The organism is Mycolicibacterium novocastrense, from assembly GCF_001570485.1.
GTDB lineage: Bacteria > Actinomycetota > Actinomycetes > Mycobacteriales > Mycobacteriaceae > Mycobacterium > Mycobacterium novocastrense.
Map to the genome: position 1 here is coordinate 283205 of NZ_BCTA01000036.1, position 112335 is coordinate 395539.

General features: G+C 66.6%; 115 protein-coding genes, 1 tRNA gene and 2 pseudogenes (2 of these 118 only partly in view). 69 read left to right on the plus strand and 49 right to left on the minus strand.

Features of this window, described 5'->3' with window-relative positions:
* Nucleotides 1–51: transfer RNA gene (locus RMCN_RS14435), tRNA-Val, on the plus strand; it begins 24 nt to the left of the window's first position.
* Nucleotides 52–182: 131 nt separating this feature from the next.
* Complete coding sequence (locus RMCN_RS14440) at nucleotides 183–1319, plus strand: hypothetical protein (protein ID WP_067390272.1); 1137 nt, start codon at nucleotides 183–185, stop codon at nucleotides 1317–1319.
* Between the two features lie 45 nt (nucleotides 1320–1364).
* Here RMCN_RS14440 and RMCN_RS14445 read toward each other — a convergent pair whose 3' ends face one another.
* Complete coding sequence (locus tag RMCN_RS14445; RefSeq protein ID WP_067390275.1) at nucleotides 1365–1865, minus strand: hypothetical protein; 501 nt, start codon at nucleotides 1863–1865, stop codon at nucleotides 1365–1367.
* Between the two features lie 157 nt (nucleotides 1866–2022).
* On the opposite strand from RMCN_RS14445, the gene RMCN_RS14450 reads away from it, so the two are divergent.
* The 4 genes from RMCN_RS14450 (at nucleotide 2023) to tcmP (ending at nucleotide 5586) form a co-directional block, all read left to right on the plus strand.
* A complete protein-coding gene (locus RMCN_RS14450) occupies nucleotides 2023–2583 on the plus strand; it encodes a hypothetical protein (protein WP_067390279.1) in 561 nt (186 codons plus the stop codon).
* A 241-nt stretch (nucleotides 2584–2824) separates the two neighbouring features.
* On the plus strand, nucleotides 2825–2989 hold the full coding sequence (locus RMCN_RS31060; protein WP_165604442.1) for a hypothetical protein: 165 nt from the start codon (nucleotides 2825–2827) through the stop codon (nucleotides 2987–2989).
* A gap of 391 nt (nucleotides 2990–3380) precedes the next feature.
* Nucleotides 3381–3512 (plus strand): hypothetical protein, encoded by a 132-nt coding sequence (locus tag RMCN_RS31850; RefSeq protein WP_263987647.1) that lies wholly within the window; start codon nucleotides 3381–3383, stop codon nucleotides 3510–3512.
* A 904-nt stretch (nucleotides 3513–4416) separates the two neighbouring features.
* Nucleotides 4417–5586: a three-Cys-motif partner protein TcmP gene (tcmP, locus tag RMCN_RS14455; RefSeq protein WP_067390282.1), complete on the plus strand. Its 1170-nt coding sequence runs from the start codon at nucleotides 4417–4419 to the stop codon at nucleotides 5584–5586.
* Here the strand turns inward: tcmP and RMCN_RS14460 are convergent.
* From RMCN_RS14460 to RMCN_RS14475, 4 genes are all read right to left on the minus strand, one after another.
* Entirely contained in the window at nucleotides 5547–6293 is a 747-nt protein-coding gene (locus RMCN_RS14460; protein ID WP_067390285.1) for a DUF5131 family protein, read from the minus strand. The genes tcmP and RMCN_RS14460 overlap by 40 nt on opposite strands.
* Before the next feature lie 161 nt (nucleotides 6294–6454).
* Entirely contained in the window at nucleotides 6455–6664 is a 210-nt protein-coding gene (locus tag RMCN_RS14465) for a ribosome modulation factor (RefSeq protein ID WP_067390288.1), read from the minus strand.
* Nucleotides 6665–8250: 1586 nt separating this feature from the next.
* Entirely contained in the window at nucleotides 8251–8913 is a 663-nt protein-coding gene (locus tag RMCN_RS14470) for a hypothetical protein (RefSeq protein WP_067390291.1), read from the minus strand.
* A gap of 153 nt (nucleotides 8914–9066) precedes the next feature.
* Nucleotides 9067–9375, minus strand: a complete 309-nt coding sequence (locus RMCN_RS14475) for a hypothetical protein (RefSeq protein ID WP_067390294.1) — start codon at nucleotides 9373–9375, stop codon at nucleotides 9067–9069.
* A 218-nt stretch (nucleotides 9376–9593) separates the two neighbouring features.
* Here RMCN_RS14475 and RMCN_RS14480 point away from each other — a divergent pair, with 218 nt between their 5' ends.
* Nucleotides 9594–10019: a hypothetical protein gene (locus RMCN_RS14480; protein WP_064415826.1), complete on the plus strand. Its 426-nt coding sequence runs from the start codon at nucleotides 9594–9596 to the stop codon at nucleotides 10017–10019.
* A 17-nt stretch (nucleotides 10020–10036) separates the two neighbouring features.
* On the opposite strand, the gene RMCN_RS14485 is transcribed toward RMCN_RS14480, so the two are convergent.
* Nucleotides 10037–10390: a helix-turn-helix transcriptional regulator gene (locus RMCN_RS14485; protein WP_064415827.1), complete on the minus strand. Its 354-nt coding sequence runs from the start codon at nucleotides 10388–10390 to the stop codon at nucleotides 10037–10039.
* Between the two features lie 76 nt (nucleotides 10391–10466).
* On the opposite strand from RMCN_RS14485, the pseudogene RMCN_RS14490 reads away from it, so the two are divergent.
* The 6 genes and pseudogenes from RMCN_RS14490 to RMCN_RS14515 all read left to right on the plus strand — a co-directional run bounded on the left by RMCN_RS14490 (nucleotide 10467) and on the right by RMCN_RS14515 (nucleotide 13929).
* Nucleotides 10467–10978 (plus strand): annotated as a pseudogene (locus tag RMCN_RS14490) (SRPBCC family protein).
* 10 nt (nucleotides 10979–10988) lie between these two features.
* Entirely contained in the window at nucleotides 10989–11714 is a 726-nt protein-coding gene (locus RMCN_RS14495; protein ID WP_067390299.1) for a Clp protease N-terminal domain-containing protein, read from the plus strand.
* A gap of 35 nt (nucleotides 11715–11749) precedes the next feature.
* Nucleotides 11750–12232, plus strand: coding sequence for an RNA polymerase sigma factor (locus RMCN_RS14500; protein WP_234787663.1), 483 nt, complete (start codon nucleotides 11750–11752; stop codon nucleotides 12230–12232).
* Nucleotides 12229–12822 (plus strand): methylated-DNA--[protein]-cysteine S-methyltransferase, encoded by a 594-nt coding sequence (locus RMCN_RS14505; protein WP_067390305.1) that lies wholly within the window; start codon nucleotides 12229–12231, stop codon nucleotides 12820–12822. The genes RMCN_RS14500 and RMCN_RS14505 overlap by 4 nt, the downstream gene beginning before the upstream one ends.
* 78 nt (nucleotides 12823–12900) lie before the next feature.
* Complete coding sequence (locus RMCN_RS14510) at nucleotides 12901–13392, plus strand: hypothetical protein (protein WP_067390308.1); 492 nt, start codon at nucleotides 12901–12903, stop codon at nucleotides 13390–13392.
* 6 nt (nucleotides 13393–13398) lie between these two features.
* Complete coding sequence (locus RMCN_RS14515; protein ID WP_067390311.1) at nucleotides 13399–13929, plus strand: GNAT family N-acetyltransferase; 531 nt, start codon at nucleotides 13399–13401, stop codon at nucleotides 13927–13929.
* A 68-nt stretch (nucleotides 13930–13997) separates the two neighbouring features.
* On the opposite strand, the gene zapE is transcribed toward RMCN_RS14515, so the two are convergent.
* Entirely contained in the window at nucleotides 13998–15017 is a 1020-nt protein-coding gene (gene zapE, locus RMCN_RS14520) for a cell division protein ZapE (RefSeq protein ID WP_067390315.1), read from the minus strand.
* Nucleotides 15018–15051: 34 nt separating this feature from the next.
* Here zapE and RMCN_RS14525 point away from each other — a divergent pair, with 34 nt between their 5' ends.
* The 7 genes from RMCN_RS14525 (at nucleotide 15052) to msrB (ending at nucleotide 30249) form a co-directional block, all read left to right on the plus strand.
* The gene (locus RMCN_RS14525) at nucleotides 15052–15834 is read left to right on the plus strand and encodes a pyrimidine reductase family protein (RefSeq protein ID WP_067391142.1); all 783 of its coding nucleotides are present in this window, start codon (nucleotides 15052–15054) and stop codon (nucleotides 15832–15834) included.
* 25 nt (nucleotides 15835–15859) lie between these two features.
* Nucleotides 15860–17425: an alpha/beta fold hydrolase gene (locus RMCN_RS14530; RefSeq protein WP_067390318.1), complete on the plus strand. Its 1566-nt coding sequence runs from the start codon at nucleotides 15860–15862 to the stop codon at nucleotides 17423–17425.
* A gap of 36 nt (nucleotides 17426–17461) precedes the next feature.
* Nucleotides 17462–18769: an arabinofuranan 3-O-arabinosyltransferase gene (aftC, locus tag RMCN_RS14535; protein ID WP_084377404.1), complete on the plus strand. Its 1308-nt coding sequence runs from the start codon at nucleotides 17462–17464 to the stop codon at nucleotides 18767–18769.
* A 137-nt stretch (nucleotides 18770–18906) separates the two neighbouring features.
* Complete coding sequence (locus tag RMCN_RS14540) at nucleotides 18907–19974, plus strand: protein kinase family protein (protein ID WP_067390321.1); 1068 nt, start codon at nucleotides 18907–18909, stop codon at nucleotides 19972–19974.
* A 2-nt stretch (nucleotides 19975–19976) separates the two neighbouring features.
* Nucleotides 19977–22097, plus strand: coding sequence for an ATP-binding protein (locus RMCN_RS31510; protein WP_067390324.1), 2121 nt, complete (start codon nucleotides 19977–19979; stop codon nucleotides 22095–22097).
* Nucleotides 22094–29839 carry a nuclear transport factor 2 family protein gene (locus RMCN_RS14545; protein ID WP_067390327.1) on the plus strand — a complete coding sequence of 2582 codons (7746 nt, stop codon included), beginning with the start codon at nucleotides 22094–22096 and terminating at the stop codon, nucleotides 29837–29839. The genes RMCN_RS31510 and RMCN_RS14545 overlap by 4 nt, the downstream gene beginning before the upstream one ends.
* The gene (msrB, locus tag RMCN_RS14550; protein ID WP_067390330.1) at nucleotides 29836–30249 is read left to right on the plus strand and encodes a peptide-methionine (R)-S-oxide reductase MsrB; all 414 of its coding nucleotides are present in this window, start codon (nucleotides 29836–29838) and stop codon (nucleotides 30247–30249) included. Before RMCN_RS14545 ends, msrB begins: the two co-directional genes overlap by 4 nt.
* 77 nt (nucleotides 30250–30326) lie before the next feature.
* On the opposite strand, the gene RMCN_RS14555 is transcribed toward msrB, so the two are convergent.
* Genes RMCN_RS14555 through hemE form a run of 4 tightly spaced genes read right to left on the minus strand, consistent with a single transcriptional unit; the run spans nucleotide 30327 to nucleotide 33782 of the window.
* Nucleotides 30327–30638: a hypothetical protein gene (locus RMCN_RS14555; protein ID WP_174523679.1), complete on the minus strand. Its 312-nt coding sequence runs from the start codon at nucleotides 30636–30638 to the stop codon at nucleotides 30327–30329.
* 27 nt (nucleotides 30639–30665) lie between these two features.
* Nucleotides 30666–31361 carry a hydrogen peroxide-dependent heme synthase gene (gene hemQ / locus RMCN_RS14560; protein ID WP_067390332.1) on the minus strand — a complete coding sequence of 232 codons (696 nt, stop codon included), beginning with the start codon at nucleotides 31359–31361 and terminating at the stop codon, nucleotides 30666–30668.
* A 4-nt stretch (nucleotides 31362–31365) separates the two neighbouring features.
* Nucleotides 31366–32721 carry a protoporphyrinogen oxidase gene (locus RMCN_RS14565; protein ID WP_067390334.1) on the minus strand — a complete coding sequence of 452 codons (1356 nt, stop codon included), beginning with the start codon at nucleotides 32719–32721 and terminating at the stop codon, nucleotides 31366–31368.
* Nucleotides 32718–33782 (minus strand): uroporphyrinogen decarboxylase, encoded by a 1065-nt coding sequence (gene hemE, locus RMCN_RS14570; RefSeq protein WP_067390337.1) that lies wholly within the window; start codon nucleotides 33780–33782, stop codon nucleotides 32718–32720. The genes RMCN_RS14565 and hemE overlap by 4 nt, the downstream gene beginning before the upstream one ends.
* Nucleotides 33783–33946: 164 nt before the next feature.
* Between hemE and RMCN_RS14575 the strand changes: the two genes are divergently transcribed.
* Complete coding sequence (locus tag RMCN_RS14575; protein ID WP_234787679.1) at nucleotides 33947–34483, plus strand: DUF3000 domain-containing protein; 537 nt, start codon at nucleotides 33947–33949, stop codon at nucleotides 34481–34483.
* Between the two features lie 2 nt (nucleotides 34484–34485).
* Nucleotides 34486–35784, plus strand: a complete 1299-nt coding sequence (locus RMCN_RS14580) for an HRDC domain-containing protein (RefSeq protein WP_067390340.1) — start codon at nucleotides 34486–34488, stop codon at nucleotides 35782–35784.
* On the opposite strand, the gene RMCN_RS14585 is transcribed toward RMCN_RS14580, so the two are convergent.
* Nucleotides 35781–36695 carry an alpha/beta fold hydrolase gene (locus RMCN_RS14585; protein WP_067390343.1) on the minus strand — a complete coding sequence of 305 codons (915 nt, stop codon included), beginning with the start codon at nucleotides 36693–36695 and terminating at the stop codon, nucleotides 35781–35783. The two genes, RMCN_RS14580 and RMCN_RS14585, sit on opposite strands and share 4 nt — an antisense overlap.
* A gap of 65 nt (nucleotides 36696–36760) precedes the next feature.
* Here RMCN_RS14585 and RMCN_RS31515 point away from each other — a divergent pair, with 65 nt between their 5' ends.
* The gene (locus tag RMCN_RS31515; RefSeq protein WP_234787664.1) at nucleotides 36761–36976 is read left to right on the plus strand and encodes a hypothetical protein; all 216 of its coding nucleotides are present in this window, start codon (nucleotides 36761–36763) and stop codon (nucleotides 36974–36976) included.
* Nucleotides 36955–37266: a phosphate-starvation-inducible PsiE family protein gene (locus RMCN_RS31520; RefSeq protein WP_234787665.1), complete on the plus strand. Its 312-nt coding sequence runs from the start codon at nucleotides 36955–36957 to the stop codon at nucleotides 37264–37266. The genes RMCN_RS31515 and RMCN_RS31520 overlap by 22 nt, the downstream gene beginning before the upstream one ends.
* Nucleotides 37267–37373: 107 nt before the next feature.
* On the opposite strand, the gene dxs is transcribed toward RMCN_RS31520, so the two are convergent.
* The 5 genes from dxs to RMCN_RS14615 form a co-directional block, all read right to left on the minus strand.
* Entirely contained in the window at nucleotides 37374–39287 is a 1914-nt protein-coding gene (dxs, locus tag RMCN_RS14595) for a 1-deoxy-D-xylulose-5-phosphate synthase (protein ID WP_067390346.1), read from the minus strand.
* Nucleotides 39288–39315: 28 nt separating this feature from the next.
* Nucleotides 39316–40644 carry a Na+/H+ antiporter NhaA gene (gene nhaA, locus RMCN_RS14600; RefSeq protein ID WP_067390349.1) on the minus strand — a complete coding sequence of 443 codons (1329 nt, stop codon included), beginning with the start codon at nucleotides 40642–40644 and terminating at the stop codon, nucleotides 39316–39318.
* A gap of 121 nt (nucleotides 40645–40765) precedes the next feature.
* The gene (locus RMCN_RS14605) at nucleotides 40766–41245 is read right to left on the minus strand and encodes an MSMEG_6728 family protein (RefSeq protein WP_067390351.1); all 480 of its coding nucleotides are present in this window, start codon (nucleotides 41243–41245) and stop codon (nucleotides 40766–40768) included.
* A gap of 18 nt (nucleotides 41246–41263) precedes the next feature.
* Nucleotides 41264–42484, minus strand: a complete 1221-nt coding sequence (locus RMCN_RS14610; RefSeq protein WP_067390354.1) for a class I SAM-dependent RNA methyltransferase — start codon at nucleotides 42482–42484, stop codon at nucleotides 41264–41266.
* A complete protein-coding gene (locus RMCN_RS14615; protein ID WP_201028839.1) occupies nucleotides 42481–44484 on the minus strand; it encodes an APC family permease in 2004 nt (667 codons plus the stop codon). Before RMCN_RS14615 ends, RMCN_RS14610 begins: the two co-directional genes overlap by 4 nt.
* A gap of 76 nt (nucleotides 44485–44560) precedes the next feature.
* Between RMCN_RS14615 and RMCN_RS14620 the strand changes: the two genes are divergently transcribed.
* Together RMCN_RS14620 and RMCN_RS14625 are read left to right on the plus strand one after the other, a co-directional pair.
* Complete coding sequence (locus RMCN_RS14620) at nucleotides 44561–45232, plus strand: potassium channel family protein (RefSeq protein ID WP_082680634.1); 672 nt, start codon at nucleotides 44561–44563, stop codon at nucleotides 45230–45232.
* Nucleotides 45229–45894 carry a potassium channel family protein gene (locus RMCN_RS14625; protein ID WP_064415855.1) on the plus strand — a complete coding sequence of 222 codons (666 nt, stop codon included), beginning with the start codon at nucleotides 45229–45231 and terminating at the stop codon, nucleotides 45892–45894. Before RMCN_RS14620 ends, RMCN_RS14625 begins: the two co-directional genes overlap by 4 nt.
* A gap of 2 nt (nucleotides 45895–45896) precedes the next feature.
* On the opposite strand, the gene RMCN_RS14630 is transcribed toward RMCN_RS14625, so the two are convergent.
* Both RMCN_RS14630 and RMCN_RS14635 read right to left on the minus strand, forming a co-directional pair.
* Nucleotides 45897–46580 (minus strand): DUF3159 domain-containing protein, encoded by a 684-nt coding sequence (locus tag RMCN_RS14630; protein WP_064415856.1) that lies wholly within the window; start codon nucleotides 46578–46580, stop codon nucleotides 45897–45899.
* Nucleotides 46577–46948, minus strand: coding sequence for an OB-fold nucleic acid binding domain-containing protein (locus RMCN_RS14635; RefSeq protein ID WP_064350902.1), 372 nt, complete (start codon nucleotides 46946–46948; stop codon nucleotides 46577–46579). The genes RMCN_RS14630 and RMCN_RS14635 overlap by 4 nt, the downstream gene beginning before the upstream one ends.
* A 135-nt stretch (nucleotides 46949–47083) precedes the next feature.
* Between RMCN_RS14635 and RMCN_RS14640 the strand changes: the two genes are divergently transcribed.
* The gene (locus tag RMCN_RS14640) at nucleotides 47084–47782 is read left to right on the plus strand and encodes a hypothetical protein (protein WP_067390357.1); all 699 of its coding nucleotides are present in this window, start codon (nucleotides 47084–47086) and stop codon (nucleotides 47780–47782) included.
* Between the two features lie 197 nt (nucleotides 47783–47979).
* Here the strand turns inward: RMCN_RS14640 and RMCN_RS14645 are convergent, their stop codons facing one another.
* Together RMCN_RS14645 and dut are read right to left on the minus strand one after the other, a co-directional pair.
* A complete protein-coding gene (locus tag RMCN_RS14645; RefSeq protein WP_067390360.1) occupies nucleotides 47980–48759 on the minus strand; it encodes a DUF3710 domain-containing protein in 780 nt (259 codons plus the stop codon).
* Nucleotide 48760: 1 nt separating this feature from the next.
* The gene (gene dut / locus RMCN_RS14650; protein WP_064415859.1) at nucleotides 48761–49225 is read right to left on the minus strand and encodes a dUTP diphosphatase; all 465 of its coding nucleotides are present in this window, start codon (nucleotides 49223–49225) and stop codon (nucleotides 48761–48763) included.
* Nucleotides 49226–49250: 25 nt separating this feature from the next.
* Here dut and RMCN_RS14655 point away from each other — a divergent pair, with 25 nt between their 5' ends.
* The gene (locus RMCN_RS14655; protein ID WP_067390364.1) at nucleotides 49251–49727 is read left to right on the plus strand and encodes a DUF3093 domain-containing protein; all 477 of its coding nucleotides are present in this window, start codon (nucleotides 49251–49253) and stop codon (nucleotides 49725–49727) included.
* 56 nt (nucleotides 49728–49783) lie between these two features.
* On the opposite strand, the gene RMCN_RS14660 is transcribed toward RMCN_RS14655, so the two are convergent.
* The gene (locus RMCN_RS14660; protein ID WP_064350907.1) at nucleotides 49784–50086 is read right to left on the minus strand and encodes a DUF4193 domain-containing protein; all 303 of its coding nucleotides are present in this window, start codon (nucleotides 50084–50086) and stop codon (nucleotides 49784–49786) included.
* Between the two features lie 166 nt (nucleotides 50087–50252).
* Between RMCN_RS14660 and cei the strand changes: the two genes are divergently transcribed.
* Entirely contained in the window at nucleotides 50253–50909 is a 657-nt protein-coding gene (gene cei, locus RMCN_RS14665) for an envelope integrity protein Cei (protein WP_067390368.1), read from the plus strand.
* A 36-nt stretch (nucleotides 50910–50945) separates the two neighbouring features.
* Here cei and RMCN_RS14670 read toward each other — a convergent pair whose 3' ends face one another.
* Nucleotides 50946–51794, minus strand: a complete 849-nt coding sequence (locus RMCN_RS14670) for an inositol monophosphatase family protein (protein WP_067390371.1) — start codon at nucleotides 51792–51794, stop codon at nucleotides 50946–50948.
* 135 nt (nucleotides 51795–51929) lie between these two features.
* Between RMCN_RS14670 and ppgK the strand changes: the two genes are divergently transcribed.
* Entirely contained in the window at nucleotides 51930–52736 is an 807-nt protein-coding gene (gene ppgK, locus RMCN_RS14675; protein WP_067390374.1) for a polyphosphate--glucose phosphotransferase, read from the plus strand.
* Nucleotides 52737–52914: 178 nt separating this feature from the next.
* Nucleotides 52915–54393 (plus strand): RNA polymerase sigma factor, encoded by a 1479-nt coding sequence (locus tag RMCN_RS14680; protein WP_084377450.1) that lies wholly within the window; start codon nucleotides 52915–52917, stop codon nucleotides 54391–54393.
* 172 nt (nucleotides 54394–54565) lie between these two features.
* Here the strand turns inward: RMCN_RS14680 and RMCN_RS14685 are convergent, their stop codons facing one another.
* Entirely contained in the window at nucleotides 54566–55258 is a 693-nt protein-coding gene (locus tag RMCN_RS14685; protein WP_067390380.1) for a hypothetical protein, read from the minus strand.
* A 285-nt stretch (nucleotides 55259–55543) separates the two neighbouring features.
* Nucleotides 55544–56029, minus strand: a complete 486-nt coding sequence (locus tag RMCN_RS14690) for a hypothetical protein (protein ID WP_131808551.1) — start codon at nucleotides 56027–56029, stop codon at nucleotides 55544–55546.
* A gap of 209 nt (nucleotides 56030–56238) precedes the next feature.
* Between RMCN_RS14690 and RMCN_RS14695 the strand changes: the two genes are divergently transcribed.
* Nucleotides 56239–57333, plus strand: coding sequence for a methyltransferase (locus RMCN_RS14695; RefSeq protein ID WP_457920655.1), 1095 nt, complete (start codon nucleotides 56239–56241; stop codon nucleotides 57331–57333).
* A gap of 15 nt (nucleotides 57334–57348) precedes the next feature.
* On the opposite strand, the gene RMCN_RS14700 is transcribed toward RMCN_RS14695, so the two are convergent.
* Complete coding sequence (locus RMCN_RS14700; protein WP_067390385.1) at nucleotides 57349–58131, minus strand: hypothetical protein; 783 nt, start codon at nucleotides 58129–58131, stop codon at nucleotides 57349–57351.
* A gap of 92 nt (nucleotides 58132–58223) precedes the next feature.
* Nucleotides 58224–58583 (minus strand): DUF952 domain-containing protein, encoded by a 360-nt coding sequence (locus RMCN_RS14705; RefSeq protein ID WP_067390388.1) that lies wholly within the window; start codon nucleotides 58581–58583, stop codon nucleotides 58224–58226.
* Between the two features lie 130 nt (nucleotides 58584–58713).
* On the opposite strand from RMCN_RS14705, the gene RMCN_RS14710 reads away from it, so the two are divergent.
* Both RMCN_RS14710 and RMCN_RS14715 read left to right on the plus strand, forming a co-directional pair.
* Nucleotides 58714–58908 carry a DUF7455 domain-containing protein gene (locus RMCN_RS14710; protein ID WP_064350917.1) on the plus strand — a complete coding sequence of 65 codons (195 nt, stop codon included), beginning with the start codon at nucleotides 58714–58716 and terminating at the stop codon, nucleotides 58906–58908.
* A gap of 64 nt (nucleotides 58909–58972) precedes the next feature.
* Nucleotides 58973–59980: a YihY/virulence factor BrkB family protein gene (locus tag RMCN_RS14715; protein WP_064415870.1), complete on the plus strand. Its 1008-nt coding sequence runs from the start codon at nucleotides 58973–58975 to the stop codon at nucleotides 59978–59980.
* Here the strand turns inward: RMCN_RS14715 and RMCN_RS14720 are convergent.
* Nucleotides 59970–60206, minus strand: a complete 237-nt coding sequence (locus RMCN_RS14720; protein WP_064402851.1) for a DUF3039 domain-containing protein — start codon at nucleotides 60204–60206, stop codon at nucleotides 59970–59972. The two genes, RMCN_RS14715 and RMCN_RS14720, sit on opposite strands and share 11 nt — an antisense overlap.
* Nucleotides 60207–60272: 66 nt before the next feature.
* Between RMCN_RS14720 and RMCN_RS14725 the strand changes: the two genes are divergently transcribed.
* The 3 genes from RMCN_RS14725 (at nucleotide 60273) to RMCN_RS14735 (ending at nucleotide 62613) form a co-directional block, all read left to right on the plus strand.
* Nucleotides 60273–60674 carry a DUF3099 domain-containing protein gene (locus tag RMCN_RS14725; RefSeq protein ID WP_110765839.1) on the plus strand — a complete coding sequence of 134 codons (402 nt, stop codon included), beginning with the start codon at nucleotides 60273–60275 and terminating at the stop codon, nucleotides 60672–60674.
* A gap of 147 nt (nucleotides 60675–60821) precedes the next feature.
* On the plus strand, nucleotides 60822–61781 hold the full coding sequence (sigB, locus tag RMCN_RS14730; RefSeq protein ID WP_064415872.1) for a sigma-70 family RNA polymerase sigma factor SigB: 960 nt from the start codon (nucleotides 60822–60824) through the stop codon (nucleotides 61779–61781).
* Nucleotides 61782–61917: 136 nt separating this feature from the next.
* On the plus strand, nucleotides 61918–62613 hold the full coding sequence (locus RMCN_RS14735) for an iron-dependent transcriptional repressor DtxR (RefSeq protein WP_064415873.1): 696 nt from the start codon (nucleotides 61918–61920) through the stop codon (nucleotides 62611–62613).
* Between the two features lie 22 nt (nucleotides 62614–62635).
* Here RMCN_RS14735 and RMCN_RS14740 read toward each other — a convergent pair whose 3' ends face one another.
* Nucleotides 62636–63676 (minus strand): DUF4192 domain-containing protein, encoded by a 1041-nt coding sequence (locus RMCN_RS14740; protein WP_067390394.1) that lies wholly within the window; start codon nucleotides 63674–63676, stop codon nucleotides 62636–62638.
* 162 nt (nucleotides 63677–63838) lie between these two features.
* Here RMCN_RS14740 and sthA point away from each other — a divergent pair, with 162 nt between their 5' ends.
* From sthA to RMCN_RS14760, 4 genes are all read left to right on the plus strand, one after another.
* Complete coding sequence (sthA, locus tag RMCN_RS14745) at nucleotides 63839–65245, plus strand: Si-specific NAD(P)(+) transhydrogenase (RefSeq protein WP_110765861.1); 1407 nt, start codon at nucleotides 63839–63841, stop codon at nucleotides 65243–65245.
* 147 nt (nucleotides 65246–65392) lie between these two features.
* Nucleotides 65393–66382, plus strand: coding sequence for a proteasome assembly chaperone family protein (locus tag RMCN_RS14750; protein ID WP_064415876.1), 990 nt, complete (start codon nucleotides 65393–65395; stop codon nucleotides 66380–66382).
* Nucleotides 66383–66449: 67 nt separating this feature from the next.
* Nucleotides 66450–67472 carry an alpha/beta fold hydrolase gene (locus RMCN_RS14755; RefSeq protein ID WP_067390400.1) on the plus strand — a complete coding sequence of 341 codons (1023 nt, stop codon included), beginning with the start codon at nucleotides 66450–66452 and terminating at the stop codon, nucleotides 67470–67472.
* A gap of 58 nt (nucleotides 67473–67530) precedes the next feature.
* A complete protein-coding gene (locus tag RMCN_RS14760; protein ID WP_064415878.1) occupies nucleotides 67531–68217 on the plus strand; it encodes a PhzF family protein in 687 nt (228 codons plus the stop codon).
* A 21-nt stretch (nucleotides 68218–68238) separates the two neighbouring features.
* On the opposite strand, the gene nrdR is transcribed toward RMCN_RS14760, so the two are convergent.
* Nucleotides 68239–68709, minus strand: a complete 471-nt coding sequence (nrdR, locus tag RMCN_RS14765) for a transcriptional regulator NrdR (protein WP_064350988.1) — start codon at nucleotides 68707–68709, stop codon at nucleotides 68239–68241.
* A gap of 158 nt (nucleotides 68710–68867) precedes the next feature.
* Nucleotides 68868–69323 carry a LysM peptidoglycan-binding domain-containing protein gene (locus RMCN_RS14770; RefSeq protein ID WP_067390403.1) on the minus strand — a complete coding sequence of 152 codons (456 nt, stop codon included), beginning with the start codon at nucleotides 69321–69323 and terminating at the stop codon, nucleotides 68868–68870.
* 207 nt (nucleotides 69324–69530) lie between these two features.
* Between RMCN_RS14770 and lexA the strand changes: the two genes are divergently transcribed.
* Complete coding sequence (lexA, locus tag RMCN_RS14775) at nucleotides 69531–70226, plus strand: transcriptional repressor LexA (RefSeq protein WP_067390406.1); 696 nt, start codon at nucleotides 69531–69533, stop codon at nucleotides 70224–70226.
* Here lexA and RMCN_RS14780 read toward each other — a convergent pair.
* The gene (locus RMCN_RS14780) at nucleotides 70223–72373 is read right to left on the minus strand and encodes an LGFP repeat-containing protein (protein ID WP_067390409.1); all 2151 of its coding nucleotides are present in this window, start codon (nucleotides 72371–72373) and stop codon (nucleotides 70223–70225) included. The genes lexA and RMCN_RS14780 overlap by 4 nt on opposite strands.
* 419 nt (nucleotides 72374–72792) lie before the next feature.
* Here RMCN_RS14780 and RMCN_RS14785 point away from each other — a divergent pair.
* Nucleotides 72793–75077: pseudogene (locus tag RMCN_RS14785) on the plus strand (molybdopterin guanine dinucleotide-containing S/N-oxide reductase).
* 92 nt (nucleotides 75078–75169) lie between these two features.
* Complete coding sequence (gene mbp1, locus RMCN_RS14790) at nucleotides 75170–75427, plus strand: microaggregate-binding protein 1 (RefSeq protein WP_064350931.1); 258 nt, start codon at nucleotides 75170–75172, stop codon at nucleotides 75425–75427.
* A gap of 72 nt (nucleotides 75428–75499) precedes the next feature.
* On the opposite strand, the gene hflX is transcribed toward mbp1, so the two are convergent.
* The 5 genes from hflX to RMCN_RS14815 are packed head-to-tail and all read right to left on the minus strand — an operon-like array spanning nucleotide 75500 to nucleotide 80356.
* Complete coding sequence (gene hflX, locus RMCN_RS14795) at nucleotides 75500–76915, minus strand: GTPase HflX (protein ID WP_067390412.1); 1416 nt, start codon at nucleotides 76913–76915, stop codon at nucleotides 75500–75502.
* A 45-nt stretch (nucleotides 76916–76960) separates the two neighbouring features.
* Nucleotides 76961–77833 (minus strand): diaminopimelate epimerase, encoded by an 873-nt coding sequence (dapF, locus tag RMCN_RS14800; RefSeq protein WP_067390415.1) that lies wholly within the window; start codon nucleotides 77831–77833, stop codon nucleotides 76961–76963.
* 4 nt (nucleotides 77834–77837) lie between these two features.
* Nucleotides 77838–78758 (minus strand): tRNA (adenosine(37)-N6)-dimethylallyltransferase MiaA, encoded by a 921-nt coding sequence (gene miaA, locus RMCN_RS14805; protein WP_067390418.1) that lies wholly within the window; start codon nucleotides 78756–78758, stop codon nucleotides 77838–77840.
* Between the two features lie 16 nt (nucleotides 78759–78774).
* A complete protein-coding gene (locus RMCN_RS14810) occupies nucleotides 78775–79461 on the minus strand; it encodes a class III extradiol ring-cleavage dioxygenase family protein (RefSeq protein ID WP_067391158.1) in 687 nt (228 codons plus the stop codon).
* 10 nt (nucleotides 79462–79471) lie between these two features.
* A complete protein-coding gene (locus RMCN_RS14815; protein ID WP_234787666.1) occupies nucleotides 79472–80356 on the minus strand; it encodes a DMT family transporter in 885 nt (294 codons plus the stop codon).
* A 163-nt stretch (nucleotides 80357–80519) separates the two neighbouring features.
* Here RMCN_RS14815 and RMCN_RS14820 point away from each other — a divergent pair, with 163 nt between their 5' ends.
* Nucleotides 80520–81851 (plus strand): DUF349 domain-containing protein, encoded by a 1332-nt coding sequence (locus tag RMCN_RS14820; protein WP_067390420.1) that lies wholly within the window; start codon nucleotides 80520–80522, stop codon nucleotides 81849–81851.
* 4 nt (nucleotides 81852–81855) lie between these two features.
* Here RMCN_RS14820 and RMCN_RS14825 read toward each other — a convergent pair whose 3' ends face one another.
* Nucleotides 81856–82269 carry a lipoprotein LpqH gene (locus tag RMCN_RS14825; RefSeq protein ID WP_067390423.1) on the minus strand — a complete coding sequence of 138 codons (414 nt, stop codon included), beginning with the start codon at nucleotides 82267–82269 and terminating at the stop codon, nucleotides 81856–81858.
* A 143-nt stretch (nucleotides 82270–82412) separates the two neighbouring features.
* On the opposite strand from RMCN_RS14825, the gene RMCN_RS14830 reads away from it, so the two are divergent.
* Nucleotides 82413–82850 (plus strand): lipoprotein LpqH, encoded by a 438-nt coding sequence (locus RMCN_RS14830; RefSeq protein ID WP_067390426.1) that lies wholly within the window; start codon nucleotides 82413–82415, stop codon nucleotides 82848–82850.
* Here RMCN_RS14830 and RMCN_RS14835 read toward each other — a convergent pair.
* The 3 genes from RMCN_RS14835 to RMCN_RS14845 all read right to left on the minus strand — a co-directional run bounded on the left by RMCN_RS14835 (nucleotide 82847) and on the right by RMCN_RS14845 (nucleotide 85217).
* Entirely contained in the window at nucleotides 82847–83926 is a 1080-nt protein-coding gene (locus tag RMCN_RS14835) for a S1C family serine protease (protein WP_234787668.1), read from the minus strand. The genes RMCN_RS14830 and RMCN_RS14835 overlap by 4 nt on opposite strands.
* 92 nt (nucleotides 83927–84018) lie before the next feature.
* Complete coding sequence (locus tag RMCN_RS14840; RefSeq protein WP_231744885.1) at nucleotides 84019–84345, minus strand: hypothetical protein; 327 nt, start codon at nucleotides 84343–84345, stop codon at nucleotides 84019–84021.
* Between the two features lie 14 nt (nucleotides 84346–84359).
* Complete coding sequence (locus tag RMCN_RS14845) at nucleotides 84360–85217, minus strand: SigB/SigF/SigG family RNA polymerase sigma factor (protein WP_084377410.1); 858 nt, start codon at nucleotides 85215–85217, stop codon at nucleotides 84360–84362.
* A 403-nt stretch (nucleotides 85218–85620) separates the two neighbouring features.
* Between RMCN_RS14845 and RMCN_RS14850 the strand changes: the two genes are divergently transcribed.
* The gene (locus RMCN_RS14850) at nucleotides 85621–86142 is read left to right on the plus strand and encodes a copper chaperone PCu(A)C domain-containing protein (RefSeq protein WP_067089976.1); all 522 of its coding nucleotides are present in this window, start codon (nucleotides 85621–85623) and stop codon (nucleotides 86140–86142) included.
* A 29-nt stretch (nucleotides 86143–86171) separates the two neighbouring features.
* Here the strand turns inward: RMCN_RS14850 and RMCN_RS14855 are convergent, their stop codons facing one another.
* Both RMCN_RS14855 and miaB read right to left on the minus strand, forming a co-directional pair.
* Nucleotides 86172–86768 (minus strand): Rv2732c family membrane protein, encoded by a 597-nt coding sequence (locus RMCN_RS14855; protein WP_067089981.1) that lies wholly within the window; start codon nucleotides 86766–86768, stop codon nucleotides 86172–86174.
* Entirely contained in the window at nucleotides 86756–88309 is a 1554-nt protein-coding gene (miaB, locus tag RMCN_RS14860) for a tRNA (N6-isopentenyl adenosine(37)-C2)-methylthiotransferase MiaB (RefSeq protein ID WP_064402434.1), read from the minus strand. The genes RMCN_RS14855 and miaB overlap by 13 nt, the downstream gene beginning before the upstream one ends.
* Before the next feature lie 157 nt (nucleotides 88310–88466).
* Here miaB and RMCN_RS14865 point away from each other — a divergent pair, with 157 nt between their 5' ends.
* The 4 genes from RMCN_RS14865 to RMCN_RS14880 are packed head-to-tail and all read left to right on the plus strand — an operon-like array spanning nucleotide 88467 to nucleotide 91613.
* Nucleotides 88467–89195 carry an amino acid ABC transporter ATP-binding protein gene (locus RMCN_RS14865; RefSeq protein ID WP_064402858.1) on the plus strand — a complete coding sequence of 243 codons (729 nt, stop codon included), beginning with the start codon at nucleotides 88467–88469 and terminating at the stop codon, nucleotides 89193–89195.
* Nucleotides 89196–89211: 16 nt separating this feature from the next.
* Nucleotides 89212–90024 carry a glutamate ABC transporter substrate-binding protein gene (locus tag RMCN_RS14870; RefSeq protein WP_064415888.1) on the plus strand — a complete coding sequence of 271 codons (813 nt, stop codon included), beginning with the start codon at nucleotides 89212–89214 and terminating at the stop codon, nucleotides 90022–90024.
* Between the two features lie 27 nt (nucleotides 90025–90051).
* Complete coding sequence (locus tag RMCN_RS14875; RefSeq protein WP_064415889.1) at nucleotides 90052–90735, plus strand: amino acid ABC transporter permease; 684 nt, start codon at nucleotides 90052–90054, stop codon at nucleotides 90733–90735.
* Nucleotides 90732–91613: an amino acid ABC transporter permease gene (locus RMCN_RS14880; protein ID WP_067390429.1), complete on the plus strand. Its 882-nt coding sequence runs from the start codon at nucleotides 90732–90734 to the stop codon at nucleotides 91611–91613. Before RMCN_RS14875 ends, RMCN_RS14880 begins: the two co-directional genes overlap by 4 nt.
* On the opposite strand, the gene RMCN_RS14885 is transcribed toward RMCN_RS14880, so the two are convergent.
* The 3 genes from RMCN_RS14885 to recA all read right to left on the minus strand — a co-directional run bounded on the left by RMCN_RS14885 (nucleotide 91614) and on the right by recA (nucleotide 95146).
* Entirely contained in the window at nucleotides 91614–92435 is an 822-nt protein-coding gene (locus RMCN_RS14885) for a TIGR03560 family F420-dependent LLM class oxidoreductase (protein ID WP_064402441.1), read from the minus strand.
* A gap of 88 nt (nucleotides 92436–92523) precedes the next feature.
* A complete protein-coding gene (recX, locus tag RMCN_RS14890) occupies nucleotides 92524–93048 on the minus strand; it encodes a recombination regulator RecX (protein ID WP_064402443.1) in 525 nt (174 codons plus the stop codon).
* A complete protein-coding gene (gene recA, locus RMCN_RS14895; RefSeq protein ID WP_064402444.1) occupies nucleotides 93014–95146 on the minus strand; it encodes an intein-containing recombinase RecA in 2133 nt (710 codons plus the stop codon). The genes recX and recA overlap by 35 nt, the downstream gene beginning before the upstream one ends.
* 262 nt (nucleotides 95147–95408) lie before the next feature.
* Here recA and RMCN_RS14900 point away from each other — a divergent pair, with 262 nt between their 5' ends.
* The 18 genes from RMCN_RS14900 (at nucleotide 95409) to hypD (ending at nucleotide 110953) form a co-directional block, all read left to right on the plus strand.
* Nucleotides 95409–95738 (plus strand): hydrogenase maturation nickel metallochaperone HypA/HybF, encoded by a 330-nt coding sequence (locus tag RMCN_RS14900; RefSeq protein ID WP_064350943.1) that lies wholly within the window; start codon nucleotides 95409–95411, stop codon nucleotides 95736–95738.
* Nucleotides 95739–95740: 2 nt separating this feature from the next.
* Nucleotides 95741–96532, plus strand: coding sequence for a hydrogenase nickel incorporation protein HypB (hypB, locus tag RMCN_RS14905; RefSeq protein ID WP_067390432.1), 792 nt, complete (start codon nucleotides 95741–95743; stop codon nucleotides 96530–96532).
* 122 nt (nucleotides 96533–96654) lie between these two features.
* Nucleotides 96655–97710 carry an NADH-quinone oxidoreductase subunit B family protein gene (locus RMCN_RS14910; RefSeq protein ID WP_064350945.1) on the plus strand — a complete coding sequence of 352 codons (1056 nt, stop codon included), beginning with the start codon at nucleotides 96655–96657 and terminating at the stop codon, nucleotides 97708–97710.
* 87 nt (nucleotides 97711–97797) lie between these two features.
* Nucleotides 97798–99594: a nickel-dependent hydrogenase large subunit gene (locus tag RMCN_RS14915; protein WP_064415926.1), complete on the plus strand. Its 1797-nt coding sequence runs from the start codon at nucleotides 97798–97800 to the stop codon at nucleotides 99592–99594.
* A 3-nt stretch (nucleotides 99595–99597) separates the two neighbouring features.
* A complete protein-coding gene (locus RMCN_RS14920) occupies nucleotides 99598–100533 on the plus strand; it encodes a NifU-related iron-sulfur-binding protein (RefSeq protein WP_064415891.1) in 936 nt (311 codons plus the stop codon).
* Nucleotides 100530–101171, plus strand: coding sequence for a DUF5947 family protein (locus RMCN_RS14925; RefSeq protein ID WP_064415892.1), 642 nt, complete (start codon nucleotides 100530–100532; stop codon nucleotides 101169–101171). The genes RMCN_RS14920 and RMCN_RS14925 overlap by 4 nt, the downstream gene beginning before the upstream one ends.
* On the plus strand, nucleotides 101159–101803 hold the full coding sequence (locus RMCN_RS14930) for a DUF6084 family protein (protein ID WP_064350948.1): 645 nt from the start codon (nucleotides 101159–101161) through the stop codon (nucleotides 101801–101803). The genes RMCN_RS14925 and RMCN_RS14930 overlap by 13 nt, the downstream gene beginning before the upstream one ends.
* Nucleotides 101800–103137, plus strand: a complete 1338-nt coding sequence (locus tag RMCN_RS14935) for a hypothetical protein (protein WP_067390435.1) — start codon at nucleotides 101800–101802, stop codon at nucleotides 103135–103137. Before RMCN_RS14930 ends, RMCN_RS14935 begins: the two co-directional genes overlap by 4 nt.
* Complete coding sequence (locus RMCN_RS32105) at nucleotides 103128–103247, plus strand: DUF6893 family small protein (protein ID WP_407937620.1); 120 nt, start codon at nucleotides 103128–103130, stop codon at nucleotides 103245–103247. The genes RMCN_RS14935 and RMCN_RS32105 overlap by 10 nt, the downstream gene beginning before the upstream one ends.
* 16 nt (nucleotides 103248–103263) lie before the next feature.
* On the plus strand, nucleotides 103264–103752 hold the full coding sequence (locus tag RMCN_RS14940; protein ID WP_110765840.1) for a hydrogenase maturation protease: 489 nt from the start codon (nucleotides 103264–103266) through the stop codon (nucleotides 103750–103752).
* Nucleotides 103753–103755: 3 nt separating this feature from the next.
* Nucleotides 103756–104019: a HypC/HybG/HupF family hydrogenase formation chaperone gene (locus tag RMCN_RS14945; protein ID WP_067390440.1), complete on the plus strand. Its 264-nt coding sequence runs from the start codon at nucleotides 103756–103758 to the stop codon at nucleotides 104017–104019.
* A complete protein-coding gene (gene hypF, locus RMCN_RS14950; protein WP_067390443.1) occupies nucleotides 104016–106322 on the plus strand; it encodes a carbamoyltransferase HypF in 2307 nt (768 codons plus the stop codon). Before RMCN_RS14945 ends, hypF begins: the two co-directional genes overlap by 4 nt.
* Nucleotides 106319–107038 carry a DUF6390 family protein gene (locus RMCN_RS14955; protein ID WP_064415897.1) on the plus strand — a complete coding sequence of 240 codons (720 nt, stop codon included), beginning with the start codon at nucleotides 106319–106321 and terminating at the stop codon, nucleotides 107036–107038. The genes hypF and RMCN_RS14955 overlap by 4 nt, the downstream gene beginning before the upstream one ends.
* On the plus strand, nucleotides 107035–107760 hold the full coding sequence (locus RMCN_RS14960) for a HypC/HybG/HupF family hydrogenase formation chaperone (protein WP_064415898.1): 726 nt from the start codon (nucleotides 107035–107037) through the stop codon (nucleotides 107758–107760). Before RMCN_RS14955 ends, RMCN_RS14960 begins: the two co-directional genes overlap by 4 nt.
* Nucleotides 107757–108443: a D-sedoheptulose-7-phosphate isomerase gene (locus RMCN_RS14965; protein WP_064415899.1), complete on the plus strand. Its 687-nt coding sequence runs from the start codon at nucleotides 107757–107759 to the stop codon at nucleotides 108441–108443. Before RMCN_RS14960 ends, RMCN_RS14965 begins: the two co-directional genes overlap by 4 nt.
* Nucleotides 108440–109534, plus strand: a complete 1095-nt coding sequence (hypE, locus tag RMCN_RS14970) for a hydrogenase expression/formation protein HypE (RefSeq protein WP_067390446.1) — start codon at nucleotides 108440–108442, stop codon at nucleotides 109532–109534. Before RMCN_RS14965 ends, hypE begins: the two co-directional genes overlap by 4 nt.
* 11 nt (nucleotides 109535–109545) lie before the next feature.
* Nucleotides 109546–109818, plus strand: a complete 273-nt coding sequence (locus RMCN_RS14975; RefSeq protein ID WP_064415900.1) for a HypC/HybG/HupF family hydrogenase formation chaperone — start codon at nucleotides 109546–109548, stop codon at nucleotides 109816–109818.
* 10 nt (nucleotides 109819–109828) lie between these two features.
* Nucleotides 109829–110953 (plus strand): hydrogenase formation protein HypD, encoded by a 1125-nt coding sequence (gene hypD / locus RMCN_RS14980; protein ID WP_064415901.1) that lies wholly within the window; start codon nucleotides 109829–109831, stop codon nucleotides 110951–110953.
* A gap of 100 nt (nucleotides 110954–111053) precedes the next feature.
* Here the strand turns inward: hypD and RMCN_RS14985 are convergent, their stop codons facing one another.
* The 3 genes from RMCN_RS14985 to RMCN_RS14995 all read right to left on the minus strand — a co-directional run.
* Nucleotides 111054–111257 carry a hypothetical protein gene (locus RMCN_RS14985; RefSeq protein ID WP_064415902.1) on the minus strand — a complete coding sequence of 68 codons (204 nt, stop codon included), beginning with the start codon at nucleotides 111255–111257 and terminating at the stop codon, nucleotides 111054–111056.
* A gap of 432 nt (nucleotides 111258–111689) precedes the next feature.
* The gene (locus tag RMCN_RS14990) at nucleotides 111690–111884 is read right to left on the minus strand and encodes a DUF3046 domain-containing protein (protein ID WP_064350960.1); all 195 of its coding nucleotides are present in this window, start codon (nucleotides 111882–111884) and stop codon (nucleotides 111690–111692) included.
* A gap of 9 nt (nucleotides 111885–111893) precedes the next feature.
* Nucleotides 111894–112335, minus strand: partial view of a glycosyltransferase gene (locus RMCN_RS14995; RefSeq protein WP_067390449.1) — the 3' end only. It continues 731 nt past the right edge of the window; 442 of the gene's 1173 nt are visible here — the last part of the coding sequence; the start codon falls outside the window, past its right edge; it ends in the stop codon at nucleotides 111894–111896.

Below are 112335 nucleotides of genomic sequence, written 5' to 3' on the forward strand. Positions count from 1 at the left end.
GCTTCCCTGACACGGAAGAGGTCACTGGTTCAATCCCAGTATCGCGCACCATAAGTGCCGCAGTTCAGGCCCGGTTTTTGCCGGGCCTGAGTGGTTTCCAAGAACTGAACGTGAACTGACTGAATAGCGCGTCCCAGGGATTTCGTTCGCCGTCGAATCAGCACCGCCGATACCGTTCCCCCGTGACCGGCAACACCGCAGACCCGATACAGGACCTGCTCGACCAAGCGAACCTCATGTTTGGAGTGGCCGACCGGGCTGTGCGGGCGTGGCGGCTCGGTGAATGGGCACTTCTCCATCGAGTGCGCGCGGACAACAGCAGCCACGGCCCCGATCCCGCGCGATTCGTCCCCGATAAGGGCAGCAGCCTCGCACTCGATGACTGGGGATTCGCGCCGGACATCGCCGCGACGATGCTGCCTTTGGCCGATCCTGACCAGCGGCAGAACCTTGTCAGCACCAACGCTCGGTTCCCCGCGATGAGCGCAGCCGAGAACCTCGTCGGCGCGGTCCAAGTACACGGCGCGGCACTCACGGAGAGGCGGACGAGCAACGTCTCAATCGGCACCCTGTGCCGCAGCGCCATCGAGAACGCCGCCAAGACCGTCTGGCTTCTCTGCGACCCCGAGCGGTCGGTACGGCGCGCGCGGTGCCTGGGATACACCGCCCGCGAACGGTCGTATCAGAAGGGCTACATCGAGACTGAGGAGCAGATTTATGCCGCGCGGGGCGACACGTCGAGCCCGCAGTATCAGGCGTTCCAGGACACCAAACAGCGGTATGAGACCCGCCACCAGCTCATCTTGGCGCTACCCGAAGCTGAGGTGATCAGGCCACCACGCAAGTTCGAGAAGATTGTTGAGGCAGCCGCGAAGTGGATCGAGGACAACCCCCCGCCTCACGTCACTGAGGCGAACGGACTTGAGCACGGCATGACCCTCGGTGCGCAACGCTTCTACGCCTTCGGGTCGAGCTTCGTGCACGGCTACAAGTGGATGAGCGACTACGTAACCGGGCAACGGGACATCATCGCTCAAATATCCGATGGACTCGCAGCCGCCGTCATCATGACCGAATGTGCGGTTGCCTTGTACGAGGCGCAGTCAACACACCCAGCTCGGACGGCGCTGAGGCAGCGCAACTATCCGCACTGGCTTGAGCCAACGGTGGAGGCTTGGAGACCCCGCTACCACGAGAACGTCTCCGCCTTCACAGAGCCAATGGCGATAGGAACGGCCACCGACGAAGAACAGGCGGCGGAGCCAACGCCCGATGAACCCCCAGACGCCCATGCACCTGGAGGTGACGCTGCGCCGTAGCTGTTGTCGAGCAATCAACGAGCGACGAGTAATGCGCCCGACAGGTCACGTACGTCCATTCGACGCATAGAGTGCCCGGTCCACCGCGCGCAGACTGCGCCCGCACCGCTCGCTGATCGCCTTGCACACCGCCAGATACTCGATGTACGGCGGGTACTTGTTCGGGGTCGGGTTGGCCATCTCGCCCATGTGCACCAACGAGGCAACAGCCCGAATGTCGATAACCGTGTGCATGTCTGGTCGCCAAACCATCAGCAGCGATGACGCCATCGGCACCTCGACGCCGTTGAGCAAGGTCAGGATGCGGTGCTGGATCGACAGCGGCGCAGACAGAGCTGTCGCGGTGATGTCGTGGATCATCTCGTCGGTGTTCGACGCCATCCGCGACTTCGCGCGCTGACTTTTCCAACGCCCGACCGTGATGAAGTCCGCACGGTCGTAGTAGCCACGTTCACGCACCCGCGCCCCGACCTCATTGAGCACCTCGTCGTCGGCCGGCTCGTTGTAGCGGTCTGCCCAGTGGTCAATCCAACTCGCGTCAATCATGGGCGCAGTCAATCACCGCCGAAGAGTTCGCCAGGGCACTTATACGGCATGTCAGCGCAGATCGTTTGTAGTCCACCTGGGCGACTGCCTACGTGCTTGAGGCGACGGTGAGCATGACGCCGCCACCCGGCGAACCCGGCCCGATACCTTGGTCGGCATGTTCGACCCGGCTGAATGGGGCACTGTCGCGGACTGGACCGGTGCGCTGCTCACCGGCCTGTCTGTATTCACTGCTGTCGCCTATTACGTGTTCGACCGCGAACGACAGCGACGCGCCCAAGCCGGTTCGGTACTGGTCTGGCTGCACCCCTATGAACATGGCCCGCCCGAACTGAAAATGAAGAATCTGTCGGACAAGCCGATCTTTGATCACGGCTTCTTGATCACTTCCCGACCCAAGCGGCGGATCACCAAGGCCGCGCGTGATGGATGGAAGCAGGACCCGATGTTCGCGTGGCCTACGAACGACGAGTTCACTTTCAACGACAAGCACACGTTGCTCGACTTCCACGATGGGAGCGAGCTCTACTTGAGCCCCAACAAGCAGGCGGAGTACCACCCGCAGCTGGAGTTCAACTCAGCGGTTTACGACTTCTACGCCTACTTCAGAGACGTGTCCGGTCAATATTGGGTAGTCGACGCTCGCACCCAGCGGCCCGTAGGCCGATGGAAACGGCGAGGTCTCCAAATCGGCCCCGCAGGGTTGGACGCTTCGTAACTCCACGACCGTGCATCCACCCACCTTCAGTGCGCGGGACCGTAGTCGACGCCGTACATCGCCTCGCGCACCCGGTCATCCGGCGTCGTCTGGAGCTAGCCGAGCTGCTTATCGTCAACTCCTCGACGTTTGCTAGAGTCTGTCATCGCCCGAAGGGTCTGGGCGGTCGGGGGAGGTCTATCTGATGAGTAGATGTTGTTCGTGGCGCCGTTTGGTTGCACTTGGCGCTGTTGGTGTAGCCGTGTCCGTGGCTAGCACCGGGATAGCCCGCGCCGACTACATCGACTTCGGGACGAACCAGGCGGCGTGCAAGGCTGCGGCTAGGCAGGCGAACGCCTCCGGTTACGGCTACTCGTACTGCTACGAGACCGGGCCGGGACACTACTCGCTGTACCTCGCGGACTAGCTAGCCCATCCTGGTGTTCTGCGCTCCCAAGGTTCTCGGAGAGGGAAGAACATTGGTGAAGAAGATTGCGACCGCTGTCCTGGCAACACTGGCCGTGGCGGGATGTGCCGGAACGGATTCCCACCCGCTCGCCTCGACGGTGACGGTTACGGCACCGGCTACCGTGACCGTGACCGTCACGGAGTCCGCAGCCCCAGCGCTAGGAGGGTCGACACCATCGGCCTCGACGGAACCGGCGACGCCGGTGGCGTTCCAGTACGGTCCTAACGGTGCCTATGCGGTCGGTGAGGCGCGGGGAGGGCTGACCCAAGTGATAGCGCCAGGTCGATACCGCGTAGAGGGCGTAAACGGCTCGGGCTTCCTCAAACAATGCGCCAGTGTGATCTGCGACATGACCGGGACCGAACACGTTGTCGAGACCACGATCACCCAATCGGGCGTGCCGACGATTCTCGACATCCCCGGAAGCGCGAGTGTCGTGGCGGTCTATCTGTTCGACACCACCGCGACCCCGCTGGAGTAATTCGCGGGATCGACGGTCACCGCCTCACGCCGGCCGCCTCAAGCTGTCGCCCTCTGGCGTTTTCGCGCTTCGTCGCAGGTCCGAAACATTCACTGGGACAACAAAATCCCAGACCCGTCCTTCGCGTACGAAAACCCCACTACGGCAACAGGTTTCATACGACGAAAATATCGTATGATCAGGCAAAATGGGTAACCCGTGCATTCTGCCAGCGACCCCGTCCCGGTCGGCGTCTCGAAGGGGGTTAGCGGGAGCCTCCCCCAGGGCGATATCTGCGCAGCTCGATTCGCCATCCACGGCGAGCCGGGCAAGCGCAGCGAACGCCAGCGAGCGACCGATAGCACAGCCCTAAGCCTGTTTTCGCCTATGTCTTTGTCCTGCAACAGGTTTCATGCTGACCGAGTGACGCCGTGTCCCAACACACTCGGCGTTTGCTGTGCATGAATAGCGTTGAGACGCTGCTGGCCTGGGGCGGTGTGTCCAGGTCACGGGAGGATGCCGGGGTGGCGTTCCTTCTCCCACAGGACGCGGGCGCCTAGGCTGGCTCGGGCTGCGGAGTCGCGGGCACTGACGCGGCGAGCACACCCCGACGAGTTGGGTTGCCCGCTAACGAACTCGACGTCGCTTCCCTCGTCCGCGTCAGGGGTGACGTGGTGTACCTCGGCGCTCGTGCCGACGCAGATGCCGGGGATGTTCAGCCAGCACGTTGGTAGCGGCGTAGGACGCGGCGGCGAAGTTTCTCGAGCAAACCCACGGCACGGACGAGCAATCTGCACGACGTAGTGACGTCGCTGCGCCGCTTTGACGCGCTCGCGTCCTACAGTCGTCTGCGTGGGCAGTGCTTGATCGCCCAAAGCGTACAGCGCGACGGACGGCCGCTAACCGGACGGTCAAGGGGGACAGAATGGCGACGGGAGCCAACGCGAACTACTGGAAGGACGCGCGCCTGCCCGGAGTTCTAAAACACAGCCTCCTAAAGCGCTACCTCCCCGTCTTCCTGATCCGGACCTCTTCGATCGCGGGCCGCGCGGCTTATTTCGACGGCTTCGCTGGTCGCGGACTCTATGAAAACGGAAAGCTGGGATCGGCTGGGCAGATGCTGGACTTCGCTGTCGGTCAGCAATACGGGAGGATGAAGGTGCCGCTCTCGCTGTTCATGTGCGAGCGAGATACCGAGTCGTTCGAGGTGCTCGACCAGTTGTGCGACAACTACCGAGCCAAGAATATCGACGTGCGCACTCGCCGCGACGACGCCACCGCTTACCTCCGCGACAGCCTGCCGGAGTTCAGTGCGATGCCTGCGTTTCTGTTCCTGGACCCCTGCGGCGTCGGCATACCCTTCGAAGACTTGGTTACTGCACTAAATCGTGGTGGCGAAAAAGCCTGGCCGCCAACAGAAGTCATGATCAATTTCAGTCTTGAGGCATTACGTCGAATAGGGGGCATCGTCACCTCGGCGAAGCCGATCGAAGCAACTATGAAAACCCTCGACACCAGCCTTGGAGGCGATTGGTGGCGGCCCTACTTCCAGGACATGCCCCCTGCCAAGGCTGTCGACGCCGTGGTCGACGAGTTCGGTCGCAGGCTCGAAGAAGCCACAGGAATGACGCTGATTGCGATTCCGGTTCATCGCGCCCCAACACACAAGCCGATCTACTACCTCATATTCGGCACGCGTCACCCCGCCGGCATCTGGAACTTCGCACACTGCGCCGCCAAGGCCACTGAGGACTGGTGGGCGGAAGTCCGAGCGAAGCAGGAGCAGGTCGAGGGCCCGTCGCTGTTCGATGTGACGCCACAAATTAGCGACGTCGAAGCAGATGCAGTGCCGATCATCGCAGCGCAGATTGAATATCTGACGCGGATCCACGGTGAGATTCGCCTCGGCGACTTCCCCGGAGAAGTATTCGGCCCATTCCTGGGCCGCGTGCGCGAATCTACTGCCCGCGCAGCGGTAAAACACCTGTATAAGGGCGGTCGCACGCCCAGCACCGGGGTCGGAGGCAAACCGGAAGACTTGAAGGTGGCGCCGGTTCAGGACGCCACGGAGGAGGGCATTTCGTCCCACAGTTGACCGTCGAGTTCGCGTCCTTCGGCCTTCGGCGTGCGACCGCCCCACTGCTTGAAGAAGAACGCGACACCGGCGTCCTGGCACACATCCCGGATGCCGCGCACCCACTCACTATCGACCGGGCGGTGGTTCGCGCCAGACTCGCCGCCGGCGATGACCCAGTGGATGCCGTCGAGGTTCAGGCCGTCGAGCGGCCCGATCAGCGGCTCACACGACAGAAAGCGAATGGCGGCGGGCACATCGCGCAGATGGTCGACCCGCGGCAGCGCGTCCGCGTTCTCGACGGACACACCCATCCACAGGTTGGCCGGCCAGTCGAGACTGTCGCCGAGCCGACGCAGTCGGAAGCTGCGCTTGGTCAGCACCTGGTACGTGTGCTGAGGCGTATCGCGGCAGACGTCGAACACGTCGCGGATGAAGCCGACCGGCACGCGGGCGTGGAACAGGTCGGACATTGAGTTCACGAAGACGACGCGCGGCTGGCGCCAGCGGCGCGGCTCGTCGAGTGCCTGCGGATGGACTGTCACACCGAAGCCCGGTCCGGATGTGCGCGGGTCACCGTCGTTCTGGTACTTCTCGGATCCCATTGCCTTCAACCGTTTTGCCAACGTCATGGCGTAGCAGTGGTCGCAGCCGGCGGAAACACGATCACAGCCCGTGACAGGGTTCCAGGTGGCTTCAGTCCATTCGATCGCCGATCGGTCAGCCATGCGCCCACCCTCACAAGTCCGTTGCGCTCACCCTAGGTCACTGCGATTGGTCATCACGTCAGGACCGCCAACCGTGTTGTTGCAGATCGCCGCAAAGCTATTCGATCGCACAAGGTATCGGCCGGGTCCGACACTCGACGGCGAGCGCGACGCCGCAACCGTCATTTCGGCAGGTGTTCCGCTGCGACACGCGCGGCGCGGTATCGCGCCATCGCCGGCCCAGTCTCAATGCGGACGCGCAACATCCGCATGTAACCGCGCATCCACAGTTGCGCGCGCCCCAACGACTGGCCTGAGTACGGGCTGCGGTCGCCGGGATCGGCGACCGAGCCCGAGTAGAGCGCGAACACGTACTCGGCGCGCTTCGACATCCGGTAAGCGTGCAGCCGCGCGGGCGCGGAGCCACGGGTCCCGCGCCGGTGATGGATCGGGGAACTCGTCGGGGGCTGGGCCGCGGCACCCGGTCAAATTCTCGAGGGCTGGGCCGCGGCACCCGGCGAGCTCGTCTCAGGCTGGGCCGAAGCGGCATCACGCTATGCTGCCCAGCTCCGAACGTCCCGCGTGCAACCGCTGCCAGATCCCGGATTCGGAGTCGTCACGATCCGGCTGATGGCATATCCGAATCGGCTCAAATGCAGACCGGCGCTACACCATCCGTCACGCAGACGCAGCTTGACGTAGTGAATGGGACCAGCGTCAGCACCAGGACTATCGCGAGTTTTTTCATCAATACAGTCAGCCCTCCGTAGAAGTCTTCGTCAGGATTGCCTCAGCACCAGGGGTCGCTGGCGCGCTGGGCCGTAGCCAGGTCGTCGAATGCCGATGTACGCCAGCGCATTCCGACGCCCGCCATCATTGCAGAGGAGCCGCCGCCCCGGTGACCTGGTGCGGCGCGGGGCGTGAGGCCATTACCGACCATGGCGAACCACGCCGTGCGGCGCGCTGCTGCGACGGCACTGCCTCAAGCCGGCGACGCATTCCCCAATCGCAGCCGATGTGGCGCGCGACGTCGGCCGCGGAAAGACGCCCAATTCAGCGTCTGCCGAAGCTACCGACCCGATACCGTTCATGATTCATCGAGCTACGGACGCTCGGATTCACGCCGAACCGGAGCCCTGCTCATCGACGGCGCGGTCAGCACCGATGCCATCGCATCATGCGCGAGGGCATCGGCGACCGAAATGCCTTCTCGGAAAACGCAACCGGCTAGGCCGACGCCCAGGCCGGCGGGCCGTGGCTTATCCGACGCCGATGGCGACTAGCGAGAAAATCGGCGTGCATCCCGTCGCCGTCAATGCAACAAGGCCGAGTGCGGAGACAACGCTGATCTTCCGGAGGAACCCCGACATTCCATACTCCAATCGTGTCGTGTTATCCCCCCTCGCTCGGATGCTACACAGAAATTGACGTCGTCGGCAGTTCAAACTGCACCGGTCTACTCTTTTGCTGAATCTGCATTTACTCGTGTGGTTTCGCTGGTGCTGTCCGGGCATATGATTAGTCCATCAAGGCAAGTGGCGGGCACTCGCGCTGCTGGCTAAAGGTACGCGTCCATACTGAAAGCGGGTCATCTCAAAGTTCCTGCGGAGGCAATATGCTTGTGCAGCAATAGCATTGACGTACACGCTCGAGGCCGAAAGACCATGATCCGACGAGGCGGCTAGCAAGCGCCGAAATCAATAGTTGACACTTTGTCCGTCGAGTGTCAACCCTCCTTAGGGCTTCCCTGGCAAGTTCGCCGGACCTCCACCGGGTGGATCCAAAATTTGCGAAAACTACACGTTCACGTACGAAACTTGCGCAACAGCTGTCACAAAGCGGAACAAAAACTTGGTTACGCCGCCGCGAGACATCGGACAGGCGCCATTGCGCGAGACCCCGCCTCAACCCCTTGCGTCGGCCGACCCTCGCGCCATCCCCCGCCTGACGTCGCGTCATGCGTACCTCGATCGCGGCGCTAATCCGTCTCTACGCCGTAGCCACCACGGAGATCCTTATGGGCGGCCTTCAAGAGTTGCTTGCAGAGCTCCACCAGCGCCTCGACGTCAAGTTCCGACTCATCGCCGAGTCTCTTGAGCCACGAGCCCTCTTCTTCTTTGAGCTCATCCCACTTGCGCTCCGCAAAGATCGCTTGTTCGTCGGTCGGCGCGAGGTCGCCTGCGGTTTGGATGAGGCGCCTCTTGCATGCATCCAGTTGTGCCAGCGAGTAGCCGTGCTCACGGAACTGACGGTCCCATTCGTCGAGCATCAACTCCGTGAGGTCGCGAACCGGCTCCGCGGCATAGATCATCAACTCAGCTATTCCGTCATCCATACCCAGCCGCACACGGAACTCATACAGCTGCCGGATCGCCTCGGCCCGCCGTTGGCTGAGGCTTTGTTCGGCTTCAGCGAGATGCTCGGCCCCGCGCTTGAGGTGCAGAGTCGCTGAGATGAGGCGCTTCAACGCCGCCTTCTTGTCCTCGCCAGCCCGCTTCTCGTAGTCCAGGACCAGAGCGTGATCCCGTTCCTCTCTCTTGGTTCTCGCGTCGATGCGCTTGGTCCAGATCGCCACGGCCGCAGTCGATGTGACAGAAGCGAACGGCACCAGCGTGCTCGTCACCGTGGTCGCCCAACTCATCGGATCGAGCGTCGTCGTCGGACCTGCACAGAGGCGCCGCAGGTGTGCACGTCGCAGTGGTGATTTCCCACGCCGGTCAGTCTGCCTGATCTGGCCTGAGCACAGGAAAGGTTTCGACCTATCGCTGCTATCCGAACGCCGGCTCAGCGCGTACTACACCATGGCGGCGACGAACGACAGCAGCGCGAGTATCAGGATGATGAGCCCAACCAGGACGCAGAAGGCGCCGGTCGCGGTCAACTTCTCGGGCCGCTGTGCGTCGTCGTCCAGCATGTCTTTGACTGACGTCTTCATCCGCGCGAACAGCTCTCTCCACGAGATGCGCCCCAGACCCTCTCGAGTGGCCGCCGGCTCGCGACCAGGCTCGTCTGGGACCGTGCCGACGCCGTTGCCGTAGAGCACGGCACCGAACACGATGAAAACAGCCGCCGATATCAGTAGCACCACCGCGATTGCAATCAATTGCCGCGTTCCTCACCGAATCGAAAATCGTAGGGTCGAACGTCTCGTGACGCGCAGTCACGTGCCGTCGGTTACAAGTGAGGCTTCCCGGTGATCGCGAAGTTGAATCGCGACCACCTTCGGCCTTCTGCCGTCCGGTGGCGGGAAAAGGCACGGCGGCCGTGTCGCACCTACTACGCTTTGCGAAGACCGACCGGTCCTGACATCGAGGGTGGGACATGATTCGCCAACTGCTCGCCGCCGCCGCGATCGCCGGCGCTGCCATCTGCGCGGCGCCGTTTGCCTCCGCTGATGACACCGACTACCCCGACACCCCGGGCCGCTACGCCTCCGACGTACCGGGCATGAACTACGACGCCCACCTCACCGGGCCGTGCTTCAACCTCGAGCGGTTCACGTTTGGACGCGGCCCCGGCGGCGAAGTCCTGCAGTGCCGCTGGATCGAGAACCAGTGGCCACCCATCCCGACCAATCAGGGTTTCTGGCAAGCCTCGTACGAGCTGTTCGGCGTTCAGGACGTCGGCGCGCCCTGCCCCAAGCCTCAAGCCGCCGCCCAGTCTCCCGACGGCCGCCCGATGCTGTGCCTCGGCGCGCGCGGATGGCAGCCCGGCTTCTTCACTCGCGAAGGCTTCTTCCCGAGATAGACCACCGGGAGAGATTGTCAGGCCCGCAACGTCTCGCTCGGCGGGGTGCCGTAGGTGCGCTTGTACACACCGCTGAATCGGCCTGCGTGGGTGAAGCCCCACCGCCCCGCGATCGCCATCACGGTGTCGCTGCGCGGGTCGGCTGTTTGCAGTTCGCGGTGGGCTCGATCGAGTCGCACGCCCCGGAGATACTCCAGCGGCGTGGTGCCCAGATGCCGGCGAAACGCGTACTGCACCGAGCGCGGCGTCACATTGACGGCAGTGGCAATATCTCTGAGTGTTATTTCCCTGTGGGCATTCTCGTTGATGAACGAAATCGCGCGCCGCAGCAAGGCGGACTGAACACGAGCCGGGTCCACATGGTTGTGCATAGCAACTGGCGAATACCCCGACCACAATGACCGAAACTGCTTCCGACACCTTTCACACCCGGGGCATGATTTGCTGATGACTGATCGCATCGAAGTCCAGCGGACCATCGCCGCACCCCCAGCCGACATCTTCGCCGTGCTGACCGACCCCAGGGTCACGTCGCGATCGACGCGTCAGGGATGTTGCAGGACGCCGAGGGGGAACCGGTTCGCGCCGCCGGAGATAGCTTCGTCGTGCATATGGACCGCGAAGCGCTCAACGACTTCCCCATGGGCAAGTACGACGTCACCGTCTCGATCCGCGAGTTCGAGCGGGACAGTCTGATCTCGTGGACGATCCTGGGCCGGATCCGCCCGCAGATCGGGCACGTGTACGGCTATCGCCTCGAACCGACCGCCGACGGCACACTGGTGACGTCGTTCTACGACTGGTCGAACATCGACCAGCACTGGCGCGACGCGGGTATCTTCCCCGTCGTCTCCGAGAGCGCGCTGCGCGCGACGCTGGGCATCCTCGACCGCACGGTACGGCGTGGATATCCGCGCGAGCGTCAACCACCAGTTGACGGGCCTGGTTCGTCAACCTAGGGTTGACGCTATGACGCAGCCCGCCAAGGTCACCAATCCGGTCCGGCTCGACGACCTCATCGACGTCATCAAGACCGTGCACTCCGAACCCCTCGACCAGCTCACCGACGCGGTGCTGGCTGCGGAGTCACTCGGCGAGATCGCCGACCACCTGATCGGCCACTTCGTCGATCAAGCCCGCCGCTCGGGGGCATCGTGGACCGACATCGGCAAGTGCATGGGCGTCACCAAGCAGGCCGCGCAGAAGCGCTTCGTCCCGAAGACACCCACCGACGCCGAGCTCATGGACCCCAATGCCGGCTTCAGCCGGTTCACCCCCCGCGCCCGCAATGTCGTCGTCGAGGCCCAGAACCTCGCGCACGCGGCCGGCAATCCCGAGATCGGATCCGATCACCTGCTGCTCGCGCTGTTCAAGGATCCCGACGGCCTGGCCGCCAAGCTGCTCGCCGGGCAAGGTGTCGACTCGGATGCGGTGTCGAAGGTGGTGTCCCTGCCGCCGCGGGTGGAGGGGGAGCTTCCCACGCTGATCCCGTTCAACACCGCCGCCAAGAAGGTGCTCGAGCTGACGTTTCGTCAGGCACTTCGCCTGGGGCACAACTACGTCGGGACCGAGCACATCCTGCTGGCGCTGTGGGAGGCCGAGGCCGACGACGGCCCCCTGCACCGTGCGGGCGTCGACAAGGACCGCTTCGAAACCGAACTCCTCGACGCGCTGCGGGCGTTTTCCCAAGACTGATCTCACACCTCTCGGCTTTTCGACGTCTTCATGATGTGAGGGTGCGACCGTTCGAAGAGGTGGTGGCCGAGCACGGCGCGACCGTGCTGCGGGTTTGCCGCGCGGTCGTCGGTCCCGTCGACGCCGAGGACGCGTGGTCGGAGACGTTCCTGTCCGCACTGCGCGCCTATCCGCAGTTGCCGGGCGACGCCAATGTCGAGGCGTGGCTCGTCACGATCGCGCACCGGCGCGCCCTCGACATCGGCCGGGCGCGCTCCCGAAGGCCCACGCCCACCCCCTCGATGCCGGACCGGCCGTCACCCCGGGCAGACCCCGCGTCACGTGACCCCGATCTGTGGGACACCCTGGCGCGACTACCCGCCAAGCAGCGCCAGGCCGTCGCCTACCACCACATCGCGGGCCTGCCGTTCACCGAGATCGCCAAGCTGCTCGGCAACTCCCCCGACGCTGCCCGCCGCGCCGCGGCCGACGGCATCAAGACCCTGCGCAAGCTCTACCGTGAGGACCAAAGCCGATGATCGCCAAGCTGTTTGATGAACTGCCCGCCGACAGCGAAACTCTGGCCCGGTTGCACCGACGACTGGAACACACCGCCGACGAGCAGGGTGTGCTCGACATCGCTTACCGCATGATCGACAGCCCCGTCGGCCCGCTCCTTCTGGCCGCTACGCCGGTCGGACTGGTCCGCGTCGCGTTCGACGTCGAGGGCCACGACGCGGTGCTCGCCCGGCTGGCGGAGGTCGTCAGTCCGCGCATCCTCGAAGCTCCCGCCCGACTGGACACCGTCGCACGCCAACTCGAGGAGTACTTCGCCAAGCAACGCACCGCGTTCGACCTGCCTGTCGACCTACGGCTGACCGCGGGTTTCCGCCGCAGCGTGATCGAACACCTCCGCGACATCGGCTATGGACAGCGCGCGAGCTACGCGAACGTCGCCGCCGCCGTCGGCAACCCCCGCGCGGTGCGCGCGGTGGGCAGCGCGTGCGCCCACAATCCCCTGCCCGTGGTGATTCCCTGCCATCGCGTTGTGCGCTCGGACGGCTCGCCCGGACAGTACGTCGGCGGCCCGCACGCGAAGTCGACGCTGCTCAGCCTCGAGGCCGCCTGAGGGAACTCGCCCTGGAGCTGTGGACATCCTGACCTGGAAGCGTCTGTAACAGGTTTCAGTTTGTGCAATCATTCGGGGATGCGTCGCTGGATCGTGCTCCTCGTGGTCGCCATGGCGACTGCCGCCGGGATTGTCGCTGCGCCCGCGTCGGCGGTCACCGCCCCGATCGGCAGGCTCGGCGACACGTTGCAGGTGAAGTTCAAGGGTTTGGTCGCCGACATCACCGTGCACAGCATCGATCCGTCGCCGATCCCACCCGGCTTCGGCTATGCCCCGCGCCCCCCGCGTCAGCAGGTTTGGCGGGCTTGGGTGACCGTGCATTCCGTCCAGGTGCCCACCCCGTACGCGCAGTCGATCACCTACAGCTTCCGCGGTGTGACGCCGACGGGCGACAGCTACGAACCGCGAAACACCGACGCTCCCGACGCGCTGCAGGCGCAGCTGACCAACGCCCCCGCCGGCTCCACGGTCAGCGGTGCGGTGTTCTGGGACTGCTACCGCGACCTGGTGTCCAACGTGGTGCTGCTCGACAAGATCACCGGCGAGCATCTGGCGCAGTGGAACGTGTAGTCGCCGTTGGGCATTGAGGTCACCGCGGCTGTCGAAGCCGACCTGCCTGAACTCGCCGACGTCGCCGCCCGCACGTTTCCGCTTGCCTGTCCCCCGGCGGTGACGCCCGACAACGTCGCGGCGTTCATCGCAGAGAACCTGTCGGAATCGCGCTTCCGCGACTACCTCGTCGACCCCGACCGCGTGGTGCTCGTCGCGCGGACCGGTCCGTCAATCACCGGCTACGCCATGTTGATTCGCGGTGTGCCCGATGATTCCGACGTTCAGCGCGCGGTCGAGCCGCGGCCGGCGGTCGAGGTGTCGAAGATCTATGTGCTGCCCGAGCACCACGGCGGCGGTGTGGCCACGGCGTTGATGCAGGCGGGGCTAGAGGAGGCCGAGGGGCTGGGCGCCGCGGTGGTGTGGCTGGGCGTCAACCAGCAGAACCAGCGCGCGCAGCGGTTCTACGCCAAGCACGGCTTCGCGGTCAGCGGCACCAAGACCTTCCGGTTGGGCGCGGCCGTCGAGAACGACTACGTGATGGTGCGGACGCTGTAGCGGGGGCCGAGTGTGGGCTCGACGCACGTGTCGGCCGTCGACAGCGTGCGGGTAACCCACGTTCGCGATCAAAGGGGGGGCCGCGACAGCGCGAGCAACCGGGACGTCGCGCGCAGGTACTTCTTGCGGAACCCGCCGGCCAGCATCTCGTCGCTGAACAGCGTGTCGAGCTTGGCGCCAGACGCCACGACCGGGATCCCCGCGTCGTATAGCCGGTCGGTCAACGACACCAGCCGCAGCGCCACATTCTGGTCGTCGACCGTGTGCACTCCGGTGAGGTAGACCGCCGCGACACCTTCGATCAACGTCAGGTAGCGCGAGGGGTGCATGGTGGCCAGATGCGCGCACAGCGCGTCGAAGTCGTCGAGCGTCGCGCCGGGTGACCGCGCGGCGCGCTCGCGGACCTCGGTGTCCCTCAGCGGCTCGGGCGCGGGCGGCAGGTCACGGTGGCGGTAGTCCGGCCCGTCGATGCGAACTGTTTCGAAAATCGCTGCCAGAGTGTGGATCTCACGCAAGAAGTCCTGCGCTGCGAACCGGCCCTCCCCCAGTTGTTCGGGCAGTGTGTTCGACGTGGCGGCCACCGACACCCCGCGCTCGACAAGCTGCGAAAGCAACCGAGAGATCAGCGTCGTATTGCCCGGGTCGTCGAGCTCGAACTCGTCGATGCACACCACCACGTAGTCGGCCAGCAATTCGATGCACTCGACGAACCCGAAAACGCTTGCCAATTGGGTCAGTTCGCCGAAGGTGGCGAACGCCTTGGGTTCCGGCAGCCGGTAGTACGACGAGGCCAGCAGGTGTGTCTTGCCGACGCCGAAGCCCCCGTCGAGATACAGGCCGACACCGGGCAGCACCTCGCGGCGACCGAACAGCTTCTTCTTACCCGCGCGACGCTGCTGCGCCTGATCGCAGAACCGCAAACACTTGTCCACGGCCGCGGCCTGCGAGGGTTCGGCGGGATCGGGGATGTAGGTGTCGAAGCTGACGTCGGAGAACGTGGGTGGCGGCACAAGTTGGGCGATCAGCCGGTCCGGTGTGACGTCGGGGTGGCGGTCGACCAGATGCTGCACCGCGCCGGACCCGTCCATGCACGCACCCTATCGACGTGCTGCAATCATCTTCATGTCCGATACCGCCGCTGCGGCGCACTTCACAGTGCTCGGGCCCGACGGCACCCGGATCGACGGCACCGACGGGCGGCTGGCCGACTTCTACGCCTACCCCGCCGACCTGGGAAGGTGCTGGGTGCGCGGCAACATGATCGCCAGCATCGACGGCGGAGCGACGGCCGGCGGGAAGACCGCGACGCTCGGAGGGGCCGGCGATCGCAGCGTCTTCGAGCAGATGCGCTACGCCGCCGACGTGATTCTCGTCGGCGCCGAAACCGTGCGCACCGAGAACTACTCCGGCGCGCAGGTGCCCGTCCCGCAGCGCGGCGCCCGGCAAGCGCGCGGCCAGGCGGAGGTGCCGCCGATCGCCGTCGTCACCCGATCCGGCGAGCTCGACCCTGACGCCCGGTTCTTCGCCCGCACCGACGTGCCGCCGCTGATCCTGACCTGCACCGCCGCCTGCGACGCCACCCGCAAACGACTCGGCGGGGTGGCTGAGGTGATCGACGCGTCGGGACCTCGACCCGACGAGGTCGATGCGGCGACCGCGTTGCAGGCGCTGGCCGAACGCAAGCTGTTGCGGGTGCTCACCGAGGGCGGCCCGCTGATCCTGAGCCTTCTGATCGAGAACGATCTACTCGACGAGCTGTGTCTGACGGTGGCTCCGTTCCTGGTCGGCGGCAAGGCGCCGCGCATCGCGACCGGTCCCGGCGAGGTGCTGACGCGGATGCGCCCGGCGCATGTCCTGACCGACGACGACGGCTATCTCTACACCCGCTACGTGCGGCTCGGCTGAGCCGCGGGTCAGTACTGTGGTCGGCATGCATCGGCGTGGTCAGCTGGTTCGGCTTGTCAGCCTGGCGACCGTCGTGGCGTTCGTCGCGGCGTGCGCGCCGGGTCTTGCCGCCAATCCCCGCTTCGCCACCGACTCCGGGGCGGGTGCTCAGGGCGAGCCCCAAACGACCAACCCCGCCGAGGGCCCGCCGGCCATCGAGGCACCGAAAAACGACCTGGCCTGGCGGGACTGCACCTCGCGGGTGTTCAGCGACGCCGCCGTGCCCGCCGTGCCGGGTGTGACGCTGGACTGCGCCACCTATGACGCCGACCTCGACCCGATCAACGGCGCGTCGGGTTCGCTCAGCATCGGCGTGGTGCGCGCCCGCGGCCCGCAGACCCCCGGAGACGCCGGTCCTGTGGTGATGACCACCGGCTCGGATCTGCCGTCGTCACTGCAGCTGCCGGTGTGGCTGTCGCGCGCGGGCACCGACGTGCTCAATAGCCACCCGATCGTCGCCGTCGACCGCCGCGGCATGGGCATGTCCGGCGCACTGGACTGCCGCGACCTGTTCGACCGCCAAGAGATGCTCGACCAGGCACAGTTCCAGTCCGGCGACGACCCGGTGGCGAATCTGGGGGCCATCGTGCAGACCGCGACAACCAGCTGCACCGACACCATCGCCCCCGGCGATTCGGCTTACGACAACTCCCACGCCGCCGAGGACCTCGAGCGGCTGCGCAGCACCTGGGACGTGCCAGCACTGGCACTGCTGGGCGTCGGAAACGGCGCCCAGGTGGCACTCGCGTACGCCGGGTCGCACCCCAACAAGGTCGCGCGCCTGGTGCTCGATTCCCCCCTGCCGCTGGGTATCGCCGCGGAAGCGGCGATGGAGCAGCGGGTCAAGGGCGAGCAGGCCGCATTGACCGCCTGGGCCGCGCAGTGCGCCGCGAGCAACTGCGCGTTGGGCCCGGACCCGAAGGGAGCGGTCGACGCGCTGCTGTCGGCCGCACGTCAGGGTCGCGGCCCCAACGGCTCTGCCGTCGCGACCGTCACCAACGCGATCTCCACCGCGCTGGCCTACCCCCGCGGCGACCGCATCGAGTCGAGTAATGCGCTGGCAACCGCGATCGCGGCCGCGCAGTCGGGTGATCCCGCGCCGTTCACCGAGCTGATCGCGCGGGCCGAGAGCCTGCGTAACACCGACGGTCAGTTCGTCAACGGGTGCAGCGACTCGCTGAACCGGCCCACCCCGAATCGGGTCCGCGAGTTGGTCGTGGAATGGAACAAGCTGTATCCGCAGTTCGGCACGGTCGGCGCGCTGAACCTGGTCGATTGTCTGAACTGGCCGAGCGGTGCGACCCCCCAGCAGCCCGAGAACCTCAAGATCCCCGTGCTGCTGTTGGGCACCCAGAACGACCCGATCGTGGGCAACGAGGGCGTCGCCGCGGTCGCGGCCACGGTGATCAACGCCGGCTCGGCCAACAGGCGGGTGATGTGGCAGGGCATCGGACACGGAGCCTCCATCTACTCACCGTGCGCGCTGCCGCCGGTCCTGGGTTACCTCGACAGCGGCGACCTGCCGGACACCGATACGTTCTGCCCTGCCTGACGCCTGACCTCGACTGCGGTCGGGTACCGTGCGGTCGTGCGCGATCTTGTGGCCAGTTCGTTGACGACGCCCTTCCGGCCCCGAACCTCCCCGCCCAGCGTTGCGTCGGTGTTGAAGGTGATCCTGTGGCCGCTGGCGATCCTGTTCATCATTCATCGCAGCTACGTGCTGGCGACCAACGGCTACATCACCGACGACTACGGACCCGTCTACCGGGCGGTCGTCAATTTCAAGATGGGCTGGGACATCTACAACGAGCACTTCAACCACGTCGACCCGCACTATCTGTATCCGCCGGGCGGGACGCTGTTGATGGCGCCGTTCGGCTACCTGCCCGTCGACGCTTCGCGGTACTGGTTCATCTTCTTCAACACCGTGGCGATCGTGCTGGCCGCCTACTTCCTGGTGCGGCTCTTCGGTTACGGCTTCCGCTCGGTCGCGCTGCCCGCCCTGCTGGCCGCGATGTTCTGCACCGAAAGCGTGATCAACACACTGGTTTTCGGCAACATCAACGGGTGCATCCTGCTGGCGGAGGTGCTGTTCTTCCGCTGGCTGCTTGACGGTAAGCGCAACCAGCAATGGTTGGCGGGTGTCGCGATCGGGTTGACGTTGGTGGTCAAACCGCTTCTGGCGCCGCTGTTGTTGCTGCCGTTGCTGAATCGCCAATGGCGCGCGGTGGTGGCCGCGATCGCGGTTCCGGTGGTTTTCAACGCCGCGGCATGGCCGTTGATCAGCGACCCGATGAACTTCGTCACGCGGACGGTGCCCTACATCCTCACCACGCGCGACTACTTCAACAGCTCGATCGCCGGTAACGGTATCTACTACGGCCTGCCGACGTGGCTGATCCTGTTGTTGCGCATCGCCTTTGCGGTGATCGCGGTGATCTCGCTGTGGCTGCTGTACAAGTACTACCGGACCCGCGACCCGCTGTTCTGGATGGCGACGTCCTCGGGCGTGCTGCTGATCACCTCATTCCTGGTGCTGTCGCTGGGACAGGGCTACTACTCGATGATGTTGTTCCCGTTCCTGATGACGGTGGTGCTGCCAAACTCGGTGCTGCGTAATTGGCCTGCGTGGCTGGCGATCTACGGCTTCATGAGCGCCGACCGCTGGTTGCTCGGACACTGGCCGACGACGGGCCGGTTCCTCGAGTACATGAAGTTCACCTACGGCTGGGGCCTGATGCTCGTGGTCGTGTTCTCGGTGCTGTACTTCCGCTACCTGGACGCCAAGGCGGAGGGCCGACTCGACGACGGGATCGACCCGGCATGGCTGAAAAAGTCGCCGGGCCCGGACGCTGCGGCCGAACCGGCGCGGCCTGTCGCGCCGCCGATCAGCTGAGCTCGGTTTACGGCTCCGACAGTATTTGCCAACGCAAGGTCCGAGCTGGCCTCTGAACGACTATTACCAGTGCTGATACGCGTCTGATCTCGTACGATTGATTTCGCTCACGGGGGTGGTCTACTGGGGAGGCGCCAATGCCGAGAATCCCGGTAGATCCGCAGTCCATCACGACGGAATGGTTGAGCGAGGTTCTCGACTCTGACGTGCGGGTCCGCAAGCTCGAGCAGTTCGGGATCGGCTATGGGCTTCTCGGCCGCCTCTATCGGGCCCATCTCGATGGCGACCCTGACCTACCGCCCACGGTCGTGGTCAAGCTGCCGACGCTGGACACGACCGCGCGGACCCACCTGTGCGAAGACCTGGAGTTCTACCGACGAGAGGTCCGGTTCTATCAGCAGATCGGCGTGGCGAATCCGCTGCCGCCGGCACGGCCGTACTTCGCGGCCATCGACGAGGCCACCCACGATTTCGTCCTGGTACTCGAGGATCTGGGTCGGCTCCGCAACGTCGACCAGCTCGTCGGCTGCTCGGTCCCCGACGCTGAAACCGTCATCGACGCCATCGCCCGCCACCACGCCTATTGGTGGGAGAACGACCGCCTCGCGTCGCTTCCATGGCTGAAGGAACACAGCGACCCGCCCTTTCCCCAGGTGATCATGAGCAACTACCACGCCGCCTGGCCCAAATGCGTCGAGCGCGTGGGCTCGGAACTGACCCCGGCGGTCCGTGACTACGGCGACCGGTTCGCGACGCTGATGCCGTGGTTCCTGGCTGAAGTCTCCCGGGCACCTCAGACCTTCCTACACGGGGATCTCCGGTTGGATCAGTTGTTCTTCGCCGTGGGTGCCGGGGATCCGCCGCTCACAGTTCTGGACTGGCAAGTCACGAATAGAGGCCGCGGCGCCTACGACGTCGGCTACTTCCTCAGCCAGAGCCTCACGCCCGACATTCGTCGTGGCTGCGAGGACGAGTTGCTCAACCGTTATCGCACGCGTCTCGCCGAGTACGGAATCGACTACCCCGCAGACCAACTGCGCCGGGATTACCGGATCGCCGTCGCATGGTGCTTCGTCTATCCCGTCATGGCCGAGGGTCGAATCGAAATCGTCAACGACCGCAATGCACGACTGGCCCGCTTGATGTTCCGCCGCGCGGTCGCGGCCCTGGAAGACCACGACGCGTTCTCCCTGGGACCGGACTGACCATGGCCGAGAACCGCCGTACCTGCGCCTCCTGCGGGACGGCGAACGAGGAGGATGCGCGCTTCTGCGAGGGCTGCGGCGGATCACTCGCGCAGGTGTGCGCGACGTGCGGCCTGGAAGCGAGAGCGACCGCTCGGTTCTGCCGCGGCTGCGGTGCTCCACTTGACGAACTGGCCACCCCCACAACGGAACCGCCCATCGCGGGTCCGGTCCGCAAAACGGTAACCGTGTTGTTCGCCGATCTGGCCGGCTCGACCACCTTCGAGGAACGGGTCGACGCCGAAACAACCCGCGAGGTGATGGGCCGCTACCACCAACTGCTGCGGTCGACCGCGCAGCGACACCGCGCGGGTGTCACCAAGTACATCGGCGACGGCTTCATGGCCGTCTGGGGTGTTCCCGAAATAGGTCCCGAGGATGCGCTGCGCGCCGTCGACGCCGCGGTCGAGCTGCAGGACCGGTTCGTCGACCTGGCCGCCCAGGTCGCCGAGACGCACCGCACCGAGCTGGCGCTGCGGGTCGCCGTGAACACCGGCGAGGTCGTCGTCGGTGCGGGTGACGCCGACCTGGTGGGCGACGCTTTGAATGTCGGTGCTCGCCTGGAGACCGAGTGTCCGCGCGGCCGCGTGGTGGTCGGCGAGGAGACCTGGCGGGCGACGCGCGGGCGATACGGCTATGAATCGCTCGGGCAGGTACAGGTGAAGGGCCGTCACGCACCGGTCGCGGTGTACCAGTGGCTCGGAGGGCATTCGGATGTTGCGGACGCCGCACCGTTTGTCGGTCGGTCGCAAGAAGTGCGGCGGCTTCAGGCCGTCCTCGACAACGCGATCGCGGCGCGCGCGGCGCGGCTCGTGACCGTCATCGGCGACCCCGGTGTCGGCAAGAGCCGTTTGGCCACCGAATTCCTTGGTGCCCAGACTGATGCGCGTGTTGTTCAAGCTCGGTGCGCCGTCGAGGGGTCGGTTGCGCTGGCGCCGATTGTCGAGATATTGCGGGCCCGCGATCTGGAATCCGACATCCCGGCAGGAACCTCGGAGCGAGATCGTCTGCTGCGCGACCTCAACGGCCTCGCGACCGGCGTACCGGGCTCGGTCGAAGAGAACTTCTGGGCGCTGCGCAGGTTCGTCGAGGTGCTGGCGTTCAGGGGCCCAGTTGTGTTCGCACTCGACGACATTCAATGGGCCGACAGCCTGCTGCTGGATTTCATCGAGCATGTGGTCGAGTGGATCAAAGACGTGCCGGTGCTCGTGTTGGCGTTGGCCCGGCCCGAGCTGCGCGAGATCCGGCCCGACCTCGTCGCCGCCAGCCGCTGGGTCGCCGACACCATCCACCTCGACGGCCTCGATGCCGGGGCGACGGCCGAGCTCGCCGCCAAGGTGTTGGGCGCCACCGAGCTGCCGCCCGAGCTGCTGCATCGCCTCCCCGCGTCCACGGGAGGCAATCCCCTGTTCGTCCGCGAATTCGTCGGGATGCTCGCGCACGACGGCGTTCTCGTCGAGCACACGAACGGCTGGCGACTGACCATCGACGTCGAGGCCATCACCATTCCACCGACGATTCATGCCCTGCTCGCGTCGCGACTGGAACGGCTGGACACCGGTGACCGACGCATACTCGAGATCGCCTCGGTGATCGGCAGCGACTTCTCCGTTAGCACGGTTCGGGCGCTCGCCGGCGGTCACGCGGACTCGATCAAGCTGTCGCTCAATCGACTTCGGCGTCTCGAACTCGCTCAACCCACGGGTACGTACGTCGGCGACGAGGCCGTCTGGCGCTTCCATCACGTGCTGATCCGCGACGTCGCATACCGGCGGCTATTGAAGTCCGAGCGCGCAGAACTGCACGAGCGCCTTGCCGACTGGGTTGAATCGGGCGGCGCCAGTGTGGCGTTCGAGGCTGACGAGATGATCGCCCGCCATCTGGAGGCCGCACACACCTATCGACGTGAACTGGGCACGCTCGACGAGCACACGAGCGATCTCGCGCTGCGCGCCGCTCACCACTACTCGGCATCCGCGCGACGCGCACTGGACCGCGACGAGTTGGTCTCCGCCGGCGCCCAGGCCGCACGAGGGGCGGCGCTCGCCGGCGCGCCGAGTCCGTACACGCCGAGCTTCTGTTGACGGGGTGCGAGGCACTTCTGTCCGCAGGCGACGTCACCGCCGCCGCCGCCCTCGTCGAGGATCTCGAGCGCATCGCCGGAGACGCGTTGGCCCCATGGGCGACGTGCTATCGATGCCAGTTCGGCGTGTACACCGCCCCGAACCGGTTGTTGGAATACGACGCGCTTCTCCAGGGCGCCATCGACGAGTTCACCCGTCGCGCGGACCGCGCGGGACTCGCCAAGGCGCACCGCGTCCGAGCGAGCGCGCGGCTGCGTCTCGGACGGGTTGGCGACGGCGAAGTCGACCTGTTCGAGGCGCTGATCGCGGCTCGGCAGAGTAGAGACCACCGACAGATCACCGCCGCGTTGAGTGCGGCGCCGGGTGCCGCGCTGTGGGGGCCGAGCCCGGTACCCAAGGCCGGCGGCCGGTGCCTCGACGTGGTTCGGATGCAACGGATGACGACGGCCGCGCCGTCTCTCGAGGCGACGTCGTTGCGCCATCTGGCGGTGCTGGAACTCCTGCGCGGTCGACCGGACAAGGCGCGCAAGATGCTCGGCGAGGCGCGCCAGATCGTGGCCGACCTGGGCCTGCGGCACGGGCTCATGGAAACGGAGTTGTTCGCTGGGATCATCGAGTCGATGAGCGGCGACCCTCTCGCTGCCGAACCGCACTTCCGGACGGCTCTGGAAGGACTCGACGCGTTGGGTGCTGGTGCCGACGCAGGTCTGGCCGCTGCCCTGTTGGCGAGATCAGTTCTCGCGCAGGGGCATATCGACGAAGCCGACCGTTATGCGGCCGAAAGTGAGCGCCTCGCCGGTCACAACCTGAAGACGGCGATCGCGTGGCGCGCTGTGCGGGCCGAGATCCTCGCGATGCAAGGACGCCACGATGAGGCGACTGCAATGGCCCGGGATGCGGTGGCGGTCGCCAGTGGGACCGACATCGTGCTCGACCATGCCGAGGCCTGCCTGGCACTGAGCCGCGTGCTAGATGCAGCAGGAGATATCAAGGGGGCCAGGTCAGCCCGCGAGGATGCCCGCGTGCTCTACGCGGCGAAGGAGGCGTCGATCTCGGTCGGCCTCGTTGACGAACCCGTTGTCGCGAAACCGGAGGAGTCCGCCCGGGCAGCCCTCGGCCGTGTCGGGGAAAGTGCGCCCTCGACGGCCAGCCGGCTCACGGCCGACAACGACTCCTGCCGACTGCTGCCCATGTTCATCCAGGCGACCAACGAACATGACTTCGACCGCGCCCTCGCTTGGTTCTCGGAAGACTTCGTGTACGACGACCGGCGGCGACTGAGCGGCGACCCTGTTGTCGGGTTGGACGCCATGCGGACTGCGCTAGAGCGAGTCTCCCAGCAGTACGCGCAGTTCGAGTTCCGCGTTCTCGCGGTCCGGGGCCGTCATTTGCATCTGCTTTGGAGCCGCTGGGCCGATGACGACGGGAATGTGGCAACCACGCTGTACGTGAATGAAACCGGTGACGACGGGCGCATCCTGTATCACATCCGCTTCGACGAGGATGACTTCGAAGGCGCATATCTCGAGCTCGAGCGGCGATTTTACGCTGGGGACGGTTCGGCCCACGCTGAAGCTGCAGCCGTAGCAACGGAAGTCGTCACCGCGCTGAACCGGAAGGATTACGACCGAACCTTCGGCGAACTCCTTGTTCCGACCTTCCGGCTCGAGAATCGTTCCCACGCCGCACACCCCGAGCTTTCAGCCATGGAATTTCGCGGAACCTTGGAGGAACTCGACGCGATCGTCGCCTGGTCCCGCATCTGGATCTCCGCCGTCGAGTGGCTGACACCGAACTGGTTGGCTTTCCGCTTCGCGCGAGAAGCTGAGGGAGCGGACGGTGAGAACTACGAGTGGGTCAGCCTTCAGGTAGCCGAGATCCGGGACGGTCGATTGGTTTCGATATGTCAGTTTGAAACCGACGATGAGGCAGTTGCGTTCGCTTACGCCCAGGAGCGAGTGCGGGCAGCCACCAGTCGACTCGCGGTTCAAAACCAGGCATGCCGGTTGTTGCCGCGATTCGTCGAAGCCCTGAGGTCGCACGATGTCGACGGCGTCGTCGCAGCCTACGCGGATGACTACGTTTACGACGATCGACGACGACTCAACGGTGCGCCGATTGTCGGACGCGACGCAATGCGGGCCGCCGTCACACGAATCTGCGATCAGTACGGACAATTCGACGTTCCGGTGTTGGCCGCTCGCGGCAATCGCCTCTTCATGGCCGAGAGTCGTTGGACCGATGGGTCCGGAAACGCGACGGAGTATCTGCATGTCGCCGAGGTGAACGACGCCGGTCAGATCGTCTACGACGGCCGCTTCGACGTGGACGACTTCACGAGCGCGTATCGAGAGCTTGAACGTCGCTACTACACAGGAGAAGGCGCAGCTTACGCGGAAGCGGGGGCAGTAACGACGGAGTGGATCACCGCACTCAATCATCGCGACTACGACCGACTGATCGATGAGCTGACTTCTCCCTCCTATCGCCTCGAGAACCGGTCGAGCTCTGTCTTCGGCCATCGCACCGCAACGGATGTCAGAAGCTCGTTTGAAGACTTCGACGCCGCGGTGGTTTCAGCCCGGTCTTGGGAGGCGGCCGTGCGCTGGTTGTCACCGAGAGTGGCCATCTTCCGTTTCGAACGCCAAGCGGTTGGTCGCGACGGTGAACCGTATACGTGGACATGGCTCGATGTCTGCGAGATTCGCGACGGCCGGGTTGCCTCCGCGTGTCGCTTTGACCTCGATGCCGAGGACGCAGCGTTCGCATACGCCGAGGAGCGAATTCGGGCCAGCAGTAGCCGACTCGCAGTCGCGAACCGAGCCAGTGACGTCGCTAATGCTTCGTGGCGGGGAATGCATGCCCACGACGTCGACGCCGCGGTGGCGCACCTCTCCGATCAGGTCGTCGTGGAAGATCGGCGACAGTTGAGCGGTGACCCATTGGAGGGAATCGCGCAGCTGCACGAGGGTATGGGGCGTGTGCTCGAGCAATACCATCACAGCGAACTGACCACGTTGGCGGTGCGAGGCGAACGGTTGGATCTGCGCCGGATACGCATGTGGGATGACAGCGGCAACGAATCCACGACGCTCAACGTGCTCGAGATCGACGACACCGGTCGGATCGCGCATTTCATCCGCTTCGACGAGCACGACTTTGAGAGCGCACTGGGTGAACTCGAGCGAAGGTACTACGCAGGAGAGGGCGCAGCGTTCGCCGAGGGCGAATCGGTATCGGTAGCAATATTCGCCGCCCTCAACCGTGGGGAGTATGACCGAGTGTTCAGCGACCTCGCCGCGCCACAGATGCGTATCGAGAACCGTTCACGCTCAGCGTTTCCTGATCGTTCAGCCAGCGACCTGCGGTCCAGCTGGGGTTACTTGGACGCGATGGTCTCGTCGTCGCGAATATGGCCTTCGGCGGTCTGCTGGGTCTCACCGCACTGGAGCGTCAGCCGTATCGAACGCGAGGCGATCGGACACGACGGCGAGACGTACGCGTGGGCTTTCCTCCTGGCCGGCGAAATCAGGAACGACCGGATCACGGCGCTGTGCCAATTCGACATCGAGGATGAAGAGGCCGCGTTCGCGTACGCCGAAGAGCGGGCGCGCGCCGCGAGCAGCCGACTGGCAGTCACTAATAGAGCCGCTGATGTCGTTGAAGCCGGCTGGCAAGCATTGCGGAGTCACGATGTCGAGGGCCTTGTGGCCACCTACGCCGATGCCTTCGTCTACGTCGATCGACGGCGTTTGAGCGGCGGCCCGGTCGCCGGACATGACGCGATACGCGCAGCGATCCGCCGGGTTCTCAATCAATACAGCCGGTTCGACGTCCGCGTGCTCGCGGTGCGGGGAGACAGGTTGGCGATGAGCCGCAGCCAATGGTCGGACGAGGCGGGTAATGAGACGACACAGCTTCATGTTTCGGAAATCGGTGACGATAACTTGTGCGTCTACGACTGCCGCTTCGACGGCGACGACTTCGAAGGCGCCTATCGAGAGCTGGAACAGCGCTTCAAAGTCGGTGAAGGCGCTGCCTACGCCGAGGGAATCACCGTCCTCACCGAGTATGCCTGCGCCGAGAACCGGGGCGACTTCGACCGAGTCTTCGGCGAACTCGCCAGCGCCGACGTGCGAATCGAAAACCGTTCACGGTCGGTCCTACCGGATCGGTCTGCGGCCGAATTCCGGGCCAGCCGCGAAGAGCTCCAGGCGATGGTCGAGTCCGTACAGTCCTGGCACTCGGCGATGCGCTGGCTGTCATCGAGTGTCGTCGTCGGCCGCTTGGAACGTGAAGCAGTCGGTCGTGACGGCGAAATGTACGTTTGGAGTTTCATCACTGTCGCCGGTGTTGATGATCAGCGCCTCGCGTGGACGTGCATTTTCGACCTCGATGACGAAGACGCCGCCTTTGCCTACGCCGAAGAGCGGGTCCGGGCGGCCACGAGTCGGCTGGCGCTGACAAATCACGCCTGCGAGGTGGGCCGTCGAGTCCTCCATGCGAGCGAGAGCGGGGATGTCGATACCGCCGTCGCCAATTTCTCCGAGCACTTTGTCTACGTCGATCACCGGCGGTTCAGCGGTGAGCCCGTGACAGACCCTGTCGGGCTCAGGACCGCCCTGCAACGAATGTTCGTACACTACAACCACTTCGGCGCTCGTGTGCTGGCTGTCCGCGGGGAACGGCTTCAGTTGGCACATACCCGGTGGTTTGACGACGCCGGAAACGAGACCTCTCGTCTCGTCGTCATCGAACTCGACACCGACGGACGGATCGCGCTGCAGGCCAGTTATGACGAAGATGATTTCGTCACGGCGTACCGCAAGCTGGAGACCCGCTACTTTGCAGGCGAGGGCGCCGCGTTCGCCGAGGCGGGCGCCGTAACCATCGAGTACGCGACGGCCCTCAACAACCGCGATCTGGACCGCCTCTTCGACGATCTCAGTGTTGACGATCTGCACGTCCAGAACCACTCACGATCGATCTTCCCTGATCGCTCGGGCGCGGAGCTACGTGCCACCGTCGAAGATCTCGATGCATTGGTTGCGTCGGTGCGGCAATGGCATTCGGCAACGCATTGGCTCTCATCGAATGTATGCGTCGGGCGTCACGAGCGCGAGGCGATCGGACACGACGGTGAGCGCTACTCGTGGACGCGTTTGATGGTCTTCGAAGTCCGCGACGGGCGAATGGCGTCGATGTGCATTTTCGAACCCGACGACGAGGACGCTGCATTCGCCTACGCCGAAGAGCTAGTGCGAACACCCAACAGCAGGCTCACAGTGAGCAATCTGGCGACCCGAACCGTCGAAAACCTCTGGCGGCTAATGCGAGTGCGCGATACCGATGCCGCTGCCGAGCTCGCCGCCGATTCATTCGCTTACGGCGATCATCGCCGCCTATACGGCAACCCGGTCGGAGATACGCGCACAGCACTCGCACGCATCCTCGAGGACTACACGTTTTTCGAGATACGCACGCTCGCGGTACGCGGCGAGCGACTCCACCTTGGCTGGACCCGGTGGTCGAAGGACGACGGTTTCGAGGTTCGCTACCTGACCGTTCACCAGGTCGATGACGCCGGACGGATTCTGTATCACGGTCGCTTCGACGAGGACGACTTCGCGGGCGCCTACCGCGAACTCGAGCGGCGGTACTACTCAGGAGAAGGAGCAGCCTACGCCCAGGATGGCGCAGTGGGCACCGATTACGTCGTTGCCATGAATACAGGCGATTTCGACCGGCTGTTTGGAGAGCTGACAGCGCCGGACATGCGCCTCGAGAACCGCTCTGCCTCAGCATTTCCGGATCGCTCAGTCGCCGAATTTCGCTCGAGTATTGAGCAGTTGCGCAGTATGGTCGCTTCCGCCCGAACCTGGAACTCGGTAACGAGGCACGTGACGTCGAACTGGACCGTTTCGCGTCAAGAGAGAGAAGCGGTAGGCGACGACGGCGAAGTGTATGCGTGGACGAGGTTGATGGTCTGCGAGATCCGTAACGGCCGCATGCGGGTGGCGTGCGAGTTCGATGTCAACGACGAGGACGCGGCATTCGCCTACGCGGAGGAGAAGGTGCGCGCCGCCGCGAGTCGGCTTGCGGTCGAGAACCTTGCCAGCCGAACGCGCTACGCGTTGGGAGAGGCATTGCGCGCGGGCGACGCCGAGTGCGCCGCACGTCTATTCACTGAGGACTACATCTACGACGATCAATGGGCGATCGGCGGCGATCCGCCCGCCAGCGTCCGCGCAGCATGCGAGGCAATCCTTGATCAATACACGAACTTTGAGGGTAAGACCTTGGCGGTGCGCGGTGACGCACTGCAGCTTTCCCATACTCGTTGGTCCAACGATGCCGGCTACGAAACGCGCTATCTGCATGTGCTCGAAGTCGGCGACGACGGGCGCATCTGTTACTACGGCCGCTTTGACGAGGACGATTTCGAGGGCGCCTATCTGGAGCTCACCCGCCGCTATTGCGGTGACGAAGGCGCAGCTGTCGCCCAGTCAGTGACACTCGCCGCCGAGTGGGTAGTTGCGCTGAATTCCGGTGATTTCGACCGAGCGTTCGGAGAACTCACGTCCCGCGACTTCCGGATCGAAAACCGTTCCAGCACAGCATTCCCGGACCGCTCAGCGGCCGAACTCCGAGCGAGCCTCGAGGACTTGAGGTCGATGATGACTTCGATTCGTCAGTGGAACGTTTCCGAATGTTGGCTGTCGTCAGACTGTGTCGTCGCTCGAAATGAAAGGCAAGCCGTCGGCAAGGACGGCGAGCAATACACGTGGTCCAGCATCGACGTCGCTGAGATTCGCGATGGGCGCGCCGCGCTCGTCTGTCGATTCGACATCGACGACGAGGAAGCCGCGTTCGCCTACGCGGAGGAGCTGGTTCGCGCCACGGCCGGTCGACTCGCGGTGACGAATCGAGCGACCAGAACCTCGGACGGCCTGTGGAAGACGATGCAAGCACGAGAAGTCGATGCCGCTGCAGCACTATTCGCAGACCCCTTCGTCTACGACGACCGTCGACGACTGGGCGGAAATCCTCTCGGGGATACACGTGCGGCCCTGGAGCGGCTCCTCGAGGATTACTCCACATTCGAGAGCCACACATTGGCTGTGCGCGGTGAATCAGTGACCCTGGGTTCGATGCATTGGTCCAACGAGGATGGCTTCGAGGTTCGCTATCTGATGGTCCACGAGGTCGACGACGCCGGACGCATCGTCTACCACGGCCGCTTCGACGAGGACGACTTCGAAGGCGCCTACCTTGAACTCACGCGGCGGTACTGCACCGGCGAAGGAGCGGCCGTCGCCGAGGGCGCTGCGCATATCGCCAAATACCTGATGGCCATCAACCGACGCGAATGGGACACCGTCTTCGGAGAGATGGCCACGCCGGACATGCACGCCGTCAGTCACTCACGATCCGGCTTCCCCGACCGCTCGATCACCGATCTTCGCGCCAGCTACGAGGACCTGTGCGCAATGGTCGCCTCGATGCGTTCATGGCATTCGGCGGAAGTCTGGGTATCACCGACGGTGGCGGTGACTCGTCATGAGCGTGAGGCCACGGGCCACGACGGTGAACGATACGAGTGGACCCGCCTCATCGTCGGCGAGTTCCGCGATGGACGCACCAGGCATCTGTGCGAGTTCGACATCGACGACGAGGACGCCGCGTTCGCCTACGCCGACGACATGGTCCGTCGTACCGGCACTAGTAACGTGGTGACATGACCACACCGGCTCCCAAACTGCAGCTGACCGATGACGAGTGGCGCCAGAAGCTGACCCCCGAGGAGTTCCACGTCCTGCGCGAGGCCGGCACCGAGCGTCCCTTCACCGGCGAGTACACCGACACCAAGACCGAGGGCATCTACGAGTGCCGCGCCTGCGGGGCCGAGCTGTTCCGCAGCACCGAGAAGTTCGAATCGCACTGCGGCTGGCCGTCGTTCTTCGATCCGGCCGACTCCGACGCCGTCATCCTGCGGTCCGACGACTCGCTGGGCATGCGCCGCGTCGAGGTGCTCTGTGCCAACTGCCACAGCCACCTCGGCCACGTCTTCGAGGGCGAGGGCTACCCCACTCCGACCGACCAGCGCTACTGCATCAACTCGATCTCGCTGCGGCTCAAGCCGACCTCCTGACGCGAATTGCATTCCAGCAGGGCTTCACTCGAAAAAGTTCTGCTGGAATGCCATTTCGGCGCGCAGGCGCAGAGAAGCTACGCCGGGTAGACGGCGAACTCGGCGCGGTCCTCGGTGTCGGCGACACACTGGAACAGCAGCGGCGCCGTCATCGCGTTACCCGAATAACACGTGAACGGGCCGATGACCTGGTACTTGTCGCCGTTCAGGTTGTACTGGACGGCGTAGTCAGACGCCGTGATGCAGTCGATGTCGCCGGCCGTGATGTCGATGACCTGCCCGAAGCGCGGTGCGCACTTCTCGCTGTCCGCCGGTTGCGCAAAGCCGGTGGGCGCTGCGCCCAGAGCGCCGATCGACAGCGCAGCAGCGAGCAGTACCTGAGTCCTCATCGGTCAATGATGACCGAGCGACGCCGGTTACGGCAGGCGATCGATCAACTGCTCCGCACTGATGCGCGGGCCGGTGAAGAACGGCGTCTCCTCGCGGACATGCCGCCGCGCATCCGTGGCGCGCAGGTCCCGCATCAGGTCGACGATGCGGTGCAGCTCGGGCGCCTCGAACGCCAGGATCCACTCGTAGTCGCCCAACGCGAACGCCGGGACGGTGTTGGCCCGAACGTCCTTGTAGCCACGCGCCGCCATGCCGTGCTCGGAGAGCATGCGACGGCGCTCCTCGTCGGGCAGCAGATACCAGTCCAGCGACCGGACGAACGGATACACGCAGATGTAGTTCCCCGGCTCCTCGCCCGCCAGGAACGCCGGGATGTGGCTCTTGTTGAACTCCGCGGGCCGGTGCAACGCGACGTTGCTCCACACCGGATTGCTGGCGCGGCCCAGGGCGGTGGTGCGACGGAAGTCGGCGTAGGTGGCCTGCAGGGCCTCGACGTTGTCGGCGTGTGTCCAGATCATGAAGTCGGCGTCGGCGCGCATCCCGGCGATGTCGTACAGGCCGCGCACCACGACGCCGCGCTCCTCCTGCTGCTTGAGGAACGTCGCGGTCTCGTCGGCGACCGCGCCGCGCTCCTCTCCCAGTTCCCCGGGCCGCACGGCGAACACCGAGAACATCAGGTAGCGGAGGGTGGAGTTGAGCGCGTCGTAGTCGAGCTTGGCCATGGCTCTATCGTGCCACGCGCGCGGTGACCAGCGACGCCACCGCCCTGGTGGCCGCCGACACACACGCCGGAACACCGATCCCGTCCAGGAACCCGCCCGCAACCGCGATCGTCGGCGGCAGCCCCGAGCGCAATTCGGCGACCAGCGCGCCGTGACCGGGTCCGTATTGCGGCATCGCGTCGATCCACCGCTGCACGTGGTAATCCACCGGCTCCGTCCTGACCCCGAAGACAGTGGCGAGATCCTCGGCCGCCCAGTCGAGCAGCTGATCGTCGCCCACGCTGCGGGCCAGGTTGTCGCCGGACCTCCCGAACGAAAACCGGACCAACTCGACGCTGCCGCGCTGACCCCACTTGCGCGACGTCAGCGTGACCGCTTTCGACCACAGGCGTTCGCCGCCGGCCACCAACACCCCGGACTGCTGCGGCAGCGGCGTACCGCCCGGCAGCGCCAGCGCCACCAACGCCGACGACGCCACCGGAATGCGCTGGGCCGCGGCGGCGCTTCGGGGAGCCACCTCCGCTACCAGCCGCGCCAGCCGAGGTGCCGGCACCGCGAGCACCACCGCGTCGGCGTGGTGGCGGACCCCTTCGTCGTCGACGAGCTCCCAGCCTCGAGCGTCGCGGTGCAGCCCTTCGATCGTGACCTGCCGCCACTGCGCACCGGCGCGCCGGACAAGCTCGTCGACCAGCACCCGGTAGCCGCCGTCTACGGCGCCGAACACCGACCCGGTGACCGGCGGCGGCGCGGCCTCGCGGACGGCGTCGGTGAGGCTTCTCGCGCCGCGGTCCAGGGCGACAGCCAGCGTCGGCACCGCCGATCGAACTCCGATCGTCGCGGCGTTGCCCGCGTAGACACCGGCGAGCAGGGGTTCGACCGAACGGGTGACCACCTGCTCACCGAACCGATCGCCGACCAGCTCGGCAACCGACGGATCGGCACCGGGGCGCCACGCGAACGGGCGACCGGGTTCGCCGTGCATCCAGGCGATCGTCGCGTCGTCCACCAGCCCGGCCAGCGCCGACGGCTGCGCCGGGATGCCCTGCAACGTGCCCGCGGGAAGCGGATGCAGCCTGGCCTGGCTGTAGATGAGCGGTCGCGCGCCGGTCGTGCCGATCTGTCGGTTCGCCAGGCCCAATTCGGCCAGCAACGCGGGGACTTCAGGCCGCCGTGCGACGAACGCCTCGGCGCCGACGTCCATCGGTTGGCCGCCGATCCGCTCGGTGCGCAGCACGCCACCCGGCCGGTCGGCGGGGTCGAACAGCGTGATCGTCGCGTCGGGACCCGCCGCGACGCGTAGTCGATACGCGGCGACGAGACCCGAAATCCCTCCGCCGACAACGCAATACGATGCACTCACAGCGAATGCACCAATGCCACCACTTCGGTGATCACCTCGGGGTCGGTGGCCGGGAGCACGCCGTGCCCGAGGTTGAACACATGCCCGGCGGCTCCGGCGTCGACCGCCCGCCTGCCGTCGTCGACGACCGCACGCGCCGCGCGTTCGGCCACCGGCAGGCCGGCCAGCAACACCACCGGGTCCAGGTTGCCCTGCAACGCCGTCCCCGGGACCACCCGGGCGGCGGCGTCGGACAGCGACGTGCGCCAGTCGACCCCGACCACGGCCGGGGCGCCGTGCCCGGACGCCGCCTGTGACATCGCGCCCAGCAACTCGGCGGTACCGACGCCGAAGTGGGTCATCGGCACTCCGGCGGCGGCCAGCGTCGCGAACACCCGGGTGCTGTGCGGCAGCACGTAGCTGCGGTAATCGGCCAGCGACAGCGTCCCGGCCCACGAGTCGAACACCTGGATCGCATCAACACCGGCGTCCACCTGAACCTGCAGGAACGCGATCGTCACATCGGTCAGCGCGGTCATCAACGCGTGCCAGGTGTCGGGCTCGCCGAGCATCATCGCCTTGGTCCGCTCGTGGTTGCGGCTCGGCCCGCCCTCGACCAAATAGGACGCCAGCGTGAACGGCGCGCCCGCGAAGCCGATCAACGGCACGTCGCCGAGCTCGGACACCAACGCCCCGACGGCCTCCGACACCGGCGCGACCTGCCCACGCTCCAGCGGTCTCATTGCGGCGACATCGGCGGCGGTGCGAATCGGGTGTTCGATCACCGGGCCGACGTCGGGAACGATGTCGAGGGCGATCCCCGAGGCTCGCAAGGGCACCACGATGTCGGAGAACAGGATCGCGGCGTCGACGCCGTGCCTGCGGATCGGCTGCAGGGTGATCTCGGTGATCAGCTCGGCATCGAAGCAGGCCTGCATCATCGTGTTCTTCGCCCGCAACGCGCGGTACTCGGGCAGCGAACGGCCCGCCTGCCGCATGAACCACACCGGCACGCGGCCGGGCTTGCGGCCGCTGGCGGCGGCCAAATAGGGCGAGTCGGGCAGCTCACGGCGCGTGTTCATCGCTCTCAATGCTGCCATGCGGACCGCGCGGCGCCCGCCTGGCCTCGACCGGACCAGCACCCGACAAGATCGGCGCGCCACGCGCACAGACCTGCTCGAATGGGCTAGCGTCAAACGTCGTGACCACCGCCGAACCGGCTCAGTTCCGCGAAGCGGTGGCGGCGATGAATGCCACCACCGTCCGACCGGAAATCGAGCTCGGCCCGATCCGCCCGCCGCAGCGGCTGGCGCCGTTCAGTTATGCGCTGGGCGCCGAGGTCCGCCATCCCGAGACGGCGATCGTGCCGGAACGCTCCGAGGGTGACGCATTCGGCCGCCTGATCCTGCTGCACGATCCCGAGGGCGCCGACGCCTGGGACGGCACCATGCGGCTGGTCGCCTACATCCAGGCCGATCTGGACTCCAGCGAAGCCGTCGACCCGCTGCTGCCCGAGGTCGCGTGGAGCTGGCTCGTCGATGCCCTTGGGGAACGCGACGAGCACGTCACCGCCCTGGGCGGCACCGTCACCGCCACCACGTCGGTGCGCTATGGCGACATCTCCGGCCCGCCCCGGGCCCACCAGTTGGAACTGCGTGCCTCATGGACGGCGACGACGCTCGAGTTGGGCCCGCACGTCGAGGCGTTCTGTGAGGTGCTCGAGCATGCCGCCGGGCTGCCGCCGCAGGGCGTCACCGACCTCGGCTCCCGCACCCGCGCTTGACGATGCCCGATCCCGAAGAGGCCGTCCCCGAGGCGGCCGCGCCCGAGCAGGCCGAGCCGGACGCGACCCCGCTGCTGGCGCCCCGCGACGGCGTCCCCGCGCTGTCGACCAGTGTCAGTGAAATCCGCAGGGCCGCCGAGCTACTGGCCTCTGGCCACGGCGCGTTCGCCGTCGACGCCGAACGCGCCTCGGGGTTCCGCTACTCCAACCGTGCCTACCTCGTGCAGATTCGACGCGAAGGCGCCGGCACCGTGTTGATCGATCCGGTGAGCCACGGCGCCGACCCCGTCGAGGCGCTGGCACCCGTGGCCGAGGTGCTGGCCACCGACGAGTGGGTGCTGCACGCCGCCGACCAGGATCTGCCGTGTCTGGCCGAACTGGGCATCCGGCCGGTCAGCCTGTACGACACGGAGTTGGCGGGCCGACTCGCCGGCTACGACAAGGTCAACCTCGCCGCGATGGTACAGCGGCTGCTCGGTCTACAGCTGATGAAGGGGCACGGCGCAGCCGACTGGTCCAAGCGACCGCTGCCCGACGAGTGGCTCAACTACGCCGCACTCGATGTCGAGGTGCTCGTCGACCTCCGCGAAGCCGTCGCCGCGGTACTCGAGGACCAAGGTAAAACCGAGTGGGCGGCACAGGAATTCGAGCACCTCAGGAAGTACGAGGCGACGCCGACCCGCCGGGACCGCTGGCGACGCACGTCGGGAATCCACAAGATTCGCGACGCTCGCGCCCTCGCCGCGGTGCGCGAACTGTGGACCACCCGCGACCACATCGCTCAGCGCCGCGACATCGCGCCCGGCCGAATCCTGCCGGACTCGGCCATCATCAACGCCGCCACCGCCGATCCCGACACCGTCGAAAAGCTGACGGCGCTGCCGATCTTCGGCGGTAACCGGCAGCGTCGCAGCGCCAAGGTGTGGCTCGACGCGCTCGCGCGGGCCCGCACCACGCGGGACTTGCCGTCATCGCAGGAGCCGGCGAACGGTCCTCCGCCCGCGTCCCGGTGGGCCAGGCGCAAACCCGAAGCCGCCGCCCGACTCGATGCGGTGCGCGCCGCGCTCACCGAAGTGTCGCAACGGGTTTCCGTGCCGACCGAGAATCTGCTCTCCCCCGATACCGTGCGCCGGTTGTGTTGGGACTGGGAGCCCGTCGACGACAGGGCGAGCGTGATCGAGGCGTTTCTGCGCGACGCCGGTGCGCGGCCATGGCAACGCGAGCTGACGGTGTCTCCGCTCACCGAGGCGCTGGCCAAGGCCGACGCTCAGCTTGCCGAGCGGCAGTCCGCCGAGAGCTAGGTGGTCACCTTCTCGATGTGAACCAGGAAGTGCCGCAGCACTTCCTCGGGCGCCTCGAGTTGCGGCCAGTGTCCGATGTCGTCGGCGAGCATCACCACGTCGGCGCCAGGGATCACTTCGGCGTAGCGGCGCGCCATGTGAGCGCCGGAGTTCGGGTCGACGGGTCCGTCGATCAGCCGCATGGGCACCGCGGTTCGGCGCATGGCGCGCACCCACCGGTTGCGGTGCGTGTAGCGGTCGCCCAAGAAACGACCAACCTTGTGCAGCACGCGTTTACCGTCGTTGTATTCCAGAATCTCGTGGAAGCGCTCCATCAGCTCGCGTGAGGGCTTCGTGTTCGGCCCGAACATTTCGTCGAGCGTCCGGTCCAGCATCTTGCGCGAGAGCGAACTGCGTCCCTGCAGAGGACTCATCAAGTCGCCCAACGGCGTTCCCGACATGAGCTTTTGCATGGTGCGCGGCGTGTAGGCCTCGTTGAACAGCCCGCCGTTCAGCCAGGTGATCGACTCATAGCGCACCGACCCGTACGACTGCTGGCCGAATTCGCTGCGGGCCAGCAGTTCTTGTCCGACCGAGTCGCCGAGGTCGTGCGCCAGCACGTGGCACCGCTTGACGTTCAGGTGTTCCAGCAGCGCCTCGTGGACGTCAGCGTGGTCGCCCACCGAGTATTCGTAAGCGACCGGTTTCGCCGAGAAGCCCATTCCGATCATGTCCGGGGCGATGACGGTGAATCGATCGGTCAGCGTCGGCCAGATCAGCGACCAGTCCCACGAGTTGAACGGATAGCCGTGAATGGCCAGTAGCGTCGGAGCCTCCCCCAGCGGCGGGCCGTCGATCCGGTAGAAGATCTCGAATCCCAGGTAATCGAAGTAGCGGCCCGCGGCCTTCCAGCGCTCCAGCTCGGCATCCATGACCGCAGCCTAAGCGTGTCGAGCATTTTGCGTCGGTGGCGCTGGAGACGGCTTAGCGTTGGCGAATGGCGGAGCAGGAGGAGACCGAGAACGAAGAGGATCGGCAGCGTTTCGCCGACCGGGTGCTGAGCCTCGCCGAGGACGCGGTCTACTGGGCCATCGCGACCGTCCTGCTCGCCGGGTCGGTGGCGCTGTTGGTCGCCCAGGTCAATGTGCTGCTGCGCCTGCGCATACACCCGCCAGCACGATCATGCTCGAGGTGCTCGACGGCCTGCTGCTGATCTTCATCTTCGTCGAACTGCTCTATGCGGTGCGGACGTCGCTGCGCTCGCACGAGATCGTCGCCGAGCCGTTCCTGATTGTCGGCATCCTGGCGTGCATCAAGGAGATCGTCGTGCTCTCGGTCGAGGCGGCGAAGCTGCTGTCCAACGGCCCCGAGTTCGCCCGTGCGATCGTCCAGGTGGGCGTGCTCGGCGGCTTGGTGCTGGTGTTGTCGCTGGCGATCTTCGTGCTGCGCGTGCAACGCCACGGCGTCTCCGACGAAGCCGCCGAGCTCGCCGACAAGGACTAGCTATCGCCGCGGCTGTGCGATTTCATACCGTCCGACCGGCGCGTCGCGGATGAAACCGCCCACTCGGCGAGGCGAGGCGAGGCCAGGCGGGCGGGCGGGGGCGACCGCTAGTCGAGTCGCTCGCTGACCTCGGCTTCGCTGACGGAGGCACCCTGAGCCGCGACCCAGCCGGTGATCTGGCGGGCCACGGTGCGATCGGTCAGGCCGACCTCGGCGAACACCTCGCCGCGGGAGGCGTGCGCGAAGAACTCCTGCGGCAGCCCGACATCGCGACACGGTACGTCGATCTCGGCGCGGCGCAACGCCGCCGAGACCGCAGACCCGACGCCGCCGTTGACGCCGTTGTCCTCGAGCGTGACGACGAGCTTGTGTTCGCGGGCCAGGGCGGTGATCGGCTCGGGCACCGGCAGCACCCAGCGCGGGTCGACGACCGTTACACCGATGCCTTGGTTGCGCAGCAGTTCGGCGACCGCCAGCGCCATCGACGCGAACGGCCCGACCGCCACCAGCAGCACGTCGCCGGTGAGCCCGTCGGCCGGCACGGCTAGCACGTCGACGCCGTCACGCCGTTCGAGAGCCGGAATGTCCTCGCCGACATCGCCTTTCGGGAACCGGATGGCGGTGGGGCCGTCGTTGACGTCGAGGGCTTCGCCGAGTTCCTCGCGTAGCCGGACTCCGTCACGCGGTGCGGCCACCCGCATGCCGGGCACGATGCCCAGTATCGACAGGTCCCACATGCCGTTGTGGCTGGCGCCATCGGGGCCGGTGATCCCCGAGCGGTCCAACACCATCGTCACGGGCAGCTTGTGCAGCGCCACATCCATGATGACCTGGTCGAACGCGCGGTTCAGGAAGGTCGAGTAGACCGCGACGACGGGATGCAGGCCGCCCATCGCCAGCCCGGCCGCCGACGTCATCGCATGCTGTTCGGCGATGCCCACGTCGAAGAACCGGTCCGGGAAGCGTTGGCGGAATGCGGTCAGACCCGTGGGGCCGGGCATCGCCGCGGTGATCGCGACCACGTCGCGTCGGCGGGCTGCATACCCGATCAGCGCCTCGGAGAACGTCGACGTCCAGCCGGGACCGGGAACCGACGTCGCCAACCCGGTCTCGGGGTCGATGACGCCGCACGCGTGCATCTGGTCGGCCTCGTCATTCTCCGCCGGCGCGTAGCCCATGCCCTTGCGGGTGACGACGTGCACGATCACGGGCATGTTGAAACCGCGCGCCCGGCGCAACGCGACCTCGACGGCGTGCTCGTCATGGCCGTCGATGGGCCCCACATACTTCAGGCCCAGGTCGGTGAACATCACCTGCGGTGCCAACGCGTCCTTGATGCCGGCCTTGATGGAGTGCATGCACTGGTAGCACACCTCGCCGATGACCGGGACGCCGCGCACCGCCTTGCGGCCCTCCTCGAGGACACGTTCGTAGCCGGGCTGCAGCCGCAGGCCGGCCAGGTGTTCGGCGAACCCGCCGATCGTCGGTGCGTAGCTGCGGCCGTTGTCGTTGACGACGATGACCACCGGCCGTCGCGCCCCGGCGATGTTGTTCAGCGCCTCCCAGCACATACCGCCGGTCAGCGCGCCGTCACCGACGACGGCCACCACGTGCCGATTGCGGTGTCCGGACAGCTCGAACGCCTTGGCCAGCCCGTCGGCGTAGGACAGCGCGGAGCTGGCGTGGCTGGATTCCACCCAGTCGTGTTCGCTCTCCTCGCGCGAGGGATAGCCGGACAGGCCGCCCTTTTTGCGCAGGGTGTCGAACTCGTGGCAGCGGCCCGTCAGGATCTTGTGCACGTAGGACTGGTGTCCGGTGTCGAAGATGATCGGATCGTGTGGCGAATCGAACACCCTGTGCAGCGCGAGCGTCAGCTCGACGACGCCGAGGTTCGGGCCGAGATGCCCACCGGTGGCAGCCACCTTGTGGATCAGAAATTCGCGGATCTCACGTGCTAGATCGCTCAGTTGCGACTGCGTCAGGTGCTGCAGATCTGCGGGCCCGCGGATCTGTTCAAGCATTCGCTCAGTCTACGCACGGCCGTCGTAGTCAGTCCTGTCGAGCTTGGTAGATGTCGGGCACACCGTCGTGGTCGGAATCGGCGGTCTCCTGTTCGTGAATCGCCCGATAATGCCTGTTCCGCAGCCGTAACAGCACCGCGGCCAGTGCCGCCGAAGTCAGCGATCCGGTCAGCACCCCGATCTTCACGAATTCGTCACGTTCGGATTCGATGCCGTAGGCGAGGTCACCGATGAGCAGCGAGACGGTGAACCCGATGCCTGCCAGCATCGCGATTCCGAGCACATCGATCCACCGGACCGCCGAGTCGAGATCGGCGCGGGTGACCGATGAGAGCACCCACGTGGTCAGGAAGATGCCCACCGGCTTGCCGACCACCAGACCCAGCACTATGCCGAGCGCGATGGGATCGGTCATCGCCTCGGCGAACCCCGTGTACCCGCCGATGTTCACCCCCGCGGCGAAGAAGGCGAACACCGGGACCGCGACACCCGCTGACAGCGGGCGCAGGCGGTGTTCGAAATGTTCGGCAAGGCCAGGTCCGGCCTCCGGCCCGCCAGCCGCCTGCGAACGCAGGACCGGCACGGTGAAGCCGAGCAGCACACCCGCCACCGTCGCGTGGATGCCCGATTCGTGCATCAGCGCCCACGTGGCCAGCGCGAGCGGGATCAACAGCCACCACGACCGGATGCGGCGCTGCACGCACACCGCGAACAGGGTCAGCGGCACCAGGGCCGCCGACAACGCGATCCAGTTGATGCCTTCGGTGTAGAAAACGGCGATCACCAGCACCGCCAGGAGGTCATCGACGACAGCGAGCGTCAACAGGAACGTGCGCAGGGCCGAGGGCAGATGCGTGGAGATGACCGCGAGCACCGCGACGGCGAACGCGATGTCGGTCGCGGTCGGAATGGCCCAGCCACGTAGGGCGCCGTCGCCCACGTGTGCGGTCACCGCGACGAAGATCAGGGCCGGCACGACCATTCCGCCGATGGCGGCGGCGATGGGCAGCGCCGCGCGGGCGGGGTCGCGCAGGTCGCCGGCGACGAACTCGCGTTTGAGCTCCAACCCGACCACGAAGAAGAACAGGGCCAACAATCCGTCGGCCGCCCAGGTGCCGACCGTGAGGTCCAGATGCAGACCGAACGGCTCACCGCCGACCTTCAGATCGCGCAGAGCGAAGTAGCTTTCCGCCCACGGCGAGTTCGCCCACCCGAGCGCGACGGCCGCCGCCACCAGCAGGATCGCGCCTCCGACGGTTTCCCTGCGCAGGATCGAGGACACCCGACTCGTCTCGGACCATGATCCGCGGGAGAACAGTGTCCGCCGCGCGAAGCGGCGGAGTGGGTTGGCGGTCACGGTGGGTCCCGATCTGTTAGGGGGTCGACAAGAGAATTGCCGACCAGACTTCCCGGCACACCCTGTCGCTCAACGTATCAACGCGATGTACACACCGCAGCGGCAGACGCAGCCGTTGGCGTCAGATCGCGATCCGTCGCGGACGGTCGGAGGCGGGCCAGACGTACTCCAGGTCGTCGGGAACGTCGGGGAAGAACTTCCGATAGTGCTGCGGGTCCTTGCGTACCAGCACCGACTGGTGGCTGCGGTGAAACGCCGGATCGCCCAGCCACGGCGGCACCTCCCCCGCCGCGGCCAACGCGTCCTGGGTGCGCGCGGTGTCGATACCGGTCGTGCGGGTCAGGTCGCTGACCATGGTCGCCGCGCAGGTGTCGGCATGGCCCAACCGGCACCATGCGGCGCAGACGTCGAGCCCGTAGCGGACCAAGGCTTCTTCGTAGCCGGCCCACATCGCCGCTGCGGGGTGATGGCGCCAGCCATACCCCGGCACGGTCAGCGCGCGAACCACCTGGATGGCCTCGACGCGCTGCTTGCCGAGCCGCTTCGTGTCGAGGACGCGGGCGGTGTCGTCGAAAACCGGGTAGGGCAGGAACGTCTGCACCTCCCGGGGATACCCCGTTTAGCGACTCAGGACCGCGACGCACTCGACGTGGTGCGTGAGCGGGAACGAGTCGAAGACCCGTAACTCCTCGACCGAGTATCCGTGTCCGCGGTAGAGACCGACATCGCGCGCGAATGACGCTGCCTCGCAACCGATGTGGATGATCCGCGGTATTCCGGCGGCCGCCAGGAGGTCGATCACCTCGCGACCGGCTCCGGTCCGAGGCGGATCGAGCACCGCGACATCGGCGCGCTTGCGCTGGGCAGCGAGCGCGCGGCGCACCGAGTCGGTGACCACCGACACCCACCTCATGTCGCCCAGGGCGGCCCGCGCGGCTCGCGATGCCCCGCGCGAGGTGTCCACCGTGACAACCTTCCCGGTCTCCCCGACCGCTTCGGCGAGCACGGCCGCGAACACCCCTGCCCCGCCGTACAGATCCCACGCGGTCATCCCGGGGCTCAGCTGCGCCCAGCCGGCCACCAGCTGGCTGTAGAGCCGCGCCGCGTCTCGGTGCGACTGCCAGAAGGCGGTCACGGGCACCCGCCACGTCCGCCCTGCGACCCGTTGAACGGCTTCGTAATCGCCCTCGATCACCTGCGTGGCGGCCTTGCCTTTGGGCCCCGACTTGGGGCCGGACTGCACGACGTGACGCGTGCCCTCGTCGTCGACGGCGACCTGCAAATGCGCGCCCGGCGGCCAGGCCCTGTCGGCCAGCCCGTCGACCATGCCGTCGGGCAGCTGCGCGCAGTTCAAATCGGTGATCAGCTCGGCGCTGTGGAACCGGTGAAAGCCGGGTTCGCCTGCGGCGGTGGTGTCCAACCGCACCCGCGTCCGCCATCCGGTCGCACCCCCGTCACCGACCGGGTCGGCGACGGCGTCGGCTTCATCGCGCCAGTGGTAACCGCCCAACCGCGTCAACTGGTTGGCGACGACGGCGCCCTTGAGCCTGCGGACCGCCGCCGGCTCGGCGAATGCCATGTCACAGCAGCCGGCGCCATCCGCACCCGCGATCGGGCAGATCGATTCCACGCGGTCCGCGGACGGTTCGACGACCTCGACGGTGTCGGCGTGCAGATACTTCCCGCGATCCGCGACCACCCGGACCCTGACCCGCTCGCCGGGCAGCGCATAGCGGACGAACACGACCCGGCCGTCATCGCGCGCCACACAGCTGCCGCCGTTGGCGGGCGGCCCTGCGGTGACCGTCAGTTCCGCCGGAACAGCCCCGACACCGGTCACTCCAGGAATCCCCTGCGCGCGTCGCCGGGCGCCGATTGCGGTTGAAGCGTCTTGAGCCGCTCCGAGGAACTCAGTTGCCACGGCACCGATGTCACCATCACGTTCGGCTCGAACAGCAGGCGACCCTTGAGCCGCAACGCACTCTGGTTGTGCAACAACTGTTCCCACCAATGACCTACCACGTACTCGGGGATGAACACGGTGACGACGGTGCGCGGCGACTCCCTGCTGATCCGCTTGACGTAGTCGAGGACCGGCCGGGTGACCTCGCGGTACGGCGAGGCGATGACCTTCAGCGGAACGCTGATGTCGCTGTCCTCCCACTTGTCCATCAGCGCACGCGTCTCGCCTTCGTCGACGCTGACCGTGATGGCTTCCAGCGTGTCCGGGCGGATGGCCCTGGCATAGGCCAGCGCGCGCATCGTGGGCAGATGCAGTTTGGACACCAGCACGATCGCATGATTGCGGCTGGGCAGCACCATGTCGCCGGCCGCGGCGGCCTGTTCCTCGAGTTCCCGCGCCACCGTGTCGTAATGCCGGTGGATCATCTTCATCATCCCGAAGATGAGCGCCATCGCCAGGATCGCAATCCAGGCTCCAGCAACGAATTTGGTCACCACGACAATCACCAGCACCGTGGCGGTGCAGGCGCAGCCGATCGCGTTGATCACGCGAGAACGCATCATCTTGCGCCGAAACATCGGCTCGGTTTCGGTGCGTAGCAGCCGCGTCCAGTGCCGCACCATGCCGATCTGGCTGAGCGTGAATGCCACGAAGACCCCGACGATGTAGAGCTGGATCAGCGCGGTGACCTCGGCGCGGAAAGCCACGACGAACGCGATCGCGGCGAACGCCAGAAACAGGATGCCGTTGGAGAACGCGAGCCTGTCTCCGCGAGTGTGCAATTGGCGCGGTAGGTAACGGTCCTGCGCCAGGATGTCCCCGAGTACGGGAAATCCGTTGAACGCGGTGTTGGCGGCCAGCAACAGGATCAGCGCCGTGACACCGGCGATGAGGAAGAGCCCGATGCTGAAGTCGTGGAAGACCGCTTCGGCCAACTGCGCGATCAGCGTCTTCTGGTGGTAGTCCGCCGGGGCGCCGACGAGTTGTTCGTGCGGTCGCTCAGCGATCTTCACGCCGGTTTCCTTGGCCAGCATGATGATGCCCATGAACAGGGTGACCGCGAACAGGCCGAGTAAGGCCAGGGTGGTTGCGGCGTTGCGCGACTTCGGTTTGCGGAACGCCGGCACCCCGTTGCTGACCGCCTCCACACCGGTCAGCGCCGCGCTTCCCGACGAGAACGCCCGCGCAACAAGGAAAACCAGCGCGAAACCGAGGATTTCCCCGTGTTCGGAGTGCATTTCGAAATCCGCCGATTCGGCTTGCAACGGTTCGCCGAGCGCATAAATCTGGAAGAAGCCCCAGCCGAGCATGATGAACATCCCGACCATGAACGCGTACGTCGGGATCGCGAAAGCGGTTCCGGACTCCCGGACGCCGCGCAGGTTGATCGCCGCCACCAACAGAATTGCGATCACCGCGAACAGCACCTTGTGGTGGTTGACGAAAGGTATGGCCGAACCGATGTTCGACATCGCCGAGGACATCGACACCGCGACTGTGAGCACGTAGTCGACCAGCAGCGCGCTCGCCACGGTCAGGCCGGCCGTCGGCCCGAGGTTGGTGGTGACCACCTCGTAATCGCCGCCACCAGACGGGTAGGCATGCACGTTCTGCCGGTAACTGGCGATGACGATCACCATGACCCCGGCCACCGCCAGCCCGATCCATGGCGTCATCGAGTACGCGGCCAGGCCGGCCACCGACAGCACCAGAAAGATCTCTTCGGGCGCGTAGGCCACCGACGACAGGGCATCGGAGGCGAAGACGGGAAGGGCTATCCGCTTCGGCAGCAGAGTGTGCGAAATCCTGTCGCTGCGAAACGGCCTGCCGAGGACCACCCGCCGCGCGAACCTGGATAGCTTGGACACGAGTGCCAAGAGTAAGCCCAGCAGCAATTGCCCGTCGGAAAGCTGTAGCGTTCGACTGCACGGGTTCGACAGGAAGGACCGTGGAGTGCGTGTAGTGGTGATGGGCTGCGGCCGGGTCGGCGCGTCGCTCTCCGACAGCCTGTCCCGGATCGGCCACGACGTCGCGGTCATCGACCGCGACGGCACGGCGTTTCACCGACTCTCCCCGGAGTTCTCCGGGGAGCGGGTGCTCGGCATGGGCTTCGACCGCGACGTGCTGTTGCGGGCGGGCATCGAGGAGGCCGGAGCGTTCGCCGCGGTGTCCTCGGGTGACAACTCCAACATCATCTCGGCGCGGGTGGCCCGCGAGACCTTCGGTGTCGAGCGCGTCGTCGCCCGGATCTACGACGCCAAGCGCGCCGCGGTCTACGAACGGTTGGGCATCCCGACGGTGGCCACCGTGCCGTGGACGACCGACCGTCTGCTCAACGTCCTGACCCGCGAGACCGAGACCACCAAGTGGCGTGACCCCACCGGCAATGTCGGCGTCACCGAACTGGCGCTGCACGAGGCGTGGGTGGGCCGCCGCATCACCGACCTCGAGACGGCGACCGGCGGCCGGGTGGCGTTCCTCATTCGGTTCGGGGCCGGGTTGCTACCCGATGCGAAGACCGTCATCCAGGCCAGCGACCAGGTGTTCGTAGCCGCGATCGCCGGTCACATCGCCGAGGCCCTGGCCATCGCGGCCCTGCCTCCCAGCGAGGACCTCGAGGGATGAAGGTCGCCATCGCCGGGGCCGGCGCCGTCGGCCGGTCCATTGCCCGTGAACTCGTCGACACCCACGAGGTGACGCTGCTGGAACGCAATCCCGACCACATCGACGTCGACGCCATCCCTTCGGCGCAGTGGCGGCTGGGCGACGCGTGCGAGCTGACCTTGCTCGAATCCGTCCAGCTCGAGCAGTTCGATGTGGTGATCGCGGCCACCGGCGACGACAAGGTCAACGTCGTGGTCAGCCTCCTGGCCAAGACCGAGTTCGCCGTGCAGCGGGTGGTCGCCCGTGTCAACGACCCGCGCAACGAGTGGTTGTTCGACGAGAGCTGGGGCGTCGACGTGGCGGTGTCCACCCCGCGCATGCTGGCCTCGCTCGTGGAGGAGGCGGTCGCCGTCGGTGACCTGGTGCGGCTGATGGAGTTCCGCAAGGGGCAGGCCAACCTCGTCGAGATCACGCTGCCCGACGACACCCCCTGGGGCGGCAAGCCGGTCAAGCGCCTCGACCTGCCCCGCGACTGCACGCTGGTGGCGATCCTGCGTGGCCCACGCGTGATCGTGCCCGAGTCGGACGAGCCGCTCGAGGGTGGCGACGAGCTGCTGTTCGTGGCGGTCGCCGAGGCCGAAGACCAGTTGCAGGACCTGCTGCTGCACCCGCAACAGCGCTGAAGTCAGCCCCCGGTCGGGGCGCTGACGTCGTCGGAGGACTCGCGCGCGTTGATGGCTTTCTGCGCCGTCCGGATCGCCAGATAGGTCACGACCGCCGCGACCGCGGTCAACGGCCAGCCCATGGCGATTCGCGCGACACCCAACCACCCCGTCTGGTCGGCGTCGTAAAGATGCCGCTGGACGATGAAACGCGAGGCGAACACCGCCACCCAGAACAGCGTCGCGACGTCGAACGCCGTCACCGCTCTGCGTACCCGACGCCAGTCGCGGCCGTGTCCGTTGACCCAGCCCCAGACGTAACCGACGACGGGGCGGCGGATCACCACCGACACGGTGAACACCGCGGCCCAGAACAACGACGTCCAAATGCCAAGCAGGAAGTAGCCTTTCGACTCCCCCATCACGTAAGCGATCAATGCGCAGATCCCGACACCGAAGAAGCCGGAGATCGCGGGCTGGGCCGACTCACGTCGAGCGAGCCGCCACGCGAGGATGATGCCGGCCACACCGAGGGCGGCGACGATGGCGGGGATGAGCCCGAGCGTCTGCGAGATCGGAACGAACGCCACGACCGGCAACGTCGAGTAGATCAGGCCGCTGACCCCGCCCATCTGGTCGAGGACGGCGTTGGCCTTCGTCGGCTGCTGGGTTCTCGGCTGCCCCGGTTCGGTTCCGGGGTCGCTCACTTCTGGATCTCGTAGTGCGGGTTGTAAATGGCCTTGGCTCCGTTGTCGAGCTTGCCGACGCGGCCGTGCACCTTGAGGGTGCGGCCCGACTCGATGCCGGGGATGCGGCGTTGGCCAAGCCAGACCAGCATCACCGAATCGGTGCCGTCGAACAGCTCGGCCTTCACGCCACCGGCGCATGCCTTGCCGTTGCATTCGACGCTGCGCAGGGTGCCGATCATCGTCACTTCCTGGCCGCGTTCGCAGTCGATCGCCTTCTGGGCGCCGGTCGAGGCGGCTTCGTCGCTGAGCTCTTCGACGTCGAGTTGCTCGGGGTCCTCTGTCAACCGTCGCGTGAGCCGGCGCAGATACCCTTCGGCCGTTGCCATGGCCTCTCCTGACCTATCCGCAGATGCACCTTGGACCTACCCAAGTAATCGCCACGTTAACCCTGTGAGTTACGAGATGCCACGCGGGGTCACCTCGCCACGCCGGGCGCATTTGACCCAGGGCACGATCGAGTCATGACGGTCACTCTCCGCGGCGTCACGACGGTCCTGCTACCGGGCACCGGCTCCGACGACGACTTCGTCTACCGGGCATTTTCGGCGGCGCTGCACGCCCAGGGTGCGACGCTCGTCACGCCGGCGCCCCAGCCGCACCGGCTCGTCGCCGGCTACCGCGAGGCACTCGACGACGCGGCGCGCAGCGGGCGCATCGCCGTGGGGGGCGTGTCGATCGGCGCCGCCATCGCCACGGCGTGGGCGCTGGCCCGTCCGGACCGGACGGTGGCGGTGCTCGCCGCACTTCCGGCGTGGACCGGCTCCCCGCAGCACGCGCCCGCGGCGGCCGCGGCGCGCCACTCCGCCGAACTGCTGCGCCGCGACGGGCTCGCGGTCACCAGCGCGGCGATGCGGGCGACGAGCCCACAATGGCTGGGCGATGAGCTGACCCGGTCGTGGCTCGGACAGTGGCCGTCCCTGCCGGAGGCGATGGAGGAGGCGGCGAACTACGTCGCGCCCACATGCGCCGAGTTGGAGCAGTTGGCTGTGCCGCTGGGCGTGGTTGCCGCCAGCGACGATCCCGTGCATCCGATCGAGGTGGCCGTCGAGTGGGCGGCCGCGGCACCGCGGGCGGCGTTGCGCACGCTCACGCTCGACGAGCTGGGCGCCGACCCGGCGGCGTTGGGGGCCGCATGCGTGGCCGCGCTGCTGGAGGCTTGACGGTCGACGTGTCGCCGCGTCCGATCGGCGGGGCGGCCGGACCGACGGCCGGTCCGGCGGCCGGTCCGGGGCCGGTCCGGGCGGTCCGGGCGGTCCGGCGGCCGGTCCGGGCGGTCCGGCGGCCGGTCCGGGGCCCTTAAGGGGTGGATCGCACGCACCTGGTGCGTGGAATCCACCCGTTAAGGCGGATTCTCGTGTCAGCCGCCGGTGATCGTCCGCAACTGCTGCATCGCCGATCCCTGGGCGCTGCGGCGCGCGGCGGGTTCCTGCTGGCCGGCCTGCTGAGCTTGTTGCGCCTGCTGGGCGGCGGCCTGCTGGGCGGCGGCGGCCTCACGCAGTTGATTCGCCATCGGCTCCGGCAGCTCGACCGCCAGCGGCGTGCGTACCGGTAGCGGGGTTTCTCCGCGGCGAACCACGGTGTCGGCCAACGCTTCTCGTGCTTCAGCAGCCAGTGCGTCGATGTGTTCCTGCGGACCGTTGACGACGCAGCGGATCATCCACCGGTACCCGTCGACGCCGATGAAGCGCACCACGCCCGGTTGCCCCTGCTGCCCCGCCTGGGCCTGCTGAGCGGCGGCCACGCCGACGACCTCGCGACCCCACGGCCCGTCCTTGATCGACACTTGGGCGCCGTCCTTGCGCAGCGAGTCGGCGAGTTCCCCGGCGATCTCGCGCCACAGCCCGCTGCTCTTGGGAGCGGCGTACGCGGCGACGGTGAACCGGCCGTGCGGAGTGACGACCCATACCGCGCTCGGCACTCCCTGCGGGGTGAGCTCGACCTGCACCTGGCCGCCTGCGGGCAAGGGGATCAGGACCGAGCCCAGATCCAGCCGGCCAGCGGCAGCCGTCTCGGCGTCGTCGAAGTCCTCGATGTCGAACGGGCCTTCCAATTCGTCGTCGGCGGCGTCGCCGGTCTCTTGCCCGGCGACGTCTTCGACGTCACCGATCTGGTTGTCTTTGCGTTTACCGAATGCCATCTCACAAACTCGCATGTCCGCCGGAGGAACCGTGGCCACCTTCGCCACGGGTGCTTTCACCGAGCCCAGCCTCGTCGAAAGACGTGACCTCGACCAGCTCGGGCAGTTCGACCCGCTGGACCAGCAACTGAGCGATGCGGTCCCCGCGGTTTACGACGATCGGTACCTGCGGATCGAGGTTGATCAGCGAAACCTTGATCTCGCCGCGGTATCCGGCGTCGATGGTGCCGGGGCTGTTGACGATCGAAAGCCCCACGCGGGCAGCCAAACCCGAGCGGGGATGCACCAGTCCGACCATCCCGTGCGGGATCGCCACCGCGATACCCGTCGGAACGAGCGCACGTTCACCGGGCGCCAGTTCGACGTCGAGCGCGCTGAAAAGGTCGACGCCCGCATCGCCGTCATGGGCGCGGCTGGGCATCGGCAGATCAGGATCGAGGCGCACGACCGCCAGAGAAGTGGGCACGACGTCAGAGATTACTCTTGGCCGCGTGTCCGACACGCGCGCCACGACGCAAACCGTTCGCTACCGCGAGCGGCTCTGGGTGCCGTGGTGGTGGTGGCCGCCGGGCCTGGGCCTCGCGGCGCTCATCGCGCTCGAGATCGATATGGGCATTCCCGCCATACCTGGATGGTTGCCGTACGCACTGCTGCTGCCCGTCGCCGTCGTTGTCCTGTTATGGCTGGGCCGCACGGAGGTGCGGGTCGTCGGTGGCCCGGGCGGAACCGAGCTGTGGGCGGGTCCGGCGCACCTGCCCGCCAATGTGATCACCAGGTCAGCCGAGGTGCCGCGCACCGCCAAATCCGCGGCCCTGGGGCGTCAACTGGATCCGGCCGCCTACGTCGTTCATCGGGCATGGGTGGGCCCGATGGTTCTCGTGGTGCTCGACGATCCGGACGATCCGACGCCGTATTGGCTGGTCAGTTGCCGTCAGCCGGAGAGGGTGCTGGCGGCGCTCCGCAGTTGAACTGCGAATCAAACTTGGGCAGTTGAACTGCGAATCAAGCTTGAGCAGTTGAACTGCTAGGCAGCGCAGTCCGAACAGATCATCATGCCGTTCTTTTCACTGGCCAGACGGCTGCGGTGGTGGACGAGGAAGCAACTCGAGCAGGTGAACTCGTCGGCCTGCTTGGGGACCACCCGCACCGACAGTTCTTCACCGGACAGGTCGGCGCCGGGCAATTCGAAGGACTCAGCGGACTCCGACTCGTCGACGTCGACGACCGCGGACTGGGCCTCGTTACGCCGCGCCTTCAACTCTTCGAGCGAATCTTCCGAGACATCATCGGTCTCGGTGCGCCGTGGGGCGTCGTAATCGGTAGCCATCGTGGTCCCCTCCGAATAAACCTTGTGCAGCAGAGCTTTGTACCAGCGTCGAACGCATCCGCCAAACGATTCGTGCCCGTATGGGTACCCGTTGCACTGTGATTTATGTCACATGCGACCTCATCCCATGCGGGGATGGCAGGAACAGGGGCTTTAGAGTGCAGTCGTGGTCGCGCAAATCACAGAGGGAACCGCGTTCGACGAACACGGTCGCCCCTTCCGGCGGCGGAACTTCCTGCCGGGCATCCTGTTGTTCGTCGCCCTTTCGGTGGTGACGTTGATGGTGTGGGTCATCGCCCTGAACCGCCCCGCCGACGTGCCAGAGGCCGCTATCTGCAATCCGCCGCCTGCGACCAGCGACCCCAATGCGCCCGCCCCGACGCTGGGCGAACAGGTATCGAGTGCCGACATGGTCGACGTGAGCCCCGCCCGCCTCGCCGACACGAAGATCAGGGTGCTCAACGCCAGCGGTCAGGGTGGTCAGGCCGCCGAGGTGGCCAGCGCGTTGAAGGATCTCGGGTTCGCCGAGCCGACCGCGGCGAACGATCCGATCTACTCGACCGCGCGGCTGGAATGCCAGGGCCAGATCCGGTTCGGCGAAGCCGGACGGGCCGCGGCCGCCGCGGTGTGGCTGGTGGCGCCCTGCACCGAACTCTTCCAGGACGAGCGCGGCGACGACAGCGTCGATCTGGCCCTCGGCACCGATTTCACGGAGTTGAGCAGCAGCGACGACATCGAGGCGGTGCTGGCCAGCCTGCGTCCTGATGCCACCCAGGCGGCCGACTCGTCGCTGCTGTCGAAGATCCACTCGGGAACCTGCTGAGCCTCGATCACGTCGTTCGGCACGGATTTCGGGTGTCTACGGCGCGCCCGCGCGGCGCAGCACGTCGTTCAGGGCGGCCGCGACGCCCGGTGCGGCGGCCGTGATGAATCCCGGCCCGCCGGTCGCCCCGCTGCCCCGCGGCAACTGCAGCGTGGCTCCGGCCTCCGCGGCGATCAGCGCTCCGGCCGCCCAATCCCACAGGTGAACGCCGTCCTCGTAGTAGGCGTCGAGTTGACCGGCGGCCACCATGCACAGGTCCAGCGCGCACGATCCGATGCGACGTAGGTCGCGCACCTCGGGCAGGACCCGCGTCAACACCGCGGCCTGCTGCGCCCGCTGTTCGCGGTCGTAGGAGAATCCCGTGCCCAGCAAGGACATTGACAGATCGTCGGCGGCGCTGGTGTGCAGTGGTGCGATGCCTTCGGCGTTGCGCAGATGGGCGCCGTGACCGAGCGCAGCCGAGTACACCGCGCCGGCGGGCACGTTCGCGACCGCACCCGCCACCGATCTCCCGCCGCGCTGCACGGCCACCGACACCGCGTAGGCCTCCAACCCGTAGACGAAGTTGACCGTGCCGTCGATCGGATCGAGTACCCAGGTGAGGTCGTCCCCGTGCGCGGGCGTCCCGCCCTCCTCTTCACCGAGCACATGCTCACCGGGCCGCAGCTCTGCCAGCCTGTCGCGGATCAGCCGCTCGGTCTCGGTGTCCACGACCGTGACGGGGTCGGTGGGCGAGCTCTTGGTCCGCAGCCCCGAATTGTCCGTCGACGAGCCGGGACCGCCGAACACCTCGGCACGGCGCTGCCGCACGAACGCGGCCGCTTCGGTGGCCAGTTGCTCGGCGACCGAGCGCAGCAGAACGGGATCGGCGTCGTTGTCGGGCATACATCCATCGCAGCATGTTCGGTCACCGTTGTCGCCGACTGTCTGTCCGACAGGGCCGCGCAGCCACTTTCGACCCACTAAGGTTGGGGCGCATGACGTGGCTGCGGCACGCCTGCCCGGAGTAGAGGAGCGCTCATGACCGCGACCAATTCACCCGCCGTCGCCCACAGCGTCAACGGCAGCCAGCGGCGCGGATTCGGGATCGACGTCGGCGGCAGCGGCGTCAAGGGCGGCATCGTCGACCTGAACACCGGACAACTGATCGGCGAGCGGTACAAGCTGGCGACCCCGCAGCCCGCGACGCCGGAGGCGGTCAGCAAGACGGTCGCGGCCGTGGTCCGTGAGTTCGGCTGGACCGAGAAGGTGGGCGTCACCTACCCCGGTGTGGTCACCGACGGGATCGTGCGCACCGCGGCCAACGTCGACAAGGGCTGGATCGGCAGCAACGCCGCGGAGTTCTACCGCAACGCGCTCGACGGACAGCCGGTCACGGTTCTCAACGACGCCGACGCGGCCGGACTGGCCGAGGAGAAGTTCGGCGCGGGCCGGGACAACACCGGGGTCATCGTGCTGTTGACCTTCGGCACCGGCATCGGGTCGGCGGTGATCCACAACGGCGTGCTCCTACCCAACACCGAGTTCGGCCACCTCGAGGTCGGCGGCAAGGAAGCCGAGCACCGCGCCGCGTCGTCGGTGAAGGAACGCAAAGGCTGGAGCTACGAGCGCTGGACCGTCGAAGTCACGAAGGTGCTGGTAGCGGTGGAGAACGCGATCTGGCCGGACCTGTTCATCGCCGGCGGCGGCATCAGCCGCAAGGCCGAGAAGTGGATTCCGCTGCTCAAGAACCGCACGCCGGTGGTGGCTGCGGCTCTGCAGAACACCGCGGGCATCGTGGGCGCCGCGATGGCCGCTGAGGTGGACGTCACCGCTACCGCCAAGTAGCCACGCCCGGGACCCGGGATTTGCCGCTGAAGGCGGCGTTATCCCACACTGTCGTTACAATGGTCGACGGCGGCCGCAGCCTGGATAGCGACGATTATCAACCGCCAATATTCGACAGCCGACGCTCATCGATGGGGCACGCCCTGCCCGCGATGAGTAGCACAAGGAAAGGGTGTACGTGGCAGCGACAAAGGCAAGCCCGGCAACCGATGAGCCGGTGAAGCGCACCGCTACCAAAACCGCCCCCGCCAAGAAGACCGCGGCGAAGTCGGCCAACGGGACGGCACCAGCGAAGAAGGCCGCCAAGACCCGCACCACCAAGGCCGCCGCCAAGGTAAGCACCGCAGGCAAGGCACCAGCGAAGGCGTCGAAGGCCGCCAAGGCCGCCGCACCCCGCGGTCGCGCCAAGAAGGCCACCGCGGCTGTGCCCGACACCACAAAAGTCGACGCCGAGGCCGATGACCTCGAGAACGACGACATCGAAGCCGAGCCCGGCGAGGACCTCGCGGTAGAGGAAGCCGACATCGACCTGGAGGATCTCGAGGTCGACGACGAAGCCACCGAGGACAGTGCGGAAGCCGCCGAGGGCGACGCGCCCGCCGCGGAAGCCGACGCCGCCACGGAGGACGACGAGATCGCCGAGCCGTCGGAGAAGGACAAGGCATCCGGCGACTTCGTCTGGGACGAAGAGGAATCCGAGGCGCTTCGGCAGGCCCGCAAGGACGCCGAACTGACCGCGTCGGCCGACTCGGTGCGCGCCTACCTCAAGCAGATCGGCAAGGTGGCGCTGCTCAACGCCGAAGAAGAGGTCGAGCTCGCCAAGCGCATCGAGGCCGGGTTGTACGCGACCCAGTTGATGGCCGAGCTCGCCGAGAAGGGCGAGAAGCTTCCCGCCGCGCAACGCCGCGACATGATGTGGATCTGTCGTGATGGCGACCGCGCGAAAAACCATCTGCTGGAAGCGAACTTGCGTCTGGTGGTGTCGCTGGCCAAGCGCTACACCGGTCGCGGCATGGCGTTCCTCGACCTCATCCAGGAAGGCAACCTGGGCCTGATCCGCGCCGTCGAGAAGTTCGACTACACCAAGGGCTACAAGTTCTCCACCTATGCCACCTGGTGGATTCGCCAGGCGATCACCCGCGCGATGGCCGACCAGGCCCGCACCATTCGCATCCCCGTACACATGGTCGAGGTGATCAACAAGCTCGGCCGCATTCAGCGTGAGCTGCTCCAGGACCTGGGCCGCGAACCCACGCCCGAAGAGCTGGCCAAGGAGATGGACATCACGCCGGAGAAGGTGCTGGAGATCCAGCAGTACGCGCGTGAGCCGATCTCGCTGGACCAGACCATCGGCGACGAGGGCGATTCGCAGCTGGGCGACTTCATCGAGGATTCCGAGGCCGTGGTGGCCGTTGACGCGGTGTCGTTCACGCTGCTGCAGGATCAGCTGCAGTCGGTACTGGAAACGTTGTCCGAGCGTGAAGCCGGCGTGGTACGGCTGCGGTTCGGGCTCACCGATGGTCAGCCGCGCACGCTCGACGAGATCGGTCAGGTGTACGGCGTGACGCGCGAGCGCATCCGCCAGATCGAATCGAAGACGATGTCAAAGTTGCGCCACCCCAGCCGTTCTCAGGTTCTGCGCGACTACCTGGACTGAGCAGCACACCGGTTGACCTTATGGTCATCGCGTTGAGGAACTGCTGAAGCAGCAGTCGGAGCCGACTGCCCGGAGTAAATGCACGCGGCCTCGGGGTCGGAGCCGAAACAGCGAAAGGGCAGGTGTTCCTTATGGAACACCTGCCCTCGCGGACCTTCCTATTTGCCAACCGTCATTCGTCAATCACCTCTTGGCAGGCGGGGCCGCAGTTGGGGTCCATATCGGGGGAAGGACCCGGGAAGGGGACGTACTCGCCCAGAGCCGGGTGGGACGTGGCGGTTTGGGACGGACTCTGCAGCAACTCCGGAACCATGTCGCCCTGGGCGTGGGTGTCGCCAGCGGCGGGCGGTTCGAGCTTGACACCGGGAATCACGTGGGCGTGGACGACCTGGGAGTCATCAGGGAGCGGCGGCTCGAGCTCGACACCGGGAATCAGGTGACTGTGGACCTCGGTGTTGTCAGCGGCCGGCGGCACCAACGTCACACCCGGAATCAGGTGAGCATGAACCTCGGCGTCACCGCTCGAAGGAGCCGGTGCGGCGTTCTGCTCAGGGGCTGCTGTCTCCGCGTGCTGCGCCGACGGCACGGTCTCGGCGTGCTGCGCCGACGGCGCCGTCTCCGCGTGCTGCGCAGGGGCTGATGTCTCCGCGTGCTGCGCCGACGGTGCCGACTCGGCGTGCTGCTCAGAGGTCGATGTGGAGTTCGTCGACCCGGAGTGATCGGCAGGTGCTGCGGACGCGGCGCCGGCCACGCCGAGGGCAGCAAGCCCCAGGGCCCCTGCGATCACGGCGGCGGTGGCGAGCTTCTTGATCGCGCCGACGGTGGTGATGGTCGTTGCGGGCTTGGTGGACGGGGTATTGGTCATCGGACTTCCTTTTCTCGGAGCCACAGCGTGTCTGTGGTTGAGAAGAGATTCACGCGTTGTCCTAAACAGATCCTCAATGCGCCCGACCGATGCGTCGCGACCGCGCGAGACGGGGTGGGCCAGTCAACGGGAAAATGGTGACCGGCGCAGCGATCGGCAGTGCGCCTCGATCACGAATCATCGTGTCCGTCAAGGAAATTAGAGCATCTGGGCGGCGACATGCGTTGACCCCCGCATGGGCACAGCGCGTACCGCCCCTTGTGCGCGGCTGCTCCGGCTAAGCGCCTACACCGGCGGGGGCGGGGGCGGTGGCGGCCCGATCCTGTGCAGCGTGAATTCGTTGGCGCCGTTGCCGGTCTCTCCGCACAGACCGGGGTCGTGGAAGGAACGGATCGCCCTGCCGCTCGCGGCGTCCCATGCATAGTTCATGACCAGATCGTGTTGCGAGCCGTCCTCGCACGTGACCGCGTTGCGGTCCAGCACTCCCCGCATGATCCACCAGCCGACCTGCCAGTAGGCGTTCCCGCTCCATGACGGCGACTCCCGCTCGACGTCGTCGGCGTTGTACTGGGTGACATACACACACTGGAAGGCATCGCCATCGCAGGGCGTGACCACCCACGTCTTGGTGCCCCACTCATAGACGGCGTCGTAGGTGCCGAGCGCGTTGGCGGTGATCTGGTCGGTGCCGTACGCCGGGGCCGCGAGTCCCACCGCGACCATGCCTGCCGCGAGGACGGAAACCGCCGCGGTCACCCCACTGCTTCCCATTGGCACTCCTTCGTGTCCGGCTCGCGTCTTTGGCAGTATGCCTCGCGAGGAACCGCTGCCGACTCGATTTCCAAGCAACGTGATGCGCCGTGCCGTTCGGCGCGATTACGCGCCGAGCGTTGTACAGAAGCGACAGTCGGCGTACACGCCGCGCCTTCGTCCATCCGCCGGGCGGCGGACAAGCGATACCGCCTGTAGTGTTTCGCGCCGTGCCCAAAAAGCCCGCGAAGGTGCCGCCGATGCCCGTGGTCCGCGTTCTCGACCGACTGCGCGCGGCCCTGCAACATGTCCATCGCTCGACGGTGCCCCCGAGCGTCGCAATCCTCGAGATGGCGACCGGCGCATGGACGACGCAGACGATGTACGTCGCCGCGAAACTAGGAGTCGCCGACGAACTCGCGAAGGGACGGGCGCGCGCCGCCGACATCGCCGAACGAGTAGGTGCCGACACGGACGCCCTGTACCGGCTGATGCGGGCGCTGACGTCCAAGGGCCTGCTCGAGCATCACCGCGACGACACCTTCAGCCTGACGAAAGTCGGTCAAACCTTGCGCGCCGACCACCCGGAGTCGATGCGCGACATGGTCTTGTTCATCGGGCACCCGGCCCGCTGGGAGGACTGGGGCAGCCTGCTGCATTCGGTGCAGACCGGCGAACCCTCGGTCATCAAGCTGCGCGGCATGCCGTACTTCGACTACTTGGAGACCGACCCCGAGCTGGCCCAGGTGTTCAACAAAGCGATGACCGCGACGAGCGGCATCACCAACGAAATCGCGCTCAGTCAATACGATTTCAGCACCTTCAAGCTGATCGTCGATGTCGGAGGCGGGCACGGCGTGCTGCTCTCGACGATTGCCAATCGGGCGCCGGGCGCCCGCGGCATCGTCTACGACCTGCCGTCGGTCGTCACGGGCGCCGCGGCTACGTTCACGGCCGCGGGAGTGGCGGACCGCTGCACGGCCGAAGGCGGTTCATTCCTCGATAGGGTGCCCGAGGGCGGGGACGCCTATGTCATGAAGAACATCATCCACGACTGGGACGACGCCACCTCGCTGACGATCCTGCGCAACATCCGCACCGCGATCGCACCTCACGGCAAGCTGCTCCTATTGGAAATGGTTCTGCCGCAACGGGCTACGCCGTTCATCGGCTTCCAGCTCGATCTGGAGATGCTCGTCACCGTGGGCGGCAGGGAACGGACCCGCGCCGATTACGCCGAACTGCTGCGCAACGCGGGCTTCCGGCTCGACCGCGTCATCGACACCGTCACCCCGATCTCGATCGTGGAAGCCTCGCCCATCTAGGCGCGGCCGTGCAGGTCACCGCTTCTTGTCGCGCACCTTGTACGTCGATGGCCACGATTCGCGCGTCTCGTCGCCGGTCAACGGAATCCCCTTGCTTCCGATCTTGATGTCGTAGGCCTCCTTGCCCGGGCCGACCTCTCGGTTGGCGTGCTCGGTGGCCAGATACATCAGCTGGTCGATCTCGGCTTCGGCGAATGCGACGAACGACGTCTTGCGCACGATGTCGTCCGCGCCGGCGGCGATGCGGTCCGGCAGAATCCGCGTCGCGAACGCGGCGCCGGCCAACAACACGATCGGGATCACCCAGTAGCAGATGAACGACAGCGGCGACTCGGTGTCACGGATCGTCGCGTCGCGGTCGGCGATCGGCGGGATCACCGACGACAGCGTCATGCCGCCGAACACCGCCACCCAGATCCACGTCAGCTGCGACGTGACGCGCGCGAACAGATCGCTCTTGACAACGTGGGGTTGCTGGCCGGCTTCGGCGAACTCCCGCACGAACGGCTTGCCGATCATCGCGCCAGCGAGTGCAACGAGGAAGATGCCTGCGTTGCTCAGTGGCAGCATCCACCGGGCCGAGAACGTTTCGTCAAGCGCGAATGTGAGCACCGTCAGGACCAGAAACGTTGCCAGCGCACCAATTTCGAGTATTCGCCCGGGCCCGCCACGAACCTGCCCCAGCGCGAATGCGGCGAGCGCGACCGCAAGAGCGATCAGCGCCGCGATGGTGAACGAAACGTTGCCGACGAGCACCCAGTAGACGATCCACGGTGCGAGACCTAACAAAATGCCCACGATTTGTAAGTGTACGTAGGCCCCTCCGGCCCGCGGAAGTGCTCTAGTTTGAGGCGAGGCGGGAGCGGCGCGACGTGTTCTTCGGGCCGGGGTCAGGGCGCCAACGGAGCGAACCGGCCCTCGGAATCCGGCACATAGGACGTGACGCGGATCACAGCCCCGATTGGCAAAGGGCCGTAGAGATGTGGGAACTCCATCCCCACGGGATCAGCGGGCACACCGGGTTCCCAGCGAACCGGAGAGGACAGTCGTGCGGCGTCGATGTGGAGCAGCACCAGGTCGGTACGACCGGCGTACAGCCGGTTGGCCGGAAGGTGCACCTGCTCGGGTGTCGACAGATGCACGAAGCCGCTCGCGGTCAACGAAGCGGGGCGATGCTCGCCGCGTGCTTGAGCAGACTTCCATTCGTCTTTGCTACCCAGGTGGACCAGTACGGTGGGCGGCGGGCTCATATAGCCAGCCTGCCGCGCCGGCAACTCGAGGTAACGGTGAGACACGACACACCGGTAGAGCCCTTGGGAACAACGCCGAAACCCAAAACGTCTGAGACAGTAGATGCACGCGACAGTACGGAGGTCCGCAATGACGAACGCAACGCTCACCAGTCCCCCATTGACCCGGGCTGACCGCTGCGATCGTTGCGGCGCCGCCGCGCGCGTCCGCGCGAAGCTCCCGTCGGGAGCCGAGTTGCTCTTCTGCCAGCACCACGCCAACGAGCACGAGGCCAAGCTGATCGAGCTGGCGGCCGTGCTCGAAGTCAGCCCGGTGGAGGCATAGCACCCGACACGGCTGATAGCCGCTCTGGGCACGAGCACCTATCGTCAGTAATGCTGGACTGGTCATGAGTGACCAGCCCCGGCCGCTGCCGACGAAGCCGTCGCGCCACCACATTCGCCACATCGTGGGGCGCACGTTGTCCAAGAGCTGGGACGACTCCATCTTCTCGGAGTCCGCGCAGGCAGCGTTCTGGTCGGCATTGTCGCTTCCACCCCTGCTGCTGGGGATGCTCGGCAGCCTGGCCTACATCGCGCCGCTGTTCGGTCCCGACACGCTTCCGATGATCGAGAACCAGATCATCGACACCGCCGCGAGGTTCTTCTCCACGAACGTGGTGAGCGAGATCATCGAGCCGACGGTCCGCGACATCGTCAAGGGCGCTCGCGGTGAAGTGGTCTCGCTGGGGTTTGTGATCTCGCTGTGGGCCGGATCCTCGGCCATCTCGGCGTTCGTGGACTCGATCACCGAGGCCCACGGCCAGACGCCGCTGCGTCACCCGGTCCGTCAGCGGTTCTATGCGCTCGGTCTGTACGTGGTGATGTTGGTCGGTGCGATCCTCGCGGCGCCGTTCATCGCGTTGGGGCCGCGCAAGATCGCCACATACATACCGGACAGCTGGGACCACGTTCTGCGGTTCGGCTACTACCCGGTGCTGGTCCTGGCGCTGATCGTGTCCGTCAACCTGCTCTACCGGGTCTCGCTGCCCAAGCCGCTGCCGTCGCACCGGTTGCTGTTGGGCTCGATCCTGGCCACCGTGGTGTTCTTGTTGGCGACCTTCGGTCTGCGCTTCTACCTGACGTGGATCACCGCAACCGGCTACACCTATGGCGCGTTGGCGACGCCGATCGCCTTCTTGTTGTTCGCGTTCTTCCTCGGGTTCGCGATCATGATCGGCGCCGAACTCAACGCCGCGATTCAGGAGGAGTGGCCGGCGGCCGACACCCACGCCAAGCGCTTCCAGTGGTGGTTGAAGGGGAAAGCCGAGTCACTCAACGGCGTCGTGGCCGAGGAGGCAGCGCCCGCGGCTCCGGTGCCGCCGGCAGGAGCGGCGACCGACCGGGCTACTTCTTGAGCTTCTCGTAGATGCGCTTGCAGTCCGGGCACACCGGCGATCCGGGCTTGGCCGACTTCGTCACCGGGAACACCTCGCCGCACAGCGCGACAACGTGGGTGCCCATGACCGCGCTCTCGGCGATTTTGTCCTTCTTGACATAGTGGAAGAACTTCGGGGTATCGCTGTCAGTCCCGTCGTCGACGCGTTCGTCGGTGTCGGTGCGCTCGATCGTCTGGGTTTGCATGACACCCATTTTGCCCGTAAGAAAACCGACCCGTGCAGCGGAGCCACAATGTGGGACAGTGAAAGTATGAAACAAAGCCCCGAGCTGAGTTTCGACGACGACGGCCGGCCCGTCCTGATCACTCGCGCCGCCCCCGCCTACGAGGAACAGCACCGCCAGCGGGTTCGCAAGTACTTGACGCTCATGTCGTTTCGCATTCCGGCCCTCGTGCTGGCCGCGGTCGCATACGGCATCTGGCACAACGGCTTGATTTCGTTGGCGATTCTCGTCGGCTCGATTCCGTTGCCGTGGATCGCCGTGCTCATCGCCAATGACCGCCCGCCGCGGCGTCCGGAAGAGCCGCGTCGCTACGACAACCGCCGTCACTCCCCCGAGGTCTCGACCGCCGAACGGCCGGCGCTCGAGCAGCACACGGTCACACCGCCGCAACCCGACGAGCGTGGCTCGAACGGTGATGTTCCCAGCTGAGACGCTTCTATCCCTTTTCTAAGGACATTCTCAGGTCGGCTCCGAGAAACCGCTGATCAGAAGGTGTGAACCAGCCAATGGCTGGGAACTCTTTGGACCTCGTGGGCGTTGTAGCTCATGACAGTTCGACTTGATCAGGAGGCCGTCATGGCAAATGCCAGCACCATCCGCGTCGACCAGGACCTGGACGCCCAGAGTCCAGCGGCTGACCTCGTACGCGTGTATCTCAATGGTATTGGCAAAACTGCCTTGCTCAACGCCGCCGATGAGGTGGAACTCGCGAAGCGCATCGAGGCCGGGCTATACGCCAAGCACCTGCTCGAGACGCGGAAACGCTTGGGCGAGAACCGCAAACGTGATCTTGCCGCCGTGGTCCGCGACGGTGAAGCCGCGCGGCGCCACCTTCTGGAAGCAAACTTGCGCCTGGTCGTCTCGCTGGCGAAGCGCTACACCGGCCGCGGGATGCCGCTGCTCGACCTGATTCAGGAAGGCAACCTGGGCCTGATCCGGGCCATGGAGAAGTTCGACTACGCCAAGGGCTTCAAGTTCTCGACGTATGCCACGTGGTGGATCCGCCAGGCGATCACCCGCGGCATGGCCGACCAGAGCCGCACGATCCGGCTGCCGGTGCACCTCGTCGAGCAGGTGAACAAGCTGGCTCGGATCAAGCGTGAGATGCACCAGAACCTCGGCCGCGAAGCCACCGATGAGGAACTGGCCGCCGAGTCCGGAATCCCGGTGGAGAAGATCACCGATCTGCTCGAGCACAGCCGCGATCCGGTGAGCCTCGACATGCCGGTGGGCAGCGACGAGGAAGCGCCGCTGGGCGACTTCATCGAGGACGCCGAGGCGATGTCGGCCGAGAACGCGGTGATCTCCGAACTGCTGCACACCGACATCCGGCACGTGCTCGCCACGTTGGACGAACGCGAACAGCAGGTGATCCGCTTGCGGTTCGGCCTCGACGACGGTCAGCCGCGCACCCTCGACCAGATCGGCAAGCTGTTCGGGCTCTCTCGCGAGCGGGTGCGTCAGATCGAGCGCGAGGTCATGGCCAAGCTCCGCAACGGGGAACGTGCGGATCGCCTCCGCTCGTACGCCAGCTGAACCGCCCCGATGACGATCCCCGCCGCTTCGACCGGCGGGGATCGCGTCGTATCACAGCGTGCCGGTGTCGCAGACGTAACAACGCAGTTCAGGCCCGTCAGCCGGTAGACTCGACCCCTGACGGAGGGTTAGCGCAATGAATGATCTGGTCGACACCACGGAGATGTACCTGCGGACGATCTACGACCTCGAGGAAGAGGGCGTGGTGCCCCTGCGTGCCCGCATCGCAGAACGTCTCGATCAGAGCGGTCCCACCGTTAGTCAGACGGTGTCCCGGATGGAGCGCGACGGACTGCTGCACGTTGCAGGCGATCGCCACCTCGAGCTGACCGACAAGGGCCGCGCCCTCGCCGTCGCCGTCATGCGCAAGCACCGCCTCGCCGAAAGGCTGCTCGTCGATGTCATCGGCCTGCCCTGGGAGGAAGTGCACGCCGAGGCCTGCCGCTGGGAACACGTGATGAGCGAGGACGTCGAGCGCCGGCTTGTCCAGGTTCTGAACAACCCGACCACCTCGCCGTTCGGGAACCCGATCCCCGGCCTCTCGGAGCTGGGCCTGATCAGCACGTCGTCGGAGGGCGACCGGTTGAACCTCGTTCGGCTGACCGAGTTGCCCGCCGGAATGCCCGTCGCGGTGGTGGTGCGGCAGCTGACCGAGCACGTACAAGGTGACGCCGACCTGATCAGCCGGCTCAAGGATGCCGGTGTGGTGCCCAATGCCCGCGTGACCGTGCAGGCCAACGACCACGGCGGGGTGATGATCGTGATCCCCGGCCACGAACAGGTCGAACTGCCCCACCAGATGGCACACGCCGTGAAGGTCGAGAAGGTCTGACCGCCGAGCCGGTGGAGGGCGCTCATCCGGCCCGCCTTCCGAAGGCCTGTTTGGGCGGTAACCGGACTCCCAGCTGGTCGGCCAACCGGTAGCCCGTCGCGGCCAGCTCCCGGATCTGCTCCGGCCGCAGACCCGACTGAAGCGCGGTGTCAAGCATGCGGGCCATCCGATGGGTGTCGTCGCAGCGCAGCGCCGCCTCCAGCGACACCCCAGCCAGCGGACCGTCGCCGCGGGCATAGGCCGAGAACGCCAACAACACCAGCGCTTCGGCCCGCCACGGCTCCGGAAGCCGCCGCGACATCTCCCCCCACAACGATTCGGCGTGTGCGGCGCGTTCACCCACCGCGAGCGCGTACAGCGTGTCGCGCACCTGCAGATCGGTCAGTGCCGCCGCGATCCGCGTCAACGTCTCATCGGGCAGGTCGTCGCCCTCGGACACACGCGCGGCCGCCGCGATCACGGCCTCGATCTCCCGGCATGCGTCGGCGTCCGATCGACCGGCCTGCGCATCCTCGATGAGGCCGGCCAACGCTTGGGCGCGGATGGGATCGGTGACCGCGATGACGTCCTGGAGTTCGGTGCGCCGTGCATAGAGCCGGCGCCCGTCCAGCACGGCGGCCATTGCGAGCGGCGACGCCGACGGGTCGTCCACGGTCCCCGATGCGCCGCACCCATCGGCGCAATGCCACCGCCCGCCGGCCGCGATCCGGTCGACGACATGGGCGGCGAGCAGTTCGATCCCCCGGTCGGCCAGGGCCGACGCCAGCATGGCCGCCAGCTCGCGATATTCGTCGTTGCACAGACGACAGCCCGCACCGTCCTCGTCGACGACGACGGCGATCGCCGAGTCCGGTCGCGCCGCCGCGGCGACTTCGGCGATGTGCTCGATCGAATCGGTCAGTTCATCGGAGAGGTCCACCCGCATGACGCATCCCATCGCGCCGCGGTCCACGGTCACGAGCACGAGGGATTTCTCCGGAGTGAAGCCCAGAACGGCGGGCAGGGCGGCGATCAGCACCGCCGGACGGTCGAGACGGAAATCGGGTGAAGGTGAGGTCGTCATGGCGCCGACCCTTCCCGTCGACTCGGACGGTCGGCGCCTGTCGGCGGTCGCGCCCCGCGCCGTTGTGGATGAATTCCGGGTTGGGGATGATTTCAGCTTCGGTTGAGTCAGTCGGCGTGCAGAACTCGCCCAAGCGGCGTACATCTTGTTGCCATGGCTTCCATGCTCGAGTACGACCTCGTGGTCATCGGTTCGGGACCAGGCGGGCAGAAAGCCGCGATCGCCGCGGCGAAGCTCGGGAAGACGGTCGCGGTCGTCGAGCGGGGACGCATGCTCGGCGGTGTTTGCGTGAACACCGGGACCATCCCCTCCAAGACACTGCGGGAGGCGGTCGTCTACCTCACCGGCATGAGCCAGCGCGAGCTGTACGGCGCCAGCTACCGGGTCAAGGAGAAGATCACGCCCGCCGACCTGCTGGCGCGCACGAGCCATGTGATCGGCAAGGAACAGGACGTCGTCCGCTCCCAGCTGATGCGCAACCGCATCGACCTCATCCAGGGCCACGGCAGGTTCATCGACGCGCACACCGTGCTGGTCGAGGAGCCCACCCGCGGTGAGCGCACCATGGTCAGCGGCGACTACATCGTGATCGCCACGGGCACCAAACCGGCCCGCCCCGCGGGTGTCGAGTTCGACGAGGAGCGCGTGCTCGACTCCGACGGGATCCTCGATCTCAAGTCGCTGCCCTCGTCGATGGTCGTGGTGGGCGCGGGGGTGATCGGCATCGAATATGCCTCGATGTTCGCAGCACTCGGCACGAAGGTCACCGTCGTCGAGAAGCGCGACACGATGTTGGACTTCTGCGACCCGGAGATCGTCGAGTCGTTGAAGTTCCACCTGCGCGACCTCGCCGTGACGTTCCGGTTCGGCGAGGAGGTGACCGCGGTAGACGTCGGGTCCGCAGGCACGGTGACCACACTGGGTAGCGGTAAGCAGATCCCCGCCGAGACGGTCATGTACTCCGCCGGGCGGCAGGGGCAGACCGACCACCTCGATCTGGCGAATGCGGGGCTGGAGACCGACAGCCGTGGCCGCATCTTCGTTGACGACCAGTTTCAGACCAAGGTCGACCACATCTACGCCGTCGGCGACGTGATCGGATTTCCGGCACTGGCGGCCACCTCGATGGAACAGGGCCGGCTGGCGGCCTACTACGCCTTCGGGGAGCCGACCCAGGGCATCACCGACATCCAGCCGATCGGTATCTACTCGATCCCCGAGGTCTCCTACGTCGGCGCCACGGAGGTCGAGTTGACCCGCAACGCGATCCCCTACGAAGTCGGGGTGTCGCGGTACCGCGAGTTGGCCAGGGGGCAGATCGCCGGGGATTCGTACGGCATGCTCAAACTGCTGGTGTCGACCGACGATCTGCGCTTGCTCGGCGTGCACATCTTCGGCACCAGCGCGACCGAGATGGTGCACATCGGCCAGGCCGTGATGGGCTGCGGAGGAACCATCGACTATCTGGTCGACGCGGTGTTCAACTACCCCACCTTTTCGGAGGCCTACAAGGTCGCCGCGCTGGACGTGATGAACAAGCTGCGGGCGCTCAACCAGTTTCGCGCCTAGCCGACCGGGCCTTCGACCGGGGCTGGGCAAACGTTATCGAAGCTTTGCGCATGGGATGCCCGTCAGCGGGAACGCAACGTGCGCGAGACTAGTTGTCACTGTACGAAGACGTTAACGGTCTGGCACCACCGCAAGGAGGCGAGGCTCATGGCTGACAACGCCGGTAATCCGGAACAGCATTATCAGCCGGAACACTCAGGCATGTACGAGTTGGAGTTCCCCGCGCCCCAACTGTCGTCCAAGGACGGCCGGGGGCCGGTGCTCATCCACGCCCTCCAAGGCTTCTCCGACGCCGGGCACGCGATCCGGTTGGCCGCCCAGCATCTGAAGGACACGCTGGACACCGAGTTGGTGGCGTCATTCGCGATCGACGAGCTGCTGGACTACCGGTCTCGGCGCCCGTTGATGACGTTCAAGACCGACCATTTCACCCACTACGAGGATCCAGAGCTCAGCCTGTACGCGATGCGCGACAGTGTCGGCACCCCGTTCCTGCTTCTGGCGGGCCTGGAACCGGATCTGCGCTGGGAGCGGTTCATCACCGCGGTCCGGCTTCTGGCCGAACGGCTCGACGTACGCCGCGTCGTGGGGCTGGGCACCATCCCCATGGCGGTGCCGCACACGCGGCCCATCACGATGACTGCGCACTCGAGCGACAAGGAACTCATCGCCGAACACCAACCGTGGATCGGTGAGGTTCAGGTTCCCGCGAGCGCGTCGAACCTGCTGGAGTTCCGGATGTCGCAGCACGGGCATGAGGTGGTCGGCTTCACCGTCCACGTCCCGCACTATCTGGCCCAAACCGACTATCCCGCGGCGGCTGAGGCGTTGTTGGCCGAAGTGGCCAGGAACGCTTCTTTGGAGATCCCGCTCGAGGCGCTGGTCACGGCCGGTGCGGAGGTGTTGACCAAGGTCAACGAGCAGGTCGAGCAGAGCCCCGAGGTGGCGCAGGTGGTCGCGGCGCTGGAACGCCAGTACGACGCCTACATGGCAGCCCAGGAGAACCGGTCCCTGCTCGCCAGCGACGAGGACCTGCCCAGCGGCGAGGAGCTCGGCGCCGAGTTCGAGCGGTTCCTGGCCCAGCAGGCCGAGAAGAAGTCGAAGGACCGATTCGACGACGGCGACGACGCCGGATGACGGTGGGTCGCCCGGCCAGTGGGCGACTCGAGGGGCGCGGTGCCCGACGGGCCGCTAAGTTGACGCAATGCCGCCGCGAAAGCCGAATCTTCGCCCTGTACGGGACCTGACGCCCGTCCTGCAGTTCCGCACCATCCACGGTTACCGGCGCGCGTACCGGGTGGCCGGCTCGGGGCCTGCGATCCTGCTGATCCACGGAATCGGCGACAACTCCACCACGTGGGAAACAGTTCAGTCGAAACTCGCGCAGCGATTCACCGTGATCGCACCGGACCTGTTGGGCCACGGCAAATCCGACAAACCCCGTGCCGACTATTCGGTCGCCGCTTATGCCAATGGCATGCGCGATCTGCTCAGCGTCCTGGACATCGACCACGTCACGGTGATCGGTCATTCGCTCGGCGGCGGGGTGGCCATGCAGTTCGCGTATCAGTTCCCGCAGTTGGTCGACCGGCTCATCCTGGTCGGCGCCGGTGGGGTCACCAAGGACGTCAACATCGCGTTGCGCTTTGCCTCCCTGCCGATGGGCAGTGAGGCGCTGGCGCTGCTGCGGTTGCCGTTCGTGCTGCCGGCGGTGCAAACGGTGGGCCGTGTCGCCGGCGGCTTGTTCGGCTCGACCGGCCTCGGTCGCGACCTGCCACAGGTGTTGCGCATCCTCAACGACCTGCCCGAACCGACCGCCTCGTCGGCGTTCGCCCGTACGCTGCGAGCCGTCGTCGATTGGCGCGGTCAGGTGGTCACCATGCTGGACCGCTGCTACCTGACGCAGTCGGTTCCAGTGCAGCTGATCTGGGGTAGCTGCGACGCCGTGATCCCCGCCAGCCACGCCCGGATGGCCCACGCCGCGATGCCTGGATCGCAGTTGGAGATCTTCGACGGCTCCGGCCATTTCCCGTTCCACGACGACCCGGAGCGTTTCGTCGAAGTGGTGGAGAAGTTCATCGACAGCACCGAACCGGCGGTCTACGACCAGGAATACCTGCGCGGACTGCTGCGGGCGGGGATCACCGAAGGCACGATCTCCGGATCGGCCGACACCCGGGTTGCAGTGCTCGACGCAATGGGAACCGACGAGCGCAGCGCCACCTGAGTTCAGGGCACACAGCGACCCGGCCAACGGCACGCGAATACGAAGTAGCATCGGGCCCATGGCCATCGATGTGACGGTGTTGCGAGTCTTCGCCGACCCTGACGGCAATCACGGAAACCCCCTCGGTGTCGTCGACGCCAGCACCGTGGACCCCGACGATCGCCAACGGATAGCCACCCAATTGGGTTACAGCGAAACCATTTTCGTCGATCTCCCAGCCCCGGGTACGAGCACGGCACTCGCACGTATCCATACTCCGGTCGTCGAGCTGCCCTTCGCGGGACACCCGACCGTCGGCGCCGCGTGGTGGCTTCGCGAGCAGGGCGCTCCCGTCCACACGTTGCGGGTTCCCGCAGGCATCGTGCAGGTCGGCCACGACGACGGCCTGACCTCCGTTCGGGCCCGCGCGGAGTGGGCGCCCGAATTCGCCATCCACGACATCGGCTCCGTCGACGAACTCCTGGCGCTCGACCCGTCGGATTACCCCGACGACATCAATCACTACCTGTGGACGTGGATCGACCGGGACAAGGGCGAAGTGCGGTCACGGATGTTCGCCACCGATCTCGGTGTGCCCGAAGACGAGGCCACCGGCGCCGCCGCCGTGCGGATCACCGACTACCTCAGCCGGGACCTGACGATCGTGCAGGGCAAGGGCTCGCACATCTACACCGAGTGGAGCGCCGAGGGCTGGGTGCGTGTCGCCGGCCGCGTCGTCAACGACGGCATCAAGCAGATCGACTGAACAAGTCCTTCAACCGGCCGGTCAGCTGGCGGTCGGTTGCGGCGAATTGCGATGCGCCCGCAGCGCCTCGATCTCCCGCTCGAAATCCTCGGCCGAGGTGAATCCGCGATACACCGAGGCGAAGCGCAGGTAGGCCACCTCGTCGAGATCGCGCAGCGGCCCCAGGATCGCCAGTCCCACTTCGTGACTGGGTATCTCGGGCGATCCCGCGGCGCGCACCGTGTCCTCGACCTGCTGGGCCAGCAGGTTCAGCGCATCCTCGTCGACCTGGCTGCCCTGGCACGCCCGCCGCACTCCCTTGATGACCTTTTCGCGGCTGAACGGCTCGGTGACACCGCTGCGCTTGACGACGGCCAGGATGGCGGTCTCGACGGTGGTGAACCGACGTCCACACTCCGGGCATGAACGCCGCCGCCGGATGGCCTGGCCTTCGTCGGTTTCACGCGAGTCGACCACCCGCGAATCCGGGTGACGGCAGAACGGACAGTGCATCACCGCTCCTTTGCCGCGCCAACAGATCACCAACTCGAACCTCTCCGAGCGTACCCGCGGCGGGTTGCGAAAGCCCAGCACCGGGCTGAACGGCACATAGTCCGCCGACCTGTCGGTGAACATCTCTGCGTAGCAAGCTGTTTGGCCGCCGGTGAGCGTCAGCCGACCGGCGCGATCAGTGTCTGCCCGGCATCCAGTGCGGGCGAGTCGAGCTGGTTGAGCTCGCTGATTCGTTCCATCACCTGGCCCACGGGCGCATCGGGGGCCACCCGCATGGCCACCTGCTGCAGGCTTTCGCCGGTCTGAACCTGGACCACCGCGAGGCGGTCCGGCACCGCGGTCGAGGTGGTGCCCACGACGCCGCCGAACTGCGCGACCAGGCCGAGCCACATCGTGATTCCCGCCGCGACCAAGGACAGGAGCACCGTGGTGGCGGGGGTGATCGGACGTCGCCGGTGCGATGCGCGCGACATCAGCACTCCGCTTCCGCGGTACCGCACCGCGGCGCCGCCCGGACGGGTGGCCGCAGGGTGCCGCCGACGAGTGGCTGCAGGCCGGATATCGGTCCTGACCACGCGCGAGGTCTGGAATTCGTGGGTGTCGAGAACGGTCATCTGCCTGCCTTCCGATCCGCTGCTTTCGCTCTTGTGTTCGAAGATAGTCGATCAGGTGTTCGAAAGATAGAACGTGTGATCGAACTGTTGTGAAACGATAGGACAGGGCACCGACAGAAAATCGATCCGCGATTCCGGAGCAGCTCGCCACGACACGCCTCGAACACATGTTTGATTAATCGTGTGCCGCGGGTTACATTCGGCGGCATGGAATCCAGCAGCGGCAATCCGGACGGCCCAGGCGGTGCAAGGTCTGTGGACTCCGGCCTCACCGAGCGTCAGCGCACCATCCTCGACGTGATCCGCGCATCGGTCACCAACCGGGGCTATCCGCCGAGCATCAGGGAGATCGGCGATGCGGTCGGTTTGACCTCCACCTCCTCGGTCGCGCATCAACTGCGCACGCTGGAGCGCAAGGGCTACCTGCGGCGTGACCCCAACCGGCCGCGCGCCGTCGACGTGCGTGGTGCCGACGACCACGCGACTCCGATCGTCGCCACCGATGTAGCCGGCTCCGATGCCCTACCGGAGCCGACCTTCGTGCCCGTGCTCGGGCGCATCGCCGCGGGCGGTCCGATCCTGGCCGAAGAGGCCGTCGAAGACGTCTTCCCCCTGCCGCGCGAACTGGTCGGCGAGGGGTCGCTGTTCCTGCTCAAGGTCGTTGGTGACTCGATGGTCGACGCCGCGATCTGCGACGGCGACTGGGTGGTCGTGCGTCAGCAGAACGTCGCCGACAACGGGGACATCGTGGCCGCGATGATCGATGGCGAAGCCACGGTGAAAACGTTCAAACGGACGCGTGGACAGGTGTGGTTGATGCCGCACAACCCGGCCTTCGATCCGATCCCCGGTAACGACGCCGCCGTGCTGGGCAAGGTCGTCACCGTCATACGGAAGATCTAGTCAGCCCGGACAAATCCGTTCGTCCGAGCGAATTCCTCACTGGAGAACCAGATTTCGGCCTGCACCTCGTCGTAGTCAGCCGAGGTGGGAAGCCAATAGAGGCCCGACTGCGTGTCGGCCTTGATCGGGTACCCCTCGGGCGCCTGCGTGGAGTCGCCGAACGGTAGGCGGAATGCGGGGCTGGGTACTTCCGGCTCGTCGATGACGATTTTGGCGTGACGGCCCGTGTCGGTCAGCGGATCCCGTTGGGGAGGTTCGCGGTCAACCGACTCCGCGGGTATGTCGCGTTCCTCGAACGCCGCGTCGCGTTCCTCGAACGTCGCGTCCCGCTCGTCATCCACCGCCCACGGTTCATCGGCGCCCCGCTCCTCGAGCAGCGCGTCGCGCTCCTCGATCCCGCTGTCCTGCTCATCGGCCGCCTCGCCGGCGCCGGCGGCCAAGCGCCCCGCGGCGATCCCGGCCTCTCCGGAACTCGGTATCCGCGTCGGCGCGGTGTCGACGTTGTCCGGATTCTCCTCGCCCACACCGAATGCCGATGTGTCGGACGCATCGCTGAAGCCCGACGACGGCGCCTCCCACGGATTGGCCGATGACGCCGATCCCGGCTCCCCCGGCGCGGACAGCGCGCCCAAACCCTCGGTGGCGTACCGGTCGCCGAACATCGCCGCGGACGGATCGCCACCGCTCGACGCCTGTGAACCCGAACCGAGTGTGCTGTAGGCCTGTTCGGCTTCGGCGCCGTACGAGTCGTCGTAATGGTCATCGACGGGACCGGGACGATCGACGTCGCCACGACGCCGGTTGCGCAGAGTCGCGAACGCCACCAGGCCCACCAGGATGAGCACCGGCACGATCGCGAGCAGCCACCACCAGCTGAAGGTGAACCAGCTTCCGTCGCCACCGGAGTCCGAGGCGCGCGGGGTGCCGGGCGTATCGGAGCTCTGCTCGGCAGGCACCTCGAGGCCCGCCAACTCGGTCGCGAGTTCGCGCGGCTCGGTGCTGAACTCACCGGTTGACCGGTTCCAGTTGACCACGCCGCCGGTGAACCGCTGCGTGATGACGCCACCCTTCTCGGACTGGTCGGCCACCGGCGCGCCGAGCGTGCCCTCGGCGCCGTCGAGTTTGTCCCATGCCGCACTCATCGCGCCGCGTACCAGCACCGCGCCGTGGTCCGGCGTCCAGAAGATCACCGGGTTGTCGTCGGCGGCGAAGCGCGACATCCGGCTCGCGGTGGGCAGCCCGCCGTCCATCTCGCTGGTAACCGGGAATCCGAGATCTCCCTCGGGTCCGCCGAGGCTTTCGTACTTGGCCAGGACCTGACCGGTGACCACTCGCGCGCCTGTGGCCGGACTGTAGAAGATCTTGCCTCCGGCGAAGTTCTGCGCGAGACCGTCGTCGCCTATCGAAAACGGCGGTCCTTCGGCGGCGCCGAGCGGGCCCAGCGGGCCTCCGGCCGCGCGCCGTGCCGCGTTGATCGCCGAAGTCGCATCGCCGGGGATTTCCAGGTCCGCCAACTGCCCGGCGAGATCGGGCGGCACGGTGGTGAACTTCTTGTCGCGGGTGTTGTAGGTGATCTCGCCGCCGGTGAACTTCTGGGTGATCAGGTCGCCGCGATAGGTCTCGTCATCGGCCGGCACTCCGAGCGATCCAGTGGAACCGCCCAACTTGTCCCACGCCGCGTTGATCGGTCCCCGGACCACGCGCGCGCCCGTGTCCTGCGTCCAGAAGATCACTGGGTTGTCGCTGGCGCTGAACGTGACGTTGAAGCTGCCGGGCGCCCGCCCGGGGCCGTCGTCCATGGTCGGGAACCCGAGGTCGCTGTCGGCCGGACCACCGAGCGATTCGTACTTCTCCAGGATCGCCCCGCGCATGATGTGAGCGCCGGTGTCGGGCGTGAAGAAGATCTTGCCTCCGGCGAAGTTCTGCGCGAAGCCGTCGCCGACCGGGTACACGTCGCCCTGCCTGGGGCCCAATGGGCCGCCGTCACCGCCACTCCCGTCCCAGGCCGCGGTGATTGCGGCGTTGGCGGCATCGGATTCCGGGGAGGCGCTGGCCACCGGCGGTAGTAGTAGGGCCACGGCGCCCACGAGCAGACCGATCGCCATCCGGCCCAACACCGTGGTGCCCCGGCTGTTCTGCCCGATCATTCGACCTCCCGGGTCGGCACGAAATTTCGCTCGAATTTTTCGCACCCGTCCTCTATCTGTCACCAGACGCCAATAACCAACGAATACGCCGATCTTCGGAAGAAAATACCTTCCGATACTCCATTCGCTGTGGATAACCCCGCCGTGCCGCTCGATTAATCGCGACCGCCTCTCCGCTATTTGCCACCGCGGTCCCGTTGACAGTGCAGCAATTAGTTTGCACGCGCGAGTAGGGAATGGCAGGCATACGCGACTCATTTGGACAGATATTGGTAGCTACCAGGCAATGTCTAGTGCGATCGACGGGACCAACACACGATTGTGGCCGAATTGCCATTCGCTATCCGTGGGCGGCCATGGAGACCCCACCGGTTCGTCGGGCGCACCGGGCCGGCGGCGTCCACACCTAGACTGACGCCATGCCCGCCCCGGTCAGCCTGACGCACTGGGGAGCTTTCGCCGCCGACATGCGAGACGGTGACATCGTCGCCGTCAGCCCATTCGAAGGCGACGCGGATCCGTCACCGCTGCTCGGCATTCTGCCGGGATCCCTTCGGCACCGATCACGGATAACCACGCCTGTCGTACGCCGCGGCTGGTTGCGCGACGGGCCAGGTCCGACCACCCGGCGCGGTAACGACGAATTCATCGCCGTCACATGGGACCAGCTGGCCGACCTGCTCGCCGACGAGCTGCGTCGTGTCGTCGACGCGCACGGTAACTCGGCCATTTTCGGCGGTTCCTACGGCTGGTCGAGCGCGGGGCGTTTTCATCACGCCCAGAGCCAGGTGCACCGCTTTCTGAATCTCCTTGGCGGCTATACCTTTTCCCGTCACTCCTACAGCCTCGGCGCAACAGGAGTGATCATGCCGCGCGTCGTCGGAACACACGACGACCTGTTCAAGCGGTCCACCTCATGGGAGGTCATCGTCGAGCACACCGAACTTCTCGTGTGCTTCGGTGGGCTGGCGCTGAAGAACACGGCGATCAACCACGGTGGGACCACCGCGCATCCGGCCCGAGATGCGTTGCGCCGTTATCGAGCCCGTGGCGGACAGATCGTGTCGTTCTCCCCTCTGCGCGACGACGTCGACGGTGACTGTGAATGGTTCGCGCCCGTGCCCGGCACCGATGTGGCGATCATGCTCGCGCTCGCCTATGTGCTCGCCACCGAGGGACTCGCCGACCGAAACTTCCTGAGCACGTACTGCACCGGCTATGAACGCTTCGAGCGCTATCTCCTCGGAGCCGAGGACGGGGTGCCGAAAACTCCTCGGTGGGCGTCGGCGATCTCGGGCATACCCGCAGACGACATGATCCGCTTGGCCCGGCGAATGTCGCAGCACCGCACGATCGTCACGGTCAGCTGGTCACTGCAACGAACGCGATACGGCGAACAGGCGCCGTGGATGGGCTTGACGCTGGCCGCCATGCTCGGGCAGATCGGCGTTGCGGGTGGCGGATTCGGGCACGGCTACGGCTCGATGAACGAACCCGGCCTGGCGCCGCTGCGTTGCGGATTGCCAAGGCTCCCGCAGGGGATCAACCCGGTGCAGACATTCATTCCGGTGGCCGCCATCAGCGATCTGCTGTTGCGGCCCGGCGACCCGTTCGACTACAACGGCCAACGGCTTGTCTTCCCCGACATCAGATTGGTGTACTGGGCGGGCGGTAACCCGTTTCACCACCACCAGAACATCCCTCGTTGCGGCGGGCGCTCGGTCGTGTCGACACCCTGGTCGTGCACGAACCCTATTGGACCGCAATGGCAAAACACGCCGATATCGTCGTGCCGTCGACGACATCGTTCGAACGCGACGACTACTCGGGGTCCCGCAACGACCCGATGCTGGTGGCAATGCCCAAGCTCGCCGAACCCTTCGCCCAATCACGCGACGACTACGCGACTTTCACCGCGTTGGCCGACCGGCTGGGCTTCGGCGACCAGTTCACCGAGGGTCGTACGCCGCGACAGTGGCTGACCCATCTGTACGACACGTGGGCAGCCGAACTGGATTTCGCCGTTCCCACATTCGACGAATTCTGGAGGAGTGGGCGGCTGCGGTTACCTGTCGAGGACGGCCTCACCCTGCTGGCCGATTTCCGCGCCGATCCGGTCACCCACCGACTCGGCACTCCGAGTGGCTTGATCGAGATCTTCTCCACCGACATCGACGGTTTCGGCTACGCCGACTGTGCCGGGCACCCGAAATGGTATGAGCCTTCCGAATGGCTGGGCGGCCCACGGGCGGTCGACTATCCCCTGCACCTGCTGGCCAATCAGCCGGCGTCTCGGCTGCACGGTCAACTGGACGGCGGAGCGGTCAGCCAGAAGTCGAAAGTTCAGGGGCGCGAGCCTATCCGGATGCATCCGCGGGACGCCGCCGACCGGGGCCTCGCCGACGGTGACGTGGTACGCGTGTTCAACGACCGCGGGGCGTGTCTGGCCGGACTGGTGATCGACGATCGCCTACGGCCCGACGTCGTGCAGCTGTCGACCGGCGCCTGGTTCGACCCCGTCGATCCGGCCGATCCGGATTCGATGTGCGCGCACGGAAATCCGAACGTGCTGACCGACGACGTGGGTACCTCCTCGCTCGCGCACGGTTGCACCGGTGCCCACGTGCTGGTGCAGGTTCAGAAGTACACCGGCGACCTGCCGCCGGTACGGGCACATGAGCCGCCCGCGATCGAGCGACTGTGAGCCTCCTCACCGCCAGAAGTTGTCCGATTAGCGAAACCGCGTTTCGGGTATTGGACGGTCACACCGACCCGATCGGCAAGGAGGAAGCCGCAGTGTCCGACAACAAGAACAGTGGGCCCGAAGAGGCCATCAAGGGTGTCGTCGAGGGCGCCAAGGGCAAGGCCAAAGAGGTGCTAGGCGCCGTCGCCGGTCGCGACGACCTGTACCGCGAGGGCAAGGCACAGCAGGACAAGGCGGACGCTCAGCGCGACGCCGCGCAGAAGGAAGCCGAGGCCGAAAGCGCGCGGGCGGCGGCCAAGACGGCCGAGAAGCGTCAAGAGTCCGAGCAGCGGCCTTCCGACGACCGGTAGTCATTCAGCGAGAGGCGCGGAGGGATCGAACCCTCTGCGCCTCTTGCTGTACGCCCAGGCCTCCGGGGCGGGTCAGAACGTCGCGTACTCGCGTAGGGCCGCCGCCAGTGGAACCGGCACCCGGGCCTTGATCCTTGTTCCCTCGGCGGTGTGCTCGGTGGCATCGACACGCCCCTCGGCGTGCACGCGATTGACCAGATCGCCGCGCTCATAGGGAATGGTCACGTCGACCACCGCGTCGGTGGGTGTGATCAGCTCGGCCATCCGCTGCTGCAAGCGCTCCAGTCCGTCACCGGTGCGCGCTGACACGAATACCGCATCGGGCAGGGCGCGACGCAGCTGCGCCAACGTCAAGGCGTCGGCGGCGTCGATTTTGTTGACCACCAACAGTTCCGGTGCCCTGGCCCCATCGTGGTCGGCGATGACCTCGTTGACCACCGTGCGCACGGCGTTGATCTGAGCGAGCGGGTTCGCATCCGATCCGTCGACGACGTGCACCAGCAGGTCGGCGTCGACGACCTCCTCCAGCGTGGAGCGGAAGGCCTCCACCAGCTGGGTGGGCAGGTGGCGAACGAACCCGACGGTGTCGGTCAGCACGAACGGCCTGCCGTCGGCGAATTCGCCTCGGCGCGTTGTCGGTTCGAGGGTTGCGAACAACGCGTTCTCCACCAGTACGCCCGCACCGGTGAGCGCGTTGAGCAGGCTGGATTTACCGGCGTTGGTGTAGCCCACGATCGCGACCGACGGCACCTCGCTGCGCCGCCTGCCGCTGCGCTGGGTGTCGCGGATCTTCTTCATGTCCTTGATGTCGCGGCGGAGCTTGGCCATCCGCTCGCGGATGCGCCGGCGGTCGGTTTCGATCTTGGTCTCGCCGGGTCCGCGCAGACCCACACCGCCGCCGGCGCCGCCAGCACGGCCACCGGCCTGGCGGGACATCGACTCGCCCCAACCGCGCAACCTGGGCAGCATGTACTCCATCTGCGCCAGGGTCACCTGCGCCTTGCCCTCCCGACTGGTCGCGTGCTGGGCGAAGATGTCGAGGATGAGGGCCGTGCGGTCGATGACCTTGACCTTGACCGCCTTCTCCAGGGCCGTCAGCTGGGCGGGGCTGAGTTCGCCGTCGCAGATGACGGTGTCGGCTCCCGTCGCGAGCACGATCTCGCGAAGTTCGGCGGCCTTGCCCGAGCCGATGTAAGTGGCGGCGTCGGGCTTGTCACGGCGCTGGATGACACCCTCGAGCACTTCCGAGCCCGCGGTTTCGGCGAGCGCGGCCAGTTCGGCCAGGCTGGCCTCGGCGTCGGCGGCACTGCCTTCGGTCCAGACGCCGACCAGCACCACGCGTTCCAGGCGGAGCTGGCGGTACTCGACCTCGGAGACGTCGGTCAGTTCGGTGGACAGACCTGCCACGCGGCGCAGCGCCGTGCGGTCTTCGAGCGCCAGCTCGCCCGCACTCGGGGCGCTGTGAGTAGAAGGATCGGGATATGTCATAGGCGAATAGAGATTCGCACGGAGATCACTTTTCATGCACCCCAATTAACGTTGCGCAACGTCCCACCATTCCTCGGACAGTTCCCCGTGCGCCACCAGAACCGACGGGCCGCGCAAGAAACTGCTGGCCTCGGTGACGGTGACCGAGACTTCGCCGCCCGGAATGCGGACCTCGAGGCTGCCGGTGACGGCGCCGGAGTACGCCAACGCGGCGACGGCGGCGGCGACGGTCCCGGTTCCGCACGACCGCGTCTCGCCGACACCTCGTTCGTGCACACGCATCGTCACCGCGCCGTCCACAGGTGCGGTCAGCACCTCGACGTTGACGCCCTCGGGAAACAGCGCGGTGTCGAAGGACACCGGCGCCCCGACGTCGAGGGCGGACAGCTCCTCGGATGTCAGGTCGGGGTCGACGCAGGCCAGGTGGGGGTTGCCGACGTCGACGGCGAGGCCGGCAAAGGGCCTGCCCCCGATGACCGCCTCCGCGGTGCCCAACTGGTTCACCTTGCCCATCTCGACGGTGACGTCGGCGTTCGTGCCGTCCCAGTGGTGCAACACCACCGGACGCGGACCCGCCAGCGACCCCACCACGAACTCGTCGCGGGTCTCCAGGCCGCTGGCGCGCAAATAGTGCGCGAACACTCGCACCCCGTTGCCGCACATCTGCGCGATCGACCCGTCGGCGTTGCGGTAGTCCATGTACCAGTTCTCGCCGGCGACGCCCTCCGGCAACTGTGCGAACAAACCGGCGCGCTGCGCCGCGTGCGCGGTGGTCACCCGCAGCACACCGTCGGCGCCCAGCCCGCGACGACGGTCACACAGCGCCGCCACCGCCGCCGGCGACAACGTCAGCTCGAAATCGAGGTCGGGCAGCAGCACGAAATCGTTCTGCGTGCCGTGTCCCTTGGCGAACCTCACGTGTTCAGGGTACGTCCCGCCACACCCGCAGCGTCTCCTCCGCCAGGCCCGGGGCGGCGCCGTCCAGCCAGACGATGCGGTGGTCGCGACGGAACCAGGACCGCTGCCGACGTACATAGCGGCGGGTGCCGACGAAGGTCGGCTCACGTGCCGCCGAACCGTCGCCGCCGGCGTCGAGGTCGGTGAGGACCTGTGCGTAGCCCAAGGCCCGCGACGCGGTGACGCCCTCGCGCAGCCCGCATTTCAGCAGCGCGCGCACCTCGTCGATGAGTCCGTCGGCGAACATCTTGTCGGTCCGCTGAGCCAGACGATCATCGAGAAGCGTTGTAGGCCAATCGAGTCCGATGATGACGGTATCCCAGCGCGGTGTGCCGATCGCGGGGAACGACGCGGCGAACGGCCGGCCGGTCAGTTCCACCACCTCGAGCGCGCGCACGATGCGGCGCCCGTCGGTGGGCTGAATGGAGGCGGCGGCGTCGGCGTCCACGCCGGCCAGTTCCTGGTGCAGGGCGGCCGCCCCGATATCGGCGAGCCGCTGCTCCCAGAGTGCGCGCACCGCCGGGTCGGTGGCCGGGAACGTCCAGTTGTCGAGCAGCGACTGGATGTACATCATCGACCCGCCCACGATGACGGGCACCGCGCCGCGTTCGAGAATGGCCTCGATGTCGTGGGCGGCCGACTGCTGGTAGCGGGCCACGCTCGCGGTCTGCGTCACCTCGAGCACATCGAGCTGATGGTGCGGGATCCCGCGACGCTCGTGAACCGTCAGCTTCGCCGTCCCGATGTCCATGCCGCGGTACATCTGCATCGCATCGGCGTTCACAATCTCGGCGCCGATCTCGCCGCTCAATCTCTCGGCCACATCCAACGCCAGCGCCGACTTACCGGTGCCCGTCGGGCCGATGATCGCGATCGGCCGCGTCATCGTGTCGGAGCGCTCATCACGGCTGCCACAGTCCCGCGAAATAGCCGACGCCGTACGGGGCGCCGCGGTACAACTCCTTGGCCGAGCGGGGTCCGGCGCCGACCAGCCCGGCCAGCACCCCGAAGGCGACCCGCCCCACCACCGCCTCGGGCAACCGGGTCAGCGGGGCGGTCTCGCCGGAGGCCAGCGTATCGTCCAACGCGGCTTGTACGGCGATCGAGTCGGGGTCAAAACCACCCGGCGCCGAAGGCGTCAGTGTGTTGGCGCCGTCGGCGACGACGAGCACGCCGATCGGGTCGCCGGCCTCGTCGATCTCGGTGCGCAACCGCTCGCCGTGAGCCAGCGCCGCGTCGACGCCGTGGCCGTGCGCGTAGACCCGTACCTCGGCGGAGGCGTCGCCGCGGGCCGCTCCACGCAACCAGCCGGTGATCAGGGCGCACAGCGGCAACGCGACCGGATCGCCGTCGACCCCCGGGGACAACGCGACCCTGACGTCGACGCCGTAGCCGGCGAACGTGCCGGCCTGATGGTGACCGACGGCCTGATCGCATTCCCCCACCCCGACCGCGACCCAGCGGGACGGAAGTCCGGCCACCGCGGTGAACACCGCCTCGCGCAGGTCGGCCAGCTCCGGCGCGGCAGCTGCGGCGAGTTCGGGCACCATCACCGGTGCCGACGGGACGATCGCGATGGCGCTGAGCACGTCCTCCACGCTAATGCGATGCGGCTTGATCGGCGGTGGCGGCTTCGCCACGGGCCAGCGCGGCCGTCGACACCACCATCACCGCCACCGCGGCGATCAGCGTCAGCCAGCCCTCCTCACCGGGCCGCAGCGTCTCCCCCAGCACGACGACGCCCAATATCGAGGCGACCACCGGTTCGGTCACCGTCATCGTGGGCAGCGACGCGGTCAGCGCCCCGGCGCGGAACGAGGCCTGCTGCCACGCCGTGCCCGCGACCGCCACGACCGCCCAGACGTACAGCTCGGGCGTGCGCAACAGGGCCTCGAGTCCGTCGTCGAGACGGTCGACCACACCCTTGGTCAACACCGCGAATAGTCCCCACAACGCCCCGGACACCAGCGCCAGAAGCACGGCGCTGACGGGTCCCTTCCAGATGTTGGCACCGATCACGCACAACACCAGCGCCGGAACCAGCACCACCAGCACCGCCGTCCAGGTCTCCCACGAGGCCCGCGAGTCCCCCTCGGTCGGGTTTCCGACCGTCACGATCACCGCGACCGACACCGCCAGCAGCGCGGCCCACGTCCACTGCCACGGCGTCACCCGCTGATGCGCGAGCCGGGCGTGGATCGGCAGGGCGAACAGCAGCGATGTCACCAGGATCGCCTGGACAAGGAGCACCGACCCGACGCCGAGCGCCGCGGCCTGCAACACGAACCCGGCGGCGGCCACGAAGCTGCCCAGCCACCACTGACGGTCGCGCAGCAGCCGGGTGAACAGCTCCAGATGCCCGACCGGCTCGTCGGCGACCTCGTGGGCCTGCCGCTGGTGGATCACATCGCCGATCGCCACGAACACAGCGGCGCCGAGGGCCAGGACGACGGCCAGATCCACCTGAGCGCTCATGCCGGCCATCGCCGTCCTTTCGTAGGTTGTCGCGACGAGCCTAGATAGGCCATCGGGGAAAGCTGGGCGCACGCGCCCCGACGACCTGTTTGAATAGCGTTCGGACAGCGATCAGGCGCCGCGTTGCGCGGCAGGTACGCGGTACGCCGCGGAGGGCACGAGGATTACCGACATGACGACCAGCCAGCCAGGGGGCCAGTCCTCCTCGCCGAAACCCGCTCCCCGGCCCGGACCGCCGCGTCCCGGGCCCGTGCCGCGGCCGGGCCGACCAGCGCCGACGGTGGTCGCGCCCCCGGCCAGCGATCCGCACCGTTTCGGCCGCGTCGACCCCGACGGCACCGTGTGGCTGATCACCGGCTCGGGCGAACGGATCATCGGCTCGTGGCAGGCCGGCGACACCGAGGCCGCCTACGCGCACTTCGGCAGGCGCTTCGACGATCTCCAGACCGAGGTCGTGCTGATGGAGAGCCGGCTCGAGTCCGGGACCGGCGACGCCCGCAAGATCAAAGCGGCCGCGCAGTCGCTGGCCGACACCCTGCCGACCGCGCACGTGCTCGGCGACGTCGACGCGATCGCCGAGCGTCTGCAGGCGATCATCAACCACGCCGACGAGACAGCGCAGGCCGAGAAGGCCCGGCGTGAGGAGTTGCGCGCCGCGCAGACCGCCCGCAAGGAGGCCCTGGCCGCCGAAGCCGAGGACATCGCCGCCAACTCCACCCAGTGGAAGGCCGCAGGCGACCGGCTGCGGGAGATCCTCGACGAGTGGCGCACGATCACCGGGCTGGACCGCAAAACCGATGACGCGCTGTGGAGGCGGTATTCGGCGGCGCGCGAACAGTTCAACCGCAGGCGCGGATCGCATTTCGCCGAACTCGACCGGGAACGCGCCGGCGCCCGGCAGGCCAAGGAGGCATTGTGTGAGCGCGCCGAGGGGTTGGCCGACTCGACGGACTGGGGTCCCACCAGCGCGGCGTTCCGCGAACTGCTCAACGAATGGAAGGCCGCGGGCCGCGCGGCCAAGGATGTCGACGACGCGTTGTGGCAGCGGTTCAAGGCGGCCCAGGACAAGTTCTTCGGGGCGCGCAATGCGGCCAGCGCCGAGCGCGACGCGGAGTTTCGCGCCAACGCGGACGCCAAGGAGGCGCTGCTGGCCGAGGCGGAGAAGATCGACACCTCCGATCTGGATGCGGCGCGCGCTGCGCTGCGGGTGATCGGCGACAAGTGGGACGCCATCGGCAAGGTGCCCCGCGAGCGCGGTGCCGATCTGGAACGGCGCCTGCGCGCGATCGAGAAGAAGATCCGCGAGGCGCCGACGCACGGTGTCGATCCCGAGGCCCAGGCGCGGGCCGACCAATTCCGGGTCCGCGCAGAGCAATACGAGCGTCAAGCGGAGAAGGCCGCGGCCGCCGGGCGGGACAAGGACGCCGCGGAGGCGCGCGCCAGCGCCGAGCAGTGGCGGCAGTGGGCGGACGCGGCCGCCGAGGCGCTCGGCAAGACCCGCTGAACGCTCAGCAGTCGGTGGAGATCTCGAACGGCGCGGTGGTGCGTTCGCCCGGATCGTCGTGGAAGAACCCGACCGCCGTGCCGGTGATCGTGAACTTGCCGTCCACCAGGCTGGCTTCGGCCTCACCGGTGGTCTTGTCCCAAAAGCTGCCTGTGAACCCGCCCAGGTTGTTGATCTGCACCGATCGCGCGATGACCGGATCCCCGGTGCGAACCTGGGCGATCAGGCCGGGCGTCTGCTCGAGCGTCTCGAGATTCCACAGCCAGCCCACCTGGGTGCAATCGACGAGGTACCCGCCGGCGTCCTTCCCGTCGATGCTCACGTGGACGAGGTGCTTGGCCAGCAGTTCCGGGCCCGACGCGCATCCCGTCGGGATCATCAGCACGGCTGCTGTTGCAACGGCAAATCGTTTGTCCATGGTGCCGCCTCGATGACTTCCCGGCTACTCGTCTTCGCCGGGCGTTGACATTCGCGTTCCCCACGGAGATTTGCCGTATACCTCCGGCGTATGGCCGGCTGCCATTGCGGGTATCACTTTGACCCGATCCCGAAGGTCCGGTCATGGTCGAAGATGTCAGCGTCGCGCGCACCGCGGCAGCGCTGTTGCTGACCGCAGGGCTCGCCGGCTGCTCTTCCGCACCGCCGGCTTCACCCGACCCCATGGGCGGCACCGCGACGGTGTCCATCAACTCGCATCCCACCGGTGATCGGTACTATGTCAGCTGCGCCAAGGTGAAGTGGCTGCTCACCATCGAAAGCGGGGACACCGACACGGGTTTCACGGCCATCGTCGATACGGACGACGGCCCCGACGCGCAGGTCGTCAAGATCCGCGACCTCGGCGGGTTCACCGGTTCCGCGTGGACGGGTGGCGTCGGTCAACTGCGGGCAACCCGCGACAACGGCCGAATCACGATCAGCGGCACCGGCTACGGGTACTTCGCCGACGACCCTCACCGCCCAGCGACAGCGGCCTTCGACATCACGGCCGGATGCTAGCCCGGTTGCGAGAGTGAGCCCGTGCGCGAACCGATCGTCACCGTCGTTTGTTCACGGTCACCCCCGCGCATGAACACCATCGATTGCTCGGACCCCGGCTGCGTCTGGCGCAAGCCACCCAGTAGGTCCTCGACAGAATGCACCGGCTTGCCGGCGAACTCGACGATCACGTCGCCGGGCCGAAGCCCCGCGAGGGCAGCCGGTGCGCCGGGATCGACGCTTGTCACCAACGCACCGCGGTCGACCTGCACACCCCGCAGCTGCTGGATCGCCGGGGTCAGCCGGCCCAGGGAGATACCGAGGTACGGGTGCGTGGCTTCGCCGTCGGCGAGGAGTTGATTCGCCACGTCGAGCACCGTTGCCGCGGGAATCGCGAACCCCAACGACACCGCGCCCACCGCCGGCGGAATGTACGCCTCGTTGATCCCCACGACCCGTCCCTCGGCGTCGAGCAAGGCGCCGCCGGAGTTACCCGGCGAGATGGGCGCGTCGGTCTGGATCAAATCGACCAACGACTGAGTTTTCGCCGCCGAGTCGGGGATGTCTCGGTGCAGACCCGAGATGACGCCGACGGTCACGGAGTTCTGGAATCCCAGCGGACTCCCGATCGCGACGGCGACCTCGCCGGGCCGGGGCAGATCTTCGCGGAACTGCGGCACCGGCATGTCCTGGCCTTGCGTGCGCACGACGGCCAGGTCGGTCACCTCGTCCGTGCCGACCACGACGCCGGGCGAACGTTCCTCGTCGGCGGTTATGACGGTCACTTCGCGGGCGTCGCCGACGACATGGGCATTGGTCACCACGACGTCGGGGCGTAGCACCACACCGCTGCCGACGCCGCCGTCGCGCTCGACGGTCACCACGCTCGGACTGACGCGTTCCACCAGATCGGCGTAGCCGGTGCGGTCCAGCGCCGAAGGCGGGGAAGCCTCGGTCAACGGCGTCGCTGCCGGAGTCGGAGTCGACGCCGGAGTCGATGTCGACGCGTCCTGTGGGCTGGACTGCAGCGTGCATCCGGCGACCGCGACGAGAGCTGCCGCGGCGGCCGCTCCGACACGAAAATGCCTGCCCTGCAAAGGTTTACCTCCTGAATTCAGTATGCACACGGCACGGATCGGCCGCCGGCGATAAGCAGCGGCTCGGACTGCCGAAGCGGTGCACGGGCCGGCTAGGGGGACCGCTTGGCTCGCTTCCAGCGGGCACCCAGCACGAGCGCGCCGGCGGCAGCAACGACACCGGCGCCCGCCAGCGTGATCGTCCATATCCGCCGATCTTCGAGATTCATCTGACACAGCCGCGTGAAGTCGGTGTCGGCGACCACCCCACCGGGAACCGGGATGTTGGCTGCGCTGCCGTCGTCGTGCGCGCGAGCGGCGGACAGGTCGGGCGCCACGGCGCTGCCGCACTCGATCGTCAGATTCTCGGGTGATGCCGAAACCGGAGTGAACAAGCCCGCGACGCCGACGATCGCCGCGACGACACCAACGAAAAGCACTATCCGAAGCACAATCATGCGCCTGACATACCCATTGCCGCGGATTCCTCGCGGCAGGATTGCCGCAGCCGCTCCAGCGTCGCGCCGAGCAGCCGCGATACCTGTACCTGCGAAATGCCGAGGCGCCGGCCGATTTGGCTCTGCGGCAGGTTCTCACAGAACCGCAGCCGCAGGATCAGCCGTTCACGCTCGGTGAGCGTGCTCACCAGTCCGGCGACGGTCAGCGCGTCCTCGACGCTGCTGTAGCGCGGGTCGTCGAGGCCCTGTCGCGCGGCGGCCGGTTCGGATTTCCCATCACCGGGTGCCGCCGCGTCGAGTGACGACGGTCGGTACGCGACAGCCGCGTCGACCGACTGCACCACCTCGTCTCGGTCGACACCGAGCTCGGCGGCCAGTTCGGTGGCCGTCGGTGCTCGGCCGAGACGCTGTGACATCGGACCGATCGCGGCGCAAACGCGCTGGCGGGTGTCCTTGATCCTGCGGGGCACGTGCATGACCCACGTGTGGTCGCGGAAGTGGCGGCGAACCTCGCCCATGATCGTCGGTACGGCGTAGCCGAGAAACGGCCCCTTGCCTGGGTCGTAGCGGTCGATCGCCTTGATCAGGCCCAGCCGGGCCACCTGCCTCAGGTCGTCGGCCGATTCGCCGCGGCCGGCGAAGCGGCCCGCGATATGGTCGGCCAGCGGCAAACATCTGGTGATGATCTGGCAACGAAGCGAATCCCGTCGCGCCCCCTCCGGCGTGCGGCGCAGCTCGCAACACTGCGGGTGCACGTCGTCGTAGTCGTCTTCGTGAGTCCCCACCGCGCCCGTGCCGCCCGTCGGTTCCACGAAATCGACGCGATTGCCAGCCTCCAGCAGGGCCGATACCATGACAGCCTCCCCTCTCGGTATTGACGTCGGACCGGTCTCGGTATTGACGTCGGACCGGCCCGCCCACCGTTCGGCTGGGCGCTGTCGACCGGCCTGTACGTGCAGACTATCGGCGCAGGAATACCGCAACCTGAAAGGACTCTAATAAGAACCCGTGAACCCGGACTCGCAAATTCAGCAAACAGAAGTAGGCGCAGTGGGCCCGGTGCGCCGGTCGGCTGCCGGACGTATAGGGACGCGGTTCGCGGGCAACTCTTCTCACCATGCAAGCTCTCACCGTTGACCCGACCAAAGCCCAGTCTCTGCGAGTGGAAGACCTCGCCGATCCCACTCCCGGGTCGACTGGCTGTGCCTGCCGCGCTTCGACTCGCCGGGATGCTTTGCCGCGAGATCGGCAACTCAGATGAAGACACTTACCGTTTCACGGCGTCGCGTTGCGGCGGCCGGTTTGGTGACGAGCGTGCTGGTCGCCGGTTGCGGCGGCGATCCGAACATGGACTCGTCGAACCGGGGCGCGGGTTCGGAGACCGAGACGACGTCGGTCGAGAATGCCTTCATCGTGCCGCGCTTCATACCGGGGTCGTGCGCCATTCAGGTCGGCGATGCGGCGGCGCTCACGTTCACGGTGACGAACAACCGGATCACCGAGCCCGAACGCCTGCTCGGCATCGAGACACCCGCCGCCGAGGCGATTCGGCTGTCTCCCGATGCGACGCTGGAGATTCCGCCCGAGACGTCGATCGCCGCCGGCCAACCGATCGAAGACGTCACCGACGGCGCCGCAGACCAACCCTTCACGGCCAGAGTCGAGGGGCTTCGGGAATCGGCGACGCCGGGCAAGTCGGTGGACATGACGTTTCACTTCGACAAGCAGGGCGACCTCGTGATGAAGGTTCCGATCGAGGCCTGTCCCACTCAGAAATAGGCCATTCGGTGCGGCCGCCGAGGGGTAGGTCAGCCGTCGGTCGAGCCGTTGTCGTCGTCGAGGTTCTCGAGCAGACCCTTCTTCTGTTGCTCCGCGGCGGCCCTGCGCCGTTCCTCCTCGGCGGCCAACTGCAGCGCGGTGCGCGCCCACACCGCCCTGGCCCAGTGGAACGTCACCACCGCGACCGCGATCCAGGCGATGATGAGCCCGATTCCGGGACCCGGGTAACGGTCGGGGGCGGTTTGGCGCGACCACACCGCCAACAAACCGAGAAGCGTCGCCACGGTCGAGCCCGCCAGCGCGATCCAGGCCAGCGCCCAGCGCCGGGTGAGCAGCGCGAGCATCGAGAAGCCGACGCCGAATACCAGTACCAGCCAAGCGAATACCCGTAACGGCAGGGTGATTCCCTCGCGGAGCGCGGTTTCGCCGCCGACGAGCACATCCAGACCGCGCGCGTCGCCGGTGTGCGGCAGGATGAACGACACCAGCAGTACGAACACCCCGATGGCGATCACCAGGGCTCGTGCGCCGGGGTCGATCTCGCCCGCGACGCGTCGCTCGGCGGCCTCGATGTCGCCCTTGAACTCCTCGAAACCGTTGTCGCCGGGCGTCGTCACTGTGTGCATCCCGTCGCGGTAGCGGGTGTCGTCGGTGCGCCGATGCCCGGCATGCCCAGGCCCACTCCGGTGCGTGGGCGCCGACCTTCGGCGTGGGCGTCGCCCGCCCGGGTGCGCCGATGGCTGTGCACGGCCGAATCGGCGATCAGATGGTGCGGTGCGGCGCCGGTCACGGTCGTGGTCACGACGTCGCCGGGGCGGATGTCGAGTCGCTCCGGGTTGAAGTGCACCAGGCGGCCGTCGCGGGCACGGCCCGACATTCTGGCCGTCGAGGCGTCCTTGCGGCCCTCCCCGGCAGCCACCAGGACTTCGACGGTGCGGCCGACCAGCGCGCGGTTCTCCTCGAGCGAGATTCTCTCCTGGAGGTCGATCAAACGCTGATAGCGTTCGCTCACAACGGCTTTCGGAATCTGATCGGGTAACTCGGCGGCGGGGGTGCCGGGCCGCTTGGAGTACTGGAAGGTGAACGCGCTGGCGAACCTCGCCTGCTCGACGACATCGAGCGTCGCCTGGAAGTCCTCCTCGGTCTCACCCGGAAAGCCGACGATGAGGTCGGTCGTGATCGCCGCATGCGGTATCGCCGCGCGGACGCGGTCGATGATGCCGAGGTAGCGCTCGGCGCGGTAGGACCGTCGCATCGCGCGCAGGATGTGGTCGGACCCGGACTGCAGCGGCATGTGCAGCGTCGGGCACACATTCGGCGTCTCGGCCATCGCGGCGATGACGTCGTCGGTGAACTCCGCGGGGTGTGGTGAGGTGAACCGCACCCGTTCCAGTCCGTCGATGCGCCCGCAGGCGCGCAGGAGTTTGGCGAACGCGCCGCGGTCCCGCGGCTCTTCGGGGTCGACGAAAGAGACGCCGTAGGCGTTGACGTTCTGGCCGAGCAGCGTGATCTCGAGCACGCCTTGTTCGACGAGCGTCTGCACCTCGGCGAGCACGTCGCCGGGCCGGCGGTCGACCTCCTTGCCGCGCAGCGCGGGCACGATGCAGAACGTGCAGGTGTTGTTGCAGCCCACCGACACCGACACCCAAGCGGCATATGCGGATTCGCGGGCGGCGGGCAGCGCGGACGGGAACTCCTGCAGCGCCTCGACGATCTCGACCTGGGCCGCCTTGTTGTGCCTGGCCCGTTCGAGCAGCGTGGGCAGGGACCCGATGTTGTGTGTGCCGAACACCACGTCGACCCACGGTGCCCGGCGCAGCACGGCGGCCCGGTCTTTCTGCGCCAGGCAGCCGCCGACGGCGATCTGCATATCGGGATTGGCCTGCTTGCGCGGCGCCAGGTGGCTGATGTTGCCGTAGAGCTTGTTGTCGGCGTTCTCGCGCACGGCGCAGGTGTTGAACACGACGACATCGGCGTCCTCGCCCTCGGCGGCGCGTTGGTACCCGGCGCCTTCCAGCAATCCCGCGAGTCGCTCGGAGTCGTGCACGTTCATCTGGCAGCCGTAGGTGCGGACCTGGTACGTGCGGATTGTCGCCGGCGCGCGTGAGGACTCGTCGGTCGCGTGTGGGCGAACGGCCACGTCGGCCGCTCCCTGTCGCGTCACCATCGAAGTCACGGCCCCATGGTACGGACCCGGCGGTGCGCCGACCCGGGCGGATTGACGAGTTCCGGGCAGGCATGCCCTTCCCTCGGTAAGGTCTGCACCCATGAAGACCAGCGAGTCGGACGGAAAAGAGGTCAATCCGACTCAGTCAAGCGTGCCGATGATCTCGATCTCGGATGTCAACAAACACTTCGGCAGCCTGCATGTGCTCAAGGACATCAACCTCGACGTGGAGCGCGGTGAGGTGATCGTGGTGCTCGGTCCGTCGGGCTCGGGCAAGTCGACGTTGTGCCGCACCATCAATCGGCTCGAACCCATCGATTCGGGCACGATCACGATCGACGGTGAAGTGCTTCCCGAGGAGGGACGCAAGCTCGCCGAGTTGCGGTCCGACGTGGGCATGGTGTTCCAGTCCTTCAACCTGTTCGCCCACAAGACGATCCTCGAGAACGTCACTCTGGCTCCGATGAAGGTGCGCAAAAAATCGAAGAACGAGGCCCGCGAGAAGGCGATGCAGCTGCTCGAGCGGGTGGGCATTGCGAATCAGGCCGACAAGTACCCGGCGCAGTTGTCCGGTGGCCAGCAGCAGCGGGTGGCCATCGCGCGATCTTTGGCGATGAACCCGAAGGTGATGCTGTTCGACGAACCGACCAGCGCGCTGGACCCCGAAATGATCAACGAAGTGCTCAACGTCATGACGTCGCTGGCCAAAGACGGGATGACGATGTTGGTCGTGACGCACGAGATGGGTTTTGCCCGGGGCGCGGCCAACCGGGTGGTGTTCATGGCCGACGGCGCAATCGTCGAGGCGGCCGAACCCGACCAGTTCTTCACCAACCCCCAAAGCGACCGTGCCAAAGACTTTCTCGGCAAGATCCTTCACCACTAGTCGAAAGGAATCTCCAATGCCATCGATCTCCAGGCGCGTTCTGGGAGCGCTCGCTCTCGCCGTCGCGCTGCCTCTGTCCGCCACCGCCTGCGGTGGTGGGAGCGACGGCGACACGATCGTCATCGGCACCAAGTTCGACCAGCCCGGGCTCGGAATGAAGAATCCCAACGGCAGCATGAGCGGCTTCGACGTCGACGTGGCGAAGTACGTCGCCCAGCAGCTCGGCTATCCCGAGGACAAGATCGAGTGGAAGGAAGCGCCGTCCGGTCAACGCGAGACGCTGATTCAGAACGGGCAGGTGAAGTACATCGTTGCGACGTACTCGATCACCGAGGCGCGGGAGAAGAAGGTCGATTTCGCCGGACCGTATCTGATCACCGGCCAGAGCCTGTTGGTGCGCGCCGACAACACCGACATCACCGGTGAGGCATCGCTGGAGAACAACAAGAAGCTCTGCTCGGTGTCGGGATCCACACCCGCTCAACGCATCAAGGACAAGTACCCCCGCGTACAACTGCAGCAGTACGACACGTACTCGGCCTGCGTCGAGGCGTTGAAGAACGGCGGCATCGACGCGGTGACGACCGACGAGGTGATCCTGGCCGGCTATGCCGCGCAGAACCCCGGTGCGTTCAAGGTCGTCGGCGGCACCTTCTCCGAGGAGCGCTACGGAATCGGTTTGAAGAAGGGCGATTCCGAGCTCCTGACGAAGATCAACGACGCGCTCGCGAAAATGATTCAGGAAGGCGCCTGGAAGAAGGCCTGGGACGACAACCTCGGGGCGGCGGGGATTCCCGCGCCGCAGCCCCCGCAGATCAACCAGAGCTGACGGACCTCCCCCGCGCTAGGAGGTCATGTGGAGGTTCTCCCCGGCTACACCGTCGGCCAGATCGTCGAGGCGTTCTGGACGACCATCCAGCTGACGGTCTACTCCGGCATCGGCGCGCTGGTGCTCGGCACGGTGCTGGCCGCGATGCGGCTGGCACCGGTGCCGGTGCTGCGTTGGCTCGGAACGACATACGTCAACGTGGTGCGCAATACGCCGCTGACGCTGATCATCCTGTTCTGCTCGTTCGGGTTGGCCGGGACCATGGGGATCACGCTGGTCGACCCGAACTCGCGTACGTCCATCGAAGACAGCAACTTTCGTCTGGCGGTGCTCGGCCTGGCGCTGTACACCGCGGCATTCGTATGTGAGACGGTGCGCTCCGGGGTGAACACCGTGCCGCTGGGCCAGGCCGAGGCGGCGCGGTCGTTGGGGTTGACATTCGGGCAGAATCTGCGGCTCATCCTGATGCCACAGGCTTTTCGAGCCGTGATCATTCCGCTGGGGTCGGTATTGATCGCCTTGACCAAGAACACCACGATCGCCTCGGCGATCGGCGTGGCCGAGGCGGCGTTGCTGATGAAGGAGATGATCGAGAACACAGCGGCGATCCTCACCATCGGTGCGATCTTCGCAGCCGGCTTCGTCGTCCTCACACTGCCGACCGGACTGTTCTTCGGCTGGCTCGGCAAACGGATGGCGGTCAACCGATGAGTTCGGCTTCTGTCCTCTTCGACGCTCCGGGACCGCGGGCGCGGGTTCGTAACTGGTTCGTGGCGGCGATCGTCATCGTCGTCACCGCGCTGGTCCTGGTCGCGGTGCTCGTGCAGATGGCGGCCAAGGATCAGCTCACGGCGGCCAAATGGAAGCCGTTCCTGACGGCCGACCTGTGGAGGACGTACGTACTGCCCGGCGTGCAAGGCACGTTGACCGCCGCGGCGGTGTCGATCGTGCTGGCGCTGATACTCGGTCTGCTGCTCGGTGTGGGCCGACTCTCGACACACGGCCTGCTTCGGTGGCCGTGCGCGGTCATCGTCGAATTCTTCCGTGCCGTACCGGTTCTGATCATGATGCTGTTCGCGTTCGCGCTGTACGCCGCCTACGACATGTTCCCGTCCAGGCATCTGGCGCTCGCCGCGGTCATCACCGGGCTGACGCTCTACAACGGCGCAGTCATCGCCGAGATCGTGCGCGCCGGCGTCCACGCCCTGCCCCGCGGCCAGTCGGAGGCGGCCTATGCCCTCGGCATGACGTGGGGCCAGACGATGCGCTCGATCCTGTTGCCGCAGGCGATCACGTCGATGCTGCCGGTGCTGATCTCGCAACTCGTCGTCGTCCTCAAGGACACCGCGATCGGCTACATCATCACGTTCCTCGAACTCGTGCGCCAGGGCGTGCAGATGGGTACCGCCTACAGCAATCTGCTGCCAGCGCTGATCGTGGTCGCGTTGTTGATCATCACCGTGAACTTCACGCTGTCCTGGGTGGCGACCCGGGTGGAAGCGCGGATGCGGCGTTCGCGTCGTGGTCCGACGCCGCTTGAGACCGAGGCCGTCGAGCAGGAGGGCGCACCTGGCGCTAAAGCCGTGTGATCAGGCCAGTTCCGCGCATCGGGCCAGCAACTCGTCGTCGGGCGGCTGATAGAAGGACAACACGACGTGCTGGCAGCCGAGTCGGCCGTAATCGGCCAGGGAGTCCAGCTGGGCGTCGACCTGATCGGGCTGCTCCGGATGCAGGAACAACTGCACGCCCCGTCGGATCGACGCTGGGTCACGGCTTTCGGCCGCGCACGCCTCGTCGAGACCGTGGCTGGCGGCCGCCCATTCCTGGGGCGAGGTACTCGGCATGTTCCATTCGTCGGCGTGGCGTGCCGCGACGCGCAACATCTTCGGCTGCGACGCGCCAACGACGATCGGCGGATGCGGACGTTGGAGCGGCTTGGGATCGCAGAGCGCCTGCTGCAGCGTGAAGAAACGGCCGATGAAGTCGACCGTCTCCTCGGTCCACAGCCTGCGGATGACCGTCAGCGCCTCGTCGACCATCGCGACCCGCTGTCCCGGCGGCGGAAAGTCGATCCCGTAACCGCGGTGCTCGGCCTCGTGCCAGCCGGCCCCGAGACCGAAGTCCAGTCGCCCGCCGGAGATGTGGTCCACGGTGACGGCCATCTTCGCCAGCACCGCGGGGTTGCGATAGGTGACACCGCTGACCAGGCAGCCCACGCGGGCGCGCCGCACGACGACCGCCATCGCGGCGAGACTGGTCCACCCCTCGTGGGTCGGCGTCGTGGGATCGACCAGGCCGTAGAAGTGGTCGTAGTTCCACACCGCCGGGAATCCGAGGTCGTCGGCGGTCCGCCAGAACCGCTCGAGGACCGGGTAGTCGAAGGTGGGCGCCAGCTTGACGGACAACTGCATGCAAAATGCTTACGCGGTCGGCTATTTCCTTGCAACCGGCCACGCTACGTGCGCCGAGGACTCGACTTCTCGACCACGGTCTGGAGTCCTAGACCTGGCGACGCTCGCGTTCGTTGGCCAAAGCGACCTTGACGACGTCGAACGCCATCGTTTGGTTGTAGCCGCGCCGGGCGAGCATCCCGACGAGCCGACGGGCCAGCTTGGCGTCGTCGCCATCGGCCAGCTTTTCGCGGCGCAGCTTGTCGGCCACGAGTCGCTCGGCGCGGGCGCGTTCGGCACCGGGTTCGTCGTCGGCCAGCGTCGCCTCGATGATGTCCGTGTCGACGCCTTTGGTCCGTAGCTCGGCAATCAACGCGCGCCTGCCTTTTCCGGCGTTCACCCGCCGGGATCGGACCCACTGTTCGGCGAAATTAGCGTCATCAACGAGGCCGACTTGTTCGAGCCGGTCGAGCACCTTTTCGCTGACGTCGTCTGGGTATCCACGCTTGGTGAGCTGGCCGGCCAGTTCGGCCCGAGTGCGCGCTCGCGCGGTGAGCAGACGCAGACACACATTTCGCGCCTGCTCCTCGCGCGAGGCCTCAGAAGTCGACGGGGGCGGGCAGGACTTCGTCATCGGTCACCACGGCGCCAATGCCGAGCTTCTCTTTGATCTTCTTTTCGATCTCGTTGGCCACCTCGACGTTCTCGAGCAGGAAGTTGCGGGCGTTCTCCTTGCCCTGGCCCAACTGCTCACCTTCGTAGGTGAACCACGAGCCGGACTTGCGGATGAAGCCCTGCTCGACACCCATGTCGATGAGTGAGCCTTCCTTGCTGATGCCCTTGCCGTAGAGGATGTCGAACTCGGCCTGCTTGAACGGCGGCGACACCTTGTTCTTGACGACCTTGACCCGGGTGCGGTTACCGACCGCGTCGGTGCCGTCCTTGAGGGTCTCGATCCGCCTGACATCCATCCGGACCGAGGCGTAGAACTTCAAAGCCTTTCCGCCCGTTGTGGTTTCGGGCGAATTGTGCACCATGACGCCGTCGACGAAATAGTTGTGGTTACCCTCGACCTCGATGTCGAATCGATTCATCGATCGAGTATGTGGCTTGACGTGGACATCGAGGACTCGCGCCGGAACCAACCGCTGCGTGGGCTCGACGAACTGCGGTGTTACCGCGCCCTGACCGCGGAACCGAGGCAGCAACTTGTACTCCATCGAGGGCGTGATGTACGGGGCCACCAATTCCTGAAACTTCGCGCTGGACGCGGTGGAGAACACCAGCACCGACTTTCCGGCCGCACCGGACAGCCGCAACCGTACGTCCAGACCGTGTGTATCGCGCAGATAATCACGCAGCCGGATCCGAGTGCCCTCACTCATGGCCTCGACACAAATCTCGATACGCCCGCTGCCACCCGCGGTGCGCTCCTGCAGCCCCTTGGAACGGACGGTGAACGTCCCGTCATCCATGTACCAGATAGCAAGCGCCAGCGGAGTGAGCGCCTTGAGGTACTCCTCGGATAAGAACTTCTTACCGTCACCGAGATACACCGCCCGCTGCAGTTCAGCCAACTCGGGCAGCGGGGTGAAGTCGACGAACGTTGCGCCCTTGTCATTTACGTGGGTCGAGTGCTTGATATTGCCCAGAAGCGCTGTCTTCCACTGCAAATAGTCGACCTGCTTGGCGCCGTGGCCCATTCTAAAGCGAACCCCATTACGGTCCCGGCGATTCGGCGACAGGTTGCCATCGCCCATCAAAGACCCGAGTACGACCTGAAACTGCTGATCGCTGAGTCGATGCGGCTCCGCGGCCATCACTCGATCACCGGCGACGAGGTCGCCCGCTTCCGTCCAGCCGGCGGGAGTGCGGATCAGGTGGTTCGGGGTAGCCGCGAACTGCGATTTGCCGTTGCCGCCCGACTTCTCGACGGTGAACTGAAGAAATTGCTCGGCGGGACCGTTGTTGAACCAGTTCACCACCTTGCGGGGCACAACCTGATCGGTGTCCGGGTCATAGGACATGACCTCAACGTCCATCTTCTGGTTGACGATCTTGCCGATCTTCTCGGTGGTGCCGTCGGCCAACTGCACCCGGGTGCCATAGGCAAAACACCCGAACATCACACCGATTTTTTCGCGGAGCTGGTTGATGAAGATCGCGGTGGTGCCCGAGTTGCTCAACGCGCCGGTCATCTTGCGCAGCGCCTGGCTCATCAGCCGGGCCTGCAGGCCGACGTGGCTGTCGCCCATCTCCCCCTCGATCTCGGCGCGGGGCACCAGCGCCGCCACCGAGTCGATGACCAGGATGTCCAGCGCGCCCGAACGGATCAGCATGTCGGCGATCTCCAGCGCCTGCTCACCGGTGTCGGGCTGGCTGACCAGCAGCGCGTCGGTGTCCACCCCGAGCTTCTTGGCGTACTCGGGATCCAGCGCGTGCTCGGCGTCGATGAACGCGGCAATCCCGCCGGCGGCCTGCGCGTTCGCGACGGCGTGCAGGGCGACGGTGGTCTTACCCGAGGACTCCGGGCCGTAGATCTCGATGACCCTGCCCCGCGGCAGGCCGCCGATGCCGAGGGCCACGTCCAGGGCGATCGAACCGGTCGGGATGACCGAGATCGGCTGGCGGACCTCTTCGCCGAGCCGCATCACCGACCCCTTGCCGAAGTTCTTGTCGATCTGCGCGAGTGCCAGCTCGAGGGCCTTCTCGCGGTCGGGTGCCTGCGCCATGGTGGTCTCCGTCCTTCGGATGTCTAGCTGTTCGGTGATCGGTTTCGATCAGTTGGCCGTGACGCTAGAGGCAGCCACCGACAAGTTCTGTGACAAGTCGGCCGGACCAGCAGCATCTAGCCGTCGAACACTGCCCACAGTAGACGAACACCTGTTCGACTCAAGTGAGACACGCCGTGGGATGGGCTGCGTGTCGAATAGGCCGCTCCTGCGGGCGCCGCGCGGCCTATCGTGAAGTCATCCCGGCCGAAACGGGGTCCGCGTGCACGAGATGGCGATAACGCAGAGTGTGGTCGATGCGGTGTGCGAGCACGCCGCGGGACGCCGGGTGCACTGCGTCAAGCTGGAGGTCGGCGCGCTGTGCGCCGTCGTACCGGACTCGATGCGGTTCTGCTTCGAACTCGCCACCGCGGGCACCGTCGCCGACGGCGCGCGCCTGGACCTCGATGTGCAACCCGGCGCGGCGCGCTGTCACACCTGCGGCCAAAGCTTCGAACTACCCGATCTGATTCTGTTGTGTCCCTGCGGCAGTGCCGATGTCGAGGTGACCGCCGGTCGGGATCTGAGGATTCTCTCGATGGAGGTGAGTTGAGCATGTGCGCGACCTGCGGCTGCGGCGACGACGGTGCGACCATCACCACGCCGGGACACACCCACCTCCACCCTCACGAGCATGACCATCTCCACGAAGGCGAACACGTCCACACCGAGACCATCACGCTCGAGCAGAAGGTGCTCGCCAAGAACGACGAGCTCGCCGAACGGAACCGCGCATGGCTGGCCGCCCGCAACATCCTGGCGCTCAACCTCACCAGCTCGCCGGGCGCCGGTAAGACCACCCTTCTGGAACGCGCCATCCGCGATCTGCACCCGGATCGCCCGGTCGCGGTCATCGAAGGCGATCAGGAGACGCTGCTGGACGCCGAACGCATCAGGGCCGCGGGAGCGCGGGCCGTACAGGTCAACACCGGCGCGGGCTGCCATCTCGACGCCACCATGGTGCAACGGGCACTGGAGACCCTCGACCCCGAGCCGGGGTCGCTTCTGTTCATCGAGAACGTCGGCAACCTCGTCTGCCCCGCTCTGTTCGATCTGGGTGAGCGCAGCAAAGTCGTCGTGATCTCGGTGACGGAGGGCGACGACAAGCCGCTGAAGTATCCACACATGTTCGCCGCGGCGGGACTGGTGATCGTGAACAAGACCGACCTGCTGCCGTATGTCGCTTTCGATCTTGAGAAATGCCGCGACCACGTACGCTCGCTGAACCCAGGCGCGCAGATACTGACCATGTCGGCCGCCACCGGCGACGGTGTCGCGCGGTGGTACGACTGGATCGACGATTGCGCGAACTCGGCTTCTGCGCTCGCACCCGTTGACAAGATATAACCCCCGGAGTAAACCCAGACTCAGCGCCGGAATTCGGCGCCGCGGCACAACGTGAAGTTGGGAGCCCCAGCCCGGCTCCCGGTCGTGAGGGCCCCAGCCCGGCCCCCAGGAAGCTGTGACCTATGCCAACGGAGGCAGCAGTCAAAGCGGAAGAGGCCTTGATCCACGTCCTGTGGATCAACGCCGGATTGAGTTGTGACGGAGATTCGGTGGCGTTGACTGCCGCCACCCAGCCCAGCATCGAGGAGATCGCCCTCGGCGCTCTTCCCGGGCTGCCCAGAATCGCCGTCCATTGGCCCCTGATCGATTTCGAGTGCGGGCCGAACGGTGGCGCCGACGATTTTCTCGAATGGTTCTTCAAGGCCGACCGGGGTGAACTGGAACCATTCGTTCTGGTCGTCGAGGGGTCCATCCCGAACGAGAAGATCAAGGCCGAAGGCTACTGGTGCGGATTCGGCAACGATCCGGCCACCGGCCAACCGATGACCACCAGCGAGTGGCTGGATCGGCTGGCGCCCAAGGCCACTGCCGTCGTCGCGGTCGGAACGTGCGCCACCTACGGCGGCATCCACGCGATGGCGGGCAATCCCACCGGCGCCATGGGTGTCCCGGACTACCTCGGCTGGGACTGGAAGACCAAGGCCGGCATTCCGATCGTCTGCGTACCGGGATGTCCGATCCAACCCGACAACCTCGCCGAGACGCTGACCTACCTGCTGTACATGGCCACGGATCAGGCTCCGATGATCCCCCTCGACGATGCGCTACGGCCCCAGTGGCTGTTCGGCGCAACCGTGCACGAGGGTTGTGACCGAGCCGGGTACTACGAACAGGGCGATTTCGCGACCGAGTACGGATCGCCGAAATGCATTGTCAAACTGGGTTGCTGGGGTCCGGTCGTCAAGTGCAACGTACCCAAGCGCGGCTGGATCAACGGAATCGGCGGCTGCCCGAACGTGGGTGGCATATGCATCGGCTGCACCATGCCCGGATTCCCCGACAAATTCATGCCGTTCATGGACGAACCCCCCGGTGGCAAGGTGTCCACCGCGGCGTCGGGCCTGTACGGGTCGGTGATCCGCAGCCTGCGCCATATCACCGGCCGCACCGTCGACAAAGAGCCGAAGTGGCGCCATCGCGGCACGCAACTCACGACCGGAGCGACCCGCACCTGGTAGGTGTGGCTCGTCGGAGGGCGCGCAGGCGTGCTTTCGGTCTCCGAAATGTCCTGTGACGCTTCTCATCTGAAGAAAGAGAAGAGTTCGATGACAACCATCATCCCCGAGCCGTCACACGTGAAGCGCGACCCCGGCCAACTGGTGGAGATGGCGTGGGATCCCATCACCCGGATCGTCGGTAGCCTCGGCATCTACACCAAGATCGACTTCGACAATCGCGAGGTCGTCGAGTGTCACAGCACCTCGTCGATCTTCCGCGGTTACTCGATCTTCATGAAGGGCAAGGATCCTCGCGACGCGCACTTCATCACGAGCCGCATCTGCGGCATCTGCGGTGACAACCATGCGACGTGCTCGTGCTACTGCCAGAACATGGCCTACGGTGTCAAGCCGCCACATCTCGGCGAGTGGCTGATCAACCTCGGTGAAGCCGCCGAGTACATGTTCGACCACAACATCTTCCAGGAGAACCTGGTCGGCGTCGACTACTGCGAGAAGATGGTCTCCGAGACCAATCCCAGTGTGCTGGCCAAGGCGGAGAACACCCAGGCCCCGCATGCGGACATGCACGGCTACCGCACGATCGCCGAGATCATGCGTGCGCTCAATCCTTTCACCGGCGAATTCTACCGCGAGGCCCTGCAGGTCAGTCGGTGGACGCGAGAGATGTTCTGCCTCATGGAGGGTCGACACGTCCATCCGTCGACGCTGTATCCCGGCGGTATCGGTACCACCGCGACGGTCCAGTTGATGACCGACTACATGACGCGGCTGATGCGCTACGTCGAGTTCATGAAGAAGGTCGTGCCCATGCACGACGACCTCTTCGACTTCTTCTACGAAGCGCTTCCCGGCTACGACCAGGTCGGCTTGCGCCGCACGCTGCTGGGCTGCTGGGGCTCGTTCCAGGACCCCGAGGTGTGCAACTTCGAGTACAAGGACATGGAGCGTTGGGGCGACGCGATGTTCGTCACGCCCGGTGTGGTGATCGACGGGAAGCTGCACACCCACTCGCTGGTCGACATCAACCTCGGCATCCGAATCCTGTTGGGCCACTCGTACTACGACGACTGGACCGACCAGGAGATGTTCGTCAAGACCGATCCCCTCGGCAATCCGATCGACCGGCGCCATCCCTGGAACCAGCACACCAATCCCCGGCCGCAGAAACGCGACTTCGACGGCAACTACAGCTGGGTGATGGCGCCGCGCTGGTTCGACGGCACGGATCACCTGGCGCTCGACACCGGCGGCGGTCCGTTGGCGCGGCTGTGGTCCACCGCACTCGCCGGACTGGTCGACATCGGCTATGTGAAGGCGACCGGCCAGAGCGTGCAGATCAACCTGCCCAAGACGGCCCTAAAGGGTCCGGTCGAACTCGAGTGGAGGATCCCGCAGTACGGCAGCAACACCCTCGAACGCAACCGCGCCAGGACGTATTTCCAGGCCTACGCGGCCGCCTGCGCCCTGCACTTCGCGGAGAAGGCGTTGACCGAGATTCGAGCCGGCCGGACCAAGACCTGGGAGAAGTTCGAGGTGCCCGACGAAGGCATCGGCTGTGGGTTCACCGAGGCGGTCCGCGGAGTCCTCAGCCACCACATGGTGATTCGCGACGGCAAGATCGCGAACTATCACCCCTATCCGCCGACGCCGTGGAACGCCAACCCCCGGGACAGCTACGGCACACCGGGACCCTACGAGGACGCGGTCCAAGGCCAGCCCATCTTCGAGGAGAACGACAGGGAGCATTTCAAGGGCATCGACGTCATGCGCACGGTGCGCAGTTTCGACCCGTGTCTGCCGTGCGGCGTGCACATGTACCTGGGTAAGGGGAAGTCACTCGACCTGCTGCACTCCCCCACCCAGACCGTCACCGGGGAATAGGGAATGGCCCCGCCGATCCGAGACGACGCGCAGTGGCGTACGGCGGGCGACCGAATACAGGCCCTGCTTGACGCGTCCGCCGCGGGCGGCCCCGCCGCGCACGAGCGCGCGGTCCAACTCGTCGGTGAGGTGACCGACCTCTACGGCGCCGCACTCGAACGGATCCTGCGGATCGCGGTGAGCGCCGACGCCACGCTGGCCGAACGACTGGCCGGCGATGACCTCGTCGCCAGCCTGCTGCTCGTCCACGGGTTGCACCCGCACGACATCCATCGGCGCGTCGAGGATGCCCTCGACAGGGTCCGGCCGTATCTCGGCTCGCACGGCGGCGACGTGGCACTCCTCGAAACAGTCCACGTCCCAGACGGATTCACCGTTCGCCTGCAATTCTCTGGCAGCTGCAAGAGCTGCCCCTCGTCGGCGGTCACCCTGGAGTTGACCGTCGAGGACGCCGTCCGGGCGGCGGCTCCGGAAGTCACCGCGATCGAGGTGGTCGCGCCGCCGTCGAGCCCGACGGTGATTCCGCCGGCGACGCTCTTCAGCCGCGTCCAGCAGCGCGCGCCCAGGCATGCGTCGTGGCACCACGTGCCCGAATTCGCGGACCTGACGCCCGGCGAGGTCGGCGGATTCTCGGTGGCGGGAACCACCGTGCTGGCGTGCCGCATCGGCGACGAAATGTTCGCCTATCGCGACCGCTGCGGTGTCTGCCGCGAGTCGCTGGCCGGGGCCGCGCTACACCGCCGCATGGGGTCTCCCCCCGGCGATGCGGTGCTGCGCTGCCCGCGCTGCCACGCCCATTTCGACGTCGTGCACGCCGGGGCCTGCGTCGACGAGGGAGCCGACCCGCTCGCTCACCTGGAGCCGATCCCGCTGCTGGCGCGCGACGGCGTGTTGTCGATCGCGATGGCCGCGCAGCCCACCGAGGCGGGTGTGGCATGACCAGCGCGTACGACGTGCTCGCGATGATCCGGGCCAACCGCGGGGTCCCCGCGCCCGCCGGTGAACGCTGTGAGATGTGCACCGAAACGATCGCCGATGAGCACCAGCACGTCGTGAATGTCGAAGCGCGGGCGCTGATGTGCGTGTGCCGCGGCTGTTATCTGCTGTTCACCGACACCAGGGCCGCGCTCCGCTATCGCGCGGTCCCCGACCGCTGGTTGTCCTTCCCGGGATTCGGGATGGACCGCCGGGATTGGCAGCGTCTTCAGATCCCGGTCGCGCTGGCGTTCTTTTTCCGCAACTCGAGCCTGGATCGCATGGCCGCCTTCTATCCCGGGCCGGCGGGCGCGACCGAGTCCGAACTGGACCTCTCCGCGTGGGACGGTGTGCGTGCGGCGGACCCGCGGGTGGACCTGCTCGCCGACGACACCGAGGCCCTGCTCGTGCTGGTGCCCGACGACGACAGCCAAGATCCGGAATGCTTTCTGGTGCCCATCGACGCCTGCTACGAGTTCGTCGGCAGGCTGCGCCGGCTGTGGCGCGGATTCGACGGCGGCCAGCAGGTGCGCGAATACGTTCAGGACTTCTTCGAGCACGTGCGTAACCGGGCGAAGGTGGTGGCGCCGTGCCAGAGCTGACCTTCGCCGTGCTCGACATCCGCGCCGAACCGTACGCGGTCACACCGGTGCTCACCGCCCGGATCGGTATCGCTTCCGACGGTGACGACCCCGTGCACGCCATCGCGCTGCGCTGCCAGGTTCGCATCGAACCGTTGCGTCGCCGATACTCCGATGACGAGGCGCTCGGACTGCTCGACCTGTTCGGCCCCCGCGAACGCTGGGACACCACACAACACAACTTCCTCTGGCAACATGCCAGCACCATGGTGCCGGGATTCACCGGAACCACGCAGGTCGACCTGCCGCTCGAGTGCACCTACGACCTCGAGGTGACGGCGGCGAAATACTTCCATGCACTGCATGACGGCACGATTCCGCTCCAATTCCTTTTCAGTGGAACAATTTTCACCCGCGGTGAGAAGAACCTGCGCGTGCAGCAGGTTCCCTGGGATCGCGAGGACCGCTACGACATGCCCGTGTCGACGTGGCGTGACCTAATGCGCGTGCACTACCCCAACACGGGTTGGCTGCGGCTGGGTCACGACACCATCGCTGCGCTGTCGGAGTTCAAATCAGCCCGCGGCCTTCTGGGTTACGACGACGCGATCACCTCGCTACTGGCCGTTCACACCGCTGAGGAGATTCGATGACCGCAGACTGGGATCACGCCCGAGCCGTCGCGGACGCGGTGCTCTACGAGGGTTACCTGCTGTACCCCTACCGCGCCAGCTCGCGCAAGAACCAGTCCCGTTGGCAATTCGGCGTTCTCGGACCGAGCGGCGCCGCGGAGGCCGCCATCGGCGAAGACGCCTCGCTGTCCACCCAGGTTCTGTTGACCCCGCACGGCATCCCGATGGTCACCGGTGTGTTGCGCTTTCTGCAGCTGCAGCGCCGCAGTGTCGAACGCGACGCCGGCGGCGGACGGTTCGAACCGGTCGACGAACTGCGTTCGGGAACCGACGCATGGGTCAGCTGGGACGAAGCCGTCGAGTACGAGATCCCGATCGACCCGTTCCCGGTCATGAGCCTGCCTGCCACACTGGACATCTCGGTTCCCTCGGCGAGGGAGATCGAGCCCATCGCGGGCGGCAGGCTGGTGCGGACGCGCCGCGAGCTGAGCGGCCGACTCGCCATCTCCGCCGAGCAGGACGGTGACTTGCTGCGACTCACGTTCGATGTATGCAACACCGCTGCACCGGCCGGCGACAAGGACGAGGCGATCGCCGTATCACTGATCGGGACCCACCTGTTGCTGGAGGTGGCCGACGGTGAATTCGTCTCCCTGCTCGAACCGCCGGAGGGGGCCTCCGACGCCGTGGCGCGGTGCCGCCAGCACCGCTGCTTTCCGGTGCTGGCAGGCCCGGCGCCGCATCGGGATCTCGTGCTCGCGTCACCGATCATCCTCTACGACCACCCCGAGATCGCCGAGCAGAGCAAGGGTGCGCTCTACGACTCGACCGAGATCGACGAGATCCTGACGCTGCGCATCATGACGATGACCGACGACGAGAAAGCACAGGCCCGCGCCACCGATCAACGCGCCGCGGCGATCATCGATCGCTGCGACTCGATGTCACCCGAGGCGATGCTCAATCTGCACGGCGTGCTGCGGGACCCGCATGCGCCCAATGGGGAACCGGACCTGATCCCGCAGATCCCGACCGGCATCGAGTGGTGGGACCCGATGGCCGATACGGCGGTGCGGCCGGACTCGGATGCCGTGCTCGTCAACGACACTCGCGTCGCCCGTGGCAGCCGTGTGCGGTTGCACCCGTCCCGGCGGGCCGACGCGCAGGACGTGTTCTACGCCGACAAGATCGCGCGCGTCACCTCGGTGCACGAGGACGTCGATGGCGAGCACCATATCGGCGTCGTCATCGAGGACGATCCCGGTGCCGAACTGCACGACTGGTACGGCCGCTACCTGTACTTTGCACCCGACGAGGTCGAACCTCTGGTTGAAGGGAGTCCGCAATGGAAGTGATCGGCTGGATCGCGGTAGGTGTCGTCGCGGTGGTGGCCGTGGCGGCGGCGGTGGTGGGCATCCGCTCCGTGCCGGATGCGCGGCGCTACATGAGAATGCGCCGGATGTGACGGCGAGGGAGGTGTCCTGATCCCCCGAATTCTGGTAGCCGGGCTCGGCAACATCTTCCTCGGTGACGACGGCTTCGGCCCCGAGGTGATGCGCCGCGTGCCGGCCGACCTCGCCGGACCACACGTTGCGGTCACCGATTACGGGATCGGCGGCATGCACCTCGCCTACGACCTGCTCGACGGCTGCGACGCCCTGGTCCTGGTCGACGCCATCCCGAATCGCGGCACGCCGGGCACGCTCCACGTGTTCGAGGCCGACCTCGACAACGCCCGGTCCGCAACCGGTTTGGATGCGCACGCGATGGACCCCGCGGCGGTGTTCGCCAGCCTCAACGCGCTCGGCGGCACCCCGCCCTTCACCGTGGTGATCGGCTGCGAAGTCGACCGCATCGACGAGGGTATCGGGCTATCGGATGCCGTTGCGGCGGCCGTGCCGGAGGCGGTCCGGGTGATCGGCGAGGTGGTCGACGGACTGTTGGCCCGCGTCTCGGTGGCGGAGGGCTGACGGGTGTGTCTGGGAATTCCGGGGCGGGTCGTGACGATGCTGGAGGGCTACGGCGATCAGCTGGCCCTCGTCGACGTGGCGGGTGAGCACCGCAAGGTCAACGTCGGCATGCTCCCCGAGGAGACGTTCGCACCGGGCGACTGGGTCATCATCCACATGGGCTTCGTGGTGGAGAAGACCGACAAGGCAGGGGCCGACGCGGCGCTCGCGGGTCTGCAGTTGATGGGCAGCGGCGAACCTGGTCCGGACCTCGGGGATTTGCCATGAGCACGCGGCGCCGGCTGCGCGTCCGGGTCCGCGGAGTGGTTCAGGGGGTCGGCTTCCGCCCCTTCGTGTATACGACGGCGGCCGGACTGGGGCTGACCGGAAGCGTCCGCAACGACAGCACGGGCGCGCTCATCGACGTCGAGGGTGACGCCGCCGAGGTCGATGCGTTCCTGATTCGGTTGCGTGACCACCCACCGCCGCTGGCCGTGATCGAAAGTCTTGACGCCGAAGCGCTTACGGTGGCGGGCGGGACGGGTTTTGTCATCGCCGACACCACGCGCACCGACGGCGGCCGCACGCTGACCTCACCCGACGTCGCCATGTGCGCCGACTGCGCCGCCGAACAACGCGACCCGCGCAACCGACGCTTCCGTCATGCGTTCATCAACTGCACCAACTGCGGTCCGCGCTTCACCATCATCGCCTCGCTCCCCTACGACCGGCACGCCACGACCATGGCGGGCTTCGACATGTGCGAGGCCTGCGCGCGCGAGTACCACGATCCCGCCGACCGCAGGTTTCACGCCCAGCCCGTCTGCTGCCGCGGCTGCGGCCCGACCATGACCTACCGCGGCCCCGCGGGCGTGACCATGACGGGCGAATCCGCGCTGCGGCGCGCACGCCGGTTGCTGGCCGACGGCGGCATCCTCGCGGTCAAGGGCATCGGCGGCTATCACCTGGCCTGCGACGCCGACAACCAGCACGCGGTCGCCGAGTTGCGTGCCAGAAAGCGCCGCGGCGACAAGCCGTTCGCGGTGATGACACCCGACCTTGCGACAGCTCGCGAGCTGGTCGAGATCGATGCGCCGTCGGCGCGGTTGCTGACCGGACCGCAACGCCCCATCGTGTTGATGCCGCGGCGCGGCGACGCCCCGGTCGCCGATGCCGTCGCACCGCACAACCCGGACCTGGGCGTTCTGCTGGCCTACACCCCGCTGCACACGCTGCTGTTCGGATTGCCGGGCGACGAACCCGGACCGACCGCGATGGTGATGACCTCGGGCAACCTTGCCGGCGAGCCGATCTGCTTCACCGATGCCACTGCGCTGGAAAGGCTTTCGCACATCGTCGACGGCTGGCTCATGTACGACCGCGAAATCCTGGTGCCCTGCGACGACTCCGTGATGCGGGTGATCACCCTTGACGGCGCGGACAAGCCGGCGGAGTTGCCGATCCGGCGTTCGCGTGGCTACGCGCCGTTGCCCGTCGCGTTGCCGACGCCGGTACCGCCCACGTTGGCGGTCGGCGCCGATCTGAAGAACACCATGGCGGTCGCGGACGGCCGGTACGCATGGTTGAGTCAGCACATCGGTGACATGGACGATCTGGCGACGTTGTCGGCGTTCGATTCCGCGCAACGCCATCTGCGGGAGCTGACATCCGTCGCGCCGCAGGTGCTGGTTGCCGACGCGCATCCGCTGTACCGCTCGACCGAGTGGGCCCGGCGCAACGCGGCGGACCGGCCGGTCAAATTGGTTCAGCATCATCACGCGCACATCGCCGCGGTGATGGCCGAACACGGCCTCGACGGGTCCACGCAGGTGCTCGGGTTCGCCTTCGACGGAACGGGTTACGGGCCCGACGGTGCGGTGTGGGGCGGCGAGGTGCTGCTGGCCAATTACAAGGGCTACCAACGGCTCGCGCACCTAAAGTACGTGCCCCTCGCCGGTGGTGACGTCAGCGTGCTGCGGCCGTACCGGATGGCCCTGGCACACCTGTGGTCGGCGGGGATCGGGTGGGATCCTGAACTGCCCCCGGTTTCGGCCTGCCCGCCCGGCGAGCGTCAAGCGCTCGCCCGGCAACTCGAGATCGGCCTCGGCTGCGTGCCGACCTCCAGCATGGGTCGGCTGTTCGACGCGGTGTCCTCACTGGTCGGCGTGCGACACGTCGTCGACTACGAGGCGCAGGCCGCCATCGAGCTGGAGGGCATCTCACGCGGCATCGAACCCGGCGCAGACGCATACACGTTCGCCGTCGACGCATCCGACTCGACGGCGGTGGTCGATCCCGCGCCCATACTGCACGCCATCGTCGCCGACCTCCGGGCGAGCATATCGCCCTCCGTCATCGGCGCCCGGTTCCACCGCGCGGTCGCCGACCTGATCGTCGAGCTTGCATGCATCCACGCCGATTCGTCGCGGCCCGTGGCCCTGTCCGGCGGTGTGTTCCAGAACGCCCTGCTCCTCGAGTCGACCCTGAACGGCCTACACGCCAGGGGCATCGACGCGATGACCCATCGCACGGTGCCGCCCAACGACGGCGGCATCGCATTGGGCCAGTTGCTGGTGGGGAACGCATCATGAACGACAGGGACGGTTCCACGTTGTTCGGCCGCTATGCCTACCCACCGAACGAGCTAGGCTACTGCGGGCCGGCGGACTGCGGTGGCGCCTCCGGGCTCGCCTCGCACGCCCGCGAATTCGACGGTGCCTGGCCGTATCTGACCGCCATCGCCGAGGCCGTCGGGGCATCCGACGCGATGGCCGACGAGGTCATTGGCAGTTACTGGATCGGCGGTCCGGCGCTGTCCAAGGTGGATCCCGATCACCTGCTGGCGCGGTTGCGCGCGTCGTTCACCGGTCAGGTCACCGGGATGCTCGGCACAGTGCCCGCCACCTCCGATGTCCTGGCACACCACAGCTTTCACGTCTTCGTCGTCTACCCCTGGGTGAAGTTCCTCGGGCGCGACGCCGACACCGCCGTGGGTGTCATGCAGGCCTGCCGCATCCGGTGGGGCACCGTCACGTCCGTGACCGGCGACCGGGCGGAGATCGCGTCGCGGCCCCTGCAATACGAGGATGGTCGCCTGATGCTGGGCGATTCCCGCACCGAGCGGATCTCGTGGAAGCGGGGCGAGGTATCACTTGCGCCCGTTCCGCAACCCGGCGCGGTCGTCTCCGCCCACTGGAACTGGATCTGCGGGACACTGACCGAGGAGGAGGCCGCCGACCTCGAAGTGGCCACGCAGACGACGCTCGACCTTGTCAACTCCGTCCTCGGACAGGGAGTATCGCCATGACGACCGCACAACGCCCGTATGTCGGGGAGGAACTGTCAGCCGACCTCGCCGCCGCCGCCCTGGATTTGGCTCGCCGGTTCAACGATGGCGCAACCCTGTGGGTGATCTCGCCGCAGTGGGAGCCGCACGCCCATCACATCGCCGTCGAGTTCGTGCATCCGGTGATCGTGGGCAAGCGGGCACTTCCCTCGGTAGCCCTCGTCGAACCGGACCCCGTCGCGCAGGCGCGGGTGGCCAGCCGGCCCGGCGATCTCCTGATCGCGGTGGCCTCCGCGAACGAACCGTCGGTCGTCGACGCGATGCGGCGCGCCCGCGCGTGGGGCGTCCTGACGCTGTGGATCGGGTCCGGACCGCGTCCACCGGCGGGAGCGGCGAACCACATCCTCTGGATCGACATCGAGGACCCGATGGTGCCGGCCACCGGAGCGTTTGTGCTGCTGTATCACCTGCTATGGGAGCTCACCCATGTCTGCTTCGAGCATCCGGGACTGCTCAAACCCGCAGAGCCCGCCGCGGTCTGCGTGACGTGCAGCGACGAGGGGCGACTCGGTGAGGTGCTCGCGCCTCCGCTCGATGCGACCAGCTCGGCGCTGGTACGCACCGCCGACGGTGAGGAGTGGGTCGACGTGACACTGGTCGGTGATGTCGCGGTCGACGACCTCGTTTTGCTGCATGCCGGCGCGGCCATTTCGCGCGTCGAGCCCGAGGAGGTGCGCCGATGACCGACTCCGATGCCACCGGTTTCCTGTACCCGTTCATCGAGTCCGAGGAGACCGACGCCGCGAGCCTGCTCGACGATCTCGCGGCCTCGGCCCGCGCTAAGGCGGCCGAAAGCGCTCGGCTGCAACGAGATTCGCTCGAAGAGTACGGTGACGCGTTGACCGCGGCCGGCTCGCAGATGGCCGAGCGATTTCGCCGCGGCGGGCGGTTGTACACCTTCGGCAACGGCGGAAGTTCCACCGACGCCGCAACGTTGGCCTCGCTGTTCAGCCGGCCGGCGCGCGGACGGCCGGTCGCCGCATGGTCTTTGGCCGCCGACAACGCGGTGGTGACCGCGCTCGGCAACGACGTCGGGTTCGAGCTGATTTTCAAACGCCAGATCATCGCCCACGCCCGCGACCGCGACGTCGCGGTCGCGCTGTCCACGTCCGGCAACTCCGACGACCTGATGACCGCGATCACCGAGGCCAAGCGTCGCGGCCTGCTGACCGTGGGCTTCTCCGGACACGACGGCGGGCGGATGGCGGCCGCCGACGACCTCGACTTCTGTTTCACCGTCCACTCACAGAGCATCCACCGCATCCAGGAGAGCCACGCAATGCTCGGCTACCGGCTCTGGTCGGTGGTCCAAGAACAGCTGCACACCAACTCGGCCCGCGCACTGAACGGAGCACATTCCACATGACACGAGCTGCGAGCGCGTCCGAACGCGAAGACCGTGTGCTGGAACGGATCGACAAGTTCCGCCAGCGACGACCGCGGCTGCTCGACGACGTGGTGACGCTCGCGCACGGCGCGGGCGGCAAGTCGTCGGCCGCGCTCGTCGACGCGGTGTTCCTCGAGGCATTCCGCAACGACGAACTCGAACAACTCGGTGACGCGGCGGCCGTGCGGATGCCGTCGGGCGAACGGCTGGCCTTCTCCACCGACTCCTTCGTGGTGTCGCCGCGGCGCTTCCCCGGCGGCTCCATCGGCCACGTCGCGGTCCATGGCACGATCAACGACCTGGCCGTCTCCGGCGCCCGCCCCCAGTGGCTCTCGGCGGCGTTCGTGATCGAGGAGGGCTTCGCGATCGCCGAGCTGCGCGAAATCGTCGCGAACATGGGCGAAGCCGCGTCGAACGCGGGGGTGCAGATCGTCACCGGCGACACGAAGGTCGTCGGCAAGGGGGCCGCCGACGGTCTCTACATCTGCACCGCGGGCGTGGGATTGATTCCCGAGGGCCGGCGCCTGTCCCGTGACAGCGTCCAGCCCGGCGACAAAGTCGTGCTGTCCGGCACGGTCGGCGAGCACGGGATGGCCGTCATGCTGGCGCGCGGCGACCTGGCCATCGACGCCGACATCGCCTCGGACACCGCGCCGGTACACGAACTCGCCGAGCTTCTCCTGACCGCGGCGCCGTCCACCCGGTGGATGCGCGATGCAACCCGCGGCGGCGTGGGCACGGTGGCCAACGAACTCGTCAAGGACGCGCCGTTCGCGATGATCCTCGACGAGGAGAAGCTGCCCGTCCTGCCGCAAGTGCTCGGGGCGTGCGACATGCTCGGCATCGACCCGCTCTATGTGGCGAACGAAGGCAAGTTCGTCGCCGTGGTGCCCGCCGGCGAAGCCGATGCGGCGGTGGCCGCGTTGCGCGGCCATCCGCAGGGCACGCGGGCTGCGGTGGTCGGCGAGATCGTCCCCGAACCCCACGGAATCGTCGCGCTACGAACGTCGTTCGGCGGCAGCCGAATCGTCGACATGCTCGTCGGCGACCCCCTGCCACGGATCTGTTGAGAGGAGAGCACATGTGCCTCGGTATCCCCGGTCAGGTGGTCGACATCGTCGACGCCAAACAGTCGCTGGCCAAGGTCGACGTCAACGGCGTACGCAGAATCATCAGCGTTCGACTGCTGGCCGACGACAACCTGCAGGTCGGTGACTGGGTCCTGGTGCACGTCGGGTTCGCGATGGCCAAGATCGACGAACGCGAGGCGAAGCTCACTCTCGACCAGGTGCAGAAGATGGGCGCCGACTACGCCGCCGAGATCGAAGCGTTCAACTCGACCGAAATCGCTTGAGAGGCAAGTCATGAGATTCGTCGACGAATTCCGCGACCCGGCCGCCGCACGCGCGCTGGTCAGATCCATCACCGACCTCGCCGGTGACGACGAGTTCAAGTTCATGGAGGTGTGCGGCGGCCACACCCACACCATCTACCGCCACGGCATCGAGCATCTGCTGCCGGAGACGGTCGAGCTGGTGCACGGGCCCGGATGCCCAGTGTGCGTCATCCCGATGGGACGCGTCGACGACGCGATGTGGCTGGCCGAACAAACGGACGTCATCTTCACGACGTTCGGCGACATGATGCGAGTGCCGGGATCGCGGGGCAACCTCATCGAGGCGAAGGCCCGCGGCGCCGATGTGCGCTTCGTGTACTCACCGCTGGACGCGCTCAAGATCGCGCTCGACAACCCCGACAAGCGAGTCGTGTTCTTCGCCGTGGGCTTCGAGACCACTGCACCGTCCACCGCCGTGACGCTCGTGCGTGCAAAAGCGTTGGGCGTGGGTAACTTCAGCGTCTTCTGTAACCACGTTACGATCGTTCCACCGATCAAGGCGATCCTGGAGTCTCCCGACCTGCGTCTGTCCGGATTCCTCGGGCCCGGACACGTCTCGACGGTGGTGGGGTTGCGCCCGTACCGGTTCGTCCCCGACGTGTACGGAAAACCCATGGTGGTGGCTGGGTTCGAACCGCTCGACATCCTCGCGTCGGTGCACATGCTGTTGCAGCAGATCCGCGACGGCCGCTGCGAGGTCGAGAACCAGTACACGCGGGTGGTGCGTCCCGAAGGCAACACCCAGGCGCTCAAACTGATGGCGCAGACGTTCGAGCTGCGACCGCATTTCGAGTGGCGGGGGCTGGGTTTCATCTCGCAGAGCGCGCTGCGGCTCCACCCCGACTACGCCGACTTCGACGCCGAACGCACCTTCGCCATGCCGGGTGTGCGCGTGGCCGACCCGAAGGCGTGCCAGTGCGGCGAGGTACTCAAAGGCGTCATCAAACCGTGGGAGTGCAAGGTTTTCGGGACCGCGTGCACGCCGGAGACACCGATCGGGACGTGCATGGTGTCCCCCGAGGGCGCCTGCGCGGCCTACTACAACTTCGGCCGGTTGCACCGGGAGACAGCGCTGGTGCTGGGGCGGCGCTGACTGCGCAGCGCCAAGCGCACGCCTGTTGTGCGTTCCCGAGTCAGGTCGTGAACAGGCGTGCGGTGGGCGCACTTCTAGGTCAGCCGGCCCGGACGGGACGTCAGCAGTTTCTCCTGGTGATGTTCTGCTGGGCCGCCCGATACACCGACATCCAGTACCTGGCATTCTCCGAATCCCCTTCGCGCTCGTAATGGTCGGCGTTCATCAACGCGTTGTAGGCGGCGTTGGTGATCGCAGCGCATGTGCCGTCGCGCGGCTTAGCCTCCGCCACCTCGGCGCCGATGCCGGCCAGCGCACCTGCCACAGCGACTCCAGCGATCGTCCTTGCCCCAAACACACGGATTTTCATGGTTTTCCTTTCGTAGTACGTGAGCGGGGTATTCCCGCGTGCTCAGAAAGGTACGAGTGGCCACACGGTGCGCGCATCGCTCGGCGCGGCCATCTTCCACGGATGGCCCATTTCGGCTATCTCGCAAGAGTCCGAGACGCGGCTTCGGCTCAAGAGGCGCCTTGGATAGGGACACGCCCGAACGATGGCGAACGAACCGCCTCCGCGGTGAAACCCGTCGCGGATGCACAACCCAGGGACCGGACGCCGAGTGAGACTCCGGGCGGAACTACGGCATCTCCGGCCGAACAACAACCTGCGTCGCAAATGCCGGCGACGGCGACGACGACCGGGTGGGCCCGTCACACACGGCGGGCGCCGGTCGCGCCGAGGACAAACGCCGGCCCTTCACCACTGATCGCGCGGGACGTCGAAGTCCGAGCACAGTGCGCGCCACACGTCGCGCGGTTCGACGCCGTCCTCGATGGCCTGCTCGGCGGTGCGCCCATCCAACCCGCTCAGGACGTGGTCGACGAGCAGGGACGAGCCGCGCACGGGGCCGAACTGTTCCTCGACGAGCTGATGAAATTCCGTCAAGCGCACGAGCCCAAACTACGCTGTGGCCCTCAGCGCTTCATGGCACACCCGTACCGGATCATCGACGTCGGCGACCGTCGCCCCGGCCCGCCGCGCGGCCTCACGGTAGCCAGGAGTGCTCAACACCTCGCGCACCGCCTGCGCCAACCCATCCCGAGTGAGAGGACGCACCAACTGTGCACTCCCCTGGCGCACAACACGATTGGCGATCTCCCATTGGTCCCCGCCGCCCGGCACGATCACCATCGGCACACCGGCCAGCAGCGCCTTGGCGACTGTCCCGTGTCCACCGCCGCAGATCAGCACGTCCGCCTCGGCCAGCAGCTCGTCCTGACGGCCGAGCCCGACCACGGCCCACGGCGGCACCTCGCGATCGGGCCCTTCGAGCCGCGACACCACCACCCGCGCACCGGCGGGCAGGACGTCGCCGGGCACCAACACGTCCAGCGCCAGGTCG

What these genes read in the sequence shown, in the direction of transcription:
- miaA (WP_067390418.1), bottom strand. Translation starts at nt 78,758, where the DNA reads ATGACGCGGCCGATCGCGATCATCGGCCCGACGGGCACCGGTAAGTCG.
- RMCN_RS14710 (WP_064350917.1), top strand. Translation starts at nt 58,714, where the DNA reads ATGACGAACGCAACGCTCACCAGTCCCCCATTGACCCGGGCTGACCGC.
- RMCN_RS14660 (WP_064350907.1), bottom strand. Translation starts at nt 50,086, where the DNA reads ATGGCTACCGATTACGACGCCCCACGGCGCACCGAGACCGATGATGTC.
- RMCN_RS14865 (WP_064402858.1), top strand. Translation starts at nt 88,467, where the DNA reads ATGATCTCGATCTCGGATGTCAACAAACACTTCGGCAGCCTGCATGTG.
- RMCN_RS14645 (WP_067390360.1), bottom strand. Translation starts at nt 48,759, where the DNA reads ATGGCATTCGGTAAACGCAAAGACAACCAGATCGGTGACGTCGAAGAC.
- RMCN_RS14770 (WP_067390403.1), bottom strand. Translation starts at nt 69,323, where the DNA reads ATGACCGTTCTCGACACCCACGAATTCCAGACCTCGCGCGTGGTCAGG.
- hypD (WP_064415901.1), top strand. Translation starts at nt 109,829, where the DNA reads ATGAGATTCGTCGACGAATTCCGCGACCCGGCCGCCGCACGCGCGCTG.
- RMCN_RS14925 (WP_064415892.1), top strand. Translation starts at nt 100,530, where the DNA reads ATGACCAGCGCGTACGACGTGCTCGCGATGATCCGGGCCAACCGCGGG.
- RMCN_RS14685 (WP_067390380.1), bottom strand. Translation starts at nt 55,258, where the DNA reads ATGACCAATACCCCGTCCACCAAGCCCGCAACGACCATCACCACCGTC.
- RMCN_RS14750 (WP_064415876.1), top strand. Translation starts at nt 65,393, where the DNA reads ATGGCTGACAACGCCGGTAATCCGGAACAGCATTATCAGCCGGAACAC.
- RMCN_RS14480 (WP_064415826.1), top strand. Translation starts at nt 9,594, where the DNA reads ATGATTCGCCAACTGCTCGCCGCCGCCGCGATCGCCGGCGCTGCCATC.
- RMCN_RS14935 (WP_067390435.1), top strand. Translation starts at nt 101,800, where the DNA reads ATGACCGCAGACTGGGATCACGCCCGAGCCGTCGCGGACGCGGTGCTC.
- hypF (WP_067390443.1), top strand. Translation starts at nt 104,016, where the DNA reads ATGAGCACGCGGCGCCGGCTGCGCGTCCGGGTCCGCGGAGTGGTTCAG.
- RMCN_RS14505 (WP_067390305.1), top strand. Translation starts at nt 12,229, where the DNA reads ATGATCGCCAAGCTGTTTGATGAACTGCCCGCCGACAGCGAAACTCTG.
- RMCN_RS14530 (WP_067390318.1), top strand. Translation starts at nt 15,860, where the DNA reads ATGCATCGGCGTGGTCAGCTGGTTCGGCTTGTCAGCCTGGCGACCGTC.
- RMCN_RS14585 (WP_067390343.1), bottom strand. Translation starts at nt 36,695, where the DNA reads ATGGATGCCGAGCTGGAGCGCTGGAAGGCCGCGGGCCGCTACTTCGAT.
- RMCN_RS14625 (WP_064415855.1), top strand. Translation starts at nt 45,229, where the DNA reads ATGAAGGTCGCCATCGCCGGGGCCGGCGCCGTCGGCCGGTCCATTGCC.
- msrB (WP_067390330.1), top strand. Translation starts at nt 29,836, where the DNA reads ATGACCACACCGGCTCCCAAACTGCAGCTGACCGATGACGAGTGGCGC.
- RMCN_RS14510 (WP_067390308.1), top strand. Translation starts at nt 12,901, where the DNA reads ATGCGTCGCTGGATCGTGCTCCTCGTGGTCGCCATGGCGACTGCCGCC.
- RMCN_RS14725 (WP_110765839.1), top strand. Translation starts at nt 60,273, where the DNA reads ATGAAACAAAGCCCCGAGCTGAGTTTCGACGACGACGGCCGGCCCGTC.
- RMCN_RS32105 (WP_407937620.1), top strand. Translation starts at nt 103,128, where the DNA reads ATGGAAGTGATCGGCTGGATCGCGGTAGGTGTCGTCGCGGTGGTGGCC.
- RMCN_RS14465 (WP_067390288.1), bottom strand. Translation starts at nt 6,664, where the DNA reads ATGTCGAAGCGCGCCGAGTACGTGTTCGCGCTCTACTCGGGCTCGGTC.
- recX (WP_064402443.1), bottom strand. Translation starts at nt 93,048, where the DNA reads ATGACGAAGTCCTGCCCGCCCCCGTCGACTTCTGAGGCCTCGCGCGAG.
- RMCN_RS14450 (WP_067390279.1), top strand. Translation starts at nt 2,023, where the DNA reads ATGTTCGACCCGGCTGAATGGGGCACTGTCGCGGACTGGACCGGTGCG.
- RMCN_RS14820 (WP_067390420.1), top strand. Translation starts at nt 80,520, where the DNA reads ATGACGACCAGCCAGCCAGGGGGCCAGTCCTCCTCGCCGAAACCCGCT.
- RMCN_RS14670 (WP_067390371.1), bottom strand. Translation starts at nt 51,794, where the DNA reads ATGCCCGACAACGACGCCGATCCCGTTCTGCTGCGCTCGGTCGCCGAG.
- RMCN_RS14575 (WP_234787679.1), top strand. Translation starts at nt 33,947, where the DNA reads ATGAATGCCACCACCGTCCGACCGGAAATCGAGCTCGGCCCGATCCGC.
- RMCN_RS14975 (WP_064415900.1), top strand. Translation starts at nt 109,546, where the DNA reads ATGTGCCTCGGTATCCCCGGTCAGGTGGTCGACATCGTCGACGCCAAA.
- hemE (WP_067390337.1), bottom strand. Translation starts at nt 33,782, where the DNA reads ATGAACACGCGCCGTGAGCTGCCCGACTCGCCCTATTTGGCCGCCGCC.
- RMCN_RS14880 (WP_067390429.1), top strand. Translation starts at nt 90,732, where the DNA reads ATGAGTTCGGCTTCTGTCCTCTTCGACGCTCCGGGACCGCGGGCGCGG.
- RMCN_RS14485 (WP_064415827.1), bottom strand. Translation starts at nt 10,390, where the DNA reads ATGCACAACCATGTGGACCCGGCTCGTGTTCAGTCCGCCTTGCTGCGG.
- RMCN_RS14735 (WP_064415873.1), top strand. Translation starts at nt 61,918, where the DNA reads ATGAATGATCTGGTCGACACCACGGAGATGTACCTGCGGACGATCTAC.
- RMCN_RS14525 (WP_067391142.1), top strand. Translation starts at nt 15,052, where the DNA reads ATGTCCGATACCGCCGCTGCGGCGCACTTCACAGTGCTCGGGCCCGAC.
- RMCN_RS14580 (WP_067390340.1), top strand. Translation starts at nt 34,486, where the DNA reads ATGCCCGATCCCGAAGAGGCCGTCCCCGAGGCGGCCGCGCCCGAGCAG.
- hypB (WP_067390432.1), top strand. Translation starts at nt 95,741, where the DNA reads ATGTGCGCGACCTGCGGCTGCGGCGACGACGGTGCGACCATCACCACG.
- RMCN_RS14915 (WP_064415926.1), top strand. Translation starts at nt 97,798, where the DNA reads ATGACAACCATCATCCCCGAGCCGTCACACGTGAAGCGCGACCCCGGC.
- RMCN_RS14855 (WP_067089981.1), bottom strand. Translation starts at nt 86,768, where the DNA reads ATGCACACAGTGACGACGCCCGGCGACAACGGTTTCGAGGAGTTCAAG.
- RMCN_RS14690 (WP_131808551.1), bottom strand. Translation starts at nt 56,029, where the DNA reads ATGGGAAGCAGTGGGGTGACCGCGGCGGTTTCCGTCCTCGCGGCAGGC.
- RMCN_RS14715 (WP_064415870.1), top strand. Translation starts at nt 58,973, where the DNA reads ATGAGTGACCAGCCCCGGCCGCTGCCGACGAAGCCGTCGCGCCACCAC.
- hypE (WP_067390446.1), top strand. Translation starts at nt 108,440, where the DNA reads ATGACACGAGCTGCGAGCGCGTCCGAACGCGAAGACCGTGTGCTGGAA.
- zapE (WP_067390315.1), bottom strand. Translation starts at nt 15,017, where the DNA reads ATGGACGGGTCCGGCGCGGTGCAGCATCTGGTCGACCGCCACCCCGAC.
- recA (WP_064402444.1), bottom strand. Translation starts at nt 95,146, where the DNA reads ATGGCGCAGGCACCCGACCGCGAGAAGGCCCTCGAGCTGGCACTCGCG.
- RMCN_RS14885 (WP_064402441.1), bottom strand. Translation starts at nt 92,435, where the DNA reads ATGCAGTTGTCCGTCAAGCTGGCGCCCACCTTCGACTACCCGGTCCTC.
- RMCN_RS14845 (WP_084377410.1), bottom strand. Translation starts at nt 85,217, where the DNA reads ATGGTATCGGCCCTGCTGGAGGCTGGCAATCGCGTCGATTTCGTGGAA.
- hemQ (WP_067390332.1), bottom strand. Translation starts at nt 31,361, where the DNA reads ATGGCCAAGCTCGACTACGACGCGCTCAACTCCACCCTCCGCTACCTG.
- RMCN_RS14760 (WP_064415878.1), top strand. Translation starts at nt 67,531, where the DNA reads ATGGCCATCGATGTGACGGTGTTGCGAGTCTTCGCCGACCCTGACGGC.
- RMCN_RS14705 (WP_067390388.1), bottom strand. Translation starts at nt 58,583, where the DNA reads ATGAGCCCGCCGCCCACCGTACTGGTCCACCTGGGTAGCAAAGACGAA.
- RMCN_RS14755 (WP_067390400.1), top strand. Translation starts at nt 66,450, where the DNA reads ATGCCGCCGCGAAAGCCGAATCTTCGCCCTGTACGGGACCTGACGCCC.
- RMCN_RS14720 (WP_064402851.1), bottom strand. Translation starts at nt 60,206, where the DNA reads ATGCAAACCCAGACGATCGAGCGCACCGACACCGACGAACGCGTCGAC.
- RMCN_RS14640 (WP_067390357.1), top strand. Translation starts at nt 47,084, where the DNA reads ATGACGGTCACTCTCCGCGGCGTCACGACGGTCCTGCTACCGGGCACC.
- hflX (WP_067390412.1), bottom strand. Translation starts at nt 76,915, where the DNA reads ATGACATATCCCGATCCTTCTACTCACAGCGCCCCGAGTGCGGGCGAG.
- sthA (WP_110765861.1), top strand. Translation starts at nt 63,839, where the DNA reads ATGCTCGAGTACGACCTCGTGGTCATCGGTTCGGGACCAGGCGGGCAG.
- RMCN_RS14910 (WP_064350945.1), top strand. Translation starts at nt 96,655, where the DNA reads ATGCCAACGGAGGCAGCAGTCAAAGCGGAAGAGGCCTTGATCCACGTC.
- RMCN_RS14965 (WP_064415899.1), top strand. Translation starts at nt 107,757, where the DNA reads ATGACCGACTCCGATGCCACCGGTTTCCTGTACCCGTTCATCGAGTCC.
- RMCN_RS14870 (WP_064415888.1), top strand. Translation starts at nt 89,212, where the DNA reads ATGCCATCGATCTCCAGGCGCGTTCTGGGAGCGCTCGCTCTCGCCGTC.
- RMCN_RS14955 (WP_064415897.1), top strand. Translation starts at nt 106,319, where the DNA reads ATGAACGACAGGGACGGTTCCACGTTGTTCGGCCGCTATGCCTACCCA.
- RMCN_RS14830 (WP_067390426.1), top strand. Translation starts at nt 82,413, where the DNA reads ATGGTCGAAGATGTCAGCGTCGCGCGCACCGCGGCAGCGCTGTTGCTG.
- RMCN_RS14780 (WP_067390409.1), bottom strand. Translation starts at nt 72,373, where the DNA reads ATGATCGGGCAGAACAGCCGGGGCACCACGGTGTTGGGCCGGATGGCG.
- miaB (WP_064402434.1), bottom strand. Translation starts at nt 88,309, where the DNA reads ATGGTGACGCGACAGGGAGCGGCCGACGTGGCCGTTCGCCCACACGCG.
- RMCN_RS14850 (WP_067089976.1), top strand. Translation starts at nt 85,621, where the DNA reads ATGAAGACACTTACCGTTTCACGGCGTCGCGTTGCGGCGGCCGGTTTG.
- RMCN_RS31510 (WP_067390324.1), top strand. Translation starts at nt 19,977, where the DNA reads ATGGCCGAGAACCGCCGTACCTGCGCCTCCTGCGGGACGGCGAACGAG.
- RMCN_RS14825 (WP_067390423.1), bottom strand. Translation starts at nt 82,269, where the DNA reads ATGGACAAACGATTTGCCGTTGCAACAGCAGCCGTGCTGATGATCCCG.
- RMCN_RS14815 (WP_234787666.1), bottom strand. Translation starts at nt 80,356, where the DNA reads ATGGCCGGCATGAGCGCTCAGGTGGATCTGGCCGTCGTCCTGGCCCTC.
- dxs (WP_067390346.1), bottom strand. Translation starts at nt 39,287, where the DNA reads ATGCTTGAACAGATCCGCGGGCCCGCAGATCTGCAGCACCTGACGCAG.
- RMCN_RS14460 (WP_067390285.1), bottom strand. Translation starts at nt 6,293, where the DNA reads ATGGCTGACCGATCGGCGATCGAATGGACTGAAGCCACCTGGAACCCT.
- RMCN_RS14635 (WP_064350902.1), bottom strand. Translation starts at nt 46,948, where the DNA reads ATGGCAACGGCCGAAGGGTATCTGCGCCGGCTCACGCGACGGTTGACA.
- RMCN_RS14495 (WP_067390299.1), top strand. Translation starts at nt 10,989, where the DNA reads ATGACGCAGCCCGCCAAGGTCACCAATCCGGTCCGGCTCGACGACCTC.
- RMCN_RS14960 (WP_064415898.1), top strand. Translation starts at nt 107,035, where the DNA reads ATGACGACCGCACAACGCCCGTATGTCGGGGAGGAACTGTCAGCCGAC.
- tcmP (WP_067390282.1), top strand. Translation starts at nt 4,417, where the DNA reads ATGGCGACGGGAGCCAACGCGAACTACTGGAAGGACGCGCGCCTGCCC.
- RMCN_RS14920 (WP_064415891.1), top strand. Translation starts at nt 99,598, where the DNA reads ATGGCCCCGCCGATCCGAGACGACGCGCAGTGGCGTACGGCGGGCGAC.
- RMCN_RS31515 (WP_234787664.1), top strand. Translation starts at nt 36,761, where the DNA reads ATGGCGGAGCAGGAGGAGACCGAGAACGAAGAGGATCGGCAGCGTTTC.
- sigB (WP_064415872.1), top strand. Translation starts at nt 60,822, where the DNA reads ATGGCAAATGCCAGCACCATCCGCGTCGACCAGGACCTGGACGCCCAG.
- RMCN_RS14740 (WP_067390394.1), bottom strand. Translation starts at nt 63,676, where the DNA reads ATGACGACCTCACCTTCACCCGATTTCCGTCTCGACCGTCCGGCGGTG.
- RMCN_RS14470 (WP_067390291.1), bottom strand. Translation starts at nt 8,913, where the DNA reads ATGAGTTGGGCGACCACGGTGACGAGCACGCTGGTGCCGTTCGCTTCT.
- RMCN_RS14540 (WP_067390321.1), top strand. Translation starts at nt 18,907, where the DNA reads ATGCCGAGAATCCCGGTAGATCCGCAGTCCATCACGACGGAATGGTTG.
- RMCN_RS14555 (WP_174523679.1), bottom strand. Translation starts at nt 30,638, where the DNA reads ATGAGGACTCAGGTACTGCTCGCTGCTGCGCTGTCGATCGGCGCTCTG.
- lexA (WP_067390406.1), top strand. Translation starts at nt 69,531, where the DNA reads ATGGAATCCAGCAGCGGCAATCCGGACGGCCCAGGCGGTGCAAGGTCT.
- RMCN_RS31850 (WP_263987647.1), top strand. Translation starts at nt 3,381, where the DNA reads ATGACCGGGACCGAACACGTTGTCGAGACCACGATCACCCAATCGGGC.
- nrdR (WP_064350988.1), bottom strand. Translation starts at nt 68,709, where the DNA reads ATGCACTGTCCGTTCTGCCGTCACCCGGATTCGCGGGTGGTCGACTCG.
- RMCN_RS14445 (WP_067390275.1), bottom strand. Translation starts at nt 1,865, where the DNA reads ATGATTGACGCGAGTTGGATTGACCACTGGGCAGACCGCTACAACGAG.
- ppgK (WP_067390374.1), top strand. Translation starts at nt 51,930, where the DNA reads ATGACCGCGACCAATTCACCCGCCGTCGCCCACAGCGTCAACGGCAGC.